The organism is Amycolatopsis sp. NPDC051903, from assembly GCF_044452505.1.
GTDB lineage: Bacteria > Actinomycetota > Actinomycetes > Mycobacteriales > Pseudonocardiaceae > Amycolatopsis.
The window spans coordinates 283519-394501 of sequence record NZ_JBITBT010000005.1 but is presented as its reverse complement, the minus strand read 5'-3'; the positions used below and the strand labels follow the sequence as shown (position 1 = coordinate 394501).

Annotated in this window: 122 protein-coding genes, 2 tRNA genes and 2 pseudogenes (2 of these 126 running past the window's edge); 62 read left to right on the top strand and 64 right to left on the bottom strand. The window is 71.1% G+C overall.

The features are described 5' to 3' along the window. A protein-coding gene (gene metG, locus ACIA77_RS15845; protein ID WP_395886582.1) for a methionine--tRNA ligase crosses the window boundary here: on the bottom strand, positions 1–160 show its start. The gene continues 1634 nt to the left of window position 1, outside the view; only the first 160 of its 1794 coding nucleotides appear in the window; the start codon lies at positions 158–160; its stop codon lies off the left edge, out of view. 75 nt (positions 161–235) lie between these two features. On the opposite strand from metG, the gene ACIA77_RS15840 reads away from it, so the two are divergent. The 5 genes from ACIA77_RS15840 (at position 236) to ACIA77_RS15820 (ending at position 4680) form a co-directional block, all read left to right on the top strand. Then, the gene (locus ACIA77_RS15840) at positions 236–832 is read left to right on the top strand and encodes a PadR family transcriptional regulator (protein ID WP_395886581.1); all 597 of its coding nucleotides are present in this window, start codon (positions 236–238) and stop codon (positions 830–832) included. Between the two features lie 91 nt (positions 833–923). Beyond that, entirely contained in the window at positions 924–1919 is a 996-nt protein-coding gene (locus tag ACIA77_RS15835; RefSeq protein WP_395886580.1) for an ATP-binding cassette domain-containing protein, read from the top strand. Then, positions 1909–2673: an ABC transporter permease gene (locus ACIA77_RS15830; protein ID WP_204093296.1), complete on the top strand. Its 765-nt coding sequence runs from the start codon at positions 1909–1911 to the stop codon at positions 2671–2673. The genes ACIA77_RS15835 and ACIA77_RS15830 overlap by 11 nt, the downstream gene beginning before the upstream one ends. A 96-nt stretch (positions 2674–2769) precedes the next feature. Continuing rightward, positions 2770–3381, top strand: coding sequence for a GH25 family lysozyme (locus tag ACIA77_RS15825; protein WP_395886579.1), 612 nt, complete (start codon positions 2770–2772; stop codon positions 3379–3381). A gap of 45 nt (positions 3382–3426) precedes the next feature. Beyond that, positions 3427–4680: an aminodeoxychorismate synthase component I gene (locus tag ACIA77_RS15820; protein ID WP_395886578.1), complete on the top strand. Its 1254-nt coding sequence runs from the start codon at positions 3427–3429 to the stop codon at positions 4678–4680. Here the strand turns inward: ACIA77_RS15820 and ACIA77_RS15815 are convergent. Further along, positions 4664–5620 carry a zinc-binding alcohol dehydrogenase family protein gene (locus tag ACIA77_RS15815; RefSeq protein WP_395886577.1) on the bottom strand — a complete coding sequence of 319 codons (957 nt, stop codon included), beginning with the start codon at positions 5618–5620 and terminating at the stop codon, positions 4664–4666. The genes ACIA77_RS15820 and ACIA77_RS15815 overlap by 17 nt on opposite strands. A 68-nt stretch (positions 5621–5688) precedes the next feature. Here ACIA77_RS15815 and ACIA77_RS15810 point away from each other — a divergent pair, with 68 nt between their 5' ends. Continuing rightward, on the top strand, positions 5689–6261 hold the full coding sequence (locus ACIA77_RS15810; RefSeq protein WP_395886576.1) for a QsdR family transcriptional regulator: 573 nt from the start codon (positions 5689–5691) through the stop codon (positions 6259–6261). A gap of 14 nt (positions 6262–6275) precedes the next feature. Here ACIA77_RS15810 and rsmI read toward each other — a convergent pair whose 3' ends face one another. Then, positions 6276–7115 (bottom strand): 16S rRNA (cytidine(1402)-2'-O)-methyltransferase, encoded by an 840-nt coding sequence (rsmI, locus tag ACIA77_RS15805; protein WP_395886575.1) that lies wholly within the window; start codon positions 7113–7115, stop codon positions 6276–6278. 40 nt (positions 7116–7155) lie between these two features. Between rsmI and ACIA77_RS15800 the strand changes: the two genes are divergently transcribed. After that, on the top strand, positions 7156–8724 hold the full coding sequence (locus ACIA77_RS15800) for a dolichyl-phosphate-mannose--protein mannosyltransferase (RefSeq protein WP_395886574.1): 1569 nt from the start codon (positions 7156–7158) through the stop codon (positions 8722–8724). Here ACIA77_RS15800 and ACIA77_RS15795 read toward each other — a convergent pair. Further along, a complete protein-coding gene (locus ACIA77_RS15795) occupies positions 8675–9424 on the bottom strand; it encodes an AraC family transcriptional regulator (protein WP_395886674.1) in 750 nt (249 codons plus the stop codon). The genes ACIA77_RS15800 and ACIA77_RS15795 overlap by 50 nt on opposite strands. Before the next feature lie 82 nt (positions 9425–9506). Between ACIA77_RS15795 and ACIA77_RS15790 the strand changes: the two genes are divergently transcribed. Continuing rightward, positions 9507–10091: a class I SAM-dependent methyltransferase gene (locus tag ACIA77_RS15790; protein ID WP_395886573.1), complete on the top strand. Its 585-nt coding sequence runs from the start codon at positions 9507–9509 to the stop codon at positions 10089–10091. Here ACIA77_RS15790 and ACIA77_RS15785 read toward each other — a convergent pair. Continuing rightward, the gene (locus tag ACIA77_RS15785; protein ID WP_395886572.1) at positions 10075–10404 is read right to left on the bottom strand and encodes a hypothetical protein; all 330 of its coding nucleotides are present in this window, start codon (positions 10402–10404) and stop codon (positions 10075–10077) included. The genes ACIA77_RS15790 and ACIA77_RS15785 overlap by 17 nt on opposite strands. Before the next feature lie 138 nt (positions 10405–10542). Next, positions 10543–12258, bottom strand: a complete 1716-nt coding sequence (locus ACIA77_RS15780) for a serine/threonine-protein kinase (protein ID WP_395886571.1) — start codon at positions 12256–12258, stop codon at positions 10543–10545. 193 nt (positions 12259–12451) lie between these two features. Here ACIA77_RS15780 and ACIA77_RS15775 point away from each other — a divergent pair, with 193 nt between their 5' ends. The 4 genes from ACIA77_RS15775 to ACIA77_RS15760 all read left to right on the top strand — a co-directional run bounded on the left by ACIA77_RS15775 (position 12452) and on the right by ACIA77_RS15760 (position 17646). Further along, on the top strand, positions 12452–14326 hold the full coding sequence (locus ACIA77_RS15775; protein ID WP_395886569.1) for a propionyl-CoA synthetase: 1875 nt from the start codon (positions 12452–12454) through the stop codon (positions 14324–14326). A 57-nt stretch (positions 14327–14383) separates the two neighbouring features. After that, complete coding sequence (locus tag ACIA77_RS15770) at positions 14384–15166, top strand: alpha/beta fold hydrolase (RefSeq protein WP_395886568.1); 783 nt, start codon at positions 14384–14386, stop codon at positions 15164–15166. A gap of 23 nt (positions 15167–15189) precedes the next feature. Beyond that, complete coding sequence (locus ACIA77_RS15765; RefSeq protein ID WP_395886567.1) at positions 15190–15981, top strand: helix-turn-helix domain-containing protein; 792 nt, start codon at positions 15190–15192, stop codon at positions 15979–15981. A gap of 90 nt (positions 15982–16071) precedes the next feature. Next, the gene (locus tag ACIA77_RS15760) at positions 16072–17646 is read left to right on the top strand and encodes a beta-N-acetylhexosaminidase (RefSeq protein WP_395886566.1); all 1575 of its coding nucleotides are present in this window, start codon (positions 16072–16074) and stop codon (positions 17644–17646) included. Positions 17647–17653: 7 nt separating this feature from the next. Here ACIA77_RS15760 and ACIA77_RS15755 read toward each other — a convergent pair whose 3' ends face one another. Then, the gene (locus ACIA77_RS15755; protein ID WP_395886565.1) at positions 17654–18349 is read right to left on the bottom strand and encodes an MOSC domain-containing protein; all 696 of its coding nucleotides are present in this window, start codon (positions 18347–18349) and stop codon (positions 17654–17656) included. Between the two features lie 257 nt (positions 18350–18606). Here ACIA77_RS15755 and ACIA77_RS15750 point away from each other — a divergent pair, with 257 nt between their 5' ends. Next, positions 18607–19752: a hypothetical protein gene (locus ACIA77_RS15750; RefSeq protein ID WP_395886564.1), complete on the top strand. Its 1146-nt coding sequence runs from the start codon at positions 18607–18609 to the stop codon at positions 19750–19752. A gap of 139 nt (positions 19753–19891) precedes the next feature. Here ACIA77_RS15750 and ACIA77_RS15745 read toward each other — a convergent pair whose 3' ends face one another. Further along, complete coding sequence (locus tag ACIA77_RS15745) at positions 19892–20266, bottom strand: DUF779 domain-containing protein (protein ID WP_395886563.1); 375 nt, start codon at positions 20264–20266, stop codon at positions 19892–19894. After that, complete coding sequence (locus tag ACIA77_RS15740) at positions 20266–21789, bottom strand: aldehyde dehydrogenase family protein (protein WP_395886562.1); 1524 nt, start codon at positions 21787–21789, stop codon at positions 20266–20268. The genes ACIA77_RS15745 and ACIA77_RS15740 overlap by 1 nt, the downstream gene beginning before the upstream one ends. A gap of 104 nt (positions 21790–21893) precedes the next feature. On the opposite strand from ACIA77_RS15740, the gene ACIA77_RS15735 reads away from it, so the two are divergent. Continuing rightward, the gene (locus ACIA77_RS15735; protein ID WP_395886561.1) at positions 21894–23366 is read left to right on the top strand and encodes a GAF domain-containing protein; all 1473 of its coding nucleotides are present in this window, start codon (positions 21894–21896) and stop codon (positions 23364–23366) included. 18 nt (positions 23367–23384) lie between these two features. Here the strand turns inward: ACIA77_RS15735 and ACIA77_RS15730 are convergent, their stop codons facing one another. From ACIA77_RS15730 to ACIA77_RS15715, 4 genes and pseudogenes are all read right to left on the bottom strand, one after another. After that, positions 23385–24353 carry an NAD-dependent epimerase/dehydratase family protein gene (locus ACIA77_RS15730; protein WP_395886560.1) on the bottom strand — a complete coding sequence of 323 codons (969 nt, stop codon included), beginning with the start codon at positions 24351–24353 and terminating at the stop codon, positions 23385–23387. 32 nt (positions 24354–24385) lie between these two features. Then, positions 24386–24712, bottom strand: coding sequence for a PadR family transcriptional regulator (locus ACIA77_RS15725; protein WP_395886559.1), 327 nt, complete (start codon positions 24710–24712; stop codon positions 24386–24388). 194 nt (positions 24713–24906) lie between these two features. Continuing rightward, positions 24907–25506 (bottom strand): annotated as a pseudogene (locus tag ACIA77_RS15720) (DinB family protein). Between the two features lie 54 nt (positions 25507–25560). After that, complete coding sequence (locus ACIA77_RS15715) at positions 25561–25842, bottom strand: TnsA-like heteromeric transposase endonuclease subunit (RefSeq protein WP_395886673.1); 282 nt, start codon at positions 25840–25842, stop codon at positions 25561–25563. A gap of 509 nt (positions 25843–26351) precedes the next feature. Here ACIA77_RS15715 and ACIA77_RS15710 point away from each other — a divergent pair. Together ACIA77_RS15710 and ACIA77_RS15705 are read left to right on the top strand one after the other, a co-directional pair. Further along, complete coding sequence (locus ACIA77_RS15710) at positions 26352–27137, top strand: SGNH/GDSL hydrolase family protein (protein WP_395886558.1); 786 nt, start codon at positions 26352–26354, stop codon at positions 27135–27137. Beyond that, positions 27134–27703 carry a TetR/AcrR family transcriptional regulator gene (locus ACIA77_RS15705; RefSeq protein WP_395886557.1) on the top strand — a complete coding sequence of 190 codons (570 nt, stop codon included), beginning with the start codon at positions 27134–27136 and terminating at the stop codon, positions 27701–27703. Before ACIA77_RS15710 ends, ACIA77_RS15705 begins: the two co-directional genes overlap by 4 nt. Before the next feature lie 176 nt (positions 27704–27879). Here ACIA77_RS15705 and ACIA77_RS15700 read toward each other — a convergent pair whose 3' ends face one another. Continuing rightward, positions 27880–29328, bottom strand: coding sequence for a phytoene desaturase family protein (locus ACIA77_RS15700; RefSeq protein ID WP_395886556.1), 1449 nt, complete (start codon positions 29326–29328; stop codon positions 27880–27882). A gap of 130 nt (positions 29329–29458) precedes the next feature. Here ACIA77_RS15700 and ACIA77_RS15695 point away from each other — a divergent pair, with 130 nt between their 5' ends. The 3 genes from ACIA77_RS15695 to ACIA77_RS15685 all read left to right on the top strand — a co-directional run bounded on the left by ACIA77_RS15695 (position 29459) and on the right by ACIA77_RS15685 (position 32227). Next, positions 29459–30187, top strand: a complete 729-nt coding sequence (locus tag ACIA77_RS15695; RefSeq protein ID WP_395886555.1) for a DUF2786 domain-containing protein — start codon at positions 29459–29461, stop codon at positions 30185–30187. A gap of 21 nt (positions 30188–30208) precedes the next feature. Continuing rightward, the gene (locus ACIA77_RS15690) at positions 30209–30943 is read left to right on the top strand and encodes a GNAT family N-acetyltransferase (protein WP_395886554.1); all 735 of its coding nucleotides are present in this window, start codon (positions 30209–30211) and stop codon (positions 30941–30943) included. A 147-nt stretch (positions 30944–31090) separates the two neighbouring features. After that, the gene (locus ACIA77_RS15685; protein ID WP_395886553.1) at positions 31091–32227 is read left to right on the top strand and encodes an adenosylhomocysteinase; all 1137 of its coding nucleotides are present in this window, start codon (positions 31091–31093) and stop codon (positions 32225–32227) included. Here the strand turns inward: ACIA77_RS15685 and ACIA77_RS15680 are convergent, their stop codons facing one another. From ACIA77_RS15680 to ACIA77_RS15670, 3 genes are read right to left on the bottom strand one after another with little or no spacing between them, the layout of a single operon-like run. Then, on the bottom strand, positions 32228–32596 hold the full coding sequence (locus ACIA77_RS15680; RefSeq protein ID WP_395886552.1) for a VOC family protein: 369 nt from the start codon (positions 32594–32596) through the stop codon (positions 32228–32230). After that, positions 32593–32964, bottom strand: a complete 372-nt coding sequence (locus tag ACIA77_RS15675) for an SgcJ/EcaC family oxidoreductase (RefSeq protein WP_395886551.1) — start codon at positions 32962–32964, stop codon at positions 32593–32595. The genes ACIA77_RS15680 and ACIA77_RS15675 overlap by 4 nt, the downstream gene beginning before the upstream one ends. Then, on the bottom strand, positions 32961–33557 hold the full coding sequence (locus tag ACIA77_RS15670) for a hypothetical protein (RefSeq protein ID WP_395886550.1): 597 nt from the start codon (positions 33555–33557) through the stop codon (positions 32961–32963). Before ACIA77_RS15670 ends, ACIA77_RS15675 begins: the two co-directional genes overlap by 4 nt. A gap of 86 nt (positions 33558–33643) precedes the next feature. Between ACIA77_RS15670 and ACIA77_RS15665 the strand changes: the two genes are divergently transcribed. Continuing rightward, the gene (locus ACIA77_RS15665; RefSeq protein ID WP_395886549.1) at positions 33644–34606 is read left to right on the top strand and encodes a LysR family transcriptional regulator; all 963 of its coding nucleotides are present in this window, start codon (positions 33644–33646) and stop codon (positions 34604–34606) included. An 18-nt stretch (positions 34607–34624) separates the two neighbouring features. After that, positions 34625–35119, top strand: coding sequence for a VOC family protein (locus ACIA77_RS15660; protein ID WP_395886548.1), 495 nt, complete (start codon positions 34625–34627; stop codon positions 35117–35119). Here the strand turns inward: ACIA77_RS15660 and ACIA77_RS15655 are convergent. The 7 genes from ACIA77_RS15655 to ACIA77_RS15625 all read right to left on the bottom strand — a co-directional run bounded on the left by ACIA77_RS15655 (position 35074) and on the right by ACIA77_RS15625 (position 41670). After that, positions 35074–36039 carry a LysR family transcriptional regulator gene (locus ACIA77_RS15655; RefSeq protein ID WP_395886546.1) on the bottom strand — a complete coding sequence of 322 codons (966 nt, stop codon included), beginning with the start codon at positions 36037–36039 and terminating at the stop codon, positions 35074–35076. The genes ACIA77_RS15660 and ACIA77_RS15655 overlap by 46 nt on opposite strands. Before the next feature lie 454 nt (positions 36040–36493). Continuing rightward, positions 36494–36850, bottom strand: a complete 357-nt coding sequence (locus tag ACIA77_RS15650) for a peptidase inhibitor family I36 protein (RefSeq protein ID WP_395886545.1) — start codon at positions 36848–36850, stop codon at positions 36494–36496. A gap of 806 nt (positions 36851–37656) precedes the next feature. After that, positions 37657–37729 (bottom strand) — tRNA-Ala (locus tag ACIA77_RS15645). Positions 37730–37800: 71 nt separating this feature from the next. Further along, on the bottom strand, positions 37801–38646 hold the full coding sequence (gene glpR / locus ACIA77_RS15640) for a gephyrin-like molybdotransferase receptor GlpR (protein WP_395886544.1): 846 nt from the start codon (positions 38644–38646) through the stop codon (positions 37801–37803). A 161-nt stretch (positions 38647–38807) separates the two neighbouring features. Beyond that, positions 38808–39467: a GNAT family N-acetyltransferase gene (locus tag ACIA77_RS15635; RefSeq protein ID WP_395886543.1), complete on the bottom strand. Its 660-nt coding sequence runs from the start codon at positions 39465–39467 to the stop codon at positions 38808–38810. Then, positions 39467–40768, bottom strand: coding sequence for a gephyrin-like molybdotransferase Glp (glp, locus tag ACIA77_RS15630; RefSeq protein WP_395886542.1), 1302 nt, complete (start codon positions 40766–40768; stop codon positions 39467–39469). Before glp ends, ACIA77_RS15635 begins: the two co-directional genes overlap by 1 nt. Beyond that, positions 40765–41670, bottom strand: a complete 906-nt coding sequence (locus ACIA77_RS15625; RefSeq protein ID WP_395886541.1) for a UTP--glucose-1-phosphate uridylyltransferase — start codon at positions 41668–41670, stop codon at positions 40765–40767. The genes glp and ACIA77_RS15625 overlap by 4 nt, the downstream gene beginning before the upstream one ends. A 24-nt stretch (positions 41671–41694) precedes the next feature. Between ACIA77_RS15625 and ACIA77_RS15620 the strand changes: the two genes are divergently transcribed. The 4 genes from ACIA77_RS15620 (at position 41695) to mscL (ending at position 43978) form a co-directional block, all read left to right on the top strand. After that, positions 41695–42288 (top strand): 5-formyltetrahydrofolate cyclo-ligase, encoded by a 594-nt coding sequence (locus ACIA77_RS15620; protein WP_395886539.1) that lies wholly within the window; start codon positions 41695–41697, stop codon positions 42286–42288. A gap of 88 nt (positions 42289–42376) precedes the next feature. Beyond that, positions 42377–42688 (top strand): FmdB family zinc ribbon protein, encoded by a 312-nt coding sequence (locus tag ACIA77_RS15615; RefSeq protein ID WP_395886538.1) that lies wholly within the window; start codon positions 42377–42379, stop codon positions 42686–42688. A gap of 129 nt (positions 42689–42817) precedes the next feature. Beyond that, complete coding sequence (locus tag ACIA77_RS15610) at positions 42818–43465, top strand: SAF domain-containing protein (protein WP_395886537.1); 648 nt, start codon at positions 42818–42820, stop codon at positions 43463–43465. A 78-nt stretch (positions 43466–43543) separates the two neighbouring features. Next, entirely contained in the window at positions 43544–43978 is a 435-nt protein-coding gene (mscL, locus tag ACIA77_RS15605; RefSeq protein ID WP_395886536.1) for a large-conductance mechanosensitive channel protein MscL, read from the top strand. 4 nt (positions 43979–43982) lie between these two features. Here the strand turns inward: mscL and ACIA77_RS15600 are convergent, their stop codons facing one another. Both ACIA77_RS15600 and ACIA77_RS15595 read right to left on the bottom strand, forming a co-directional pair. Further along, positions 43983–44162 (bottom strand): hypothetical protein, encoded by a 180-nt coding sequence (locus ACIA77_RS15600; protein ID WP_395886535.1) that lies wholly within the window; start codon positions 44160–44162, stop codon positions 43983–43985. Between the two features lie 417 nt (positions 44163–44579). Next, positions 44580–45080: a molybdenum cofactor biosynthesis protein B gene (locus ACIA77_RS15595; RefSeq protein WP_020664649.1), complete on the bottom strand. Its 501-nt coding sequence runs from the start codon at positions 45078–45080 to the stop codon at positions 44580–44582. A 124-nt stretch (positions 45081–45204) separates the two neighbouring features. Here ACIA77_RS15595 and ACIA77_RS15590 point away from each other — a divergent pair, with 124 nt between their 5' ends. The 5 genes from ACIA77_RS15590 (at position 45205) to ACIA77_RS15570 (ending at position 50102) form a co-directional block, all read left to right on the top strand. Further along, positions 45205–46263, top strand: a complete 1059-nt coding sequence (locus tag ACIA77_RS15590) for an NAD-dependent epimerase/dehydratase family protein (protein WP_395886534.1) — start codon at positions 45205–45207, stop codon at positions 46261–46263. Positions 46264–46317: 54 nt separating this feature from the next. After that, a complete protein-coding gene (locus tag ACIA77_RS15585; protein ID WP_395886533.1) occupies positions 46318–47157 on the top strand; it encodes an MBL fold metallo-hydrolase in 840 nt (279 codons plus the stop codon). Between the two features lie 94 nt (positions 47158–47251). After that, complete coding sequence (locus ACIA77_RS15580) at positions 47252–48364, top strand: hypothetical protein (RefSeq protein WP_395886672.1); 1113 nt, start codon at positions 47252–47254, stop codon at positions 48362–48364. Beyond that, complete coding sequence (locus ACIA77_RS15575) at positions 48361–49269, top strand: ABC transporter ATP-binding protein (protein ID WP_395886532.1); 909 nt, start codon at positions 48361–48363, stop codon at positions 49267–49269. The genes ACIA77_RS15580 and ACIA77_RS15575 overlap by 4 nt, the downstream gene beginning before the upstream one ends. Further along, complete coding sequence (locus ACIA77_RS15570) at positions 49266–50102, top strand: ABC transporter permease (protein ID WP_395886531.1); 837 nt, start codon at positions 49266–49268, stop codon at positions 50100–50102. The genes ACIA77_RS15575 and ACIA77_RS15570 overlap by 4 nt, the downstream gene beginning before the upstream one ends. Here ACIA77_RS15570 and ACIA77_RS15565 read toward each other — a convergent pair. From ACIA77_RS15565 to ACIA77_RS15550, 4 genes are all read right to left on the bottom strand, one after another. Further along, a complete protein-coding gene (locus ACIA77_RS15565) occupies positions 50092–50901 on the bottom strand; it encodes an esterase/lipase family protein (protein ID WP_395886530.1) in 810 nt (269 codons plus the stop codon). The genes ACIA77_RS15570 and ACIA77_RS15565 overlap by 11 nt on opposite strands. Before the next feature lie 189 nt (positions 50902–51090). Further along, positions 51091–52146 (bottom strand): sensor histidine kinase, encoded by a 1056-nt coding sequence (locus ACIA77_RS15560; RefSeq protein ID WP_395886671.1) that lies wholly within the window; start codon positions 52144–52146, stop codon positions 51091–51093. Then, positions 52146–52844 (bottom strand): response regulator transcription factor, encoded by a 699-nt coding sequence (locus ACIA77_RS15555; RefSeq protein ID WP_395886529.1) that lies wholly within the window; start codon positions 52842–52844, stop codon positions 52146–52148. The genes ACIA77_RS15560 and ACIA77_RS15555 overlap by 1 nt, the downstream gene beginning before the upstream one ends. 8 nt (positions 52845–52852) lie before the next feature. Then, positions 52853–54250 (bottom strand): hypothetical protein, encoded by a 1398-nt coding sequence (locus tag ACIA77_RS15550; protein WP_395886528.1) that lies wholly within the window; start codon positions 54248–54250, stop codon positions 52853–52855. Between the two features lie 143 nt (positions 54251–54393). Here ACIA77_RS15550 and ACIA77_RS15545 point away from each other — a divergent pair, with 143 nt between their 5' ends. From ACIA77_RS15545 to ACIA77_RS15525, 5 genes are all read left to right on the top strand, one after another. Beyond that, a complete protein-coding gene (locus tag ACIA77_RS15545) occupies positions 54394–55053 on the top strand; it encodes a glycosyltransferase family 2 protein (protein ID WP_395886527.1) in 660 nt (219 codons plus the stop codon). Further along, positions 55050–55733 carry a DUF2064 domain-containing protein gene (locus ACIA77_RS15540; RefSeq protein ID WP_395886526.1) on the top strand — a complete coding sequence of 228 codons (684 nt, stop codon included), beginning with the start codon at positions 55050–55052 and terminating at the stop codon, positions 55731–55733. The genes ACIA77_RS15545 and ACIA77_RS15540 overlap by 4 nt, the downstream gene beginning before the upstream one ends. Further along, on the top strand, positions 55730–56359 hold the full coding sequence (locus ACIA77_RS15535; RefSeq protein WP_395886525.1) for a methyltransferase domain-containing protein: 630 nt from the start codon (positions 55730–55732) through the stop codon (positions 56357–56359). Before ACIA77_RS15540 ends, ACIA77_RS15535 begins: the two co-directional genes overlap by 4 nt. A 257-nt stretch (positions 56360–56616) precedes the next feature. Beyond that, entirely contained in the window at positions 56617–57753 is a 1137-nt protein-coding gene (locus tag ACIA77_RS15530; protein WP_395886670.1) for a molybdopterin-dependent oxidoreductase, read from the top strand. Beyond that, a complete protein-coding gene (locus tag ACIA77_RS15525; RefSeq protein WP_395886524.1) occupies positions 57750–58187 on the top strand; it encodes a hypothetical protein in 438 nt (145 codons plus the stop codon). The genes ACIA77_RS15530 and ACIA77_RS15525 overlap by 4 nt, the downstream gene beginning before the upstream one ends. 490 nt (positions 58188–58677) lie before the next feature. Here the strand turns inward: ACIA77_RS15525 and ACIA77_RS15520 are convergent, their stop codons facing one another. The 15 genes from ACIA77_RS15520 to ACIA77_RS15450 form a co-directional block, all read right to left on the bottom strand. Then, positions 58678–60093: a trypsin-like peptidase domain-containing protein gene (locus ACIA77_RS15520; protein WP_395886523.1), complete on the bottom strand. Its 1416-nt coding sequence runs from the start codon at positions 60091–60093 to the stop codon at positions 58678–58680. Between the two features lie 79 nt (positions 60094–60172). Further along, positions 60173–61255: a galactose-1-phosphate uridylyltransferase gene (gene galT / locus ACIA77_RS15515; RefSeq protein WP_395886522.1), complete on the bottom strand. Its 1083-nt coding sequence runs from the start codon at positions 61253–61255 to the stop codon at positions 60173–60175. After that, entirely contained in the window at positions 61252–62052 is an 801-nt protein-coding gene (locus ACIA77_RS15510; RefSeq protein WP_395886521.1) for a DeoR/GlpR family DNA-binding transcription regulator, read from the bottom strand. Before ACIA77_RS15510 ends, galT begins: the two co-directional genes overlap by 4 nt. Before the next feature lie 103 nt (positions 62053–62155). Next, positions 62156–63583 (bottom strand): ATP-binding protein, encoded by a 1428-nt coding sequence (locus tag ACIA77_RS15505; RefSeq protein ID WP_395886520.1) that lies wholly within the window; start codon positions 63581–63583, stop codon positions 62156–62158. Beyond that, a complete protein-coding gene (locus ACIA77_RS15500; protein WP_395886519.1) occupies positions 63580–64272 on the bottom strand; it encodes a response regulator transcription factor in 693 nt (230 codons plus the stop codon). The genes ACIA77_RS15505 and ACIA77_RS15500 overlap by 4 nt, the downstream gene beginning before the upstream one ends. A gap of 52 nt (positions 64273–64324) precedes the next feature. Next, complete coding sequence (locus ACIA77_RS15495; protein ID WP_204093230.1) at positions 64325–64942, bottom strand: trimeric intracellular cation channel family protein; 618 nt, start codon at positions 64940–64942, stop codon at positions 64325–64327. A gap of 16 nt (positions 64943–64958) precedes the next feature. Then, positions 64959–65612 (bottom strand): response regulator, encoded by a 654-nt coding sequence (locus ACIA77_RS15490; protein ID WP_395886518.1) that lies wholly within the window; start codon positions 65610–65612, stop codon positions 64959–64961. Positions 65613–65960: 348 nt separating this feature from the next. Continuing rightward, on the bottom strand, positions 65961–66425 hold the full coding sequence (locus ACIA77_RS15485) for a DUF4190 domain-containing protein (RefSeq protein WP_395886517.1): 465 nt from the start codon (positions 66423–66425) through the stop codon (positions 65961–65963). Positions 66426–66500: 75 nt separating this feature from the next. Next, a complete protein-coding gene (locus ACIA77_RS15480; protein ID WP_395886516.1) occupies positions 66501–67682 on the bottom strand; it encodes a DUF6895 family protein in 1182 nt (393 codons plus the stop codon). Next, positions 67679–68488 (bottom strand): ABC transporter permease, encoded by an 810-nt coding sequence (locus tag ACIA77_RS15475; protein WP_395886515.1) that lies wholly within the window; start codon positions 68486–68488, stop codon positions 67679–67681. Before ACIA77_RS15475 ends, ACIA77_RS15480 begins: the two co-directional genes overlap by 4 nt. Before the next feature lie 11 nt (positions 68489–68499). Next, positions 68500–69405 carry an ABC transporter ATP-binding protein gene (locus ACIA77_RS15470; RefSeq protein ID WP_395886514.1) on the bottom strand — a complete coding sequence of 302 codons (906 nt, stop codon included), beginning with the start codon at positions 69403–69405 and terminating at the stop codon, positions 68500–68502. Next, positions 69402–69953, bottom strand: a complete 552-nt coding sequence (locus ACIA77_RS15465; RefSeq protein ID WP_395886513.1) for a flavoprotein — start codon at positions 69951–69953, stop codon at positions 69402–69404. The genes ACIA77_RS15470 and ACIA77_RS15465 overlap by 4 nt, the downstream gene beginning before the upstream one ends. Positions 69954–69963: 10 nt before the next feature. Then, positions 69964–71262 carry a lanthionine synthetase C family protein gene (locus ACIA77_RS15460; RefSeq protein ID WP_395886512.1) on the bottom strand — a complete coding sequence of 433 codons (1299 nt, stop codon included), beginning with the start codon at positions 71260–71262 and terminating at the stop codon, positions 69964–69966. After that, positions 71259–74291, bottom strand: coding sequence for a lantibiotic dehydratase (locus ACIA77_RS15455; RefSeq protein ID WP_395886511.1), 3033 nt, complete (start codon positions 74289–74291; stop codon positions 71259–71261). Before ACIA77_RS15455 ends, ACIA77_RS15460 begins: the two co-directional genes overlap by 4 nt. 69 nt (positions 74292–74360) lie before the next feature. Next, entirely contained in the window at positions 74361–74534 is a 174-nt protein-coding gene (locus ACIA77_RS15450) for a gallidermin/nisin family lantibiotic (RefSeq protein ID WP_366584752.1), read from the bottom strand. A 234-nt stretch (positions 74535–74768) separates the two neighbouring features. On the opposite strand from ACIA77_RS15450, the gene ACIA77_RS15445 reads away from it, so the two are divergent. From ACIA77_RS15445 to ACIA77_RS15410, 8 genes are all read left to right on the top strand, one after another. After that, complete coding sequence (locus ACIA77_RS15445; protein ID WP_395886510.1) at positions 74769–75302, top strand: RNA polymerase sigma factor; 534 nt, start codon at positions 74769–74771, stop codon at positions 75300–75302. Further along, positions 75299–76321: a hypothetical protein gene (locus ACIA77_RS15440; protein WP_395886509.1), complete on the top strand. Its 1023-nt coding sequence runs from the start codon at positions 75299–75301 to the stop codon at positions 76319–76321. The genes ACIA77_RS15445 and ACIA77_RS15440 overlap by 4 nt, the downstream gene beginning before the upstream one ends. Before the next feature lie 416 nt (positions 76322–76737). Then, positions 76738–77334, top strand: coding sequence for a hypothetical protein (locus ACIA77_RS15435; RefSeq protein WP_395886508.1), 597 nt, complete (start codon positions 76738–76740; stop codon positions 77332–77334). Next, complete coding sequence (locus ACIA77_RS15430) at positions 77331–78155, top strand: hypothetical protein (protein WP_395886507.1); 825 nt, start codon at positions 77331–77333, stop codon at positions 78153–78155. Before ACIA77_RS15435 ends, ACIA77_RS15430 begins: the two co-directional genes overlap by 4 nt. After that, positions 78152–79021 (top strand): ABC transporter ATP-binding protein, encoded by an 870-nt coding sequence (locus ACIA77_RS15425; RefSeq protein ID WP_395886506.1) that lies wholly within the window; start codon positions 78152–78154, stop codon positions 79019–79021. The genes ACIA77_RS15430 and ACIA77_RS15425 overlap by 4 nt, the downstream gene beginning before the upstream one ends. Positions 79022–79028: 7 nt before the next feature. Further along, the gene (locus tag ACIA77_RS15420) at positions 79029–79403 is read left to right on the top strand and encodes a DUF2511 domain-containing protein (RefSeq protein ID WP_395886505.1); all 375 of its coding nucleotides are present in this window, start codon (positions 79029–79031) and stop codon (positions 79401–79403) included. A 145-nt stretch (positions 79404–79548) separates the two neighbouring features. Then, positions 79549–80181 carry a hypothetical protein gene (locus ACIA77_RS15415; RefSeq protein ID WP_395886504.1) on the top strand — a complete coding sequence of 211 codons (633 nt, stop codon included), beginning with the start codon at positions 79549–79551 and terminating at the stop codon, positions 80179–80181. A gap of 123 nt (positions 80182–80304) precedes the next feature. Beyond that, positions 80305–80739, top strand: coding sequence for a hypothetical protein (locus ACIA77_RS15410; protein ID WP_395886503.1), 435 nt, complete (start codon positions 80305–80307; stop codon positions 80737–80739). Positions 80740–80768: 29 nt separating this feature from the next. On the opposite strand, the gene ACIA77_RS15405 is transcribed toward ACIA77_RS15410, so the two are convergent. Then, a complete protein-coding gene (locus tag ACIA77_RS15405; protein ID WP_395886502.1) occupies positions 80769–81479 on the bottom strand; it encodes a hypothetical protein in 711 nt (236 codons plus the stop codon). A gap of 113 nt (positions 81480–81592) precedes the next feature. Here ACIA77_RS15405 and ACIA77_RS15400 point away from each other — a divergent pair, with 113 nt between their 5' ends. The 3 genes from ACIA77_RS15400 to ACIA77_RS15390 all read left to right on the top strand — a co-directional run bounded on the left by ACIA77_RS15400 (position 81593) and on the right by ACIA77_RS15390 (position 83517). Then, positions 81593–82396: an ABC transporter permease gene (locus tag ACIA77_RS15400; RefSeq protein ID WP_395886501.1), complete on the top strand. Its 804-nt coding sequence runs from the start codon at positions 81593–81595 to the stop codon at positions 82394–82396. Between the two features lie 3 nt (positions 82397–82399). Beyond that, positions 82400–83110 carry an ABC transporter ATP-binding protein gene (locus tag ACIA77_RS15395; RefSeq protein WP_395886500.1) on the top strand — a complete coding sequence of 237 codons (711 nt, stop codon included), beginning with the start codon at positions 82400–82402 and terminating at the stop codon, positions 83108–83110. 116 nt (positions 83111–83226) lie between these two features. Then, entirely contained in the window at positions 83227–83517 is a 291-nt protein-coding gene (locus ACIA77_RS15390) for a hypothetical protein (protein ID WP_395886499.1), read from the top strand. Between the two features lie 94 nt (positions 83518–83611). On the opposite strand, the gene ACIA77_RS15385 is transcribed toward ACIA77_RS15390, so the two are convergent. The 3 genes from ACIA77_RS15385 to ACIA77_RS15375 form a co-directional block, all read right to left on the bottom strand. Then, on the bottom strand, positions 83612–83869 hold the full coding sequence (locus ACIA77_RS15385; protein WP_395886498.1) for a hypothetical protein: 258 nt from the start codon (positions 83867–83869) through the stop codon (positions 83612–83614). After that, positions 83866–84072, bottom strand: a complete 207-nt coding sequence (locus tag ACIA77_RS15380) for a hypothetical protein (RefSeq protein WP_395886497.1) — start codon at positions 84070–84072, stop codon at positions 83866–83868. The genes ACIA77_RS15385 and ACIA77_RS15380 overlap by 4 nt, the downstream gene beginning before the upstream one ends. A 234-nt stretch (positions 84073–84306) precedes the next feature. Next, positions 84307–84379 (bottom strand) — tRNA-Arg (locus ACIA77_RS15375). Between the two features lie 486 nt (positions 84380–84865). On the opposite strand from ACIA77_RS15375, the gene ACIA77_RS15370 reads away from it, so the two are divergent. Genes ACIA77_RS15370 through ACIA77_RS15350 form a run of 5 tightly spaced genes read left to right on the top strand, consistent with a single transcriptional unit; the run spans position 84866 to position 86814 of the window. Further along, positions 84866–85081, top strand: coding sequence for a hypothetical protein (locus ACIA77_RS15370; protein WP_395886496.1), 216 nt, complete (start codon positions 84866–84868; stop codon positions 85079–85081). Continuing rightward, complete coding sequence (locus ACIA77_RS15365; RefSeq protein ID WP_395886495.1) at positions 85078–85512, top strand: dual OB domain-containing protein; 435 nt, start codon at positions 85078–85080, stop codon at positions 85510–85512. The genes ACIA77_RS15370 and ACIA77_RS15365 overlap by 4 nt, the downstream gene beginning before the upstream one ends. Beyond that, complete coding sequence (locus ACIA77_RS15360) at positions 85509–85769, top strand: dual OB domain-containing protein (protein ID WP_395886494.1); 261 nt, start codon at positions 85509–85511, stop codon at positions 85767–85769. The genes ACIA77_RS15365 and ACIA77_RS15360 overlap by 4 nt, the downstream gene beginning before the upstream one ends. Next, positions 85736–86380, top strand: coding sequence for a DUF488 family protein (locus ACIA77_RS15355; RefSeq protein WP_395886493.1), 645 nt, complete (start codon positions 85736–85738; stop codon positions 86378–86380). The genes ACIA77_RS15360 and ACIA77_RS15355 overlap by 34 nt, the downstream gene beginning before the upstream one ends. Then, positions 86377–86814 (top strand): DUF488 family protein, encoded by a 438-nt coding sequence (locus ACIA77_RS15350; RefSeq protein WP_395886492.1) that lies wholly within the window; start codon positions 86377–86379, stop codon positions 86812–86814. Before ACIA77_RS15355 ends, ACIA77_RS15350 begins: the two co-directional genes overlap by 4 nt. A gap of 377 nt (positions 86815–87191) precedes the next feature. On the opposite strand, the gene ACIA77_RS15345 is transcribed toward ACIA77_RS15350, so the two are convergent. From ACIA77_RS15345 to ACIA77_RS15335, 3 genes and pseudogenes are all read right to left on the bottom strand, one after another. Continuing rightward, positions 87192–87923, bottom strand: a complete 732-nt coding sequence (locus tag ACIA77_RS15345) for a hypothetical protein (protein ID WP_395886491.1) — start codon at positions 87921–87923, stop codon at positions 87192–87194. Between the two features lie 159 nt (positions 87924–88082). Continuing rightward, entirely contained in the window at positions 88083–88436 is a 354-nt protein-coding gene (locus ACIA77_RS15340) for a DUF262 domain-containing protein (protein WP_395886490.1), read from the bottom strand. Between the two features lie 91 nt (positions 88437–88527). Then, positions 88528–88674 (bottom strand): annotated as a pseudogene (locus tag ACIA77_RS15335) (DUF262 domain-containing protein); the annotation flags it as partial. Between the two features lie 658 nt (positions 88675–89332). On the opposite strand from ACIA77_RS15335, the gene ACIA77_RS15330 reads away from it, so the two are divergent. Together ACIA77_RS15330 and ACIA77_RS15325 are read left to right on the top strand one after the other, a co-directional pair. Then, positions 89333–89707, top strand: a complete 375-nt coding sequence (locus ACIA77_RS15330; protein WP_395886489.1) for a hypothetical protein — start codon at positions 89333–89335, stop codon at positions 89705–89707. Continuing rightward, the gene (locus ACIA77_RS15325; protein ID WP_395886488.1) at positions 89704–93351 is read left to right on the top strand and encodes an AAA domain-containing protein; all 3648 of its coding nucleotides are present in this window, start codon (positions 89704–89706) and stop codon (positions 93349–93351) included. The genes ACIA77_RS15330 and ACIA77_RS15325 overlap by 4 nt, the downstream gene beginning before the upstream one ends. A 284-nt stretch (positions 93352–93635) precedes the next feature. Here the strand turns inward: ACIA77_RS15325 and ACIA77_RS15320 are convergent, their stop codons facing one another. The 7 genes from ACIA77_RS15320 to ACIA77_RS15290 form a co-directional block, all read right to left on the bottom strand. Further along, positions 93636–93938, bottom strand: coding sequence for a hypothetical protein (locus tag ACIA77_RS15320; RefSeq protein ID WP_395886487.1), 303 nt, complete (start codon positions 93936–93938; stop codon positions 93636–93638). Continuing rightward, positions 93931–94308, bottom strand: a complete 378-nt coding sequence (locus ACIA77_RS15315; RefSeq protein WP_395886486.1) for a hypothetical protein — start codon at positions 94306–94308, stop codon at positions 93931–93933. The genes ACIA77_RS15320 and ACIA77_RS15315 overlap by 8 nt, the downstream gene beginning before the upstream one ends. 2 nt (positions 94309–94310) lie before the next feature. Continuing rightward, on the bottom strand, positions 94311–95393 hold the full coding sequence (locus tag ACIA77_RS15310) for a hypothetical protein (protein WP_395886485.1): 1083 nt from the start codon (positions 95391–95393) through the stop codon (positions 94311–94313). Between the two features lie 123 nt (positions 95394–95516). After that, complete coding sequence (locus ACIA77_RS15305; protein WP_395886484.1) at positions 95517–95945, bottom strand: hypothetical protein; 429 nt, start codon at positions 95943–95945, stop codon at positions 95517–95519. Between the two features lie 55 nt (positions 95946–96000). Further along, positions 96001–96816, bottom strand: a complete 816-nt coding sequence (locus ACIA77_RS15300) for an SAM-dependent methyltransferase (protein ID WP_395886483.1) — start codon at positions 96814–96816, stop codon at positions 96001–96003. A 48-nt stretch (positions 96817–96864) separates the two neighbouring features. Next, positions 96865–98286 carry a neutral zinc metallopeptidase gene (locus tag ACIA77_RS15295; RefSeq protein ID WP_395886482.1) on the bottom strand — a complete coding sequence of 474 codons (1422 nt, stop codon included), beginning with the start codon at positions 98284–98286 and terminating at the stop codon, positions 96865–96867. Positions 98287–98345: 59 nt separating this feature from the next. Continuing rightward, positions 98346–99272 (bottom strand): hypothetical protein, encoded by a 927-nt coding sequence (locus tag ACIA77_RS15290; RefSeq protein WP_395886481.1) that lies wholly within the window; start codon positions 99270–99272, stop codon positions 98346–98348. A 205-nt stretch (positions 99273–99477) separates the two neighbouring features. Between ACIA77_RS15290 and ACIA77_RS15285 the strand changes: the two genes are divergently transcribed. Beyond that, complete coding sequence (locus ACIA77_RS15285) at positions 99478–102201, top strand: BTAD domain-containing putative transcriptional regulator (protein WP_395886480.1); 2724 nt, start codon at positions 99478–99480, stop codon at positions 102199–102201. Next, positions 102108–102545 (top strand): LLM class flavin-dependent oxidoreductase, encoded by a 438-nt coding sequence (locus tag ACIA77_RS15280; RefSeq protein WP_395886479.1) that lies wholly within the window; start codon positions 102108–102110, stop codon positions 102543–102545. The genes ACIA77_RS15285 and ACIA77_RS15280 overlap by 94 nt, the downstream gene beginning before the upstream one ends. On the opposite strand, the gene ACIA77_RS15275 is transcribed toward ACIA77_RS15280, so the two are convergent. Further along, on the bottom strand, positions 102449–102805 hold the full coding sequence (locus tag ACIA77_RS15275) for an LLM class flavin-dependent oxidoreductase (protein ID WP_395886478.1): 357 nt from the start codon (positions 102803–102805) through the stop codon (positions 102449–102451). The two genes, ACIA77_RS15280 and ACIA77_RS15275, sit on opposite strands and share 97 nt — an antisense overlap. A 109-nt stretch (positions 102806–102914) precedes the next feature. Further along, the gene (locus ACIA77_RS15270; RefSeq protein ID WP_395886477.1) at positions 102915–103706 is read right to left on the bottom strand and encodes a CDP-alcohol phosphatidyltransferase family protein; all 792 of its coding nucleotides are present in this window, start codon (positions 103704–103706) and stop codon (positions 102915–102917) included. A gap of 69 nt (positions 103707–103775) precedes the next feature. On the opposite strand from ACIA77_RS15270, the gene ACIA77_RS15265 reads away from it, so the two are divergent. Genes ACIA77_RS15265 through ACIA77_RS15250 form a run of 4 tightly spaced genes read left to right on the top strand, consistent with a single transcriptional unit; the run spans position 103776 to position 106200 of the window. After that, positions 103776–104750, top strand: coding sequence for a zinc-binding alcohol dehydrogenase (locus ACIA77_RS15265; RefSeq protein ID WP_395886476.1), 975 nt, complete (start codon positions 103776–103778; stop codon positions 104748–104750). 25 nt (positions 104751–104775) lie between these two features. Further along, positions 104776–105174, top strand: coding sequence for a 6-pyruvoyl trahydropterin synthase family protein (locus ACIA77_RS15260; protein ID WP_395886669.1), 399 nt, complete (start codon positions 104776–104778; stop codon positions 105172–105174). Positions 105175–105181: 7 nt separating this feature from the next. Further along, positions 105182–105928 carry an SAM-dependent methyltransferase gene (locus tag ACIA77_RS15255; RefSeq protein WP_395886475.1) on the top strand — a complete coding sequence of 249 codons (747 nt, stop codon included), beginning with the start codon at positions 105182–105184 and terminating at the stop codon, positions 105926–105928. After that, complete coding sequence (locus ACIA77_RS15250; protein WP_395886474.1) at positions 105925–106200, top strand: hypothetical protein; 276 nt, start codon at positions 105925–105927, stop codon at positions 106198–106200. The genes ACIA77_RS15255 and ACIA77_RS15250 overlap by 4 nt, the downstream gene beginning before the upstream one ends. Here the strand turns inward: ACIA77_RS15250 and ACIA77_RS15245 are convergent. From ACIA77_RS15245 to ACIA77_RS15235, 3 genes are read right to left on the bottom strand one after another with little or no spacing between them, the layout of a single operon-like run. After that, positions 106179–107240 carry a DUF2332 domain-containing protein gene (locus tag ACIA77_RS15245; protein ID WP_395886473.1) on the bottom strand — a complete coding sequence of 354 codons (1062 nt, stop codon included), beginning with the start codon at positions 107238–107240 and terminating at the stop codon, positions 106179–106181. The genes ACIA77_RS15250 and ACIA77_RS15245 overlap by 22 nt on opposite strands. Then, a complete protein-coding gene (locus ACIA77_RS15240; protein ID WP_395886472.1) occupies positions 107240–108199 on the bottom strand; it encodes a DNA polymerase domain-containing protein in 960 nt (319 codons plus the stop codon). Before ACIA77_RS15240 ends, ACIA77_RS15245 begins: the two co-directional genes overlap by 1 nt. A gap of 40 nt (positions 108200–108239) precedes the next feature. After that, complete coding sequence (locus ACIA77_RS15235) at positions 108240–109037, bottom strand: oxygenase MpaB family protein (protein WP_395886471.1); 798 nt, start codon at positions 109035–109037, stop codon at positions 108240–108242. 113 nt (positions 109038–109150) lie between these two features. On the opposite strand from ACIA77_RS15235, the gene ACIA77_RS15230 reads away from it, so the two are divergent. The 3 genes in view from ACIA77_RS15230 to ACIA77_RS15220 are tightly spaced (at most 59 nt apart) and all read left to right on the top strand, a layout consistent with a single transcriptional unit that may run on beyond the window. Next, positions 109151–109690, top strand: coding sequence for an antibiotic biosynthesis monooxygenase (locus ACIA77_RS15230; RefSeq protein WP_395886470.1), 540 nt, complete (start codon positions 109151–109153; stop codon positions 109688–109690). Between the two features lie 59 nt (positions 109691–109749). Beyond that, positions 109750–110589: a class I SAM-dependent methyltransferase gene (locus tag ACIA77_RS15225; RefSeq protein ID WP_395886469.1), complete on the top strand. Its 840-nt coding sequence runs from the start codon at positions 109750–109752 to the stop codon at positions 110587–110589. A gap of 4 nt (positions 110590–110593) precedes the next feature. Beyond that, on the top strand, positions 110594–110983 hold the 5' portion of the coding sequence (locus tag ACIA77_RS15220) for a GbsR/MarR family transcriptional regulator (RefSeq protein WP_395886468.1). The gene runs 51 nt beyond the window's last position; the window shows 390 of its 441 coding nt (coding positions 1–390); its start codon is at positions 110594–110596; the stop codon falls past the right edge of the window.

Below are 110983 nucleotides of genomic sequence, written 5' to 3'. Positions count from 1 at the left end.
CGTGTTCGTCGGTCCCGGACACCATGAGGACCCGGTTGCCGGCCATTCGCTGGTAGCGGGAGAAGACGTCGGACGGGACGCCGAATCCGGACACGTGGCCGATGTGGCGGGGGCCGTTGGCGTAGGGCCAGGCCACCGCGGTCAACACAGGGGTGCTCATACCTGTTTAGCCTACGGAAACCGTCCAAGGCATTCTTCAGCGGCATTGTCGGGCGGTACGCGAAGGGAGAACGCGGTGTCGGCGACGCGTCTGCTCGTGCTCGGAGTGGTGCGCATGTTCGGCCGGGCGCACGGTTACCAGGTCCGGCGCGAGCTGCTGAGCTGGTCCGCGGAGAAGTGGGCCAACGTGCAGCCCGGGTCGATCTACCACGCGCTGAAGAAGATGAGCGCGGAGAACCTCCTGGAGAAGGTCGACGTCGAGCCGGGCGATGCCGGCCCGGACCGCGTGGCCTACCGGCTCACGGCCGACGGCGAGCAGGAGTTCCAGCTGCTGCTCACGCGCGCGCTGTCCGACCCCGAGGTCGGCCACCCCGAGATGTCGGCGGGCATCGGGCTCATGCCCGCGCTGCCCCGCGCACACGCGATCAGCCTGCTGCGGCAGCGCCTCGTGCACCTGGAGGGCGAGGAACGGCGGGCGCGGCTGATGCTCGACGAGCAGGCCGACTGGGGCCAGCCGCCGCACGTCGTCGAGCTGTTCCGGCTGTGGGCCGGCATCTCCGGGGCGAGCCACACCTGGCTCGAGAACCTGATCGAGCGGCTCGAGAAGGGCGAGTACGTGATGGCCGACGACCCCGACCCGTTGTTCCGCGGCCCCGGGCAATCCTCAAGGTAATCAAATTTGACTAGCAATCTCCGCTCGGGCACAGTGTGCTCCTCGACTCGTCAAACTTGACTAGTTGATCTCTGGGAGGAGAGGGGTTCTCATGATCACGGCACGCGGCCTCGAGCGGCGCTTTCGCCGCAAGGGCCGGGGCGGGGGCGAAGTCCACGCCGTCAAGGGGGTCGACCTCGACGTGGAGGCCGGCGAGCTGGTGGGGTTCCTGGGCCCGAACGGGGCGGGCAAGACCACGACCCTGCGCATGCTCACCACGCTGCTGAAGCCGACCGCGGGGACGGCGACGGTCGGCGGGCACGACCTGCTCACCGACCCGCTCGGGGTCCGGCGCAACATCGGCTACGTCGCGCAAGGCGGGGGTTCGTCACCGGAGGTGCGCGTCGTCGAGGAGATCGAGCTGCAAGGCCGGCTCTACGGCCTGTCGAAGGCCGACGCGATCGCCCGCGGCGAGGTGCTGAGCGAGCAGCTCGACCTCGCGGGGCTGGGCGAGCGCCTCACGAAGACGCTGTCCGGGGGCCAGCGCCGGCGGCTCGACATCGTGCTCGGGCTGGTCCACAGCCCGGGGCTCGTGTTCCTCGACGAGCCGTCCACCGGACTCGACCCGCAGAGCCGCGCGAACCTGTGGGACCACATCCGCCGGCTGCGCGCCGAGCACGGCGTGACGATCTTCCTGACCACGCACTACCTCGACGAGGCCGACGCGCTGGCCGACCGGCTGATCGTGATCGACGACGGCCGGATCGTCGCCGAGGGCACACCCGACTCGCTCAAGTCGAAGGTGTCGGGCGACGGCGTGGTCATCGGCGTCGACCCTTCGGCGGCGATCGAGGCCGCCGACGTGGCCCGCCGGCTGGCGGGCGCGCACGACTTCGACGTGGCCGACGGGACGATCCGCTTCCGCGTGCCGCGCGGCGACACGGCCATGCCGGAGCTGCTGCGCGCGCTCGACGCGAAGGACATCGCGATGACGTCCATGCAGGTCACCCGCCCGACGCTCGACGACGTGTTCCTCACGCTGACCGGCCGCACCCTGCGCGACGCCGAGCAGCAGCCCGCCGCCCCGGAGGTGTCCGGTGCTGCTTGACACGTGGCTGATCTTCCGCCGCGACATGACCGCCGCGCTGCGGAACCCGGCGTGGCTGCTGATCGGGATCATGCAGCCGCTGCTGTACCTGTTCTTCTTCGGGCCGCTGCTCGTGAAGACGCTCAACGCGCAGGGCCTGTCGGACGTCGACGGCTGGATGGTGCTCACGCCCGCGCTCATCGCGCAGCTCGCGCTGTTCGGCAGCTCGTTCGTCGGCTTCTCGCTGCTGGCCGACTACCGCTCCGGCGTGGTCGAGCGGCTGCGCGTGACGCCGGTGAGCCGCGCGGCGCTGCTGCTCGGCAAGGTGCTGGCCAACGCGCTGCAGGCCGTGGTGCAGTCGGTGCTGATCATCGTGCTGGCGTACCTGGTGTTCGACCTCGACGCACCGGTCGGTGGCGTGCTGCTGAGCCTGCTCATCGTGTTCCTCCTCGCGCTGACGCTGGCCTCGTGCTCGTACGCGCTGGCGCTCACGCTCAAGAGCGAGGAGTCGTTCCCGGCCCTGCTCAACGCCGTGCTCATGCCACTGCTCCTGCTCTCCGGCATCCTCATCCCGATCACGGCCGGGCTGGCGCCGAAGTGGCTGTACACCATTTCGCAGATCAACCCGTTCCGGCACGTGGTCGACGTGGAGCGCAACAGCTTCCGCGGCGACTTCTCGATGGACGCGCTGTTCACCGGCAGCGTGGTGGTGTTCGTGATGGCCGTGCTCGCGATCTGGTGGGGAACCCGCACGTTCCAGCGGGAAAACGCCTGATCAAAGCCCGGGACACGCCGGGTTCGGGCCGCGCTGCGCCCGTGTTCCCGACGTAGGGTGGCCTCTCACCCGACGTAGGGCTGGCAGGGGCGCAGCGTGACCGAACCGGAGACCGAGCGAGGGCTCACCCTCACCCACCGCGAGCAGGTGCTCGACTGGGCGGCGGTGCGCGCCGCCGACGTCCGGTTCGCGTCCGTGACGATCAGCGAGAACGTGAACTGGAGCGACCCGGGTGCCGAGCGGCTGCTCGCGTCGGCCCAGCACGCGGGCATCCACACGGGCGCGCGGCACTACGCGCGGCCGGGCGCCGTGCACGACCAGGCCGACCACTTCGTGCGCACGGCCAGCAAGCTCGGTGCGTTCGCGCCCGGGTCGTTGGCGCCTGCTCTCGAGGTGGACGCTGTCAGCGTCGACGACCGGTTCGTGAAGTCGTGGATCAAGCACGTGCGGCACGCGGCCCGGATCCGGCGCGTGCTCGTGTACGCGGGCCACGACTGCTGGGCGCACCGGCTGCACCCGGACCGCTGGGCCGATCCGGACGTGGTGCTGTGGCTGGTGCGCCACAACGGCATCGCCGGCCGGCCCGGGTGGTTCCACGCCCGGCTGGGGCTGCACCAGCACGCGTACTCGGGGCTGGCGGGCATCGCGGGACCGGTGGCGCAGGACGCGGTGGTCTACCCGTTCACGTTGTCGGACGTGCTGCTCTGATCACGGTTTTCCCGTTCCGCCGGTGTTCGTTGGCAAGATGTGCGCGTGCGCTTCTCCCGGCAGCGGCTGACGACGGACGTGACCCCTTCACGTGCCGTTGAGCTGTTGTCGGCTTTTGCCGCAGCACGGGGATTGCCGCAGCCGGCGGCGTTGTGCGGGTCGTGGTTCGGGTCGCGCGCGGTGGTGGCGCCGTTCGTGGGGGTTTCACCCGCGCCGTTTCCCGCGGGTGCGGTGGTCGCCGGTGAGCCGGGCTGCGTCGGGGGCGGGTGGTTCGGGTACCTGTCCTACGACCTGACGGATCCGTCGGGGAGGTCGTCGGGGGTACCGGCGTCGGCCTGGGGGTGGGCCGATCACGTGCTGCGGTGGGACGCGGCGGGGGTGTGCTGGTTCGAGTCGCTGGCCGACGATCCGGGGCCGTTGCTGTCCGCTGTGGAGCGAGCGCTCGGGTCTGCTGCTTCGTTGACGTGGCAGGCTTCTTCCCTGCGACGGCCCCCTGCCGTCGAGCACGAGCAGGCTGTGAAGGCGTGTGTGGCGTCGATCGAGGCGGGGGAACTGTTCCAGGCGAACGTGTGCACTCGGTTCACAGGCTCGTTCTCGGGTTCGCCCGCGGCGCTGTTCGCCGAGGGGGTGCGGCGGCTGGCGCCGTCCCGTTCGGCGTTCGTCTCGGGTCAGTGGGGGTCGGTGGTGTCGCTGTCGCCGGAGCTCTTCCTGGCGCGGCACGGGCGACGGGTGCGGTCGACGCCGATCAAGGGCACGTTGCCGCGGCGGGGCCCGCGTGAGGACGGTAACGCTCTTTTGTTGCGTCAGTCGGTCAAGGACGTCGCCGAGAACGTGATGATCACGGATCTCGTGCGCAACGACCTGGGGCGCGTGTGCTCGGTCGGGAGCGTGGTGGTGCCGTCGCTGCTCGACGTGCACCCGGCGCCCGGTGTGTGGCATCTGGCGTCCACTGTGGAGGGATCGCTGGCGCCGGGCGCGTCGGATGCCGCTTTGCTGGACGCGACTTTCCCGCCGGGTTCGGTGACGGGCGCACCCAAGATCCGGGCGCTGGCGGAGATCGCTTCCCTGGAGCCGGTGGCGCGCGGCGTCTACACGGGCGCGGTGGGGCTGCTGTCGCCGGTGGCCGGGCTTGAGCTGAACGTGGCGATCCGGACGTTCGAGGTTCGCGGCTCGGAGATTTCCCTGGGGGTCGGCGGCGGGATCACGGCCGATTCGGACAGTGCGGCGGAGTGGCAGGAGTGCCTTCACAAGGCGGCGCCACTGGAGGCACTCCTGGCCACGCCTACGCGCGGGGGTTGAGCAGGAGCTTCCCGACGGTGCCGCGCGAACGCAGGGCTTCGTGGGCGGCGCGGGCGTGTTCCAGCGCGTACTCGCCGCCGGGGATCGCCCGCAGCTCGCCGTCCTGGATGAGGGTGAACAGGTCGTTCAGTGCGGTGCCGAAGACGTTGCCGGGCAGGCGGAAGACGTGCGGCAGCCACATGCCGGTGATCGTCGTGCTGTGGCCGAGCAGGTTCCGCAGCTCGACGGGCTTGGGCTGCTTCCGGCTCGCCATGCCGAAGAACGCGAGGCGGCCGAACGGCGCCAGCGCCGCGATGCTCTGGTCGGTGGTCGCGCCGCCCACCATGTCGAGGATGACGTCGATGCGTTTGCCGCCGTTGGCCTCGACGAGCGCGTCAGTCGTGTTCCCGGCGTTCGAGTCGACCGCGACGTCGGCGCCGAGTTCCAGCGCGAGCTTGCGCTTTTCTTCGCTGCTGGCGGTCGCGATGACGCGGCCGGCGCCCCACGCCTTCGCCAGCTGCACGGCGATCGAGCCGACGCCGCCGGCCGCCGCGTGGACGACGACGGTCTCGCCGGCTTCGAGGTGGGCGTTCTTCTTCAGCAGCACCCAGGCCGTGGTGCCCTGGACCAGCATCGAGAGGGCGTGGAGGTCGTCGACGTTCGCCGGCACTTCGAACGCCATGCGCTTGTCCGCGACGGCCTTCTCCGCGTACCCACCACTGGTGATGAGAGCGACCACGCGCTTGCCGTCCTGCGTCTTCCCGACCACTTCACCCCCGGGCACCAGCGGCAGCTTGCTCGGCGCGAGGTAGGAGTTCTCCGCCTGGTGCGTGTCCGCGTAGTTGACCCCGATCCGCTCGACGTCGATCAGCACCTCGCCGTCTCCGGGCTGGGGCTCGGGCAGCTCGACGAGGTTGAGCACCTCGGGTCCACCGAACTCGGTCACCTGCACAGCGCGCATCGGCTCTCTTCTTTCGTCGTCGGTTGCGTTGAGACATTCTGTCAGACGTCTCATCAATGCGACACTCTGTGGTAACGTCTCACGCCATCGACACGTTCGCCTCGCGCCCCGACCCCGCCGCCGCCTTCGCACTGGCCCGCACCTGGTTCCTCGCCGGCCGCCGCGTCGACATGCGCGATCTGGCCGCGGCGCTGGACATCAGCCGCGCCACCCTCCACCGCTGGGTCGGCAGCCGCGACCACCTCCTGGCCGAAATCCTGTGGTCCGAAACGTCCCTGGTGTTCGACAACGTGTCCTTCACCGGCCGGGGCGCCGCCGGGGTGGCGGATGCGATCGGCGCGTTTGTCTCGACGGTGAACGGCTCCGCGGCTTTCCGCGCGTTCCTGCAACGCGAACCCGAACGCGCCCTGCGCTTGCTGACGACGAAGGCGAGTGTGGTCCAGTCCCGCACCATCGCTCAGCTGACGGACCTCCTGACGGCCGAAATCGCGGCGGGCCGCCTGGCGTCCCCCCTGCCGGCCCCGGACCTCGCCTACGTCCTCGTCCGCCTCGGCGAATCCTTCATCTACACCGACGTGATCACGGGCGACGAGCCTGATGCGGCGAAGGCGCACGCGGCCGTTTCGGCCCTGTTGAGCTGATCACTGCGGTGGCCTCACTTCCGGGCGGCCACCACGGCGTCGTACAGGTCCTTTTTGGACACCCCCGCCCCCTCGGCCACTTCGGACGCCACGGCCTTCAGCCGTTCCCCGGCGGCCACCCGGGCCGCGACCTGATCGACCAGGTCCGACACCGACACCGTGGGCGGCACCGCCCCCTCCAGCACCACGGTGATCTCGCCCCGGACCCCGTCGGCGGCCCACTCGGCCAGTGAGCCCAACGTGCCCCGTTTGACCTCTTCGTACGTCTTGGTCAGCTCGCGGCACACGGCGGCCCGGCGGGAAGCCCCCAGCGCGGCAACGGCGTCCGCCAGCAAGGAACCCAGCCGGTGCGGCGATTCGAAGAACACCACCGTCCGCGGCTCCGCGGCCAACGCCGAGAACCACCGCGCGCGCTCCCCCGGCTTGCGCGGTGCGAAGCCCTCGAAGCAGAACCGGTCCGAAGGCAAACCGGACAAAGCCAGCGCCGTCGTCACGGCCGAGGGGCCGGGCAGGCAGGTGATCGGCAGATCCTCGGCCACACAAGCCGAAACCAGGCGGAAGCCCGGGTCCGACACCGAAGGCATCCCCGCGTCGGTCACCAGGAGCACCGTCGAGCCGGAGCGCAGGGCGTCCAGGAGCCCCGGCAGCCGCGAGGTTTCCACGTCCTCGTAGAACGACACCACCCGGCCCGACGGGGAAACGCCCAGCGCTGCGGCCAGGGAACGCAGCCGGCGGGTGTCTTCGGCGGCGATGACGTCGGCGGTGCCCAGGGCGGTGACCAGGCGGGGCGACGCGTCGCCCGGGTCGCCGAGGGGGGTGGCGGCCAGGACGAGCCGGCCGGGCGGAGTGGACATGCACGTCAGCCTAACGACCGACGTCGTAGTATCAGGCCCCGTGACCGCGCTGCTGACCCGTCCCGACGACGAGAGCGTGCGGCCGGACCCGGTCGACGCGCTCCGTCCGCCGACCGACCGCGAGGCCACCCTGCTGGGCCGCGGCATGCCGACCGACCGCTTGCGCAGCTGGATCGTCACGCTGGTCCTCACGGTGATCGGCGGGATCATCCGCATCCAGAACCTCGGCTTCCCCACCGACAAGGGCACACCCGTCTTCGACGAGAAGCACTACGTGCCCCAGGCCGCGCAGATGCTGCGCAACGGCGGGTACGAGGACAACGCCGGCTACGAGCTGATCGTCCACCCACCGCTCGCGAAGGACTTCATCGCCGTCGGCGAGTGGCTGTTCGGGTACAACGGCTGGGGCTGGCGCATCATGCCGGCGCTCGCGGGCACGCTGATCATCCTGCTGACGGTCCGCGTCGCGCGGCGCCTCACCCGCTCGACGCTGCTCGGCGGCATCGCCGGTGTCCTGGTGATCTGCGACGGCGTGCTGCACCTGCAGTCGCGGATGGGCATGCTCGACATCTTCATCGCGCTGTTCGTGCTGGCCGCGTTCGCGTGCGTGCTGTGCGACCGCGACCAGGTGCGCCAACGGCTCGCGGTGGCCGTGCGCGAAGGCTGGGTGAACGAATCCGTCTGGGGGCCGAAGCTCGGGTTCCGCTGGTGGCGCTTCGCCGCGGGCCTGATGATCGGGCTGACGTTCGGTGTCAAGTGGTCGGCCCTGTACTACATCGCGGCGTTCGGTCTGCTCACGGTGTTCTTCGACGTCGCGGCGAGGCGCGCGGCGGGGGTCGAGCGGCCCTGGGTCGGCACGATTCGGCGCGACGTCGCACCCGCGCTGTGGGCGATCGTCGTGATCCCGCTGCTGATGTACCTGGCGGCGTTCTGGGCGTGGTTCGCCAGTGACACCGCGACCGACCGGCACTACACCGAGATCAAGAACATCGACCCGGGCTTCTTCGCCTGGGTGCCGCCCGCGTTGCGCTCGCTCGGTGACTACTCGCTGAACGTCCTGCACTTCCACGAAACTCTGCTGACGCCCAAGGACAACCCGCACCCGTGGGAGTCGAAGCCGTGGACGTGGCCGATGGGCCTGCGTCCGATGCTCTACTACTACGACGGCGACGTCACCGGCTGCGGCGAGGCGCGCTGCGTCGGCGCGACGATGCTGATCGGCACGCCCGCGATGTGGTGGCTGGCGCTGCCGATGCTCGGCTGGGGCCTGTGGCGCTGGCTCTTCCGCGCCGACTGGCGTTACGCCGCCGTGCTCACCGGCTACTTCGCGGGCCTGCTGCCGTGGTTCACGAACATCGACCGGCAGATGTACTTCTTCTACGCCACACCGATGGCGCCGTTCCTGGTGCTCGGCCTGGTGCTGGTGCTCGGCCAGATCCTCGGCGGCGCGAAGCTCGGGTTCGAACGCCGGGGCACCGGTCTGCTCGTCGTCGCGCTCTACACCGGACTCGTGGTGGCCAACTTCGCTTGGCTGTGGCCGATCCTGAACGGCCTCCCCGTCACGACGGGGCAGTGGAACGCCGAGATGTGGCTGCCGTCTTGGCGGTGAAGTAGGCACCGGGCGGCACGCCGACGGCCCGCCGGAACGCCGCGACGAACGCGCTCGCCGTCGCGTACCCCACGCGGTGCGCGACGGTCGTCATCGGCAGGCCCTCGGCCAGCAGTGGCAGCGACGCGCGCAGCCGCGCCTGCGTGCGCCAGGTCCCGAACGTCATGCGGCACTCGCGGACGAACGCGCGCGCCAGCGTCCGCTCGCTCGCCCCGACGGCGCGGCCCAGCTCGGCCAGCCCGCGCCGGTCGGCGGGGTCGGCGAGCACGATCGCCTCGACGTCACGCGCCCGCGGATCCGCCGGCGACGGCACCACGATCGGCGCGACGTCCAGCGGCTCCAGCACGTCGAACACGACGGCCTCGGCGCGTTGCCGGGCGTCGTCGGCCGGACTGCCGGTGAGGTACTCCAGCAGCTCGCGCAGCAGCGGCCCGACCTTCACGATCCGCGGCTCCGCCCAGGTCACGGGGCACTGCCGCGGGTCCGCGTACACGCCGCGCAGCTCGGCGTTGCCGACAGCGCCCGTGCGGTGCGGCACGCCCGCGGGCACCCACAACGCCCGCGTCGGCGGCAGCACGCAGTGCGCCTCCCCGATGCCGACCGCCACGACACCCTGCGCGGCCCAGACGAGCTGGTGGACCGGGTGCTCGTGCCACGGGTACCAGGCGCCGGCGGGCAGCCGCAGCTCACCGAGCAGCATCGCCCCGGCGTGACCGTCCCACGACATGGGTTGGCAGTCTATCGCCTATCGGCCACGCGCTGGGGTTCCTACCGTTTCGGGTATGCCCATGAACCTGATCCACCGCCGCCTGTGTTCGTCGGAGAAGTGGGCGTCGATGATCGCCGAGGTGCTGCCCCCGTGGCTCGCCCGCTTCGACCTCGGCGACGACGTCCTCGAAATCGGCCCCGGCTTCGGCGCGACCACCCGCGTCCTGCTCGACGTGGTGCCACGTTTGACGCTGCTGGAAATCGACCCCGCGTCGGCCTCGCTGCTGCGCGACGCGTTCGGCTCGCGCGCCTCCGTCGTCGAAGGCAGCGGCGCGGACATCCCCTTCGACGCCGGCCGCTTCTCCGCCGTCGTGTGCTTCACGATGCTCCACCACGTCCCCACCGCCACGCTCCAGAACGCGATCTTCAGCGAGGCCTGCCGCGTGCTGCGCCCCGGCGGCGTGTACTGCGTCACGGACAGCCAGCTGAGCCTCCGCTTCCGCCTCCTGCACCTCGGCGACACGATGAACGTCGTCGACGCCGCCACCCTGCCTTCACGGCTCTCGGCGGCCGGCTTCGACGACGTGGACGTGCGGCATCGGCCGAAGGAACGGCTGGAGTTCTCGGCCGTGAAGCCGGTAGTCACTGCGAGGAGGTGACCCGCCGCTGCCACCACGGCCACGCTGGTGGCGCCGAGGGGTCGAGCACCGTCCTGCGGCGGAACTCGTCGTCAAGCGGCTTGATGAGCGCACGCAGGGCGGCGCGGCTTCGCCCCGGCAGGGCTTCGAGCGCCGTTTCCAAAGTCCAGCGGATCAGGTTCTCGCCGCAGGGGCAGCCGTCCACCCGGTGGGCCTCGAGCCGCCGAGGGTTGCGCGCGTGCCGTCGCAGGTCGCGCAGGGCCTGGCCGACGTCTCCCGGCCGCAGCACAGTCGCCTCGAAGCGGTGGACGTCGGCCAGCGCCCACCGGGGCACGCCGGGAATGCTCGAGAACTCACGATTCTGTCGCGGCCGGATCGGAAGACCGGCGCGAACCGCTGACGGCGATCTACGCGCCATGGACCTTTCGAAGAGTCGTCACCCCACGATCATGCCGCACCACGCCAGTGAATTTCAGCGGTGCGGTTGCCGCGGGACGATCTGGGTGACGGGGCCGTCCGGGGACTTCCCGGCGCGCGACAGCCAGCCCTCCACCTCGCGGCGGACGGCGTTCAGCGTGGGACGGCGGCGGGGTTCCTGGTCGAGGGAGGCGCTGAGGATCCGGGCGTGCGCCGAGCGCGTCGGCAGGCGCGACACCGGTTCCGCGCGGGCGGCGGCCATCAGTGCGGCCATCGGGGTCTCGCGGGTGCCGCGCGGGGGCTGGCCGCTCAGGGCGTAGCTGATGGTGGCGGCCAGTTGCCACGCGTCGGAGGCCGGGCTGGCCGGGGCGCCCATCGCCTGTTCCGGCGCGACGAAGTCGGGGGTGCCGATCATCATGCCCGTGGCCGTCATCTTGGAGTCGCCCTGGCTGCGGGCGATGCCGAAGTCGATGAGGTGCGCCAGGCCCGCCGGGTCGAGGATGATGTTGGACGGCTTGAGGTCGCGGTGCAGCACGCCCTTCTCGTGCGCCGCGACGAGGGCGCCCGCCATCGTGGACCACAGGCGGCCGGCGGCGACGTCGTCGAGCGGGCCCTGTCCGTCGACCACCTCGGCGAGGGGGCGGCCCTCCAGGTACTCCATCACGAGCGCGAGGCCGTCCGGCTCCTCGACCAGGTCGTACACCTTCACGCAGTTCGGGTGGTTCACCGCGGCGAGCGCGCGCGCCTCGCGCTGCATGCGCTCCTCGGTGTCCCGGTCGGGCGCGTGGGCGATCTTCAGCGCGACCGTCCGGTTGAGCTGCGTGTCGACGGCCTCCCACACGGTGCCGAACCCGCCGTGCCCCAGCCGGCGCACGCGGCGGTAGCGGCTGCCCCCGGCGTTCCGCGAACCCGGCGGCGGCGGAATCGCTCCCGGGGCGGCGGCGAGCAGCCCCGGCGGCTCCGGCGCGGACGCCAGCGCCGTCGCCGGGTACGGCTTGTTCATCGGCGGCGGAGGCGGCGGCAGCTGCGGCCGCGGCGCCGCCTGCGAAACCGGCGGCCGCTCCGGCTCACGCCGCGGCTCCGGCCGGTTGATCACCGCCCACGGCGGCGGCCCGACCAGGCCCACGGGAATCAGCCCCAGCACGCTGAACGGCAGGAACCCGAGCCAGAAGTGCACGGCCGTGTTGGCCGACATCCCGACGCTCGCCACCACCATGACCACGAACGGGATCCAGAAGAACCGCGACGGCCACTTCGGCCCGCGCCGGAACGCCGTGCGCGCCTGCAACATGATGAACAGCAAGGACCCGGCCGGCAGCACGGTCAGCGCGAGCACGTACAGCCCGTACGAAAGCTTCAGGCCCTTGTTGTAGAAGACGGCCTCGAACACGTTGCTGCCGCCACCCAGGTACGACTTCTGCACGCCCACGAAGCAGTAATCCGTGTCGAGCGACGCGCGGTCGGCCGCCGACAGCCCGCCCTTGCCACCGGCGAAAATCTCCCGGAACGTCTCCGAGATCCCGTTCGCCAGCAGCCACGGCAGCACCAGCACGCTGACGACGCCGATGAGCCCGAACACGGTGAGCGTCGTGGCGTCGTACCGGTTGCCCGTCCCCTTGCGGACGAGCGCCACCACCAGCGCCCCCAGCGCGGGGAACAGCGCGACGAGCGCACCGGCTGTGGTCGTCGCCCAGACCCAGTCGCCGGGGCAGAACCCCGGGCCGAACAGGGTGTGGGCGAACGAGAGCAGCGCGCTCGCGAATCCGCTCACCGCCTGGTTCCCCTCACTCTCGGTGGCCGGTTGGTACCGCCACGCGGCTGATCCCCGTGGTCCAGCTTAGGACGCACGCCGCCTTCGCGGGGTTGCCGGGTGGGTGGGTCGTGACCGGTGTGAAACCTGCACGACACCCTTTCCGGGGCCATCATGAGGACGGATCGCTGATGTCACTGTCGAGGGAGACACCGTGGGCGCTTATGCGGAGACCTACCGGCGCAGCCTGGACGATCCCGAGGGGTTCTGGCTCGAGGCGGCGCGGGCGATCGACTGGACGAAGTCACCCACCAAGGCCCTGGACGCCTCACGCGAGCCGTTCTACCGGTGGTTCCCCGACGGTGAGCTGAACACGGCGTACAACGCGCTCGACCGGCACGCCGACGGCGGCCGGGGCGGGCAGCCGGCGCTGATCTGGGATTCACCGGTCACGGGGCAGAAGCGGCGCTACACCTACGGCGAGCTGCGGGACGAGGGGGCGACGTTCGCGGGAGCGCTGAAGTCGCTCGGGGTCACGAAGGGTGACCGCGTGATCCTGTACCTGCCGATGATCCCCGAGGCTGTGATCGCGATGCTCGCGTGCGCGCGGATCGGCGCGGTGCACTCGGTGGTGTTCGGCGGGTTCGCGCCCAAGGAGCTCGCCGCGCGCATCGAGGACGCGAAACCGAAGCTCGTGATCGCCGCGTCGTGCGGGATCGAGCCGACGCGGGTCGTGGAGTACAAGCCGATCATCGACGCGGCGCTGGAGATGACGGAGCACCAGCCCGACCACGTCGTGGTGCTGCAGCGCGAGCGGGCGACGGCGGAGCTGTCGGGCACGGACCTCGACTGGGTCGACCTCGTCGAGACCGCCGAACCGGCCGACCCGGTCCCGGTGAAGGCGACGGACCCGCTCTACATCCTGTACACGTCCGGCACCACCGGGAAGCCGAAGGGCGTGGTGCGCGACGCGGGCGGCCACGCCGTCGCACTGGCCTGGTCGATGGGCGCGGTCTACGACGTCCACGCAGGCGACACCTGGTGGACGGCGTCCGACGTCGGCTGGGTCGTCGGGCACTCCTACATCGTCTACGCGCCGCTGCTGATCGGCGCGACAACCGTGCTGTACGAAGGCAAACCGGTCGGCACTCCCGACGCGGGCGCGTTCTGGCGCGTGATCGCCGAGCACGGCGTCGAGGCGCTGTTCACGGCACCGACCGCGCTGCGGGCCGTCAAGAAGTTCGACCCGGGCGCGGCCGAACTCAAGAAGTACGACCTGGCGAAGTTCCGCACGCTGTTCCTGGCCGGCGAGCGCCTCGACCCCGAGACCTACCAGTGGGCGAGCGAAATCCTCGGCACACCCGTGATCGACCACTGGTGGCAGACGGAAACGGGCTGGCCCATCGCCGCCAACCCGCGCGGCCTCGAGCCCATGCCGGTGAAACCGGGTTCGGCGACGAAACCCGTGCCGGGCTGGGACGTGCGCGTGCTCGACCAGAACGGCGACGAGCTGCCCGCGGGCCGCGAAGGCGCGATCGTCGTGAAGCTGCCGCTGCCGCCCGGCTCGCTACCGACGCTGTGGGGCGACGACGAGCGCTACCGCGAGGCGTACCTGTCGCGCTACCCCGGCTACTACCTCACCGGCGACTCCGGCTTCTTCGACGAAGACGGCTACCTGTTCGTCATGGGCCGCACCGACGACGTGATCAACGTGGCCGGCCACCGCCTGTCCACGGGGTCGATGGAGGCGGCGCTGGCTTCGCACCCGGCCGTCGCGGAATGCGCGGTCATCGGCGTCGCCGACGAGCTCAAGGGCCAGGTGCCGCGCGGGTTCGTGGTGCTGAAGGCGGGCGCGGACGTCGACGAGGGCCGGCTGCGCGAGGAACTCGTGGCGCTGGTGCGCCGCGACGTCGGGCCGGTGGCGGCGTTCCGCGACGTGTCCGTGGTCGAGGCGCTGCCGAAGACGCGCTCGGGCAAGATCCTGCGCAAAACCATGCGCGGCATCGCCGACGGCCGCGACGAGCCGGTGCCCTCGACGATCGAGGATCCGGGGGTGCTCGACGCACTGCGGGCGGTGCTGCGGCGCTGAGCCGGCGCGGACATTTTTCCAAGACCGGCGGTGGTCGGCGCGGGCATCGTCGTGCGCATGAACGAGTACCTGCACGTGGTCCACGACGGCCCGGCCGAGGCGCCGCCGCTGCTGCTCATCCACGGCTCCGGCGCCACGGGCGGCTCCTGGAGCGAACTGGTGCCCGCGCTGGCCGGGCACCACCACGTCATCCGCGTCGACCTGCCCGGCTGCGGACGGTCGACGCCACCGCCGTCGTTCGCCGTACCGGCGCAGGCGCGCCGGGTCGCCCGGCTGCTCGACGAGCTGGGCACCGGCCCGGCCGTCGTCGCCGGGCATTCGAGCGGCGGGTACGTCGCCACCGCCCTGGCCGAACAGCGGCCCGACCTGGTGAGCTCGCTCGCGCTGATCAGCACCGGGCCGCGGATGAGCGCGCTCCTGCCGCAGCCGCTGATCCTGCGTCTGCTGCTGGCGCCGCCGTTCGGGCCGCTGCTGTGGCGGAGCCGGTCCGACGCGATGATCCGCCGCGGGATCGGCGCGACGATGGCTCGTGCGGTCGACGTGCCGGACGACCTGGTCACCGAACTGCGCGGCACGACCTACCGCGCGTTCCGGCAGGTGTTGCGCCACAACGGCGCATACGTCACCGAGCGGAGCGTGCCCGAGCGGCTCGCCACGCTCGACGTGCCGGTGCTGGTGGTCTTCGGCGCGGCCGATCCGCGCTGGGACCCGGCGTCGGCGCACGACTACGAGGCGGTCGCGCGAATCGAGTTCCTGCCGGGCGTCGGGCACGTCCCGCTCGTCGAGGAGCCCGCGAAGACCGGCGAGCTGCTGCTGGCCTTCGCGGCGACCCGCCTGTGACCCGCGCCGCTTAGCGTGGTGGCGTGCAGGCCTTCGACTGGACGGACGTGGACGTCGCGGTTCCGTCGCGACGGCTGCCGGGCATCCGCATGGCGGGGTTCCGGCAGCGGGTGCCCGCGGCCGTGGACATCACGATGGTCGCGCACCCGGCCGTGACGGTGCTCGTGGACCTGAGCGACGGGCTCGGCTACCGCGCGTTCGGGCGGCGCAGGCGGGGCAGCGTTGTCGTGGGGCTGTGCCCCGGCGAACTGCGCGCGGACGGCCGGATCGGCGAATGCCTGCAGATCCGGCTCGAACCGGCGGTGGCGGCCGCCGCCCTGGGGCCTGACCTCGGCGAGGCAGTGGCGCTCGCGGACGTCTGGGGCCGCGACGGCGCGCGTTTCGAAGACCGGCTGCGCTCCACGGCGTCGTGGGAGGCCCGGTTCGCGCTGGCGGCCGAGTTCGTCCAGCGGCGGCTGGGTTCGCGCTTCGTCGATCCGGAGGTCGCGCGCACCTGGCGCCGCACGCTCACCAGCCACGGCCGCGCCCGCGTCGAGGGGTTGGCGAGCGAGGTGGGCTGGAGCCGCAAACGCCTGTGGTCGCGGTTCCGGGCGCAGCTGGGCATCACGCCGAAGCGCGCCGCCCGGCTGGTGCGGTTCGACCACGCCGCCCACCTGCTGGCCTCGGGCGGCGCGCCCGCCGACGTCGCGGCCGCGAGCGGGTACGCCGATCAATCCCACCTGCACCACGAGGTCCGCGCGTTCACCGGGCTCACGCCCGCGGCCGTGGCCGCCGCGCCGTGGCTGTCCATCGACGACGTCGCGTGGCCGGGGTGAGCGCGCCGCCAGCCTTTCGGCTGTTGTCCGCGGCCGCCGTAGTGGTCTATACCTCTTGGGGACCACCCGCTCCCGACCGGAGGTACCCCTGTGAGGAAGAGCCTGTCCCGAGCCGTACTGGGTGTCACGGTCGTGGGGCTCGCGGCGCTGGGGTTGCCGGCGTCTGCGTCGGCCGGGCCCGCGGCCCCCGAGCGCAGCGTCACCGACATCGTCCCGTTGCCCGTGCAGGCGAAGGCGGACCCGAAGGGCGACTTCACGCTGTCGCCGCTCACGGTGATCCGCGCGGGCAAGGGTGCGAACCAGGTGGCCGACTACCTGCGCGGCCTGCTGCGGCCCGCCACCGGCTACCCGTTGCCCGTGGTGCCGGTGAACGCCGGGCTGCCCGCGATCTCGCTGGAACTCGGGCACGCGGACCAGCGCGTGGGCGCCCAGGGGTACCAGCTGGCCGTCGCGAAGTCCGGCGTGACGCTGAAGGCGAACACCGCCGACGGGCTGTTCGAGGGCGTGCAGTCGTTGCGGCAGCTGCTGCCTTCGGCGATCGACGCGAAGAGCGTGCAGTTCCGCAAGTGGACGATCGCCGGCGGGACCGTGCTCGACTACCCGCGCTTCGCCACGCGCAGCGCGATGCTCGACGTCGCGCGCCACTTCTTCGCGCCGGCGCAGGTGAAGACGTACATCGACCAGCTCGCGCAGTACAAGATCAACACCCTGCACCTGCACCTGGCCGACGACCAGGGCTGGCGCATCGAGATCAAGAGCTGGCCGCGCCTGGCGACCGAGGGCGGCAAGACCGCCGCGTACGGCGACCCGGGCGGCTACTACACGCAGGCCGAGTACCAGGACCTCGTCGCGTACGCGGCGTCGCGGCACATCACAGTCGTGCCGGAGATCGACATGCCGGGGCACACGAACGCGGCCCAGTCGGTGTACTCGGAGCTGAACTGCGACGGCGTCGCGGTCCCGCCGCGCACCGACACCGAGGTCGGCTACAGCTCGCTGTGCATCGATTCCCCGACGACGTACCGGTTCGTCGACGACGTGATCCGCGAACTCGCCGCCATCACGCCCGGCAAGTACCTCGGCATCGGCGGCGACGAGGCGCACTCGACGTCCGAAGCGGACTACGAAGCGTTCTACGCCAAGGTGAACCCGATCGTCGCGAAGTACGGCAAGCTCATCACGGGCTGGCACGAGATCGCGAAGTCGGATCTGCCCGCCACGGCCGTGCCGGAGTACTGGGACCAGGGCGGCGCGAACGCGGACCTCGCGTCGTTCGCCGCGCGCGGCGGCAAACTGCTGATGGCGCCGTCGAACCACGCGTACCTCGACATGAAGTACACCGAGGACACGCCGCTGGGCCAGGACTGGGCCGGGCTCGTCGAGGTCAAGGACGCCTACGACTGGGACCCGGCGACGCTGGTGCCGGGGGTCGGCGAGGCGAACGTCGCGGGCGTTGAAGCTCCACTGTGGACGGAGACGATCCGCACGAACGACGACATCGAGTACATGGCGTTCCCACGTCTGCCCGGGATCGCGGAGATCGGCTGGTCGCCGCAGTCCGCGCGCGACTGGGACACCTACCGCGTGCGGCTCGCCAAGCAGGCACCGCTGTGGGAGGCACAGGGGATCAACTTCTACCGATCCCCGCAGGTCGACTGGAAGTGACGCCCGGTCAGCCGGCGTTGCGCAGCCGCCAGCGCCGGACCGAGCTGCGGATCCCGCCGGAGTAGGACGGCGACAGCGCCGGGTTCTCGAGGATCTGCTCCGCCCGCCGCACCCCCGCCTCGGCGACCCGCGGTTCGAGCTGCGCGAAGTTGGCGAACGCGATCAGGTGCACCTCTTCGACGGTCGGCGCCGCCGGGTCGGACTCGACCACGCGGACGGCGCCGGCCGTCGGCACGCGGCCCGGCTCCAGCACGCGCAGGTACCAGCCGCAGCGGCCGGAGTCGATGAGCGCCGGCACGACGTCCTTGCGGCCCGTCCGCATGGCCAGCTTGAAACACGGCTGCCTCGGCTGCGAGACCTGCAGTCGTGCGTCGCCCCATTCCCACACGTCGCCGATGCGCACCTCGGCTTCGTCCGCGCCCGCGACGGTGAGGTTTTCGCCGAACGCACCCGGCTCGACGGCGAACCCGTCCGCGGTCCACGCGGGGTAGTGCTGCGCGGGGTAGACGTAAACGGCTTTGTCGACCCCGCCGTGCACGCTCAGGTCGGCCTGCTCGTCGCCGTCGAGGTTGAGCCGGGTGAGCTCCAGCTCCGGCTCGGCCACGCGGCTCTTCACGATGGCGCTGAGCACGGGCTGCTCGCGCCGGTGCCCGAGCACGGCGGGCCGGCCGACGAAAACCCCGGCGAGTTCGAGTGTGGTCACGTTCGCGAAGCTAGCACGCGGCCCGCCGCAGGTCAGGTGGTTATGACCACGCCTGACGCCGGTCCACGACGGGCGCCAAGCCCGTGCGCGCAAACGCTTGCGGCGGGCGGCGCAGACAAGGCCGTCAACGCCGCCCGGCTGCGCTGATCCGGAGAATTCGGTCGTTTTGGTGGCGACACGATTCGCTTGATCTTGATTCCGCGCGACCGCCGGTGTGGTCTGGAGCACGACTGCACTCCGGAAGGAGGGTTCCGACGATGAGACTGTGGCCCCGGCGCCGCGGCTCCCGGTCCTCGCGCCGCGACGGCGAAGAAGCCGCTGCGCTGATGCCCTACGGCCCGTATTCCTCCGTGCGCGTCCGCAACGAGGAGATCGAACGCGGAGAGCCGGGGCGGGACGTCGCGTATTGCTGTTTCACCGACGCCGACGAGGCGACGCGGTGCCACGCCGCGTGGCAGCGGCACGCCCCCGACCTGAAGAGCACGCTGATCCACGGCCGCCGCAGCGCCATCGAGCCGGACGTGGAGGGCTACTACCTCCAGGCGGACGGAACGCGGCACAGCGGGCAGCCGCCCGAGATCCTCGCGCTGATGGCGGAGCTGGCCCCGCCGAGCGCCGAAGAAGTGGCCGCCCGGCAGGCCCGCGAGGCCGAGCAGGCCCTCGAAGCCGTGCGCGCGGAGAAGGCGGCGTGGGAAGCGCGCCAGCCGAAGGAGATCGTGCTGGCCGAAGCGGGTGACGACGCCCCGATCGCGCACCACGACAAGTTCCTCAAGGCCACCCGGATGACGGTCGGCGGGCAGCCCGTCGACCGGGTCAAGTTCCACTTCGCCGAGTTCACCGGCGACGAGCCGGAGCCGGCCATGCCCGCCCGCGGCGACTCCGACAGCGAGCAGCACCGCCTGGTCTGCGACGAGTTCGACGTGGCCCGCGCGCTGTGGGCGAAGGCGGTCTACCGGCGCAAGGCCACCCCGGTGCTGCGCGCCGCCGCTGCCGCCTGGCCCGGGGTCGCCGAGGCCTTCACCCGGATCACCGAGGCCTGGGCGGATCTCGACCACCCGCCGCACGGCTGGGAGGTCGCGGTCAAACGCCTGCTCGACGCCCACGACCACGCGAGGCCCATCGTGGACGACTGGGAACACGTCCACGCCCGCAAACTGGCCACCGTCGGTGCGGAGCTGACCTTCACCGGCGCCGAGCTGGGCGAGCTCCGGAAGCAGCTGAGCGTCGAGCTGGGCATCACCGCCATCGAGGAGTGGCACATCGGCCACGTCGAGGACCCCGGCACCGACCCGCTGCGCGCCGAGCTCACGGACGGGGCGAGCGTGAAGCTCCAGAACCTCATCCAGCCCCAGCGCGACCGGCTCGCCCTGATCACCGACGTCGCGGGCCGGCTGACGGCGTGAGCGGAAATCGGCGACGGCGGTCTCGGCTGAACTGACTGCCGCCGCGCCGAAGCGCACCGCGCGACGTTCCCCGAAACGACGCCGGTGCCGGGCGGGTGCGGTCTGGTTGCCGGACCTGGCCGCACCCGGCCCCTCGGGCTCAGCCGTTCAGCGCCGCCGATTCCTCGTCGCTGAACAGGCGCGAACGGATGAGGAAGCGCACCCCGTCGGGCGCCTCCAGGGAAAACCCGCTGCCGCGGCCCGGGACGACGTCGATGGTCAGGTGCGTGTGCTTCCAGTACTCGAACTGCGGGCCCGACATCCACACCGGCACGGCGTCGATGCCGTCGACGGGCAGGTCGCCCAGGCGCACGTCCCGCTCGCCGACCTTGAACTCGCCGAGGGGGTAGCACATCGGGGCACTGCCGTCGCAGCAGCCGCCGGACTGGTGGAACATCACCGGGCCGTGGACGGCCACCAGCTTGCGCAGGAGGTCGCCCGCGGCCTCGGTGAAGTCCACCCGCCGCACGTCCATCAGAAGAATCCGAGCGCCTGGTCGGAGTAGGAGACCAGGAGGTTCTTCGTCTGCTGGTAGTGGTCCAGCATCATCTTGTGGTTCTCGCGCCCGATGCCCGAGGCCTTGTAACCGCCGAAGGCCGCGTGCGCGGGGTAGGCGTGGTAGTTGTTCACCCACACGCGCCCGGCCTGGATGTCGCGGCCCGCGCGGTACGCGGTGTTGCCGTCGCGGGACCAGACGCCGGCGCCGAGGCCGTAGAGGGTGTCGTTGGCGATCTTGAGCGCGTCGGCGTAGTCGCCGAACTTCGTCACGGACAGGACCGGGCCGAAGATCTCTTCCTGGAAGATGCGCATCTTGTTGTCGCCCTCGAACACCGTCGGCTGCACGTAGTAGCCGCCGGCGAACTCGCCGCCGAGGTCGGCCTTGCCGCCACCGGTGAGGACCTTCGCGCCCTCCTGCTTGCCGATGTCGATATACGACATGATCTTCTCGAACTGGTCGTTCGAGGCCTGCGCGCCGACCTGCGTGTCGGTGTCGAGCGGGTTGCCCTGGCGGATCTTCTTCACGCGCTCCACGGCGTCGCCGAGGAAGCTGTCGTAGATGCCGCTCTGGATCAGGGCGCGCGACGGGCAGGTGCAGACCTCGCCCTGGTTCAGCGCGAAGAGCGTGAAGCCCTCCTGCGCCTTGTCGTAGAAGGCGTCGTTGCGCGAACCGACGTCGTCGAAGAAGATGTTCGGGCTCTTGCCGCCGAGTTCCACGGTGACCGGGATGATGTTTTCGCTGGCGTACTGCAGGATCAGCCGGCCCGTGGTGGTCTCGCCGGTGAAGGCGACCTTGCGCACGCGGTTGCTCGACGCGAGCGGTTTGCCGGCCTCGACGCCGAAGCCGTTGACGATGTTGACCACACCGGGCGGGATCAGGTCGCCGATGATCGACATCAGCAGGTGGATCGACGCCGGCGTCTGCTCGGCGGGCTTGAGCACCACGGCGTTGCCGGCGGCGAGCGCGGGCGCGAGCTTCCAGACCGCCATCAGGATCGGGAAGTTCCACGGGATGATCTGCCCGACGACGCCGAGCGGCTCGTGGAAGTGGTAGGCGACGGTGTTCTCGTCGATCTGCGAGATCCCGCCCTCCTGCGCGCGCAGGGCGCCGGCGAAGTAGCGGAAGTGGTCGATGGCGAGCGGGATGTCGGCGGCGAGCGTTTCGCGCACGGCCTTGCCGTTCTCCCACGCCTCCGCGACCGCGATCTTCTCGAGGTTGGCCTCCATGCGGTCGGCGATCTTCAGCAGGACGCCCGCGCGTTCCTCGATCGAGGTGCGGCCCCAGGCCGGTGCGGCGCCTTCGGCCGCGTCCAGTGCCTTGTCGATGTCGGCCGCGGTCCCGCGCGCGATCTCCGTGAAGGTCTTCCCGGTGATCGGCGTCGGGTTCTCGAAGTACTGCCCGCCGGCCGGGGCGACGTACTCGCCGCCGATGTAGTGGTCGTACCAGCTCTCGTAGTCGACGACGGCGCCGTCGGTGTTCGGTGCGGCGTAAACGGCCATCTTTCCTGCCTCGTTGCTCGGAGTGACGGACGGGCGGCAACGGTAGGCGCGGCGACGTTGCACGGACGTTGCAGCACTGCGAACCGGCTCTCTACGCTGGGGTGGTGGCGGAGCCGCCCGAGGCCGACTTGCTGCGCGATCCGGAGGCGTACGCGCGGCTGCTCGAAGATGTCCACGAGGCGATCCTGTCGGGAGTGCCCGCGCCGCGTTCGCCACGCTCCGTGGTCTCGGCCTCCTGGCAACGGTCGCTGGCGGCTCACGTCGACCCCGATTCGGGTGAGGCGCCCCTGGTCTTCGAACCGTCGCAAGTCACCGATCTGCGCGCCGAGCACCCGCTCGCTCCCGTGCTGCCGCTGCTGCGCCAGACGCTCGTGAGCATCGCCGACGACGCCGAGCACATGATGATCGTGACCGACGCCGATGGACTGATCCTCTGGCGCGAAGGCGCTTCGGGCGTGCTGCTGCGCGCCGACCGCGTCGCGCTGACGGAGGGCACGCGCTGGACGGAAGAGGCGATCGGCACCAACGCGATGGGCACGACGCTCGCCACCGGCGAGCCCGTGCAGATCTACTCCGCCGAGCACCTCGTGCGCCGCTACCACGAGTGGACCTGCGCGGCCGCGCCCGTGCGCGACCCGGAAACCGGTGCGCTGCTCGGGTCCATCGACGTCAGCGGCCCGCTGCGCACGGTGCACCCGGCGATGCTCGCACTCGTCACCGCCAGCGCGAAACTCGCCGAGGGCCAGCTGCGCGCGCACTTGGCGGTGCGCGACGAAAAGGTGCGGCGCGCGAACATGCACCACCTCGACGCGTTGCGCGGCCGGCCGGGCGCACTGCTGTCGGCGGGCGGGCGCGTGCTGGCCGCCGAATCGTGCACCCTGCCGTCCACAGTGGAGGTTCGGCGCGGCGGCGGCACCGTGACGCTGCCCGACGGCCGCATCGCCGTGGTCGACCCCCTCGACGACGGTTACCTCCTGCGCTTGGCGACGTCCGGGCCGACGCACCGCCGCCACCTCACGCTGGAATTCCTCACCGACGGCGCCGGCTCCACCACCCTCGACGGCCGCGAGATCCCGTTCACGCTGCGCCACGCCGAACTGCTGACCCTGCTGGCGTTGCACCCCCGCGGCCTCTCCGCGGAACGGCTCGCCCTGCAGCTGTACGGCGAAACCGGCAACCCCGTCACGGTGCGCGCGGAGATCCACCGGCTGCGCACGCAACTCGGCACGGGCGTCGTCCAGACCCGCCCCTACCGCCTCGCCGCCGACCTCGACGCCGACTTCCTCCGCACCCGCGCCGCCCTCCGCCGCGGCGACGCCCGCTCCGCCACCCAGGCCTTCCGCGGGCCGCTCCTGCCCGAATCCGAGGCCCCCGCGATCCTGGCGGAACGCGAATCCCTGACGGCGCAGGTCCGCCAGGTCGCGCTGGCGAGCGCCGACGCGGACACGCTCTGGTCCTTCTGGGAGACCTCGTGCGGCGCGGACGACGTCGAAGTCCTCGACGCCCTCTGCGCCGCCCTCGACCCCGCCGACCCGCGGCTCGCGGTGGCCCGGACGCACCGGGGCCGCCTCACCTGAGCGGGATCCCTTGCGTAGTCAGGCTTTCGCCGTCTCGCGCAGGGCTTCGTCGACGGAGCGGGGGGCCGGCGGGTCGACGAAGAGCTCCCGCAGGAACAGGGCGTCGAGGTGTTCGACGGTGAGGCCGGGCTCCTTGCCGGTGAGGCCGTTCACGCGGCCACCGAGGCGGAAGACGGCGCGGACCACCCCGGCGGGCAACGTGCGCACCGCGCGCGGTTTGCCGGCCGCGCCGGCCAGGCGGCTGAGCATGTCGGCCCAGCGCAGGTTCTCCTCGACCACCGGGATGTCCGCGCCCGACGCGTCTTCGAGCGCGTCGACCGTCGCGATGCCGACGCCCCGCGCGCTCGTCGCCGCGCTGCCGCCCCGCGGCGCGAACAGCGGAGCCCACGACCGCACCCACTTCACCACCGGCCGAGACCATTCCGGCACCCGCCCGGGCGCGACACCGAACACGTAGGGCACCTCGATGATCGCCACCGGCAGGTCCGGCCCCGCCGTCTCGCGGGCGATGCGCGCCTGCTCGAGCCGGCTCCGCACGTACGGGTGCTTCGCCGCCAGGCCCCATTCGGGATGCACGCGGTCGAAGTACGTGTAGTACGACGCGAGCACCGCCGCCCGTGTGCACCCGACCGTGCGCGCCGCGGCCAGCAGCGCCACCACCGGCGCGACGTTGCCGTCGTGCAACCGCGGGCCGACCGGTCCCTTGTCGATGCGCCGGTCGTCCACCCCGCCCGCGAAGACCACGCCGTCGTGGCCGGCGAGGAGTTCCCGCAGGTCGTCTTCCGAAGCCGCCGTGACGTCGGCGACGCGGTCGACACCGTCGCGCGGGGTGCGGGCGACCGTGGTCGTCTCGTGCCCGCGCAGCCGCAGTTCCTCCAGCACGTGGTGCCCCAGCAAACCGCTTCCACCCACCACCAGGATCTTCATGTCGAAGATCATCGCGGACGGGCGGTGCGCGGTCCAGCCGTCCTCACGCCACTCACACATCCCGGAGTTTTTCCTTGCCCGCAACGGAAAACTCAGACGCGTCGCGGGTGCCAGCCGCGCAGGCGGGCGGTCGCCGCACGGGCGTTGGCGTCCTGGCGCGTGGCTTCGGCGGCGACGGCGTCGGCGCCCGCCTGCGTGAGGCGGTAGTACCGGCGCAGCCGGCCCTGCTGGACCTCTTCGCGGTCGTGCTCCACGAGGCCGTCGGCGGTGAGGCGGTCGAGCGCGCCGTAGAGCGTGCCGACCTTCAGCTTCACGCGTCCCTCGGACAGTTCTGCGACTTCGCCGACGATCCCGTAACCGTGCCGGGGTTCGCCGACCAGCGCGGTGAGGATGAAGAAGACCTGTTCCGAGATCGCCATGGCCGCAATATATCGAGCTGCGAGATATCTCGGCAACTGCCCGATGTCCTTTCCGCTCGATGGTGGCGGAAGACCAGGCCGACGACCAGCGGTCCGCCAAGTAGGTCCGGACAACGGGCGGCTGAGTTGCTCGGACCTAGTTGGCGGAATCGACGTGCTGGCCAGCCGGCAGCGTTCTCGTGACCGTGTTCGCCCTATGGTTGGAGGTCGTGATCGGGTTTGGCGATGGCTGCTGTAGCGGCCTGCTCGATCTGGTTGCGCCGGACTTCCCAGAATGCCGCGTCGCGCTGGGTGGCATAGTCGGTGGCAGTCCCGGTCGAGCCGTCCAATTGTTCGCGCAGGATATCGGCGTGTCCGGCGTGCCGGCTGGTCTCGGTCAGCATGTGGACCAGAACGTTGAACAGCATCACATGAGGTCGCGGCCACCAGGGCACGTGACCAGGCGAATCAATGGCCAGCGCCGCGATTGTCGCGTCGGAGTGCTCCCAAACGCGTCGGTAGCGGCCGATGATCTCCTCACGCGTCTCGTGCTCGGTGGCCCACATGTCAGCGCCGCGTTGCCCGAGGTCGTCCCATCGGAGTAGGGCTTCGGGGAACGGCCGGTCGAACACCTCGCCGAAGTACCGGGACTCCGAAAGCGACAGGTGCTTGACCAACCCGAGAAGGTTGGTTCCGGTCCTGGTCAGGGGACGGCGGATCTCCTACTCACCCAGCCCTTCGAGCTTCCAGAGCATCACCTCGCGGACCTCGCGCAGATCGCTGTGCAAGTACTCTTTCGCGACATCGTCGATCACGACGCGAGCCTGCCATGCACTGAGTCAAATGCCTCGGCGGCACCAAACGCCTGGTCATTGACCCGTCGGTTTCCGCGCCAGCTCGTGGCGCGGGTGCCGGTAGCCGGCCAGCCACCGGACGTTGGCCAGTCGTGTGCCCAGCGTTGGGCCGACCACGTCGTAGGCCCAGCCCATCAGCGTGCAGGCCGCGCGGGTTGCGTCGAAGGCGGCCTGGTCACGCGGCGTGATCCGGTCGGCCGGACGAACGTCCAGGACAAGGGCTGACCCGTCGACGAGGCGGGCGAAGTAGTCCGGGGCGTGCGAGCGAGGTTTGCCCTCGTCGGCGGTCCAGAACAGCCAGAACGGCTGGGACGCGATCCCCCGTGACGTCGGCGTCGAAGTCGAGCAGGACCAGCGTGTCGCGCTCGACCCACGACTCGCACCCGACCAGTGTGCCCGTCGTCGCGGTCCACCAGCGGCCGGAGTAGTGCCGTTGTCCCTTGTAAGAAGGGAAGTCGCGAACCTGAAGGCAGGACTCGAACGGGATGGACCACGCCTTGCTCAGCGGCAGGCGCTGTTCGCCCTCGGCGACGGCGAAGGCGACCTCGAACCGCTCATCTGCGGCCGGGGCGCCGCCAGCGACAAGATCCAGTTTCGGCACCGCGGCATCTTCTCGACAAAGCACCGGCCGGGAGAACCGACCCCCGCCAACTACCCCGAACTCCGCCAGCAGTCCCGCCAACTACCCCGGAAACCGCCACCTTTGAGCGGAAAGGACATCGATGAAGTGAACCCCACGTAGACACCGTCTACCCCGGTTTGATAGACAGTGTCTACAAGGTGAACCAGGGGTTACGGAGATCGACATGGGCTTCCAGAAATTCGTCGCCGTCGGCGACAGCTGCGCCGAGGGGCTGGACGACCCGTACCCCGACCACAGCCAGTACCGCGGGTGGGCGGACTTCGTCGCCGGCCGGCTCGCGCAGGACGAGCCGGCCTTCCGCTACGCGAACCTCGCCGTGCGCGGCCGGCGTCTCGACCAGATCATCGCCGAGCAGCTGCCCGCCGCCGAGCGCCACGAGCCCGACCTCATCGCCCTGTTCGGCGGCGGCAACGACGTGATGAGCCGCGGCTGGGACGCGCGCACGGTCGCGCGCCGGGTCGACGCCGCGATCCGCCGGTGCACCCACATCGCGCCGACCGTCGTCACGTTCACCCTCAGCGACGTCGCCCACCGCATGCCCTTCAGCGCCCGCATGCGCCCGCGCGTGACCGCCCTCAACGACGCGATCCGCGAAGCCTCCGTGAGCTACGGCGCCGAGCTCGTGGACCTCTGGCCCGACCACGCAGCCCACGACTCGCGCTACTTCGGCCCGGACCGGCTGCACCTGTCCGAAGCGGGCCACCTGCGCGTGGCCGGCCACGTGCTCGACCGCCTCCACGTCGGCCACGACGACGGCTGGCTCCAGCCGCTCCCGGGCTTCCCCGCGCGCCCGAGCCTGCTCGCCGACCTGCAGTGGTTCTGGCAGGAGGTCGTGCCGGTCGCCGTCACGCGCCTGCACAACCGCCTCATCGGCCGCTCACCCGGCGACGGTTTCTTCCCGAAGCGCCCCGAACTGCTGCCCGTCGCCTTCTCCGAAGCGCAGCTGTGAGCGCACGCCAGCGGCTGATCACGACCGCGGCGACGCTGCTCACCGACGAGGGCGTGGACGCGGTGACGCTGCGGGGCATCGCGAAGGCCGCCGGCGTCTCCCACGGCGCGCCCCTGCGCCACTTCTCCGGCCGCGCGGAACTCCTGTCGGCCGTCGCGACGCTCGGCTTCGCGCAGCTGCTCGAACGCGGCGCGAAGCTGCCCGACGGGACCGCTCGCGAACGCGTCACCGCGGCTTGTCACGCGTACGTCGACTTCGCGCTCGCCAACCCCGCGATGTTCGAGCTGATGTTCCGCCGCGACCTCATCGACGCGACCGAACCGGGGCTCGTCGCCGCGAGCAGCGCCGTGTTCGACTACTTCGCCGAACTCGTCCGCCTCGACCGCGAGGCCGCGCCCGACGACCGCGTCAAACCCGGCACGGACCCGCGGCTCGTCGCGGCTTCGCTGTGGGCCGCGTTGCACGGCCTGGCCCAGCTGTGGCTGTGGGGCGGGCTGGCGGGCGCGAGCTTCGCGCCGTCGCCGGAATCGGCCCTCGCGGTGACGCTCGACGCGTACCTGGGCTGAAACTCGGCGGGAAGGCTGACCGCCGAATTCCGCTTCGGGGGATTCGAGCGGATGGCGTCTGGCCCGAATGGTCACCCATGCCCCGTGGCTCAGCGGGGCGTACCCGAGGCCGGGACGACGGCGAGCAGGCCGTGGTGGTCGCGTTCGAGACGGGGCTCGTCCGGCCGCGCGCGTGATCACCAGCCGGCGGGCAGCGCGCGGATCCCGAACTCCCGGCGCAGCGCGGCTTTCGCGGCGTGCAGCCCGGCCATGCCGTGCACGCCCGGACCCGGCGGGGTAGCGCTGGAGCAGAGGTAGACGCCACCCAGCGGCGTCGTGTGCGGGTTCCAGCGGGCGACCGGGCGCGCGAGCAGCTGCCGCAGCGTCACGGCGGCGCCGGAGATGTCGCCGCCGACGTAGTTCGCGTTGTCCGCCTCGAGTTCCGGCGCGGGGACGCATCGGGACGCGAGGATCGTGTCGCCGAAGCCGGGCGCGAAGCGTTCGATGCGAGCGCGCACGAGCTCGGTGGCGTCGAGGGGATCGCCGTTCGGGACGTGCGCGTAGGCCCAGATCGGCTGTTTGTGCGGCAAGCCGCGCGACGGATCGGCGGCCATCGGCTGGGCCAGCAGGACGTACGGCTCGGCCGCGCGGCGCCCGGCGGCCACGGTGTTCTCGGCCGCCCGCACCTGAGCGGCCGTCCCTCCGATGTGGACGGTCGCGGCCTTCGCGAGCTCGGGCTCGCACCACGGGATCGGTTCGGAGACGAGGAAATCCACCTTCGCCGCAGCAGGTCCGTAACGCACGTTCGCGAGCGCGCGGCGGTAGCCCGGCGGCAGCAGCGGTCCCGCGACGTCGAGGAAGCCGCGCGGGCTGAGGTCGAGCAGCACCGCGCGGGTCTTCGCGAACTGCCGCAGGTCGGTGACCCGGCTGTGCACGTGGACGCGGCCGCCGTGCGCCCGGAAATCGGCGACGAGGGCGTCGGTGAGCACCTGCGTGCCGCCGCGCGGAACGGGCCAGCTGCCGGCGTGCGCGAGGTGGCCGAGCAGCACGGCCGTGCCGCCGGCGACGAGCGAAGGCAGCCCCCCCATCGGGTGCGCGGCGACACCGGCCAGCAGCGCGGGCGCTTCCGGGCCGCGGAACAGGAGTTCGTCGGCGCCGGTGCCGAGCGCGAGGACGCGCGGGGCCAGCACGGCGGCGAGGCCCGGTCCCGGCGGCCGGCGGAGGGTGCCCAGGAGGAGGTCCGTCAGCTCTCGCGTGTGCTCGACGAGCGGTCCCATCAGACGGCGCCAACGGTCGGCGTCGGGGCCGAGCCGGGCGCACGTGCGCTCGAGGTCCGCGTACGCGAGACCCGTGCGGCGGCGGTCGACGGGATGCCCGTACGCGACTTCGGGCCGGCAGAGCTCGACACCGTGCGCGGCCAGGTCGAAACCGCGGAAGAACGGCGACGCGACGGCCATGGGGTGCACGGCCGAGCAGACGTCGTGGACCACGTCGGCGTCGAACAGCCGCGCGGAGCGCGCGCCGCCGCCGGGCTCGGGCGCCGCTTCGTGCAGCTCCACGGCCAATCCGGCGCGCGCGAGCAGCACGGCGGCGGCCAGGCCGTTGGGGCCGGAGCCGACCACCACGGCGTCAGCGGTCGAATCCACTCACGGATCGTATCGACACGCGGGCACCCTGCTACCCGTCCGAACACCTGATCGAATATTGTCGTACCCCGCGCCTACCTTGGGACCCCACACCGGCTCACCCGGGCCGGCCCGGCAGGAAAGGGGGATCATGCCCGCCCACGACTCGCAGCTGGAGCGCATCCGCAAGCTGCTCGCCAAGGCCGAAGACCCGGCGGTGACCGCGGAAGAAGCCGAGCTGTACAACACGAAGGCGGCCGAGCTGATCGCCCGCTACGGCGTCGACAACGCGATGCTGGCCGCCACCGGGTACGGCACCGACGACCTCACGGTGCTGAAGATCCCCATCGACAACCCGTACAGCCGCGACAAGGCGAGCCTGCTCACGAACATCGCGTACCCGTTGCGCTGCCGCACGCTGCTGCACCGCGTCGGCCAGGGCGTCGAGTCGGTCACGGTGTTCGGGTTCAAGTCCGACCTCGGGCGCGTCGAGCTGCTGTTCACGAGCCTCCTGCTGCAGGCGAGCACGCAGCTCACGCGCGTGCGGCCCGACGGGCGGGTGTTCCGCGAATCGCTCGCCGCGTACCGGCGCACGTGGCTGCACGGCTTCGCGCGCGCCGTGCACGAGCGGCTGGTGCACGCGGAGACGACCGCCGTGCGCGAGCACCCCGGTTCCGGACGGCACTCGGCGGAACTCGTGGTGCGCGACCGCACAGCCCTCGTGCAGACCGCGTTCGACCGCGAATACGGCGACCTGCGCGCGGCAACCCCCCGGCGGCTGTCGGGGTCGGGGTACCGCGAAGGACACCAGGCGGGCACGCGCGCGACGCTGGACCCGGCGGCGCTGACGCGGCGGAGGCAGGCGCTGCCGGTGCGGTGACGGCGAGTTCAGGAGACAACGGTGCGCATCGAGGACCTCACCACGCGGCCGGACCTGCGCCGGCCCGCGCTGGAGCTCGGCGTGGTCGGCGGCGAGTTCCTGCGGCACGACGTGGTGGGCGACCTGGCCGCGTCCGCGCGGCTCGCGGCGCGGTGGCCGGAGTTCTTCCTGGTACTGCTGGAAAACGACGTCCCGGTGGCGCGCGCGGCGGCGGTCCCCGTGACGTTCCCGACGGACGAGCGGCCCGAGCTACCGGACCACGGCTGGGACGGCGCGCTGCTGTGGGCGGCGCAGGACGTGCTGGACGGCCGCGAACCGACCACGCTGGTCGCGCTGGAGGTGACCGTCGCGGAGCGGGCGCGCGGACGGGGCGTGGCGGCGCTGGCGTTGACCGAGCTGAAGAACCGCGCCCGAAACGCCGGCCTGGCGCGGCTCGTGGTGCCCGTGCGGCCGACGGGCAAGGTGAACCACGCGTTCGAGTCCATTGAGGACTACGTGGCCCGCCGCGACGAGCACGGCCGTCCGGCGGATCCGTGGCTGCGCAACCACGAGCGGCTCGGCGCGCGGACGGTGAAGATCGCACCGTTCGCAATGACGGTCACGAGCACGCTCGATCAGTGGGAGCGGTGGACGGGCGTGCGGCTCGGCGACGGCCGCACGGCGGTGCCCGGCGGGATCGCGCCCGTGCTGGCGTCGGTGGCGCAGGACTTGGGCGTGTACGTCGAACCGAACGTGTGGGTGGAACACCCGCTCTGACACGGGTTATCGTGGGCGCGTGTGTTCTTCCCGGCCGGAGCTCGTGACGCCGATCTTCGGCGACCACTCCTACCGGTGTGACTTCTACGGCTGACGACGGCCCGCGCCCGTCAGCCCCAGAACCCACAACCGAAGAGGAACACCACATTGCCCGAGAACGTCGCCACGACCTGGGCCCTCAAGCACATGCCCCTCACCGCGCAGGCGGTCGCCGAACTGACCCCGGTGCTCGCCGGGAAGCGGCTGGCGATGTGCCTGCACGTCGAACCGAAGACGGCCGCACTCGTCACGCTGCTCGTGCGCGCCGGCGTCGACGTCCGCCTGACCGGGTCGCCCGGTACGACGCAGGACGACGTCGCCGACGCGCTCGCCGAGCTGGGCGTCGCCGTCTTCACCCGCCGCAGCGACGGCGAAGCCGAGCACGCCGAGAACGTCCGCCGAGTGCTCGACGTCGAGCCCGACCTCACGCTCGACAACGGCGGCGACCTCACGATCGAGCTCCTGAACCGGGGCGTGCCGGTGAATTACCTCGGCGGCACCGAAGAGACCACCACCGGCGGCCTCCGCCTGCGCGAGACTCCGCGTGAGCTCGGCCGTCCCGTCGTCGTGATCAACGACTCGCGGCTGAAACTCCTGGTGGAGAACGAATTCGGCGTCGGTCAGAGCGTGGTGCAGGGATTCCTCAACGCCACCAACCTCATGGTCCCCGGCCTGCGCGCCGCCGTGCTCGGCTACGGGCCGTGCGGCAAGGGCGTCGCCGACACGCTGAGCCGGCTGGGCGCGCGAGTGTCCGTGTGCGACGTCGATCCGATGCGCGCGCTGGAGGCGATCCTCAACGGCCACCGCGTCGGTGCCGCCGCCGAGGTCGTGGCCAACGCGCGGCTCGTGTTCACCGCCACCGGCCACCCCGGCGTGCTGGGCGCGGCCGAACTCGCGGCGCTGCGCGATGGCGCCGTGCTCGCCGGCGTCGGCCACTTCGCGTGGGAGATCGACCGGGCGGCACTCGCCGCGCAGACCAAGAACACCGTCGAATACGGCGAACCCTCGCGCCGCACGGGCTACGTGCTCAACGACGGCCGCGAGATCGTGCTCCTCGACCAGGGCCGGATGCTCAACCTCACCGCCGCCAACGGGAACTCGATCCAGGCCATGGACCTTGGCCTCACGTTGCAGGCGCGCAGTCTCGGCGCCGTCGGCGCGGGCGGGCTGGCCGCGCGGGTGCAACCCGTGCCCGCGGACGTCGAGCACCGCATGGCAACGGACCTCGTCGCCGCGTTGCGGTAGTTACTCCGGCGGCAGGAAACCGTGCTCCGACAGGTCGAACCAGTTGCCTTCCGGGTCGATCGCGCGGTACTCGGCGAACGGACGGTCCCCACCCCGCAGCACGGGGCGCGCCACGCCCGCTTCGGCGAGCCGGTCGGCGATCGGCGGGATCTCGTCCACCTGGAAGCCGAAGTGGTTGAACCCGGTGGCGACGTCACCGTCGAGCTGCTGCTGGACCAGCGCCAGGTTGAGGTAGCCGTCGGTCACGAAGTGGCTGCCGTCGGGGTCGGTGTGGAACAGCTCCAGGCCGAACTGCTCGCAGTAGAACGCGGCCATGCGTTTCGCGTCCTGCACGACGAAAGCGAGGTGGCGCAGGCGAGGGCGGGTCATGCGGTGGGTCCCTTCGGGATCATGTTGTGGAACGCGGCGATCGTGGGCTCGCCGGTGTGGCGGACGACGGCCTGCGCGTGCGTCTTCACGCCCGCGGGCGCGATTTCCGACGTCGCGTGGACCAAGGACAGGTCTGGTGCCAGGCGGCGGATCAACGTGACTTCGGCGGACAGCGTCGTGCCGAGGTAGGCGGTCGCGAACAGCTGCGCGTGGCCCGTTTCGACGGCGCGGCGGCCGACGAGTGCTTCGCCGCGGACGTTCACGAAGTCGACGTCCTCGGCGAAGACGGACGCGAACCGCGCCGCGTCACCGTCGGCCCAGCCGTCGGTCATGGTGCGCCACAACGCGCGGATCGAGTCGTCGGTCACGTCCGCACCAGCACCCGCAGTGGCAGGGACTCGCAGTCGCCGTCCCACGCGGCCAGTGAGTAGTAGAAGCCGCCGTGCCGCTGCTCGAGGTAGCAGACGACGTTGAGCGGCCACCCGCTGCTGCGGAACGCGTACGCGTCCATCGGCGTCGGGCGGTCGCTCAGCGGACGCCCGCGTTCGCACTCCGGCCCGAGCCGGTGCCAGTCGGGGTGCAGGTGCACCGACCCGAGCACGTCGAGGCCGCGGGCGTCGGCGTCCCGCGTGATGCGCAGCAGATCCGCCGGGTCGAGCCACCAGGCGCGCACCGAATTCTCATACGCGGAGCCGAATCGCGGGACGATCGTCGTGGCGAACTCCTCGCGCGCGCTCGGATCCGTGGTCCGCGCGTTGCGACCGAACGCCAGATCGGCAACGAGCACCGCGTCTTCGGCGAACGTGCCGAGCAGCACCGCGAAACAGGGTCTCGGTTCGTCGGGCTTGATGAAAGCGTATTCAACGGCGGCCGCCGCGAGGAACCGCTGCAGCACTTCGTCGGAGAACAGCACGGGAAGATTCGTCTTCCCGATGAGCGGAACGGGGACCAAGGAAGTCACGCGAGGCACCGTAACCAGCGCGGATGCGGCCGGGCCATGATCATCACGGGATCGGCGCTATTGCATCCGGCGATAATGTTTCCGGCATGCGCCTGGAAATCCGGCACCTCGAGCTCGTGGTCGCGATCGCCGAGTCCGGCAGCCTGCGCAGAGCCGCGGCGCGGCTGCACCTCACGCAGCCGGCGGTGACCACGCAGCTCAAGCGGATCGAGCAGTTCCTCGGCGGACCGCTGTTCGTCCGTTCGGTCGAAGGCGTGCTGCCGACGCACACCGGCACGGAATTGGTGCGCGACGCCCAGAAATTGCTCCACGGCTTCGACGCGCTGCAACGCACCGCGCGGCTCAACGCGCAACACGAAGCGGGCGCGCCGGTGCGCGTCGGCGGGATTCCGGCGCAGCAGTTCAGCCTGCTCGTCAACACCCTCACCGCGATGCTGCCGCGGCGCGACGTCACGAGCCGCACGATCCGGGAAACCGCTGCGCTGACGGCGTTGCTGCGCACGGGTGAGCTCGACGTCGCCGTGATGCGCTGCTTCCCGGGGTTCCCGCTACTGCCGCCGGACGGCGTCGAACACCGGCTGCTGCTGCGGGAACCGTTGTTCATCGGCGTTTCCGAGCACCACGCGCTGGCCGAACGCGGCGAGGTCGAGCTGGCCGAGCTCGCGGACGAGAAGTGGGTGATGCCCGACCCGGACGACAGCGGGATGAACGAGTTCTTCGCCCGCACGTGTGCGGCCGCGGGCTTCGACCAGCGCATCACGCACCTGACGAACGAAGCGCACGTCGCGTTCGCGCTCACCGCCGAAGGCCGCGCGATCTGCCTGCTCTACCCCATCGGCACCGACCGCACCGGCATCGCGACGCTGTCACTCACCGGCACGCCGTTGCACCGCGAGCTGGTTCTCGCGTGGCGCACCGATTCCCCGATCGCTTCGCTCGTGGACGAGGTGTGTGCCAAGATCGAGAGCGGGTACCTCGCACTGGTCGAGGGTTCGCGGTTCTACCACAAGTGGTGGCACGACGGCGGTTCCGCGTTCGCACTGCCCTGAACTCCGGAAGGAGCGCCGATGCCGATCCGCGGCCTGAACCACGCCGTCCTGTGGGTGCGCGACGCCGCGCGAAGCAGCGCCTTTTACGTCGACGTGCTGGGGTTCCGCGCCGTGCACACGACGGAGCGCGCGGTTTTCCTGCAGGCACCCGAATCCCGCAACGACCACGACCTGGGCCTGTTCGCGATCGGCGACGCGGCCGACAGTCCCGCGGGCACCAGTGCGGTCGGGCTGTACCACCTGGCGTGGGAGGTCCCGACGCTCGCGGACCTGCGCACGTGCCGCGAGGCGCTGGCCGCGGCCGGCGCGCTCGTCGGCTCCACCGACCACGGCACGACCAAAGCGCTGTACGCGAAGGACCCGGACGGCATCGAGTCGGAGATCTGCTGGCTCGTCCCGCGGGCGCTGATCACCGACGCGGACCGCGCCCACAACGGTCCCCTCGACCTCGACGCCGAACTCGCCCGCTACGGCGCCGACACGCCCGGCGAGTCCGCGCGGATCCCGGTCTGACCCCAGTCGGGCAGCCACACGCCCCGCGTCCGGCGCGAACCGCGGTCCGGCACCAGGTGCTCGCGCAGCTGCCCGAGCGCGGGGTGCGGGTGTTTCCGGCGCCACACCAGGAAATGCGGGTACAGGGGCGCCGGATCGACGACCGGGATGCGGCGCAGATCGTAGTGCTCGGGCCAGAAGTAGCGCGAACCCTCGCCGACGAACGTCGCGAGCTCGGCCGACGCGGCGATCTCGTCGAGCATGGCCTCGTTGCCGAAGTTCGGCCCGTCGACGTCGATCGTGAGCCCGAACCGGGCGGCCAGCTCGCGGTAGTACCCGCCCCACTCGGTGTCGGGTGACATGTCCGGCATCCAGACGCGGTGGTCGGCCAGTTCGCGCAGCGACACGGCGCCGTGCTCCGCGAGCGCGTGCCGCGGCCCGACGAGCAGCTCGTGCGGCTCGTCGTACACCCACGTGCTCACGACACCCTCGGGCAGCTCACCCGCGGGCACCGCCCGGAACGTCGCGTCGACACCGCCCTCCGCGATCGCCGCGACGGAGGCCGCCGTGTCGTCGCCCAGCGTCACGATGTCGAGCTGCACGTCGGGGTGGTCGAGGTGGAACTGCCGCACCAGCTCGGCGACCTTGATGCGCCGGTTCAGCACGTCCACGCGCAACGGCCGCCGGCCCGGCCGCACCGCCGCCACCGCGCGCTCCCCGGCGGCCAACAGCTCCCGCGCGTGCGGCAGGAACGCCACCCCGTCGCCGGTCAGGGCCGCCCCGCGCGCCGTCCGCGTGAACAGCCGCACGCCGAGCTCCCGCTCCAACGCCACGACCCGCTTCGACACCGCCTGCTGCGACACACCCAACCCGGCCGCCGCCTCCTGGAACCGCCCCCCGTCCACCACCGCGACGAACGTCCGCACGAACTCCAGCTCCACGAATCGCGATTCTAAGCCGCTTCACCACCCCTCGGCGGCGGCCACACACGCTTTCAGCCACAACGCTGCCGGGTGCCCGAGGATCACTTCCCCGACGACCGGCACGTCACCGATGAACTCCCGAGAGTGAGCCGACCGCCCCACGCGGTCGCCGCCTCGTCCAGGCGGGCCCTGCTGCACCACCACGGGCCGCGACCACGAGGCAAGGCTGATGCGCGTTCTGTTGGAGGTCGGCATTCGGCGGTGTCGAGCTGCTCACCGAGTCTTTGAAAGATCAGCCGAATGCGACCGGCCAGGAAACCGCTCAGTGACATCCAGGCGCGGTTCGCCCGACCAGCCCATGCCGTGTGGAGATGCAGGCTGGGCGAGGGCAGACGCGGACCGAAAGACCCGCGTCCGCCCAAGGCACGGTGAATCGATCAGTTCATGACGTCAGTCGTTGACCGGGCTTGCGTTAGAAGAACTTGTGCGATGCATTGTTGTAATCGAGCTGGCTCAGGCCTCCATCCAGCGCGCTGCCGGGAGGGAAGGTCAGGTAGGTGCCGCCGAAGTTGCTGTTGTAGTAAAGCCTGACGGTGTGATCGCTGTTGTTCCACGCCGACAGTGCGTTGTTCTTCACGCATTGGCCCTTCCCGATGCCGTCCCCCTTGAACTCGTAGCAGGTTGGCTGCGTGGTCCCGTAGTTCGCAATCGTGGTGTTGAAGTCCGAGAGCGAACCCCCGAGGTCGTACAGGTGGTAGAGGCAGAATTCGCCTACTTCGCATTTCCCGTTTCGAGCGACCGAAGCGGGCGCTGCGTTGGCTGTGGTCACCAAGCTCAAGGTCAAGGCGGCGGCTGCTCCAACAACCGCCGCGACCTTCGTTCGTCTCGACATTCCTGTCCCTCCCCACAACTGGGCCCGCCAGGTCACGGGCGTACACGGATCGTGGCAGGTCGATCGCGGACAAGCCGACATTCACGCAAGGTTCACCTGAGCGGCTCACGTCGGCCGGTAGCAGCCGTTTCTTGCTCTCAGGCCTGCTTCGTTCGTTTCGCGCGCTGGTTGTAGGGCAGGACGCACCGCTCGTGGTACTCGACCTCTTCCCGCTCGTCTGGCGTCGATTCCACTCGCTCGATCCACGTCTCCAGGGTGGAAGGCTCGACCCTTCGATCACTCCGACATCCCCGACGACGCCGAGCACCTCGCCGGTCTACAAGCCAGCCATCTAACCCGGCCCGGGCATCCGTGCCCACCACCAGCGAAGGAGATCACCCACGTCCAACGTCGACGAGGTCCGCGGCGCGCTGCAGACCACCAACGAACAGGCCGCGCAGACGCTCGGTGCGCTCGCCCAGGCCGAGCAGACCGTCAGCGAGATCCACGCGCAGCTGCAGCAGGCCGTCGCCGGCAGCACCCAGCCCGCGTCGCCAACGCCATGAGCACCCACGCCCACGTGGCCGCCAACCTCGGCGAACTGCTCGGCCTGCTCAGCAACGCCCACTCCGAGATCGAAACCTACGCCGCCAGCCTCTGACCCCACACCAGCGCTCGATGAGTAGCGCCACTGCTGTACTTTGCCGCTACCAGGGCAACGAAAAGGGCCATCCACTCTACTGTGGACGGCCCTTGACCTGCTGTGGAGCTGAGGGGAATCGAACCCCTGACCTTCTCGATGCGAACGAGACGCGCTACCAACTGCGCTACAGCCCCTAAGAGGCGTGAACCCCTTGTTCAGTGCTCGTAGAGCGTATCAGCCCCTGCAGAGCACCGAACACCGGGGGTCACTCCCCCACAGCTCGCCGATACGGGCTGGTCCCGGGTTCGTCGAGCTCCTCGAACGCGGGGTCCTCGTCGTCGAGGTCGACGACGACCGCCTGGCGGCGGATGCGCGACATGGGCGACGGCTTGCGTTCCACGATCTCGCGGCGCGCCGGCGGTTCGACGACCTCGACGTCGTCGTCCTCCCGGGCCGGAGCGGGGGCGGGGGCCGGCCGTTCGGCCGGACGGCGCGGCGCGCGCGTGGCCGCCGAAGGGGACGCCGTCGAGTACCGCGCCATGCGGCGCTGGCGGATCTCGCTCTCGATGCGGACCTGGCGGCGCAAGTACACCAGGTAGCCGACGAACACGACGTCCACCGCCGCGTGGCCCCACCACACCACGGACATCGCGAAGCCCGCGAAGGCGGCCGACGCGACGGCCAGGATGAGCAGGATGACGACGACGCGCTGGCGGAGGGCGTACTTGGCCCGCGCGGCGATCTCCGCTGCCTCCGGATCGAAACCACCGCGGCCCGGGCGGTAGCCGGAGCGACGGCGCGCCGGTTCGTCGCGCTCGGCGCTGCTCGGCTGGGGCAGCGGTTCGGGTTCGTCCTCGGGCTCTTCTTCGTCGAGGTCGGCGTCGAGCTCCGCCTCGAGTTCGGCGAGGTCGTCCTCCACCGAAGGTTTCGCGCTGTCGGACACGGCGAACTCCTCCTGTCCTTCGTTGCGAGCTCCCCCGCTGCGCACCACCCGCGCGGCGAGTGCGGACGACGGCGTCCGCGAGACCTGCTGGCGCTTGCGCGCCACCATGGGCACGAGAACGACGAGCCATGCCGCGGCGAGCGCGACGATGATCAGCGAGCTGGGCATGTCCCGTCACCTCCCCCGATCCTCTGCTGTAGTCACGCTAGCCACAACAGTCACACAGGAGGCGCAGACTCGCCGGTTTCGATCACGAAAAACCGCCACCGGATTAGGTGAATCTCTCAGGATGTGGTAACGCGTGATCGGACCTCGACCGGCAGTCACCATCAGGCCAGGTCGGCGCGGCCCATCGACAGGAGCCGGGACACGAGGCCGTCGCCGATCTCCTCTTTCGTCACGGCGAAGCAGAGGTGGTCGCGCCAGGCGCCGGCGACGTCGAGGTACCGCTCGAACAAGCCCTCCTGCCGGTAGCCGGCCTTGGTGAGCACGCGGATGCTGGCGTTGTTCTCGGGCCGCACCGTCGCTTCGAGCCGGTGCAGGCCCGCGGATTCGAAGGCGTGATCCGTCACGAGCGCGACGGCCGCCGTCGCGACGCCGCCGCGCACGATGTCCGACGACACCCAGTACCCGACCCACGCCGACCTGAGTGAGGCGCGGATCACATTACCGACAGTTATCTGCCCCGCGAAGTTTCCATCGACCGTGATCGTGAATGGCAGGCACTGCCCGCGCCGAGCCAGCCCGCGAAGCGCGGCCCACTGCGACGGCCACGACCAGAAAGCGTTGCGGTCGGGCCACGGCCCGATCCCCGTCGGCTCCCACTGCTCGAGGTGCTCGCGGTCGCGCAGGCGGATGCGGCTCCACTCGCCCGCGTCGCGCAGCCGCACGGGCCGCACGGCGACCACGCCGGCCGCCACCCGCAGCGGGCCGAGCTTCGCGGGCCAGCCGGGGTGGCGGCTTTCGACCGGGTACGTGAGCGCTGCCACTACGCCCGCTGCGCGAGGAACGTGACCTTCACCTGCTCGCCCGCCGCGACCTCGGTGAGGTCCTCGTCCACGGTGATCAGGCAGTTCGCCTCGGCGAGCGACGCCAGCAGGTGCGCGCCCGACGTGCCGAGCGGCTGCACGAGGTACTCGCCGTTGGCCTCGTCGCGCAGCAGCTGGCCGCGCAGGTAGCCGCGCCGGCCCTTCGTCGACGTGATCGGCGACAGCAGCCGCGCGCCGACGATCCGCCGGTGCGGGTTGCGCGTGCCGCGCGCGGCGCGGATCAGCGGCCGGACCAGCACCTCGAACACGACCAGCGCGCTCATCGGGTTGCCGGGGATGAGGAACGTCGGCACGGAGTCCGGGCCGAGCCGGCCGAAGCCCTGCACCGAACCGGGGTGCATGGCCACGCGCGTCATGTCGATGCGCCCGAGGTCGGACAGCGCGGCGTGCACCTCGTCACCCGTGGCGCCGCCCGCACCGCCCGCGACCACCACGATCTCCGACATCAGCAGCCGGCCTTCGACGATCTCGCGCAGCCGCTTCGGGTCGCTCGGCACGATGCCGACGCGGCTCACTTCGGCGCCCGCGTCGCGCGCGGCCGCGGCCAGCGCGTACGAGTTGACGTCGTAGACCTGCCCGGTCGAGGGCGTGCGGTCGATGTCCACGAGCTCGTCGCCCACGGACACGATCGACACGCGCGGCCGCGGGTAGACCAGCACCTTCGCCCGCCCGACGGCGGCCAGCAGCCCCACCTGCGCGGAGCCGATGGTGTCGCCCTTGCGCACGGCGACGTCGCCGATCTGCACGTCTTCGCCGGCGCGGCGCACGTACGCGGCCGAAGGCACGGACTTGTGCACCGTGACCTTGGCCTGGTGCCCGTCGGTGTACGCGGTGGGGACCACGGCGTCGGCGAGCGTGGGCAGCGGCGCGCCGGTGTCCACGCGCACCGCCTGTCCCGGCTGCAGCCGCCGCGGCTGCCGCGAACCGGCCTGGATCTCACCCACGACCGGCAGCTGCACCGGCTCCTGCCCCGCGGCACGGACGTCGACGCTGCGGACCGCGTACCCGTCGACGGCGGCCTGGTCGAACCCGGGCAGGGCGTGCTCGGCGACCACCTCCTCCGCGCACAGCAGGCCCTGGGCCTCGGAGATCGCCACGCGGACGGGGCGCGGCCGGACGGCGGCGTCCAGCGTCAGCGCGATCTGCGCGTCGACGGAGCGCAGCTCCGCCTCCGCGGGTCCGGGGGCCTCGGGGGCTTCGGCGGTCACGGGGTCCTGGTCAGCGTCGAGGGAGTCCGTCATGGGCGTTCGGTCCCGATCCGTTCGGTCAGCCACGTCCGTAACGATGGCCCGTATTCGGGGGTTTCGAGCGCGAAGTCGACGGCGGCACGCAGGAAACCACCCGGATTCCCCAGGTCGTGCCGTCCGCCCCGGTGCACGACGACGTGCACGGGGTGGCCCTGCTCGATCAGCAGCGCGACCGCGTCGGTGAGCTGGAGCTCGCCGCCGGAGCCCGGCTCGATCTTGCGCAGCGCGTCGAAGATGGCCCGGTCCAGCAGGTAACGGCCCGCCGCCGCGTACGTCGACGGCGCGTCCTCCGGCTTCGGCTTCTCGACCATGCCGTGAACCTGCTTGACGTCCGGGTCGTCGGTGTCGGAGACGTCGAAGACGCCGTACGGGGAGATCTGTTCCTTGGGGATGTCGAACGCGCAGAGCACGCTGCCACCGTGGCGCGCGCGGACGGCCGACATGCGGTCGAGCACCCCGGTGGGCAGCACGAGGTCGTCGGGCAGCAGCACGGCGACGGCCTCGTCGTCGGGAGTCAGGTTCGGTTCGGCCTGCGCGACGGCGTGGCCGAGGCCCAGCGCCTGCTCCTGGATGGCCACCTCGACGTCGAGCAGCGCCGGCCCACGGCGGACCTTGTCGAGCAGCTCGGTCTTGCCCTTGTCCTCGAGCGTCTTCTCCAGCTCGGGCTGTGCCTCGAAGTACTTGACCACGGACTGCTTGCCGGGTGAGGTCACGATCACCAGGCGCTTCGCCCCGGCGGCCGCGGCTTCGCTCGCGACGAGCTCGATGCCCGGTGTGTCGACCACGGGCAGCAGCTCCTTCGGAACCGCTTTCGTGGTCGGCAGGAACCTGGTCCCGAGCCCGGCGGCAGGCACGATGGCTGTTCTGAACGTCTGGGAGGTTGAGGCGCCCGTCATGGGCGCAAAGCCTAACCTGGTCGCATGCGGGCGTCGGGCAATGAGCACCTGAGCAAGGCGGAGTGGCGCGACCGGGTTCTTCAGGCGCGCGCCGCGGTGACCCCTGCCGAGCACGCGGAGGAGGCCGCCGCGCTGGCGTCCGCGGCCGCGTCCGTGGCGGCTCCGACGGTGTGCGCGTACGTGCCGTTCGAGACCGAACCGGGTTCGGTCGCCCTGCTGAACGCGCTGGTCAGCGCCGGTTCGCGGGTGTTGCTGCCGGTGATCCCGGACGTCGTCGGACCGCTCGAGTGGGCCGAATACACGGGCGAGGCGACGCTCGTGCCCGGCCGGCTGCGCGGCATCCGCGAGCCGTCGGGGCCGCGGCTGGGGATCGACGCCGTGTCTTCGGCCGGTGTCGTGCTCGTGCCCGCGCTCGCCGTCGACCGCCGCGGGGTGCGGCTCGGCCGGGGAGCCGGTCACTACGACCGTTCGCTGGTCGCGGGCGGAGCGGACCTGCTGGCCGTGGTCAGGACCTCGGAGCTGGTGGAACTCCTGCCGGGCGAGGCCCACGACGTCCCGATGAGCGGGGCACTGACCCCGGACGGCGTCGTGTGGTTCCCCTCTCCGGCAGTGATGTGAGCCGGGGGCAATTGCGCTCGGGGAATGCCGTCCAGCAGAATTGGGTTAGCACTCTTGCATTACGAGTGCCAGCCATGAAGGAGCTCTTGTGCCCACGTACCAGTACGCCTGCAAGGAATGCGACCACCGCTTCGAAGCCGTGCAGTCCTTCTCCGACGCCAGCCTGACCGTCTGCCCCCAGTGCTCCGGTCCGCTGCGCAAGGTCTTCAGCTCGGTCGGCGTGGTCTTCAAGGGCAGCGGGTTCTACCGCAACGACTCGCGCGACTCGGCCAAGTCGAGCACGGCCGCGACGCCGGCCAAGTCGGAAACCAAGAGCGAGACGAAGAGCGAGACGAAGTCGGACTCCTCGTCGACATCTTCCTCCTCGACCACGACATCGACGGCCTCCACCGCCTCCTGAGCCCCGAGCTGTCCACAAGGGGGTAGTTGTCCACAGGTCGCGGAATTCGTGCTTTCCGCTGGTCACCACCGTCCCTAACGTCGGTTTCGTGCGGCACCTCGCCGCACGGGAACCGATGAGGGGACGACCGTGGACACCTTGCTCAGCCGCCTGCCCGATCTTCGCCGGCTGAACGGCCGGCGCGCGCGACTCGTGCGCCGGTTCCTGGCCGCGGCCTTGCTGCTGTCGGGCCTTCTGCTCTTCCTGCACCCGGGTTCGGCCCGGGGTGCACCCGCCACCGCGACTGTGGTGTCCGCCCGCGATCTGCCCGCGGGGTCCGTGCTGCGCGCCGCTGATCTCCGGCTGGCGGACGTGCCCGACGACGTCCGGCCCGCGGGCGCGCTGGAAAGCCTCGACGCGGCCGTCGGACGGCTGCTGTCCGGTGCTGCCCGGGCGGGTGAGCCCCTGACGGATGTCCGCCTTCTGGGATCGGCCCTCCCCGCCGAGGGGGAATCCGGCTCGGTCACCGTCGCCGTCCGGCTCGCCGACGCGGCCGTCGCGGAGCTGCTGCGGCCGGGTCAGCACGTCGACGTGGTCGCTGCGCCGGATGCCACCCACACCGCTTCTGCGCTGGTCAGGGACGCGACGGTGGTGACCGTGCACCGGCCCGAGGGTGGTGGTCAGGTGCTGAGCACACCGGACAAGGGCCCGCTGGTGCTGCTCGCGCTGCCCGTGGGCGTCGCCACCGAGGTCGCCGCGACGTCGCTGGAACGACCCGTTACGGTTACTCTCCGCTAACCCGTCCCTGTTCCGATGGGCGATGGCACGTCCGCGAACGGACGGCCGGCCCGTCCCCCGAATGTCGAGGAGTGGCAAATGCTCAAGGGCTTCAAGGACTTCCTGATGCGCGGGAACGTCGTGGACCTCGCGGTCGCGGTCGTCATCGGCGCCGCGTTCACCGCGATCGTCACGGCGTTCACCAACGGCCTGATCAAACCGTTGATCAACGCCATCGGCGGCAGCGATGCCGCGAAGGGCCTTGGCTTCAACGTCCTGAGCGCCAACAACTCGACGTTCCTGGACTTCGGCGGCGTGATCAACGCGGCGATCAACTTCGTGATCGTGGCCGCGATCGTCTACTTCCTGTTCGTGCTGCCGATGAAGCACATCCAGGAGCGCCGCAAGCGCGGCGAGGAAGCCGGCCCGGCCGAGCCCACGGACGTCGAGCTCCTCAAGGAGATCCGCGACCTGCTGCGCGCCCAGTCCAACGGCAGCGGCCCGGCGAACACCGCCGTCCGCTCCGACGACTGAGCCGTCAGCGGTCGTGGTGCGGTGGCCGGTTCTCCAGGTACCAGGAGTCCGGGGTGTCGCCGGTCAGGCCCCGCTCGTCCGAGGTCGTCTCGGGCAGCACGTCGCCGAACACCTCGTCGACCCTGCGACGGCGCCGGGCCTGTTCGGCCGGCTCGTCGCGGGGGCGGGGTCGTTCTCGGGACATGGGTCCATCGTCCCACCCGCTGATTGACAATTGCAGAGAGATGGCCGACTCAGGCTGCCCGGAGCGGGCAGCCCGCACCCCGGTCGGTGAACGGTCTCGCCGCTGCCTGGCTGGGCCCCAGTCGGAATTCCGCGGTGCGCCGGCGTGATCTGCTGTTCGCGGGTGGACCAGTGTGCCGACGTCGGCAGTATCACTGAGTGCGGCTGCTCCGCGGATGAGCCGGGCCGCCGCCACGGGCGGGGCGAGCGTCGTGCGTACGGGCCGTCGGACAACGATCAGCGGCTCTCGGGCGGTGGTCGTTGCCAGTGAGCGGACGTCGGGCGGTCACGCCGGAGTCAGGCCGGGATTCGCGCCCTGGGACCTGCGGTGATCGGCGAGCGGAGCCGTCAGGGCGGACCACCGCTGGAACGAGGGGGTTCAGACCTCTTCGAGACCCGAGAGCTCGTCGATCACGTGGGGCACGAGCGACGAGAGCGTGGCCATGCCGTCGCGGACGGCGGCGCGCGAGCCGGCGAGGTTGACCACCAGCGTGCTGCCGGACACGCCCGCCAGGCCGCGGGAGATGCCGGCGTCGACGGCGCCCGCGGCGAGGCCCGAGGCGCGCAGGGCTTCGCCGATGCCCGGGATGGGCCGGTCGAGCACACCGGCCGTGGCGTCGGGGGTGCGGTCGCGCGGGGAGACGCCCGTGCCGCCGACGGTGATCACGAGGTCGGCGCCACCGATGACCGCGGTGTTGAGCGCGTTGCGGATCCCGGCGGTCTCGGCCTCGACCACGACGACGCCGTCGACGATGAAGCCGGCCTCTTCGAGCAGCTCGGTGACGAGCGGTCCGCTGTTGTCTTCGTGCTCGCCGTGGGCGACCCGGTCGTCCACGATCACCACGAGGGCCCGGCCCAGCCGCTGTGCGCTCCGTTCCATGCCGACACCGTATCCGGTGACGACCTTCCCGCGCCGCCGTGGGCAGGGGTGATTCCTGACGATTCGGTGACGTGGTCCGGATCGGACGGGCGCGGCGGTGCCCGCCCGCCTTAGCGTCGTCGATGTGCGAGTGCTGATCACCGGCGGAGCCGGGTTCATCGGGTCCCACGTGGCCGACCAGCTGGCCGACGCCGGCGACGAAGTCGTGGTGCTGGACACGCTGCTGTCCACCGCCCACGCTTCGCCGACGCCGCCGGACTACACCGGCCGCCACCGGTTCGTGCGCGGCGACCTCACCAACGCCGACGAGGTCGCCGAGCTGCTCGACGGCGTCGACGCGGTGTGCCACCAGGCCGCGGTCGTCGGGCACGGCGTGGACCCCTCCGACGCGCCGTCGTACGCGCTCAACAACGACTACGGCACGGCGGTGCTGCTGGCCGCCATGCACGCCGCCGGGATCCGGAAGCTCGTGCTGGCGTCGTCGATGGTGGTCTACGGCGAAGGGCGCTACTCGTGCCCTCGGCACGGGGTGGTCCCGCCCGAGCCGCGACGGCAGTCCGATGTGGACGCCGGCCGGTTCGAACCTACGTGCGGCTGCGGCGCGGAGCTGGAATGGCAGCTCGTGCCCGAAAGTGCGCCGCTTCTGCCCAGAAGTACCTACGCCGCAACGAAACTGGCGCAGGAGCACTTGGCCGGCGCGTGGGCGCGGCAAACCGGGGGCACCGTGTGGGCGTTGCGCTACCACAACGTGTACGGACCGCGGATGCCGCAGAACACTCCGTACGCAGGCGTGGCGTCGCTGTTCCGGTCGGCGCTCGAGCGCGGGGAAGCACCCACCGTGCTGGAGGACGGGTGCCAGCAGCGGGACTTCGTCCACGTGCACGACGTCGCGCGGGCGAACGTGCTGGCCCTGCGCGCGGACGGACCGCGCGGCGACCTCACGCCGCTCAACGTCTGCTCGGGCGAGCCGCACACCGTGGGCGACTTGGCGCGCGAGCTGGCGCGCGCGTGCGGCGGTCCGGCGCCGCGGATCGTCGGCGGGGCGCGGCCGGCGGACGTGCGGCACGTGGTCGCGGATCCCGCACTGGCGCGGAAAACGCTGGGGTTCAGGGCGGAAACGGCGTTCGCGGACGGGATCGCTTCGTTCGCCACGGCTCCGCTGCGGGCCCCCGTCGACGCTTGAGACGAAGGTCACTTCCCGGAATTAAATGCGGGCGGGGGGATCTTGGTCGTGTGCATGCGGTCGATCGAGGTGGGGAATTTCGAGATCCATGCGCTGGCCGACGGACTGGTCCGGCTGCCGGCGCCGTTCTTCCCGGGGCTCGACGCACGCAGACACCCGGACGCCTTCGCGGAAGACGGCACGGTGCACGTGCCCGCGGGCGCGTTCCTGATCCGCGGCGGCGGCCGCACGATTCTCGTCGACGCGGGACTCGGCCCTCGGGAGATCGAGTTCCCGGAAGGCCTGCAGCCTGACGACGGCGACATGGGCGCGGGCGGCGGCCTGCCCGTCGCGCTCGCCGAGGCCGGGTGCTCGCCGGCCGACGTCGACACGGTGGTGCTCACGCACCTGCACTCCGACCACGTCGGCTGGATCGCGCCGCAGGGCACGCCGTACTTCCCGAACGCGACGGTGCTCTACGGCGCGCAGGACTGGGCCGCGCTCGTCGAGCCGGTCGGCCGCCACGACTGGACGCGGATGGCGCTGGAGACCGTCCGCAGCCACGGCCACCTGCGTGAGCTGCACGGCGACGTCGAGATCGCGCCCGGCGTCACCGCGCGGCACGCGCCCGGGCACACGCCGGGCCACTACGTCCTCGACATCACCGCGGACGGCCGCCGCCTCCTCCTGCTCGGCGACGTGCTCCACACACCGGCGCAGCTGGGCGATTCGAACATCCGCTTCGTCAGCGACACCGATCCGTCGCTGGCGCTGCTGACGCGCCAGCGGTGGCTGCGTGAGGTCGCGGGCACCGACACGATCGTCGCGCCCGCGCACTTCCCCGGTCTGCAGTTCTTCCGCGTCACGGCCGATCGCGTGGCCGAACCGGTGGACGCCGTGGCCGTCGGGTCGTGAGCGAGCGAAGCGAACGCCCGTAAGACTTCGGTTCTCCCCTGCCCGCGGTGAGCGAGCGTAGAAAGGGACGGGGAGGTGGTGCTCCTTGTCGGTCGTGAGCCGCGCGAAGCTGGGCCGGTGGGCGGTCGTCGTGGCCGTGGCCGCGGTGCTGGTGGCGATCCCGTCGGTGGTGGGAGCGCTGGGGCCGCGTGGGGGCACCGTCGACGCGAGCCGCCTGCGGGCGCTCGTGCTGGCGTCGGACAAGGCGCCGTACCAGGGTGTGGCGCGCAGCGTCGGCTCGCTCGCGCTGCCGCAGCTGCCGAACCTCGGTGAGCTGACCGCGTTGTTCGCCGGCACCACCTCGATGCGGGCCTGGTACGCGGCGCCGGACCGCTACCGCGTGGCGACGCTGACCACAGCGGGCGAGCGCGACGTCTACAAGTTCCCGGACGCCGAATACACCTGGGACTACGGCGCGGCGATGTTGACGAAGCTCGTCGGTGACCCCGCGGTGCGGCTGCCGCGGGCCGGCGACCTGCTGCCGCCGGAGCTGGCGCGACGGATCCTGCGGCTGGCGCCGGGCGACGCGGCGAGTGCCCTGCCCGGCCGCCGGATCGCCGGGGTGGCGGCGTCGGGCCTGCGCATCACGCCGGCCGACCCGGCGACCACGATCGGGCGGGTCGACGTGTGGGCGGATCCGGCGACGGGCCTGCCACTCCAGGTGGAGATCACCGCTCGCGGTCAGCAGGCGCCGATCGTGACCAGCGAATTCCAGGAAGTCCAGCAGACGGCCCCGGTGCTCACGCCGCCGAAACCCGCGCCGGCCGCGGGGTTCAGCGTCACGAGCGCGCCGGACCTAGCGCAGGCGCTGGGGGCGTTCGGGCGGGCGCGGCTGCCGGACTCGCTCGACGGCCGGCGGGTGCGGGACGCGCGGCTCGGCGGGATCCGCGGGGCCGCGCTGTACGGCACGGGGCTGGCGTCGTTCGCGGTGGTCGCCCTGCCGCGTGATGCCGGGGGTGAGCTGGCGGAAGCGGCGACGAAGGCCGGTGCGCGGACGACCCGGCCGGGTTCGGGTGAGGTCGTGCAGCTGTCCATCACGCCGTTGTCGCTCGCGGTCGTGCGCCCGCAGTTCGGGCGCCGGGCGTACTTGCTCGCCGGGTCCGTGGCGCCGTCGGTGCTCACCGCCGCCGGCGCGGAACTGGCCCAGCCCGTGCGGAGGGTCCGATGATCACCACGCGGAGCCTCACGAAGCGGTTCGGCCGGGTGCTGGCCGTGGACGCCGTCGACCTGGACGTGCGCGAGGGCGACCGCTACGGCTTCCTCGGCCCGAACGGCTCGGGCAAGACCACCACGGTGCGCATGCTGCTCGGTCTCGTCTACCCCAGCAGCGGCGAGATCGAGGTGCTCGGGAAAGCGGTGCCGAAGCGCGTCGGCGAGGCGCTGCCTGAGCTGGGGGCGCTCGTCGAAGGCCCGGCCGCGTACCCGCACCTGTCGGGGCGGCGCAACCTGTCGCTGTTCGACGCCGCCGGTCGCGGCGCGCGGCGGACGCGGCGGGCCCGGATCGAGGAGGCGCTGGAGCGCGTCGGGCTCGCGAAGGTGGACCAGCGCCCGGTGCGGGCTTACTCGCTGGGCATGCGCCAGCGGCTGGGCCTCGCGGCCGCGCTGCTCAACAAGCCTCGCCTGCTCGTGCTCGACGAGCCGACCAACGGGCTCGACCCGCAGGGCATCAAGGAGATCCGGGAGCTGCTCGTGGACCTCAACCGCGACGGGACCACGGTGTTCCTCTCCAGCCACCTGCTCGCCGAGGTGGAACAGCTGTGCACACGGGTGGGCATCGTCGATCGCGGGAAGCTCGTGCTGCAGGACGAGCTGGCGGCCCTGCGGGCCGTGACCGGCCGGGTGCTGCTCACCACGCCGGACCCGGGCACGGCCGTCGCCCTGCTCGACGGGCGGGTGGAGCAGCGGGAAGGCGACCGGCTGGTGATCCGGCACGACGACGTCACCGCGCTGAACGAGCAGCTCGTGGCCGGGCGCGTGCGGGTGCGGGAGCTCGCGGTGCAGCGGCGGACGCTGGAGGACGTGGTGCTGGACGTCACGGGGCCCGGCTCCGACAGCTTCGGGGAGGTCCGGTGATCCGCGTCGAGCTGCGCAAGCTGGTGCTGCGTCCCCGGACGTGGCTGAGCATGCTGCTGCTGTGCCTGCTGCCCGCGATCGTCGCGGTGTTCCTGGCGACGGCGGACTTCGCGCCGCCGCCGGGGCAGGGCGGGGCGTTCCTCAGCGCGGTCGTCGGTGACGGCACGCTCTACCCCGCGGCGGCGCTCGCGCTGGTGCTGCCGCTGTTCCTGCCGATCGCGGTGGCGGTGACCGCGGGCGACGCGGTGGCGGGCGACGCGTCGACGGGCACGTTGCGGTACCTGCTCATCCGGCCGGTGGGCCGCACGCGGCTGCTGACGGCGAAGCTCGTGTCGGTGGCCGTGTACGTGACGCTCGCGATCGTGGTCGTGGTGCTGACGTCGCTCGTCATCGGGGTACTGCTGTTCGGCACGGGCGCCGCGCCGGGCGCCGCCGGTGGGGCGCCGGCTCCGGCGGTGTCGCTGTCGGGTGTGCAGCTGTCTTCGTCGTCGCTGGTGCTCCGGCTGCTGGGCGCGGTGCTGTACGTGGTGCTGTCGATGGTGGGCTTCGCGGCGATCACGCTGTTCCTGTCGACGGTCACCGATTCGGCGATCGGGGCGGCGCTGGGCGGGCTGGCCGTGCTGATCACCAGCTCGGTGCTGCAAACGCTCGACGCGGCGGCGCCGGTGAAGCCGTTCCTGCCGACGCACTACTGGCTGTCGTGGCTCGACTTCTTCCGCGATCCCGTGCTGTGGCGCAACATCGACCACGGCCTGCTGCTCCAGGCCGGGTACATCGTGGTGTTCTTCGGGGCGGCATGGGCGAACTTCGCGACGAAGGACATCACGAACTGACCGCGGGACACCCCGTCGGCGCGCGCAACGGCTCGGTGCCGAGCGCCTGGAGCACGAGGCCGGTCACGGCGGGGTCGGTGGGCAAGTCGCCGTGCGCGGCGCGGTCCTGCGGGCAGACCTGCTGGAGGGGCACGTTCACCGCGCCCTCGAGCCGGGCCGATTCCGGCGGCACCACGGTCTGGTCGAGCCGTGTCCACAGCGACAGCCACGGCAGCCCCTCCGGGACCGGGCCGAGCCGGCGCACGAGCGCGCTGCCGGGCACGAGCTGCTGACACGCCACCGGGCAGGCGCTGGGCGCCAGCTGCGCGCCCGTCGCCGCGAGAGTGGTGCCGTGCAGCGGGGCGCCGAGCGTGATCACGCGCCGGGCCTGGTGCTCGCCGCCCTCCTGCGCGACCCACAAGCGGGCGACCACGCCGCCGGCCGAGTAACCGATCACGTCCACGGACGGCGCGCCGTCGCGGTAGGCCTGGTCAACGGCAGTGGTCAGCACCCCCACCTGTTGCTGGAGGTCACCGGTCCCGTCTCCGGCGAGGGTGAGGACGTCGGCTTCGCGGCCGGTGCGGGCGCGGATGACGGAGGCGAGCTGTTCGAGCGAGTCCTGGCTGCCGCCGTAGCCGGGGATGAGCAGCACGGGCCCGGGCTGGTCCTGTGCGGGTGCGCCCGAGCGGGGTGCGCCGCTGCCGCCGGCGGTGGCGACCACGACCGCGGCCACCGCGGCGGCGACCACCACCAGCGCGGACGCGGCGAGCAGCAGGCGCCGGCGGGGGCTGAAGCCACGCAGCCAAGCGGAAAAGCTCACGACCTCCATGATGCCGGGATCTTCGCGAGGTGGCTGTGAGCGCCGGGATCGATCAGCCTGCCTGGCGCCGCGACGGGCGGTGTCAGCCGGCGCACCAGCGAACCGGCCCGGCGGCCACCAGCCCGCCGACAGTCGCCGAACTCGGCCCCGAGCACGGCTTCGACCCGGCGGGCCGGTGAGCCCAGTCCGTCAGACGCCGACCGTCGACAGCGGCAGTCGGACTTCGAAGCGGCAGCCCGGGCCGTGGTTCTGGACGCCGATGTGGCCGCGGTGCGCCTCGACGAGCCCCTTGGCGATGGCGAGCCCCAGGCCGCCGCCGGCGGTGGTGCCGGAGCGGTCGGGAGTGCGGGCCTGGGTGCCGCGGAAGGCGACGTCGAAGACGCGGCCGATCTCGTCGTCGGGGATGCCGCCGCAGGAGTCGTCGACGGCGAGGAGGGCCTGGTCGCCGTCGATGCCGAGCTGGACGGCGACGGTGCCGTCGGGCGGGGTGTGGCGGATGGCGTTCGAGACGAGGTTGCGCACGATCCGCGCGAGCTCCGGGTCGCTGCCCGAAACGACGGGCCACGCCTCCGCGTTCTCCAGCACGCGCACGCGTTTGCGCTCGGCCACGGGCGACTGCGCGGCGACGGCGTCGCTCACCACGTCGCGCAGCGGAACGGCCGACATGGTCAGCTCCAGCGCCCCGGCGGTGATGCGGGAGAGCTCGAACAAGTCCCCGACCATGCCGGAGAGCCGGGTGGTCTCGCTGCCGATGCGCTGGGCGTAGTCGGCGACCTCGTGGCGTTCGGAAACGACGCCGTCGGCGAGAGCCTCGGCCATGGCCTGGATGCCGGCGAGCGGGCTGCGCAGGTCGTGGCTGATCCAGGCGACGAGCTCGCGCCGGGAGGCCTCCGCGGCGCGTTCGCGGTCGCGCGCCTCGCGCTCCCACACACTGCGGCGCGCGATCATGCGGCCCAGCACGATCGCGGCCGGCACCGTCACGAGGGCGACGAGCAGGCAGACGAGCAGCTCCGTCATCAGGGCCGGCGTGAACATGAAGCCACTGATGCCGAGGACGCCGACGAGCAGCGCCACGACCGGGGTGAGCACGAGCACCGTCATGGTGGTGGCGAGCGAACGCCGGCGCAGCAGGTAGAGCGCGAGCCCGCCCAGCCCCGCCACCGGCAGCGCGAACAGCAGCGCGAACGGCAGGATGTGCAGGATGTGGGTGAACATCTCCCACGCGGAATCGCCGGCGTCGATCATCATTGCTCCCGGTCGTAGCGGTAGCCGACGCCCCACACGGTCGCGACCCGCGTCGGCTTGGCCGGGTCGCGTTCGATCTTTTCGCGCAACCGTCGCACGTGGACGGTCACCGTGGACTGGTCGCCGAAGTCCCAGCCCCACACCCGCTCGAGCAGGTCGGCGCGGGAGAACGCCACGCCGGGGTGACCGAGGAAGAACGCGAGCAGGTCGAATTCGCGAGTGGTGAGCGGGAGTTCGGCGCCGCCGAGGGTGGCCTGGCGGGCGCTCATCTGCAGGCGCAGGTCGCCGTCGACGAGCTCGGCGGCGGGCGGTTGCGGGCGCGGCATGCGGGCGCGGCGCAGCACGGACGCCACGCGCAGCGCGAGCTCCTTGGGGCTGAAGGGTTTCGTGACGTAGTCGTCGGCGCCGAGCTGCAGGCCGGCGATGCGGTTTTCCTCCTCGCCGAGAGCCGTGAGCATCACGATCGGCACCTGGCTCATCTGCCGCAGCCGGCGGCACACCTCGAGCCCGTTGAGGCCGGGCATCATCACGTCGAGCACCACGAGATCGGGGGTTCGTTCGGCGAACAGCGCGAGCCCCGCGGCGCCGTCACCGGCGACGTCGACGGTGAAGCCGGCGACCTCCAGGTAGCGGCGGACGACGTCGCGCACCGTCTCGTCGTCGTCGACCACGAGCACCCGTCCGGCTTGGTCCTCCATGCCTCTCCTCACCAGCTCGTCAGCAGAAGGTGGTTGACCACCAGCGCCGTCGCCGCTTGCGCGGCGAGCCACCAGCGGCGGCCCGGCGCGGGCAGCAGCGCCGTCATCGGCAGCAGCCACGCGCCGAACGGTAGCCAGATCCGTTCGACCTCCGCCTTCGACAGGCCGGACACGTCGGCGAACACGATCGTCACCACGGCGGCGACACCGAGGAGCAGCACCGGGTCGCGCAGCAGGCCGCGCCGGTCCCGGACCGCCCCGGCCACGCCCCGGCGGGCGGCGGCAACCACGGCCGGGCCGGCCGCGACGGCGACCGCGGCGAGGTCGGCCCACACCCAGTACGAGTATGGCCGAACCGCGGCGACGCCCTGGTAGTAGCGCTCGACGACGAGGTGGTAGCCGTCGAGCCACCAGAACCCGGCCAGCGCGAACGCCGCCACGACGGCGAGGGCACCGACCACGGCGAGGGCGGCGGCCCGCCACTGCCGGCCGAGCACCGCGGCGGCGAGGGCGACGAGACCGAGCAGCACGAGGCCGTACGAGAGGAACGCGCCGTAACCGAGCAGCACGCCCGCGGCGAGGGCGGTGGGCACGGCGTACCGGCGGCCTGCGCCGAAGCCGGCGGCGGCCAGGGCGAGCAGGGCGACGCCGGTGGCCGTGACGCCGGCGAAGAGGCCGTCGGCGGAGACGCCCAGCCAGACGGCACCGGGGCTGAGGACGGCGAACGGGAGGACGACGCGAGCAGCGTCCTCCCGGCCGAGCAGCGCGACCGTGGCCGGCACCGCCACCGCGACCAGCGCGGCGACCAGAACGACGGCGGTCGACGCCCACGCGCCACCGCGGAGGCCGAGGTGGTCGAGCCAGACGAACACGAGCGTCGCGCCCGGTGGGTGGCCGGAGACGTGGGTGGTCCAGGAGTTCGGCTGGAAGTCGAGGATCCGGGAGGAGAACTCGCGCAGGAACCGCGGGATGTCGGTGATCCCGGGGACCTCGTGGAGGTACTCCTGGGGTGTGGTGAGCCGGCCGGTGAAGCCGCGCGACCAGCCGTCGACCATCGCCAGGGAGAAGATCCAGGCGAGTGCGGTCGCATACCCGGCGGCAAGGGCCCGTCGCCAGGGCAGCCGGGTCGCGACGGCGGGGCCCCACAGGACCACGGCCGCCGCGACCAGCACGGCGAACACCGAGCCCGGGCCCACGTGGGGCAGCCAGTGGGCGAAGATCGGCGGGGCGAACGCGTAGATCACCACGCCGGAGCCCGGCCGGTTGTAGTACAGGCCGACGGCGCTCGCCGTGGCGACGAGCACGAGGGTGGCGCCGACCGCGATCAGATCGCCCCGCAGGCGGGGCGGGGCGGGGGCAGGCGCGGGCGGCTCGGCGAGCCGGGCAGCCGTCGTCGACTCGCTCATCGTCCGCACGATAACTCCGGACCAGGCGTTTCGCGGGTGGGAACGGGCAGCCGTGAGAAGTCGGTAAGAACTGGACCGACGTCAGATTTCGGTAAGCCGCGCAAGGGTTCTCGACCGTCCTTTACAGACCTACCGTACGCGGGGTGAGCGATCTTCAGGTAGACGTCGTGCTCCCGTGCCTCGACGAGGCGGGGGCGCTACCGGGCGTGCTGGCCGCCTTGCCGCCGGGATACCGCGCCATCGTGGTGGACAACGGTTCGTCCGACGGTTCCCCCGAAGTGGCGGCCGCCCTCGGCGCGAAGGTGGTGGACGAACCCCGGCGCGGGTACGGCGCCGCCGTGCACACCGGGCTCGAGGCGGCGACGGCGGACGTCGTGTGCTTCGCCGACGCGGACGGGTCCCTCGACCTCGGTGATCTCCCGCGACTCGTGGCCGCGGTGGAAGAGGGCGCCGACCTGGCCGTGGGGCGGCGGGTTCCGACGGGGCCGGGCGTGTGGCCGTGGCACGCGCGGGCCGGCAATGCCGTGTTGTCGGTACTGCTGCGCAGCCGCGGGTTGCCGGTGCGCGACATCGCGCCGTTGCGGGCGGCGCGGCGGGAAGCGTTGCTGCGCTTGGGGATCACCGACCGCGCGTTCGGCTATCCGCTCGAGCTGCTGATCCGGGCGCAGCGCGCCGGCTGGCGGGTGCGGGAGTTCGACGTGCGCTACGGCGAACGCGCGAAGGGCACGAAGTCGAAGGTGTCGGGGTCGGTGCGGGGCACGCTGCGCGCGGTCCGCGACTTCGGGCGGGTGCTGGCCCGATGACGGCGCGGTTCTGCCTGCTGGTGGTGGCGAAGGCGCCCGTGCCCGGCTTCGCCAAAACGCGGCTTTGTCCGCCCGCGACGGCCGCGCAGGCGGCGGACATCGCCGCGGCCGCGTTGCTGGACACGCTCGACGCGGTGTGCGCGACGCCGGAAGCGGTGCCGGTGGTCGCGCTGACCGGGGACCTCGGGTCGGCCGCGAGCGCGGGGGAACTCGGCCGCGCGTTGCGGCGGACGACCGTGATCGCCCAACGCGGCTGGGACTTCGGCGCGCGGCTGGCCAACGCGCACGCCGACGTCGCCGCGGTGCACGCCGGGCTGCCGGTGCTGCAGATCGGCATGGACACGCCGCAGGTCACGCCGGAGCTGCTGGGCGCGTCGATCGAACCGGTGCTTCGCGGAGTGCACGACGCCGTGCTGGGGCCGGCCGAAGACGGCGGCTGGTGGGGCCTCGGGCTCGCTGACCCGCACCACGCGCAGGTGCTGACCGGAGTCCCGATGTCCCAGGACGACACGGGAGTGCGCACGCGGCAGGCGCTCGCGGCGACCGGGCTCGGCGTGGGACCCGCGGCTCGGCTATCCGATGTGGACACCATCGCCGACGCCGTGCGAGTCGCCGCCGAAGCGCCGCACGGGCGGTTCGCGACCGCCGTCCGCGCGGTCGAAGGGCGGGACGTGGCGTGAGAAGACTCGCTACCGGCAGGGAGTTCGACCGCGGGCTGCTCGGTCAGCGCTGCTCGCTCGAACTGGCGAACGGCGACCGGATCGACCTGCCCGTCGAGCGCTGGACCGACGGGTGCGGCCAGGGCGACGCTGTGCTGCTCGACGGGTGCGACGGGCCGACGCTCGACATCGGCTGCGGCCCCGGCCGGCTCACGGCGGCGCTGGCGCGGCGCGGAGTGGTGGCGCTGGGCGTCGACAGCTCGCCGACCGCAGTGCGGCTGACGCAGGAGCGTGGCGCCGCGGCGCTGCGGCGGGACGTCTTCCAGCCGCTGCCGGGTGAAGGGCGCTGGCACCACGCGCTGCTGGCGGACGGGAACATCGGCATCGGCGGCGATCCGGTCGTGCTGCTGGACCGGGTCCAGGAGCTGATCTCGCCGGACGGCGACGTACTGGTGGAGGTGGAGGCGCCGGGGCACGGGCTGCGGCGCGAGGCCGTGCGGGTGCTTTCCGGGGACGCCGGCCCGTGGTTCGGCTGGGCGTGGGTCGGGGCCGACGCCGTGGCGGAAGTCGCCATGCGGTCCGGGTTCCGCGTGGACTGGACCACGAGCCGGGGCCACCGCTGGTTCGCACGACTGGAGCGCCGATGACCGAGGACAGGGAAGCCCGCAAAGACCGGCCGTCCGCGCAGGACCCGGCCGTGGCAGACGTGGAGGGTTCGGTCGGTACCGAGGACTGGCCCGAGGAAAACCCGCGCGGGAAACGTCTCACGGGTGCGTGGCGGCGGTTCGACGCGCGCGTGTCCGCGGCACAGCAGCAGTTCGGTGAGCGAGCCGCGCAGGCGAGGGCGGGCGTCGCGCACGCGAAGTCGCGCGCCGACGAGGCGAAGGCCCGGGTCGACGAGCACATCGAGAAGCTGCCGATCCCGCGCGAGGAGCAGTTCAAGGGCGGCGCGCACGGCGAACGCGTGACGGCGCGGATCGGCGCGTTGCTGGGGCTGGCCTTCGTGATCTGCTTCGTCACGGGCCTGCTCAGCCACCTGATCCAGCACCCGACGGACTGGTTCTTCTGGCCGAGCCGCCCGATCTGGCTGTACCGGGTGACGCAGGGCGCGCACGTGATCTCCGGCATCGCCGCGATCCCGCTGTTGCTGGCGAAGCTGTGGAGCGTGTTCCCCAAGCTGTTCGAGCGGCCGCTGGTGAAGTCGCTGCCGCACGCGCTGGAGCGGCTGTCGATCCTGGTGCTCTCGGGCTCGGCGTTCTTCGAGCTCAGCTCCGGGCTGCTCAACACGGCGCAGAACTACCCGTGGAACTTCTACTTCCCGCAGGTGCACTACGCGGTGGCGTGGGTGGCGATCGGGTCGGTGGTGGTGCACGTCGCGGTCAAGCTGCCGATCGTGCGGCGGGCGCTGACGCGCGAGACGCGGCCCGCACCGGAGCAGCCGCCGGTGGAAGGCTTGTCGCGGCGGGGTTTCCTGCGGACGACGTGGGTCGTGACGGGCGTGGCGGTGCTGTCGACCGCGGGTGCGACCGTGCCGTGGCTGAAGAACGTCTCCGGGCTGTCGTGGAAGACGGACAATGGCTCGCAGAAGCTGCCGGTGAACCGCACGGCCGTCGCGGCCCACGTCACGCGGACCGCCGTGGACCCGAACTGGCGGCTGTCGGTGGTGACGCCCGATGGGACGAAGCAGTTCACGCTGGCGCAGCTGCGCGCGTTGCCGCAGACGAGTGCGGACCTGCCGATCGCGTGTGTCGAAGGCTGGAGCCAGATGGCGTCGTGGCGCGGGATCTCCTTCCCGACGCTGCTTCGCGCGGCCGGCAGCCGGCCGGGCGTCGACGTGCGGGTGTCGTCGCTCGACAAGACCGGGCTCTACGGCGCCAGCACGCTGCCGGGCGAGCACACGGCCGACGACCTGACGCTGCTCGCGCTGGAGCTCAACGGCGAAGTGCTCGACGTCGACCACGGTTACCCGTGCCGGGTGATCGCGCCGAGCCGTCCGGGCGTGCTGCAGACGAAGTGGGTCGAGAAGCTGGAGGTGCTGTGAAACTCATCCGGATCGTGCTCGCGCTGGTGGGCCTGGCGGCGCTGGGCTTCGGCGTTTCCCTGTTCCTCGAATACGCCGCGCCGGCGTGGCCCGACAGCCTCAAAACCGTCTTGTGGTTCGGCGGCGGCCCGATCGTGAACGACGCCGTGTTCGCGCCCGTCGCGGGCGTGCTCGGATTGCTGCTGTCGCGGGTGCTGCCGACGCCGTGGCGGGCGCCGGTGCAGGTGGGCGCGGTCGCGACGGCCGTGCTGGGGTTCCTCGCGTTCCCGCTGCTGTGGCGGACCTACGGCGTCGCGCCGAAACCGGGGCTGCACGACGGCAACACGTGGCTCGGCCTGCTGCTCACCCTCGCCGCGGTGTGGGCCGTCGTGGTGCTCACCGGCGTGGTCCGGACCTTCGCCCGTTCCCGGGTACCACGGAAGAACGCTTCCTGAGACCAGGGCAGGGCGCGCGCCACCGCCCTGCCCGCCCGAGGGCTTCTCTGCACCGATTCGGTGCGGAGAGGCCTTCACCTGTCAGCGGACACAACGCCGCAGGCCGTCGCGCACCGCCTGCGGCGCAGGCGAATGACGATGGCAGCGGGCGCGCACCCGTTCGGGCACACCGGAATCGGCTTCGTCGCGCGCCGGAAACCGTGTGCGGGCAAGCCGGAAGCCTCCCCGTACCGCCTCCGACTCGGTACGGAGAGGCCTCCGTGCGCGGTGAGGTGCCCACCGGCAACCCGCCCCAAACATCAATTCCCCACATTTTTTCCTTACCCGCCAAAGCACCTGGTCACAGCGGCGCCGAGCCGGAAAGACGGGGGAAACACAACCACGCGCGACCGGCGTCGAATGCCCGGTCGCGCGTGGCCTTCAAGGGTTCGGCCCCTGCCCCAGGGGTCGAGCCGTGGTTTGGTCTCGGCCGCGTCGGGCGGCCGAGCGATCAGTTCGCCGGAACCGGCTGGCCGCCGAGGGTCACCTGCACGGTACGGCCGCCGGAGAGGGTGAACGTGACCTTCTCGTCCGGAGCGCGGGTGCGGATGGCCGCGATGAGCGTGTCGGCGCTGTCGATGGTGCGGTCGTCGATCTTCGTGACGACGTCACCCGACTTGAGGCCGGCCTTCTCAGCGGGGCTGCCCGGCGTGATGTCGCCGAGCTGAGCGCCGCCCTGCGGGGCGTCGGCCACCTTGGCGCCGATGAACGTCTGCGTCGCGTGGCCGGTCTTGATGATGTCGTCCGCCGTGCGGCGGGCCTGGTCGATCGGGATGGCGAAGCCGATGCCGACGTTGCCGCCCTGCGACTGGCCGCTCGGCCCGCCCTGGCCCCCGTTGGGGCTGTAGATGGCCGAGTTGATGCCGATGACCTGGCCGTTCATGTTCGCCAGCGGACCACCCGAGTTGCCCGGGTTGATCGCGGCGTCGGTCTGGATCGCGTCCATCACCGTGGCCTGGTCGGTCTCGTCACCGCTCGCCTGCACCGGCCGGTGCAGCGAGCTGACGATGCCGGAGGTGACCGTGCCGCTCAGCTCGAACGGCGAGCCGATGGCGACCACGGGCTGGCCGACGCGCAGGTCGTCGGACCGGCCGAGTTCGACCGGCGAGAGCCCGCTGACCCCGCTGACCTTCACCACGGCGATGTCGGTCGTCGGGTCGCGGCCGACGATCTTCGCGGCGGCCTTCTTGCCGTCCTGGAACACGGCCTGGATCTGGCCGCCGTTGGCGGCGACCTCGACGACGTGGTTGTTCGTGAGGATGTAGCCATCGGTGCTGAGCACGAAACCGGAGCCCTCGCCCGCGGCCGTGCGGCCGGCGACCTGCAGCTCGACGACGCTCGGCGACAGCTTCTGCGCCACCGATTCGACGGAGCCGGCCGGCGCGTTGCCCGTCTGCTGCGCGGGCTTCGGCTGGTCGAGCGCGTTGACCGACGGGCCCGACGAGCCGCCCGTCAGGTACCCGACAGTCCCACCGGCCACGCCACCGATCACGAGCGCGATCGCGGCGACGCTGGCGAGCAGCTTGCCCGAGCCGGACTTCTTCGGCGCGTTCGACGGCACGTTGTACACCGACGTACCCGGCGTGGCGTACGGCTGCTGCTGCGTCGCGCCGCCGGCGGACGGGTACGGGTTGTAGCGGACCGGACCGGTCTGCGCGCCCTGAGCGGACCACGGGTTCGGCGCGGCGTAGGCGTCACCCTGCTGCGGGTAACCCGGCGTCTGCTGCGTGGCCTGCTCACCGGACGCGGGCGGGGTGCCGGGCGTCGGGGACTGACTCCAGGCCGCCTGACCCTCGGTGCCCGGTTGGGCACCCGGGTTCTGGCGACCCTCCGCGGAGTCGTGCGCGTGGGGGTCGTTCTCGGTCATGTCATCACCTAAGCGGCCGGGCCTGAGAGGTTCCTGAGCCGAAGCTGTGTTTCGGAGATGAGTATGCCGCCGCGACCCCTCAGCCCGCCGCGCGAAGCCGTTCCGCGATCTGCTCGGGCGTCGCGTCGTTGATCCACACGGCCATGCCCGACTCGGAGCCGGCGAGGTACTTCAGCTTGTCCTTCGCGCGCAGCACGGAGAACAGTTCGAGGTGCAGCCACGCCAGGTCGCGGTCGCGGCGCACGGGCGCCTGGTGCCACGCGGCGATGTAGGGCAACGGGCGGTCGTACAGCGAATCGCAGCGGCGCAGCACGTCGAGGTACACGCGGGCGAAGTCGTCGCGCTCGGCGTCGGAGAGCGCCGGGATGTCGGGCACCTGCCGGTGCGGCACGACCTGGATGTGCACGGGCCAGCGCGCGGCGGGCGGCACGAACGCCGTCCAGTGCTCGCCCTCCACGATCACGCGGGCGCCGGACTTCTGCTCGGCCTCCAGCACGTCGCCCATCACCGGCCGGCCGTGCTCCGCGCGGTAGGCGCGCGCGACGTCGAGCATCCGCTCGGTTTTCGGCGTGACGAACGGGTAGCCGTAGATCTGGCCGTGCGGGTGCGAGAGCGTCACACCGATCTCTTCACCGCGGTTCTCGAACGGGTAGACCTGCTCGACGCCCGGTGTCTCGCCCAGGCCCACCGTGCGATCGGCCCACGCGTCCACGACCAGGCGCACCCGCTCGGGGCTCAGCCGCGCGAACGAGCCGGCGTGGTCACTGGTGAAGCAGACGACCTCGGTCCGGCCGAGGCCGGGAGCCGTCGGCACCAGTCCCAACTCGTCCACAGTGGATGCATCGCCGTGCGCGTTCTGCGAGAACGACGGGAACCGGTTCTCGAACACGACCACGTCGTAGTCCGGCTCCGGGATCTCGGTCGGCCGGCCGGGCGCCGACGGGTCCAGCGGGCACAGGTCGGCCGGCGGCTTGTACGTGCGCGTCTGCCGGTGCGCCGCCATCGCGACCCACTCGCGGGTCAGCGGATCGAGGCGGATCTCCGACGCGGCGGCCACCGGCGGGAGGTCCCGGGTGTCCTCGGCGGCCCGCTCGTGCTCACCGTCGTGGTCGAAGTAGATGATCTCCCGGCCGTCCGCCAGGTGTCGCAAGGTGCGTTTCACGCGTCTTCTGCCTCGAGGTTCTCCGCCGTTTCGGCGATCATGAGTTCTCCCACCCGCTCGGCGAGGGTCTCCTTCGCCGAGTCGGCCAGCCCGTCGTCGGACACCACCACGTGGGCCTCTTCGAGATCGGCGATCGTCGAGATGCCGACGGTGCCCCACTTCGTGTGGTCGGCGAGCACCACCAGCCGCCGGCCCGCCTCGACCAATGCGCGGTCGGTCTCGCTCTCGGTGAGGTTCGGGGTGGTGAAACCGGCGCCCTCGGCCATGCCGTGCACACCGAGGAAGACGAGGTCCAGGTGCAGCGAGCGCAGGCTGTGCACGGCGACCGGCCCGACGAGCGCGTCGGACGGTGTCCGCACGCCACCGGTGAGCACCACGGTGCGGTCGGGCTGCGTGGACGCGCGCAGCACGTCGGCGACCTGGATCGAGTTGGTGACGATGGTCAGGCCCGGGATCGCGTCGAGCGCGCGGGCCATCGTCCACGTGGTGGTGCCGGCGGACAGGCCGATCGCGGTGCCCGGCTTCACCAGGCCGGCGGCCACTTCAGCGATCGCTTCCTTCTGGGCGCGCTGGCGCACGGACTTGGCTTCGAAGCCGGGCTCGTCGGTGCTCTTGCCGACCACCGACGTGGCGCCGCCGTAGACCTTCTCGACGAGCCCACGGCCGGCGAGCACGTCGAGGTCGCGCCGCACCGTCATGTCGGACACGCCGAGGCGCGCGACGAGGTCACTGACCCGGACCGCACCGGTCCGGCGCGCCTCCTCGAGGATCACTGCCTGTCGCTGCCGGGCGAGCACCACCACTCCTCAAGCACGAACCGTCAACCACACAAAATCCTACACGATTCAACATGTGGTGTCGTGGACGTGCCACTCGAGCGTCCAGTTGGCCAGGCGAGGATCAGCCCGGAGCGCCCGGCAGCCGGATCGTCAGCAGCGCACCACCTTCCGGCGCGTGCATCGCGTACACGGCGCCGCCGTGGCGTTCGGCGGCCTGCTTCACGATCGAGAGCCCGAGGCCGGACCCGGGCAGCGTCCGCGCCTCCGACGAGCGGTAGAAGCGGTCGAACACCTTCGGCAGGTCCTCGTCGGCGATGCCCGGGCCGGAGTCGGCGACCTCGACCACGGCCGTGCCGTCGCCGAGCGGCCGCAGCGTCACCCGCACGCGGCTGCCGGCGGGCGAGAACTTCACCGCGTTGTCGAGCAGGTTGAGCACGGCGCGTTCGAGCGCACTGTTGTCGCCGGTCAACACCCACGGCTGCAGGTGCACGTCGAACTCGATGTCGCCGGCGCGGCGGCGGGCCCGGTCGAGCGCGCGCTCCACGACGTCGACCAGCTCCACGCGTTCGGTCTGCTCGCGCGGCTCGTCCTGGCGGGCGAGCTCCACGAGGTCGCCGATGAGCTGGGTGAGCTCGTCGAGCTGGCCGCGGATGTCGGCCTCGATGTCGGCGCGGTCCTCGTCCGGCAGCGTGCGCGCGCCCGGTCGGCTGGCCGAGAGCAGCAGCTCCAGGTTGGTGCGCAAGGAGGTCAGCGGGGTCCGCAGCTCGTGGCCGGCGTCGGCGACGAGCTGGCGTTGCCGCTCCTGCGAATCGGCGACCGTGCCGAGCATCGTGTTGAAGCTCTGCGTGAGGCGGGCGAGCTCGTCGTCGCCGGACACGGGGATGGGCCGCAGGTCACCGGTGGCGGCGACGCGTTCGGCCGCCGACGTCAGCCGGTCGACCGGGCGCAACCCGGCGCGCGCGACGGCGGTCCCCGCCCCCGCGGCGACCACGATCCCGGCGCCGCCGACGAGGAACAGCACCACGGCGAGCTCGTTGAGCGTGCGCTTCGTCGGCTCCATCGACTGCGCGAGCACCATGGCCACACCGTGCCCGGCCGGCAGCGCGACCACGCGCGTGTCGGTGGCGACGTCCGTGCGCAGCGACTGCGGCTTCACGCCCGTCGCCACGTCCAGCTCGCCCTGCCCGACCGGCGGCGGCGAGCCGGCCTGCGGGTACGTCAGCTCGCCGGTCCAGCCGTTGAGCTGGCCGATCTGCAGGTCGGCGCTCGCGAGGAACGCGCCGGGCACCTGCTTGAGCTGCGTCTGCACCTGCGGTGAGTTCACGGCCGCCTGGGCGCGGGCCAGGAGGTTGTCGTCGAGCTGCTGGTAGAGGTTGCCCGACACGATCATGTACGCGCCCAGCGACACGAGCGCGACGGCGCCGGCCACACAAGCGGCGGCCAGCAGCGTCACGCGCCCGCGCAGCGAGAAGCGGCGCGTGCCCCAGCGGTCGCCGCGGGGATCCGTGACGTCGACCGTCGAGACGGCACCGCTTTCGGGTTCGGTCACGGTGGCGTTTCGCGCAGGACGTACCCGACGCCCCGCACCGTGTGGATCAGCCTCGCCTCGCCGCCCGCTTCCGTCTTGCGGCGCAAATAGCCGACGTAGACCTCCAGCGCGTTGCCCGACGTCGGGAAGTCGTAACCCCATACTTCCTCCAGAATCCTTCCTCGGGTCAGCACGTGCTTGGGGTACGAGAGGAACAGCTCTAGCAGCGCGAACTCGGTGCGGGTGAGACTGATCTCGCGACCGCCGCGGCGGACTTCGCGAGTGCCGGGGTCCAGCGTGAGGTCGGCGAACGACAGGACCTCGCTCGTCTCGCCCTGCTGGCTCTCCGGTGCGGCGCGGCGAAGCAGCGCGCGCAGGCGGGCGAGCAGTTCCTCCAGGGCGAACGGCTTGGGGAGGTAGTCGTCGGCGCCGGCGTCGAGGCCGGAGACCCGGTCGGAGACGGTGTCGCGGGCGGTCAGCACGAGGATGGGCAGGTCGTCACCGGTGCTGCGCAGGCGGCGGGCCACTTCGAGCCCGTCGAGGCGCGGCATCATCACGTCGAGCACCATCGCGTCCGGCCGGTTGGCGATGATCGACTCCAGGGCCTGCGCACCGTCGCTGGCGAGCTCGACGGTGTACCCGTTGAACTCCAGGGACCGCCTGAGCGATTCACGGACGGCTCGATCGTCGTCCACCACAAGGATGCGCATGGCGTAAGTCTTACTCAGCGTGCTGAGACCCGCCTAAGAACACACGCAGAACTCACAAAGACTCGTCCGTTCCGGGTCTCGCGACGGGTGCGTTCCAATGCCGCCACAGAGCCACCAGCCGGATCGTGACGACGACGGCGGCCGCGATCGTGGTGACGATCCCCTGCGGCAGTGGCAGAGCGTGACCGACCGCGACGAGCACCGCCCCGGCCAGCGCGGCGACGGCGTAGATCTCCTTGCGCAGCACGAGCGGGATCTCGCGCAGCAGCAGATCACGCGCCGCGCCACCGCCGATGCCGCTGGTCATGCCGATGAGGCAGGCCGCGTACGCGGTGGCGCCGGCGTTGAGCGCGATCGTCGTGCCGGCTGTGGCGAACACGCCGAGCCCGATCGCGTCGGCGAGCAGCACCGCGCGCCGCAGCCGCGCGACCTGCGGGTGGAACGCGAAGACGATCAGCGCCGTCGCCGCGCAGACCGCGAGGTACGGCCAGTTCGCGAGCGTCGTCGGCGGGTGGATGCCGAGGAGCACGTCGCGGATGATGCCGCCGCCCAGCGCCGTGGTCAGGCCGACGACGATCACGCCGAACACGTCGAGCCGCGCACGGACTGCGGCCAGCGCACCGGACGCCGCGAAGGCCACCAGCCCGAGGAACTCGAGCGCGGTGAGCATCGCTACTCGTCCATCGCTACTGGTCGAGCAGGCCACCGCGGTAGGCCAGCAACGCGGCCTGCACGCGGTTCGCGGCGCCGATCTTGGACAGGACCGCCGAGACGTAGCCCTTCACGGTCGCCTCGCTCAGGTGCAGCCGCCCGCCGATCTCCGCGTTCGACAGCCCCTGGCCGATCAACGCGACCACCTCGCGCTCCCGCTCGCTGAGGCTGGCGAGCAGCTTCCGCGCCGGCTGCGCGGCCCGCTGCTCGTCCCGGTGCGACTGCACCATCCGCGCCGCCACCCCCGGATCGAGGACGGCGCCACCTTTGGCCAGGTCACGGATGGCGCGCAGCAGCGCGGCCGGGTCGATGTCCTTCAAGAGGAACCCGTTGGCCCCGAGCCGAAGCGCCAGGCTCACGTACTCGTCGATGTCGAACGTGGTCAACATCGCGATCCGCGGCGGGTCCGGCAGCGCCAGGATGGCTCGCAGCGCGCGGATCCCGTCGTCGGGCGCCCGCATCTTGATGTCGAGCAGCGCCACGTCCGGGTGGTAGCGCCGCGCCACCTCCACCGCGGATCTGCCGTCGCTCGCCTCGCCGACGATCTCGATGTCCGACGCCCCGGACATCATGGCGCGCAGCCCCGAACGAACCAGTTCCTCGTCGTCGGCGAACATGAGCTTGATCAACGAAGCCCTCCGGCAGCCGGTGGTCGAAGCGGCTCCCCGCTTCCCGTTAAGGAAGATTACCTACTGTTGTTCAGTGTTTCGAAACCAGACACGACCAGGTGACGGGACCGCTCCGGCCGAGTCGGTGATCGTGCTGGTCCTCCGGTCGGCGGGTCCCCCACACGGGCGACGCTGTCGGTCGGTCGAAGTGCGGGTCCAGACCACACGGAAACGGCTGGGAGAGCTCTCCCAGCCGTTCTGGATCCCGGCGGACCGTTGAGTCCGACACCGCCACACCGTTCGTCAACCCGGGCGAGGTGGCGATCCTGCCCCCCAGACCTCGCGCGGGATGACAACTTCGCGGGTTGCTCAGCGCTTCTGCACGCCGTCGCTGAACTGCTGCTCGCACTGCTGAACCTGAGCCTGGTCGCTGCCGGCCTGCTTCAAGCAGTCCTGCAGGTCGCCGAGCTGGCTCCCGAACATCGCGAAGAACGACCCGACCAGCACGACGAGCACCACCCCGATGACCAGGCCGATGCTGCCGGTGACGATGCCGGAAACGGCGACGCCCTTGTTGGTGGCCTCGCGGCGGTTGGCGCGCTTCACGCCGAGAATGCCGAAGATCAGCGCGAGGACGCCGAGGACGATGCCGCCCCACACGGTCCAGCACAGCACGAGCGCCAGAATCCCCAGCACCAGCGCCGTGACACCGAACCCGTTGCGCGGCGCGACCACGGGCTGCCCGTAACCGCCACCGGCCGGCGGAGCGCCGAACGGCTCACTCTGGCCAGCCGGGTACTGCTGGTACTGCTCACGGTTGTCGGGCGTGCTCACAGGTGACACCTTTCTACGTCGAGAACCGAGACCATACGACTCGGCGCACGCCTTATCGGGTAAATTGCCCGATCGTTACCACTCCCGTGCATCAGGTCGGCTACGAGCTGCCCGCCTTCGCCCGCTGACCCAGGTCACCCGCCCGTCCACGACGGCCGAAGGCTCGGCGGGCCCGGCACCACCGGCCACGCCGAACCGCTCCAACGCGGCCTCGCACAACGCCGCGCGCTCGGCATCGGGCGGGCTGCCGAAGCTGCCGTCGGGTTGCCGCTGGGCGCGCAAGTGCCCCACGGCGGCGGCGACAGCGGGGTCGCGCCGGCTCTCGTGGGCAGCGCGGGACAGCAGAGTCGCTGTCCGGCTCAGGTCGCCGCGCCGGAAGGCGAACACGAGGTCCTCGATCAGTCCCGGCTCGTTCATCGGTTCGCCGGACACCGGCGCCGCGAGGGCGAGTTCGGTGACCAGCGTGGTGTGGTAACACGTCCCGAACTCGTACGCGTCGGCTTTCCGCCCGGTCAGCCGGGCCGCGACGGCCGGATCGTGGCGCGGGCCGGCGACCGCGCCGCCGGCCCGCGCGGCGGTGGCCAGCCGCTGCCGCACCGACTCGCTCGACGCACCGGTCAGCAGGGCGGTGTGGAAGAGTTCCGCGCCCAGGTCGAGGTCGCCGTGGGCGAGGTGGGTGGCGAGCATGAGCCGGGTCGCCCGGGTCAGCGCCGGGTCCGGACGCATCGTGGTGCGGCCGAACGCCGTGCCGTAGAAGACCGCGTGGGTCAGGGCGTAGCAGTCGGCATCGGTCATGCGGAAGGGGTCGAGGTGCTGTCCTTCGCGCCAGCGGTCGTACAGGCGGCGTGCGGACGGCAGGTACGGGTTCGTGAGCCCGCCGAGGTCCGTGACGTACCTCAGTTCCAGCGCGCCGATCCCGTCCTGGTTCGGCCGGACGCCGGCGTCGAGCAGCCCCTGCGCCGCGGCCAGCAGCTCCGGGCGACGGCCGCCGAGCCGGTCCACCAGCACGAGCAGCCAGACGTGGTAGGTGAAGTACGCGTCGCCGCGGTAGAGCCCGGCACGGAACTCGGGCGCCGCGGTCAGGCGGCCGGCCAGCTCGAGCGCGGGACCGGTGACGGCGAGCCCGGGTACCTCGTCGCACAGGATCAGCAGCTCGAGGAGCGGGCCACCGCCGAACGGCCGCGCCGGCAGGAACTCGTTCCACAGCTCGGGAGCGAACCATTCGAGGTGCGCTTCGAGCCAGTCGCGCGAGGTCACCGGCCCACCCGCAGCCGCAACAGCACCGCGAAGACCACGGCCAGTCCGCCAGTCACCGCCAGGTCGAGCCACCACGGCAGCGCGCCGCCGCCCGGCACCAGCAGGTGACGCACGCCGTCGACCGCGTAGGTCATCGGATTGATCTTCAGCGCGGCCGAAAGCCACGCCGGCCCGCCGTCCGGGCGGAACACCGAGCCGGACAGGAACAGCAGCGGGTACATCGCCAGCTGCACGGCGCTCTGCAATGTCTGCACCCGGGTGATCACCGTGGCGAGGTACGCGCCGAACAGGCCGAAGATCGCGCCGACCAGGGTGAACACCACCACCCCGGCGGGATAGGACACCGGCGTGAGCCGCAGGCCCAGCAGCGGCGCGAACACCAGCATGACCGCGCTCTGCCCACCGGCGGTCACGGCCGTCGCGAAGACCTTGCCCAGCGGCAGGCACAACCGCGGGACCGGCGCCACCAGCATCTCCCGCAGCGCGCCGTACTCGCGGTCGAACGCGTAGCTCAGCCCGGACGTCACCCCGAGCGTCACGACCTGGATCGCGATGATGCCGGGAAACACGTACGCGCTGAACGGCACGCCGCCGACCGAGCCGATCATGCCGTCGAACCCGACCGCGTAGACGAGCAGGAAGAACACCACCTGCACGGCTTGCGCGACGAGCGTGCCGGGGTGGCGGGCCTGCCGGTACAGATCACGCCCGGCGACCACGGCCAGCGCACGGCAGAACTCGGCCCACGGGACCCGAGCGGGACGCGCCGTCGCCGGGACGGGCACGCGGATTTCCTGCACAGTCATGGGGTCCGCCCTCAGGATTCGGTGGTGGCGAAGTAGACGTCGTCCAGCGAGGGCTCCCGCAGGGCCACTTCGGTGACCGGCACGGTGACCGCCCGCACGACCTCGGCGATCCGCCGTTCGGGCTGCGCGCACCGCACCAGCAGACCGTCCGTTGTGGACGAGGCGTCGAAGCCCGCGCGGATGAGCTCGCCTTCGGCCACGACGTCGTCCGCGGTGGACAGGCGCAGCGCGGTCGCCGCCAGCTCGGCCTTGAGCACGGCTGGGGAACCGCCGCGCACCAGGAGTCCGTTGTGGATGATCGCGACCTGGTCGGCGAGCTCGGCCTCGGCCAGGTAATGCGTGGCGTACAGGACGGTCACGCGCTCCTCGTCACGCAGCCGGCGCAGGTCCGCCCACAACGCCCGGCGGACGTCGGGGTCCAGCCCGGTCGTCGGCTCGTCGAGGATGACCAGGCCGGGCCGGTGCAGCAACGCCCGCGCGATCTCCAGCCGGCGCGCGAGCCCACCGGAGAGCTGTTCGACGGGGTCGGCGCGCCGGTCGGCCAGGTCGAACTGGTGCAACACGTCGTCGATGCGCGCTCGCGCCTGTGCCCGCGGCAGCCCGAAGAGCCGGGCGTGGAACCAGAGGTTGCGCTCCACCGGCAGATCGGGGTCGAGTGTCTGCTCCTGGAAGACCATGCCGATCCGCCGCCGCGCGGCGACGGGGTCCACCGCCGTGTCGTGCCCGAACACCTCGATCCGGCCGGAGTCCGGCGGCACCGCGGTGGACAGCGCTTTGAGCAGAGTGGACTTCCCGGCGCCGTTCGGGCCGAGCAGCGCCACGATCTCGCCGGGCCGCGCCGCGAGCGAAACCCCGTCGACGGCGGTCCGCCCGCCGTAGGTGACCACGAGGTCACTCACGTCGAACGCGGGCGTCATGCCGGCACCTCCGCGTCCGCGGCGAGCCGCTCCAGCAGCACTTCGGCCGGTGGCACGACGATGCTCGGCACGATCGCGCGGCTCGCCACCTCGTAGGCGGCGCCCGGGATCGGGTCGACGACGTCGTGGCCGTCCTCGCGCAGCAAGGCGACGTTGCGCTGCACCGCGGGCCGCTGCCACATCACGGGGTTCATCGCCGGCGCGAAGGTGACCGGGCAATCGGCGGCCAGCACGGTCGTGGTGAGCAGAGTGGGCGCCAGGCCGTGGGCGACGGTGCCGAGCAGGTTCGCCGTGGCGGGCAGGATCAGCGCGCGGTCGGCCCACCGGCCGAGCGCGACGTGCCCGCCCGCCGGATCGTCGTCGGTGCAGACGCGGTCGCACAGCACGGCGAGGCTGCTCGGCGGCAGGAAGCGCGCCGCGGTCGTGGTGAGCACGGCGACGATCTGGCGCACCCCGGCGGTGCGGAACGCGTGCAGGTAGCCGGGCAGGCTCAGCACCGCGACCGAACCGCTCACGCCGAGCAGGAGTTTCTCCGGTAAGGCGGACATGGTGACCTCCTCAGGTCAGCATCAGGGCGGTGTCCCACGCACCCGCCGCGGGCATCAGGGCACAGGCCACGCCGGCCGCGCCTTCGAGCATTCCGGCGACGTTCAGCCGCCGGTACCCCGTCGCGTCGAGCCAGCCCCGCGGCGAATCCGGCACCAGGTGGGGGAAGACGAACGGGGTCGCCGGGTCGGCGAACGACAGCACCCGGGCGGCCAGCCGGGCGCAGCCGTCGAGTAGCACCGGATCGGCGGCCGCGGTGCCGACGCGGCGCAGGATCTGCAGCAGGCCGGCGTAGCCGTGGCAGACCGTCGGGCCGTCGAGCCGCCACGACTGCTCGTCGCGGGCCAGGACGGCGCGCAACGCGCCGACGGCGGCGGCGCACCAGCCGGCTTCGCCCAGCACCGCGCCGGCCCGGTGGAGCGCCGCCGCGACGCCGGGAGCGCCGTAACACCACGCCTCGCGGGTGAAAACTTCAGCGGCGGGCGAGATTTCCTCGTCCCAGCCGAGCCGGCACGGCCAGTACGCGCCCGCCTCGCCGGTGCGGCGCCGCGCGAGCAGCCAAGAGCCGATGCGCCGCATGGCCGCGCGCTGTCCGGGCACCTCCACGTCGCGTTCGAGCGCCGCGGCGAAGAACGCGAGCGGGCCGGGGATCCCGTGCGCCAGGCCGAGGTTGAAGTCGCCGCGCGGATACCGGCGGGCGTCTTCGGCGACCGGCTGCAGCTCCGACGGGATCCACCAGCCGGGCACGGTGTGTCCGTCCACAGTGATCGGTTCGGTCAGCTTCACCAGGTACCGCAACGTGTTCTCGACCACGCCGGTTTCACCGGCGGCCAGCAGCAACCGGGCGGTCCCGGACAGGCCGTTGATCACATCGTAGTGCGCCCACGAGACGCCGCGGTCGGTGCGCGCGGCGCACGCGTCGAGCCGCGTCTGCTGATCCGCGGCGACCCAGGCGGCGAGCTTCCGGCGCAGCGTCGCGTAGTTGGGGCTCAGCCGGTGCACGGCGGTGAGCAGCGCCGCGGGCCCGGCGTAGAGGCCGTTGGCCGGTTGCCCGGGCATCAGCTGCGCAGCGCGTGCGATGTGCCGGTGCGCCACGGCGAACCAGCGTTCGTCGGCCGCCGCGAGTTCGGCGTACAGCAGGGCGATGCCGGGCAGGCCCGCGGCGAGCGCGACCGGGGCCCACATCGACGCGCCGTAGATCGGCTCGACGTTGTCCGGCCGGCTCGCGATCTCGGCCACGGAATCCGGGTCGGCGAGCCGGTCCGCGACGAGCAGGACGGCTTCTCCGGCGTCGGTCAGGCACTCGGTCATCGGTGGTGCCTCCGCCGGTTCGCGTTGTCCTGCACGGCACCGCGCGCGAGCCCGAGCACGGTGGCCTCCCGGCCTGAGGAGCCACCGAAGAGCCGGTTGCACGTCATGTGCATGAGGCTGCCGACGATCCGAGCTTCCGGTGCCGCACAACGGTCGCCGAGCTCGCGGATGAGCCGCCCGTAGTCGCGGGCCGCGGCGTCGCGGGCGCTCAGCGCGGCCAGGACGGGAGCGCCGGCTTCGCCGAGCCCGGCCCAAGCACCTGCGGGGTCGATCCGGCGTTGCCAGTGCGCCGGGTCTTTTCGGTACTCCGCAGGCAGTTCACGGCGGCTGCCGGTGATCGCGAGCCACGATTCGGCCGCGTCGCCGGTGTCGGTCACCCAGCGCGCTCCCGGCGACGGTGCCCCGAACGCCTTCGCCAGCGCGGCGACGGAAATCGCGCCGAGCGTGTCCAAGGAGAACAGTCCCTGCTTGGCCAGCCGCAGGAGCGTGATCGCCGCTTCGCTGTCCGCGCCGAACAGCCGCTCGGCAGCAGCCTGCGCCCCGGCCCCGCCGTAACGCTCCAGCTCGGGGTCGTACTGCTCGACGCCGCAGGTGCCGGCGAAACCCGTCCGCTGCCAGTCGGCGAGCACCTCGGACGCGGCAGGCAGGAGCTCGGACCACAGGCGCGCGGGCTCGCCGTGGAACCGCAGCCGCAGGTGGTGGCCGCCGGAATCGGTGTAGCGGATGAAGAACCAGCGGTCGACGCCCGCTTCCGCGGCCGGTTTCAGCAACCGGGGAAGCTCGTCGCGCAGCAGGTCGTCCTGGACCCGGCAGGACCCGCGGACCACCAGGTACAACCAGTCGCCCGCCAGCCGCGCCGGTTCGGGCCGGGCGACGACGTGGGCGACGTGGGGCGGCCGGACCCGTTCGGGCCGGGGCACGAGCGAAACGACGACCTCGCGCGTGTGCCCGTCGCCGACCGAATCTTCGCCGCCCGCGATTTCCTGGGCCACCAGCTCGGGATTGCGAGCCAGTTCGTCGCGCAGGAGCTCGCGGTGCCACGGGTCGCCGAGGTTCAGCAGCAGCCGCTGGTCGGTGCTGACGACCAGGAGCCGGGCCGGCACTCGCCACCGGGCCCGCCACTCGGCGACGGCCCGGTCGGTGTCGTGCTGCCCCCGCAACGCGTCGAGCCGCCAGGTCGCGGGCGCGAGCACCGTGCGGCGGTAGCGGATCCGCGGCAGGAACGGCGCGTTCGCCATCGGCCCCCAGTTCCACGGTTCCCACAACCGCTGCCCTTCCAGGCCCAGCTCGAACAGCAGGCGGACCACGTTCGGCGCCTGGACGGCCGGGCTGACCATGTTGGGCAGCACGGGAACCAGCTCGCGGCCGGTCGGGACGTGCACGGCGTAGAGGCGTTCGAGCGTCGCGCCGACGGCGATCTCGGCGATCGGGATCTCCTCGGTCCCGGGCGCGTCCGGCAGCCCGGCGGTGATCCGCCGCCCGGTGGCTCCGGCGGTGTGCGCGAGGTTCGCCGCACGGCCCGAGCGGGGCATGAACGCCAGGTCGGCGCGGACGGCGCCGGACACGTGCACGCGCTGCTCGCCGTCGCGCCAGTCCGGCAGGAGGTCGTGGAAGCGGCCGGACGTCGCGCCCGCGTGGTGCGAGCCGGGGCTGGGTGAGACGACGACCCGGAACCCGCCGTCGGCCTGGTCGACCACGTGCACGTACAGCTCGCAAGAGTTCGGCAGGTCCGCCGGGTCGGGTTCGTCGTAGGCGAGTTCGCGCACCAGCTCGTCGGTGAGCACGGCCTCGCGCGAGTTGTCCCGGAGGGCGGACATCGCCAGCTCGCTGATCAGGCGGTCGCGTTTCGTGCTCGCCGGTTCGGGCGCTTCCTCCGGCGCGGCCTCGCTTTCCGGCCATTCGTAGCCGGCGGGCGCGCCCAGTGACCGCGTCGGATCGAGCAGTTCCAGCACCGGAACCAGCCGGTCGGCGCCGTAGCGTTCGAGGAAGCGGCCGTGGAACCCGCGCAGCGGACGCATGCCCAGGCGCGGCGGGGACAGCCGCCACAGGACCTCGGCGGCGCGTTCGACCTCGGCGCGGACCTCTTCGGACAGTCGCAAGCGGACGTCCACCCGGGTGTCGACGTGCAGGGGTGTCGCGAAGTCCTCGATCTCCCGGGCCGCCGCGAGCAGCCCGGTGAGCTCGACCGTGCCTTCACCGGGCGCGAGCGTGTCGTACTTCCCGCGCAGCCGGTCGAGTTCCTGAAGCCGGGCGCGGAGATCGCCGTCGGGGAGTCCGCTGAGGACGTGGTGCAGTGGATCGGTGCCGTCCAGCGGCGGGCGCAGGTCCGTGATCAGCAGCTCCTGCTCGACGAGCGTCCGCACGAGTCGCCACACGGGCGCCTCTGCTCCATCGGAGAACTGCCCGGCGAGCCTGCGCACGAGCTCGGCGACCGGGACGGGCGACGCCGCGGCCCGCAACGCGGCGGCGACCACGGGCGAGCGGCGCGCCGACACGATCGTGCGCGTGGTCTGGCCGGGTGCGGCGCCGTGCCCCGACGGCGTCTCCAGCAGCACGCGGTCACCCCGGCCGGTCAGCGCCTGGTGGCTGCGGACGCGCAGGCCCCGCAGCACCGCCGGATCCGTTTCCGCGCGGTGCACGATCCGCAGGAGCCAGCTCATGTCGGCGTGCGTGCGGTGCCGGTCCGCCGTTCCCCGCTCGAAAGCCGCGTCGCCGAACTCGCCTGAGGCGACTCCGGCGAACAGGCCGAACGGCGTCGGCCGCGTCCGCATGCGGATGTCGTAGCGCAGCACGGAAAGCGCGGCCCGGCGCAGCTGTTTCGGTTTCAGGGCCGCGACTTCGCCGGCGGCGACGCGCTCGAGCACGGCGCCGAGGCTCGGGCTGGCCAGCGTGATCGCCTCGACCAGCCGGGGCTCGGCGACCGCGGCGGTCAGCAGGCCGGCGTAGGTGTCCGGCCCGCCCCGCGGCGCTTCGGCCAGCAACGGCGACCGGACGAGGAAGGCGGGCCAAGCGCGGAACAGCAGATCCATCGGTTCCCCCGGAGACGGACGGACGGTTCGGGAAGGCGCCGGGCCGAGTCCCGGCCCGGCGCCACGGGATCAGCAGCAGAAGCTGCAGTTGCTGCCGCCACCCGGGCTGGTGCAGCCGGGGGTGCACAGCGAGATGCTGGTGATCGCCGGCGTCACGCTCATCTGCTCGACACCCACCTCGAGGTCGAGGTCGAACAGATCGACGTCGTCGATCACCGCGGCGGTGGTTTCGAAGGTCGGCATGGTTACTCCTTGCTCGGAATCGGATGAGTTCTTCCCCTCGAGGTGGCGGACGCCCCTTGCCGTCCGCCTCTTCAACACAAGCCAGACCGCGAAACGCGCCTCAAGCCCTCGGGCGACAACTGGCAGTCACGAGGCGGCCGGGCAGTCCCCCGGTCGGGGGCACTCGGAAGAAGGCCGTGAACCGCCGGCCGCGTCGCTGCTACACCTATGTATGTGTGGTCGGACGAGCAGCTCATGTCCTCCGTCGCAGGCGGCGACCAGCATGCTCTTCGCCACCTGTACGAACGGCACAGCAGCGGGATGTTCCGCCTGCTGCGCCGCCTCACGTCCGACGCCGGGGCGGCCGAGGAGATCCTCCAGGAAGCCTGGCTGGCAGTGTGGCAGTCGGCAGGCAGCTTCCGCGCGGAGTCGTCCGTCCGCGGCTGGCTCTACGGCGTGGCCCGCCGCCAAGCCCACAACCGCCTCCGGCGCGCCGCGTTGGTGGAAGTCGACCTCGACGAAGCCGCCGCCGTCCCCGACGAAGCCCCCGGCGTCGAGGACCGCGTACTCGCCGGCGTCGAACGGGCGGCCCTGGTGGAAGCGGTCACCGAGCTGCCGGAGCATCTGCGCGAAGTCCTCGTGCTGGTGCTCGCCGAAGACCTCTCGTACCCGGAGGTGGCGACCGCGCTGGGCATCCCGGTCGGCACCGTCAAAAGCAGGATGTCGCACGCCCGGCGCCACCTGAGCGCGCGGCTCAGCCCGTCTCCGGCCCGCAGGAGCACACCATGACCCACCCCACCGACGACGAACTGCGGCTCATCGCCCGGCCCGAGGGCCACCTCGCCGAGTGCCCCGCTTGCCACCGGCGCTGGGCGTCCTGGCGCGCACTCACCGCAGCCACGCGTCAAGCCGCGCTGGTCCTGACGCCCGAGCTGGCGCCGCCGTCGTTCGCCACGCTGCTGCCGGATCTGGCGCACGGGGCCGATGCACCGAGCCAGGACCTCGCGCCCGCATCCCATGCACCGGGCCAGGACCTCGCGCCTGAATCCGCCTCGCGTCCGCCGCACCCGGCAGCGGCGTCCGACGCGCTGCCGCCGGAAGCGGCGACCCCGCACCGACCGTTGCGAACGAGCGCGCTCCCCAACGCGGCACCCAGGCCGGCCCCGCGCCGATCGTTGCGGACGAGCGCCCTGCTGGTCTGGTGGCAACTCCGCCTGATGCCCCGCCGGCTGCTCCCGCTGAGCTTCGCCGGCCTCGGAGCCGCCGTCGGGATCGCGCTGATCACCCCCGACCCGCTGCTGGCGTCGCGCTACTACGCGGCCGGCGTGGTCCTCGTCGCGCTGCTGGGCTCGCTGGCCACCGTCTCGCGCCGCGGCGACCCCCGGGGCGAGCTCCTGTTCGCCCTGCCGACGTCACCCGTCACGGTGTTCGTCGCGCGCCTGGTGGTGGTGCTGGCCGTCGACCTCCTGCTGGCGCTGGCCGGCTCGGTCGCCGTCCACGCGGCAGGTATCGGCAGCGGCGTGTTCGACCTGGTCACGGGCTGGCTGGGCCAGTCGCTGCTCGCCTCTGCCATCGCCGTCGCCGGCACCGTTCGCTGGTCCTCCGGCGTCGGCGCCGCGGCCGCCGTCGCGGCCTGGTGCCTCGGCTCCCTGACCACCCTGGCCCGCGGCGGCCTCGCGGAACGCATCGGCGCCGCCGCCGCGCAAGTCTGGGGCACCACTCCCTGGACACTCGCCCTCGTCCTGGTGCTGTTCGTCCTGGCCGCCCGCCAGCTACGCCTGCCCGAACGCCGCCGGGAATTCGCGTGAACCACCCCGCCGGCACCCTCGGAGCACCACCGCCCGCGGAAACACGGAGTGGCGCGGGCCAGGCCGCATCACCTGACCTCGTGGCCGCGGCAGCGTCGGCCGGAAGCTGCGTGGATCCGCGGCTCCCTCGCATCGGCGTCGCCGAAATCCGGGACACCGAGCCCTCGGCACTCTCCCCCGCCCCGCTCGCGCCGGCTGGCCGCCCCGTACGGTCGCCCGAACGCCGTCGCACTTTCACGAGAGCCTCGCCGACCCCGACCACCACAGCACCAGTACCGCGGTCACACCAAACCCGGACACCGCAAGGTCGGCCCTCCCCCCGCGCTGTTCGTCCTGGCCACCCGCCAACCACCCCGGCCCGAACGCCGCCGGGAATTCGCGTGAACCAGCCGGCCCTCCGCCGCTACGTACCAGGTATGGACCACCTCCAGCTGTGGCGTTACGAGGCAAAACGGGCGGGGCGGCACGTCCTCGCCGCGCCGCCGCTGGTTGCTGCGCTCGTGCTGGCCAGCGGGCTCGGCCTGCGGGGTGCCGGGTTCGCCGGCGCGTGGGTCGCGCAGGCGGTGCCGCCGTTGGTGGCTGGAGTGGCGGCGGCCGCGGTCGCCGGTGGGGAGCGGGCGGTGGAGCTGCACCTGAGTCTGCCGACGCCGCTGGGCACGACGTTCGCGCGGCGGCTCGGACTGCTGGGGGCGGCCGTCCTGCTGGCGGCGGTGATCGTGGCGGCCGGGCTGGTGCCGAGTGCCGAGGCGGTCGCGCGGTTCGCCACGGTGTGCGCGTTCGGCCTCATGCTCGGTGCGGCGGGCACGTGGGCCGCCGCGGTGCTGCGGTCGGTGGCCGCCGCGTCCACGGTGGTGCTGTGCGCGTGGTTCGCGCAGCTGTTCGTGCTCGACCGGTTCTTCTCCGCCCCGGCCGGCCGGATCGGTGCGCTGCTCGTGATCGCGGCGCTGTTCGCGGTGCCGGCCGCGCGCCGGATCATCGAGGGCCGGGGCCTGCTCGACGGGGGACACGAATGAGCACGACCTGGAGCGCAGTACAGGGTTCGGTGCGCTACGAGGCCCGCATGGCCGCGCGCGGACGCGTGCTGTGGCTTTCGCTGCTGCCGCTGACGGCGCTCGCGGTTCTGCTGGCGCTCTCTTCGCCCGTGGTGACCGGCATGGCCGATCCCGTGGGCCGCGTCGGGATGACGCTCGTGGTCGTCAACACCTTCGCGGTGGCGGGCCTCGGCGTCGCGCTGGCCGGGCGGCTGAGCCAGCACACCCGGCCCGGCCTCACCGAAGTCCTCGACACCACCCCGGCCGGCCGCACCGCGCGCATGGCCGGGAATCTCGCCGGCGCGCTGGCCGTGGCGCTCGCACCGGTCGGCGCCGTCGTCCTGCTGATCGGCGCCGTCGTCAGCGCGCAGGCCGGCTCAGTGGTCCCGGTGGTCGACTCGCTCCTCGGCATCGTGACCGTGCTGGTGCCCGCAGCACTCGCGATCACCACACTCGCCGGCCTGCTCGGGCTGCTCATGCCCGTCGTACTCGCCCGGGTCGTGGTGGTGGCGCTGTGGCTCTGGGCCACCCAGCTGAGCCCGGGATTCGTGCCCGTACCGACCCCGACCGGCACGGTGTTCTCCCCGCTCGGCGGCTACCCGGCCGTCGCGTGGCTCGGCGCGCGGCACGTCTGGGCCGCGCGCGGGCGCACCGGCTTCCTCAGCCCGCCTGCCGGCGCCGGGCCGGCCCTGCTGAACATCGCGCTCGTCCTGCTGTGCGCGGTGGTGTTCTTCTGCGCGGCTCGGCTGGTGCTGGCCTGGCGAGCGGACCGCCACGACGGACAGGACGGAGCGATCCGGTGAAGATCGTCATCGAAGGACTCACCAAGGTCTACCGCCGCGGCGAGGCGGCGCTGGACGGCGTCGACCTGCGCCTCGGTGACGGCATGACCGGCCTGCTCGGACCCAACGGCGCCGGCAAGACCACGCTGATGCGCGTCCTCACCGGCATCCTGCGCCCGACCGCCGGCCGGGTGCGCGTCGGCGACCACGACCTCGCGACGTCCTCCGGCCGCACCGCCGTGAAACGCATGCTCGGCTACCTGCCGCAGGAGCTGGCGCTCTACCCAGATCTCACCGCCCGCGAATTCCTCGACTACGTCGCGCTCCTCAAAGGCGTTGACGATAAACACCTCCGCCACGCGCAGGTCGACGACCTGCTCGGCCAAGTCGGGCTCGACGAACACCGCGGCCGGCGCATCAGCGGCTTCTCCGGCGGCATGAAACGCCGCCTCGGCATCGCCCAGGCGCTGCTGGGTGATCCGCGGCTGGTGATCGTCGACGAGCCGACCGCCGGGCTCGACCCGCAGGAACGCATGAGGTTCCGTGCGTTGCTCGCGGGGCTCGGCGGAGACCGGATCATGATCCTGTCCACGCACATCCTCGACGACGTCGCCCAAACCTGCCCCGAAGTCTGCGTGCTCAGCCAGGGCCGAGTGCTCCACCACGGCACCACCGCAGGCCTCACCGACGCGGCGGCGGACCGGACTTTCCAGTTGCAGAGCGAGAAACCGCCGCTCGACGGCACCGTCGTCAACGCCGTGTCCGGGCCCGGCGGCACCGTGTACCGGTTGGTCGGCACGCCTCCGCCCGGCGCGCAACTGGTTGCGCCCACGCTCGAAGACGGTTACGTCGCTCTTCTGCAATCGCACGAGCAGTCGAAAATCTGAGGTGGACATGTCCAGGATCGCCACCGTGGCCGGCTTCCTCGCCGCCGCGTTCGTGCTCACCGCGTGCGGCTCGGGCACCCGTGACCCGGCCTCGACCAGTGCCGTCCCCTTGCCGCCGCCGACATCGAACCGGCAAGCGGTCACCCAGGCCAATTTCGGATATCTGTGGCCATTGACCGTCGACAGCGGAACACTCGAATGCCAGAGCGCCGACCAGGTGGTGTTCGTCGCACCCAACGGAAAGTCCTATGCGCTCAACGACAAGGCCGAAGCGGCCGGAGTACCGGCTATCGAGCCGTTGCGCAAAGAGGGCACCACCGGCGGGAAGATCAGCCTAGGCTCCCTGCTCAGCACGGCGATCGGGCTGTGCGGGAAGCGGTGACCGCGCCCCACCAGCCTCGCTCGCCACTCGTCTCTTTATCGGAAAAAGCAACTCTGCCTTTCACTCGAATGAGACTTGGAGAAGGGTTGTGAAGTGCTATCTTCACTAGTGGTTGATTGACACCCAACAGGATGGGGGACCTGTGGTGGATGCGTCATACTACCTAGTGATAAAAGCACACGCCGGCTTACGTTTCAGTCCCGTCGGTAGCCGAGAAGACTGGGCGTTAGCCGGTGTCACGCTCGATTTTCTCGAGCCACCGTCGTTGGTGGTACTGCCGCCCGACGGAACACCGGTTCTGGTCCCGGCGGCGAGCGAACCCGACGTCGCGCTGATCCGGTCGTTGCGGCTCAAGGATTGCCTGCGGCAGATCATCGCCGTCGTCGACGACCTCGACGGGCACCAGACGTTTCGCGCGATCGACAGCGGAGCCAGCGCGGTGCTGAACGTCCGGCTGCCACACGAAAAGCAGCTCGGCGCAGTTCTCGCCGCGTGTTCGGGCCGGCCTCGGCGCGGACCGCGGCTCACGGAGGTGCGCGCGCTCGAACCCGCCGCGGACACCGAAGCCGTCGACCCGGAAGAAACCGGCCGGCTCATGCGGATGCTGTGCGGCAGCAGCAGCATCTCGGCAATCGCGCGCGAGTTCTACTGTTCGGAGCGTTCGATGTACCGCCGGCTTCGCCGGTTGTACGAGCAATGGGGGGTATCCGGGCGTTCCGAGCTCAAATCCCGGATGGCCGACCGCAGCGCGATGCTGGTCGCGGTGGCCCGCCACTGAGCCCGGAACCGGCCGGACTGCCATGATCGCTTCCGAAGCTGCCACAAGCCGCCGAAGGTGCTGTGCACGCGATGATCACGTCTTCTACTGGACGGGCAACTTCCGCCCGGAAAGGAGAATCCCGTGCAGAAAACCCTTGCCCTGCCCGTCGCCGCGGCGACCGCGATCGCCACCGCAGTGCTGCCCGTCGCGACGGCGAGCGCAGCACCGCTCGCGCCGCCATCGTGCTCGATCAGCGTGGACTACCCCCACGGTTCGCACACGGTGCCCGGCGCGACGAACGTCCACGGCGTGTTCAGCTGCAACACCAAGGTCACCGGCATGACGATCCAGGTGAAGCTGTGGCTGCGCACCGGGTACCAGCAGTACCAGCTGGTCGGCGACAGCCTCGTCCAGCGCAATTCCGGCAAGAACCAGATCAAGTCCAACGCCGCCTGGAACCAGTGCCACGACGGCTGGGTCATGCACGGCGAAGCGTTCGGCGTGGCGACGCAGGTGCCCTACCAGCCCGTCACCGCGCACACCAGCGGCAAAGACGTCGTCGTCGTCGGCTGCTGACTCCCGCGGTGAGGTGCCGGCCAGGCACCTCACCGCAGCCGCGGTGCGGTGAGCCAGGCCGTCGATTCGCAGTTCCAGCCACGCAACGCCGACGTGCCGCGGTCCGTGGCGATCGGTACGTCCTGTGTGTACACCAGCCCGCGCGCGCTCAAGTGCACGGCGTCGAAATCTTCGGCGACGGCGAGCCAGTCCACCCGCGGGAACCCACTGCCGGCCAGCGGATAGTCCGCCAGCAGCACGGCGAAGTCCGCCGCGCGTTCGATGCGGTGGATCCGCGCCGCCGCGAGGTCGACCGTGACCCACTGCTCGCGACGCTGCGGAAACTCGCCCGCCGCGCGCGTCTCCGGGGTGCCGACCAGGCTTTCGCTCCGCGACCAGCAACTCGTGCCGTCCGGCAGACGGGACGACGTCCACCACGCGCCGAGCGGCTTGTCGTCGAAAACCTTCGTGCTGCCGGGCTCCGGGCGGACCAGCGCCACGCGCGGCGGCTCCGGCGCCACCGAGAAATGGGCCTGTTCCTCGCCGGGTGTCGGCTCCGCGAACCAGCCGCCGGACAAGCGGTTCTCGAACTCCTCGGCGACGGGCCGCGGATCGACCTCCGGCCCCGCTTCGGGGCCGACCCATTCCGCCGTCGCGGCGATCACCTCGAACAGGTCCACATCGGACAACTCGACGAGTGGGAGCCCGGCGCGGACGAGCGCGCGGCAGACCGCAGAGAACAGCGGGGGCGTCTCGACCATGTCCACAGGGTACCGGACCACCACGATCGAGTGCCGCCGAAAAAGGCGTGAACCACCTCGGCCCCTCACCGCTACATACCGGACGACACCGAATTCGGCGGAACGGAGGAGCCATGACTTCCGGCGCGGAAGTGCTCGGCGAACCGGCGGTGCGGGACCACCCCGCACTGTGGACGGTCGTCGGCACCGAGCTGGCCCGCATGCGGCGAGGATTCCTGCTCTGGTACACGATTCTGGCGCCGATCGCGATCGCCGTGCCGCTCTACCTCGGCTCGTTGTTCTCCCCCGAAGGCGCCTCGGGCGACACCTGGGGCGTGTTCAGCCGGGTGACGCTCGAGTTCTGGGGCGCGCTCGTGCCGATGAGTGCGGGCCTCACGGCCGCGCTGGCCGTGCGCGCGGACAACGAGGCCTGGCGGCTGCTGCTGTCGTACGCGGTGCCGCGGTGGCGCTACTTCGCGGGCAAATTCGGGGCACTGGCCGCGCTGAACCTGGTTTCGAGCACCATCCTCCTGGCCGTTCTCGCGGGCGGCGCGGTGCTGAACGGGCAAGTCGGCGAAGTTCTGGGCACGATCACCGCCGCGGCCTACCTGCCGTGGCTCGCCGGGCTGGCGACGTCGGCGCTCGCGCTGCTCGTCTCGGTGCTGTGGGGGCTCGGCCCCGGCATCACCGTCGGCGTGGTCGGGCTGCTCGCCGGCACACTGACCGCGGACAAAGCCTTCTGGTTCGCCATTCCCGTCGCCTGGCCGATGCGGGTGCTCCTGCCCGTGGCCGGCATCAGCCCCAACGGCATCGCGCTGCCGCCGTACAGCCCGCTCGCCGATCCGGGCGTGATCCCCGTGGCGGTGGCCCTTTCCGTCGGGCTGCTGGCCGTCCTGCTGGCCGCCGGGTGCCGGCACCTGAGCCGCATGGAGGTGTGATCGATGTTCACTCTCGAGATTTCGGGACTGCACAAGCATTACGGCGCGCACCGCGCACTGGACGGCGTCGACCTGCAGGTGCGGTCGGGCGAGGTCTACGGGCTGCTCGGGCCGAACGGCGCGGGCAAGACGACGTTGATGAAAACCGTGCTCGGCCTGCAGCGCCCGACCAGCGGCGATATCCGGCTGTTCGGCCGGCCGTACGACCGCGGGCTCCTCAGCGACGTGGGCGCGCTCGTCGAGGCCCCCGGCCTGTGGCCGCACCTGAACGCCCTGGCGCACCTGCGAATCCACGCGAAGCTGCGCGGCGTGTCCGCGGACTGGATCGAGCCCGTGCTGGCCCAGGTCCAGCTGACCGACGTGCGTGAGCGGCGCGTCTCGCAGTACTCGCTGGGCATGCGCTGGCGCCTCGGCCTCGCGATCGCCCTCCTGGTTCGGCCGCGGTTCATCGTGCTCGACGAGCCGACGAACGGCCTCGACCCCGTCGGCATCCGGGAAATGCGCACACTGATCCGGTCGCTGGCCGGCTCGGGGGTCACCATCATGATCTCCAGCCACCAGCTGTCGGAGATCGCGCAGATCTGCGACCGCGTGGGTGTTCTCGTCGCAGGCCGGACCCGGTACGAGGGCGAGGTCCAGGGCCTCGCCGTGAACGGCGACCTGGAGGAGGGATTCTTCCGCATCATCGAAAACGTCGGCGGCGGCGTCCGCTGACCACTCCGGAGCCGGACCCGCCGCGCTGTCCCCCAGGGCGCGGCGGGTCCACCCCGGAGCTCGCCGCCCAGTGCGAGTGTCCACTGTGTAGTGACACATTCGGCGCGTCCTCGAAATTGGCCAGCCGGTCATCATCCCGGCTGTACGGCGGTAACGACGCGCTGGACCAGTTCACGCACCTCCAGATCACGCCGGGCAAGCGGAACCGGGCCTGCTCCTTCCACTCGCTCGGCGCGGGCGCCCGTGACCAGCCCGAAGAGCTGCAGTCCTTCGAGAGCGCGGAGAAGGTACTGACCGGCGTGCTCGACCACCTCGGCCGAGCGCCAACGGTGGTGCTGGGCGCGCGGGGCCTGGAGGCCGCGCGGTTCTGGCCCGGGCCACCCGGACAAGTCAAGGGCGTGGTCTGATGGACGCCATCCCGCCGGCGCAGACCGTCGAGTTCGAGTTGCCGCCCTCCGGCCGGCCCTGGTGCGGTCTACCCGAGCTCAAGCAGCAGTTCGCTCAGCTCGGCGGCACGGGGCGCCGCGTGATGCCCGCCGGAGTGGCGCCGACGCAGTGGAGGTGCGTGCGCTGGACGGCGCGCGCGGCGGGGTTGTCGAGGTGCGCGGGCTGTTGCGGCAGCGCACCGGCTGGTCGGAGAGCACCGTGCGCAGCCAGGTGACGTCGGCGGGATCGGTGACGCCGGCCGTACGGCGCCGGCCGCTCGGACAGCGGCGGGATCCGCCAGCTCACGGCGCGGTCGATCAGCTGCTGCGTCATGGGTTGGACGTCGATCGCGGTCTCACCGTCTTCGGGGGCCATCGCGTCGAGTCGTCCACCAGCTCGGCGACATCGTCGACGTAGGTGCCGGGGCTGAGCACGTGAGCCTTGCCACCGCAGCCGGTCAGCGAAGGCTCGTGCACTGCACCGCGGTAGTGCGCCACGGCGATCCGGCGCACCAACGACCATCTCGCCTCGGTCACCCCGTCGACGTACTGCTCCCGGGACCGCAACAGCAGACCGGCCGGCTTCGGTGTCGCCCGGCGCACGCGTGGACAGCGCTATGAGCCGACCGGGCCTCCCGGACCGAGGTCGTCCGACACTCGCACCGCCGCGTCGACGCGATCTTTTCCAGCCTCGAGCCGTCAGCGCCCAACCCGCCACCCCGCGTTCCGAGCTGACGAAACCCCTGGCCACACCCGTGACCAGGGGTTTTGTGCCCCCGGCAGGATTCGAACCTGCGACACCCGCTTTAGGAGAGCGGTGCTCTATCCCCTGAGCTACGAGGGCTTCAGGCAGAACCTTAGCATCCCACGAGGCACCAGCCCCGAGCTCAGCCCGCCACAGGTCAGGCCGGTCCGGAGGCCGCGGCAGCGAAGGAAGCGGCAATCCACACCGGGTCCGAAAATGCATGCCGACGACGACGGTGGTGGCCTGCCGGGTGGGTGCGGTAGTCAACCACGTGGGTGTGCGGGAGCGACTCGCCAGCGACGATCGGGATAGCAGGCCCACCATCCGCAGCGGCCCGACTGGGCCCAGATCGAGTCCATCCTTCCGCAGGGATTCCTCGACGTAGCCGGACAATGTCGTGGCAATCAGATCCGCCCCGCCCTGGCGGCGACGCCTTCGTCCAACGTAGACACGTCGCGGATTTCAGGGATCCATTGGCGTGGACCACGCGAAACCCCGCGGGCCTGGCGTTGACACCCTCCCGCGACCGTAGGGTTCGACCAGGCTCTGGAGTGATCGCGATCACTGCCCTGGGGAGGAGCAGACGTGAGCGAAGACGAAGCACAGCCAGCGAACAAGGTCTTCTGTAGCGACGGGCACAAGCGGGTCGCCGCCGTCGCCGCACCGATCACCGCAGTGGCCGGCATTTTCATCGGCCGTTCGAGCGCCCCCGACACAAAGAACGCGACACCCGTGACCGCCACGCTGCCGCCAGTGACAACCACGGCGCCCCTGCGCGGCGTCCGGGGAGGACGAGCGTGACCAGGACGAAGTTACTGGTCTACCTCGCGAATTCGGACAAGCCGGGCGGGCGGTGCGTCGCCGGCATCGATATCGCGCAGGGGGCGGGAAGCTGGATTCGGCCGGTGGGCCACCGGGCGGGTCGCGCGGTCTCCGACGCCGAGCGGTGTTACGTCGACGGTTCGGAGCCGCAGGTGCTCGACATTGTCGAAGTCCACCTCCGGGCACCGCAGCCGGTCGGGTTCCAGCGGGAAAACTGGCTGCTCGACACGCGAGCGCGTTGGCGAAAAGTTGGACATCTCGGTCAGGACGACCTGGATCTGCTCGCGGACCAGCCGGGTAGCCTGTGGCTCACCGGCCCAAGCACCAACAGTGGGATCAACGATCGCGTGCCCGAGCAAGCCAACCGTCGATCACGCATTCGCTCAACCTCATCCATGTCGACAACGTGACGATTCAAGTGACGCCCGCCAGATACGAGGAAGACGACATGCGCGCCCGGTTTCTCCACCAGGGAACGGTTTACGCACTCAAGGTCACTGATCCTCAGTACAAGTCCCGGTTCCGGGCCAAGGGAGTGGGCAACTATCGACTGGGCGAGGCCTACGTGACCGTGAGCCTGACCGAAAGCCCGCACAAGGGATATTTCTACAAGCTGGCCGCGGCGATCGTCGAGTGCTCCGACCAGAGATCGGCGATCCGCCGATGACGCCCGATGCCCTGTTCACCGTCGGCCACTCGACGCACGAGCTACCAGCCTTCCTTGCGCTGCTCGGACAACATCGGGTCACGGCGATCGCCGATGTGCGGTCGGTTCCCCACAGCCGGTTCGCGCCGCAGTTCAACCGCGATGCGCTGGAACGCGGTCTTCGAAAGGTCGGGATCAAGTACGTCCACCTCGGCAAGGAACTGGGCGCCCGAACCGACGACGCCGGCTGCTACGTCGACGGCAAGGTCCAGTACAGGCGCCTCGCTCGGACAGCGCTGTTCTCCCGTGGCATCGAACGCCTGGTGAAGGGCGTACAGTCCGAGCGGATCGCAGTCCTGTGCACGGAGAGCGAACCCCTGGACTGTCATCGCACCATCCTCGTCTCGCGGATCCTCGCCGAACGGAGCGTCTCCGTCAGCCACGTTCACCGCGACGGGCGGCTCGAGACCCACGATGCCGCAATGGAACGGCTCATGGCCCGGTTCGGACTGGACGACGCCGATCTGTTCCGCTCCAGGACCGAACGACTCGAAGACGCACTGAGCCGCCAAGAAGAGCGGATCGGCTACGTCGACGAAGACCTCCGCACCGAACGGACCACCCGAACATGAAGATTCACACCATCGGCTTCACCAAGAAGTCCGCCGAAAAGTTCTTCGGCCTGCTCCGTGAATCGGGCACTACCGCATTGGTCGACGTCCGGCTCAACAACGTGTCCCAGCTCGCCGGCTTCGCCAAGCGCGACGACTTGAAGTACTTCCTCCGCGAACTCTGCGGCATGTCCTACAGCCACCGGCCCGAACTCGCGCCCACCCAAGCCATGCTCGACGACTACAAGAAGCACGGCATCGGCTGGCCCGCGTACGAATCCCAGTTCCTCGACCTGCTGCGGCAGCGGAACATCGAGGCCAGGCTCCCGGAAGGGCTGCTGGACAACGCAGTACTACTCTGCAGCGAAGACAAACCGCACCGATGTCATCGCCGGCTGGTCGCGGAATACCTCGCCCAACGCTGGGAAGACGTCGCCGTCGAGCACCTGACCTGACGCTGTCGGAACACGGTGGAGTCAGCACGCCGTCCATTTCACGGCGGCGATGGCTTCCGGATCGATCAATGGCATTGCAACGCCACCGAACGAAGGCAGAAAACACGGCCGCTCCGTCCGGCACCAGCTTGATGCCGCCGCCCATAGATGAACACGGCACACGAATGCGGTCGCCAACGGTCTTGTACGAGATCACCGACGTGCTAGGCGGCATCCCAGTATGCGGCTCACGCAGCCCGCCGTCGTCGACGAGGTTGAAGGCGACGTCTTCCTCCAGCCCGTACGTGCACTGCGTTGCTCGTCCTTCCACCCGTTGCCGTCCTGCCGCAACGCGTTTATTATTCGGGATCTCGAACCTGCAGCGGCGTTGACGCCGGTCAGAGGGTCGGGAACCAGACGAAGACCTCGGCGAGAGTGTTGAGCATTTCGTTGTCCATGTGCCCCGTCGCTGTTTCCGCTTCTGCGACCACCAGCTTCGTACCGTCCAAGCGGGAGTCGAAGTGCAAACCCGTGAAGTGGATGCCGGCGAGCCCAAGTAATCCGCCACCGAGGGGAGTAATGTCTCCGCTGCCCTGCACCTTTTCCACTCGTTCGCAGCCGGCGGCGTGGTTCTTGGTGGTGAACCCCATCCTTGCTACGGAGATTATCGCCGCATTGCCGTGGCCGTCGCCCACGGCGTAAAGCCCACGGCCCAGCGACGTGCAGCGGTGTTCAGCGACGTAGTTGCGGACCTTGTCGGTGGTGGCCAGCAGACAGTTGACTTCCTGGCGAGCCGTCTTCCTCAAGTTCTTCAGCTTCAATTTCGACAGCGCCTGGTCTCGGTTGCCCTGACGCGCCGACTTTTGGCTCTCACTCTTTCGAACTCGCAGGCTGCGCCCGGGCAGGCTGTCCGCGACGTCGCCGGCGAGGTTGCCCGGCAGGGTCTCACCAGCCGTGGTGGCACCATCCAGGAATGCACCACCGCCGAGAGATACCGCGCCCCCGCCACCGACTGCCGCCACCAGCGCAACTCCGGCAACGAACACCTTGGCGCCTCCGCCGCCTTTCGGGTTGTGCCGCGGGTGGATCTTGCCATCCTTGCCTTTGAAGTACCCATCAGGTTCTGCCATTGAGTCCCCCTCATCAGGCGGGGCGAGAGCCGCCCCGCGAACCCAAAGCACACGTCAGAAGTTGCCAAACGGTGTGCGTGGGCACCGAAGCACGCGAGCCAGATCAGGTGACCGCGTTCGCGTGTGTCGTGCCGTAACACCTGCACCGCCCTTCGCTTGTCAACCTCCTTGTCGACGCGAGTCCTCGCTCTCCACAGGGCCGTCCTCGATTCGCTCGATGTCTTCAGGATCGTCCGGGTCGTCAGCGGCGGCGAGTTGCGCCGAAAAGAAGCGGTAGGCAGCACCGATACGGTCGCTGCCGCCGGCTTGCGGACTGGAGTTCAGGCAGGCCAGGTAAGCAGCGCGATCGGCCTGCGTCGGCACGAGCTTCAGGCGCTGATTCTTCCACTTGTTGATCAGATACTGCTGGTCGATCCGGTCCCGGTGCTCCGCATCCTCGCGCTTGGCACGGTAGTCTCGTATCGCACACAGCAGGATCGACAACGTGGTCAGACGCTGCTGGCCGTCGATCACCAGAAACTCCCTGCACCCCCGTGGCGCCGTTAGCCGGGCTGGGCGCGAGCACCACCGATCCCATGAAGTGGGTCAGTTCCGGATCGTCAGCGCGATCCTTCGCCAGCTGTGTTATGTCCTCCCACAGCCGCTCGAGCTGACCGCTCTTCCACGAGTACGTCCTCTGGTACAGAGGAACCTGGTACTGCTTCGATCCCTCCAGAAGCTCCTGCAGGGTCGTCTCGCGCGCCGCGACCACTTCACTTCCTCTCTCTCGGTTTCACAACGGGGTTCGTCTCCGCGCAACGGGCCAGCCACAGGCCAGCCGAAACTCGGTGACCGAACGTGCGTGCCGTTCACAAACTTCCCTTCAGGGCTGGCGTAACGGTGATCTAGTCGTCGACGAGGCACGAATCGTTTCTCCTCGTTCGGCTCAACGGTTCCGTCGAAGAGGCCGCCGCCCAGCCGCAGAGCCACGGCGGCACCACGATCGACGGCGTGCCACAGACCGGACGCGAAGGGTTTCGGACCGTCGGAACGCCTCGCCAAGCCGGTGTTGTCGCTTTGCGATGCAGCCTTTCCGCAGCAGTGGCGGTGTTGACGAACACGGGTTCGCCACGCTCTTGGCCGAGGATGATCGTCAGCCGGAGCGGGAAAAGACCTCAAAGCGGATGAATCGGTCGAAGTTCAGACTGGACCAGATCGGTGAATTCTTCGAGCATTACGTTCGTACGGTTTTTTCTTCGCCGCCCAGACCAGCCGATTATCGCAGCTCAACGGCAATTCTCCAATTATTGAACGGGCGACAATAATCGGTATCACTCGTTCGGACCCAATACCCACGAAGGGGTGAAGCGGGTGTAGTCTTCCGCCGCTACCGTGATCTTGGGACGGTGGAACCAGCCCGAGGGGGGCCAATGGACAACTCCGCGCCGACGTGCGAGCTGTGGATGCCCGATGGCGGCAATTCAATTTCGGGAGAAATACTCGCCCGATCGTTGGCCTCCGAAATCGCAGAAGTGGACGGTTGCGAAGCGCGGTTTTCCGCGCTTCGACCGGAAGTCAACGGCGCGAAGGGAACTGGCGTCGGCGAAGTGACGCTGTGGGTCTTCCTCAGCGGTGCGGCTACCACGACCGGCACCGTGCTCCTCGCCCTCATCAAGGAGTGGGCTGTCACAAAACGTCGCACGGTTCGGATGAAGGTCCGAGATGTCGAGGTGGAGATTCCCGCGGGGCTCGACGACGCGCAGGAGCGGATCATCGCCAAGCTGCTCGAAGACGGGCGGTCATGAGCGGAGCGGGCCGCAAGTGCGCTCTGCTGATCGGTAACGCCAACTACCAGGACTCCAGCTCGTTCCCACCTCTGCCATGCACCCACGCCGATGCGCGGGCACTGGAGCAAGTACTGCGGGATCCGGCGGTCGGACAGTTCGACCAAGTCACGGTGGTGTTGGATCCAACGGCCGCGGAGATGCGGAACCAAGTCGGCGGCTTCCTGAGCCGGCTCGCCGAAGACGACCTGGGCGTGCTGTACATCAGCGGCCACGGACATCGCCTCAGGGAAACCACTTCCGAGTTCTACTTCGTCGCGGCCGACACCACACTCGACGACTGCGAACGCAGCGGCGTGAGCGCGACGTACGTGAACGAGCAGCTCGAGCAAAGTCTGGCCGGGCGGAAGGTCGCCATCTTCGACTGCTGCTACAGCGGTGGCTACACCCTCGGCTTCGTCACCCGGCTCGCCAAAGCGTCGCCGGAACCTGGCAGCCTTCCCGCGCCTCGGGGTGTGTATGTGATGGCCTCCAGCGGACCGAACGAACAGTCGTGGGTCGACACCAGACCGAGCGCAGGACCTCAGCTGTCGGTGTTCACCGCGGAACTCGTCGCCGCCCTGGACACCGGTAAGGGAGATACCGGAGGAGACGGACTCATCTCCGTCGACGAACTCTTCCACTACGTCAACCAGCAAGTTCGCCAGGCCGGCACCCACTCGCCCCAGGCGCCCGTCATCTCGGCGGACAAGGTCAACAAGAGGATCGACCTCGCGCGTTGCCGAGTCGGCGGACCTGTACCGGCAGCCAGCCGTCGTGGCTCTTCCGATCGGCCGCCCGTTCCGGTTCCCACCGTCCGAGCCGAAGAACAGCCAGACGAGAGCTGGCAAGCTCTGCTCGGGTACTACCGGGATTGCCTGCTCATCGGCTCCGAACAATGGCCCCTCATGGAGGTCCACGAGACGAGCCGCCGCTACGCGTGCATTCCCGGGCACGAGCGCATGCTGTCACACGACCTCGACGAGTCGGGGGGAATCCCGCTCCCCGACGAGCTGATGGAACTCGCCAGTCAGGCCGACGAGAACACCGAGCTGTGGTACGGGTATCCCGCGATCGTTCTCCTGAAGGACCGCTCGGGCCGAGCCTACCCCCGCCCGCTGTTCGCGCCGCTCTTGCTCACCAGAGTCACCGTGGTACAGGTCGAAGGTGGGTCGGGTCTCAAACCCGTGGGGACGATTACGCCTCACCCTGGCCTGGCGACGCACCTGTTGGGCGAAACCGGCGCCAAGCAGTTACTCGAGACCTATCGGTCGCATTGGCAGGCCGGGATGCACGGGCAGATGCTTCAGGAGATCCGGTACTACCTCGAAGAGCTCGGGCTGTCCGCGGTCCAGGAACTCCGTCCGACGTCCCTGGAACCCGAGATCGAAGTGCGGACTCCGGTGGTGGGAGCGCGCAACTCCGGCACGCTCTTCCTCGTACGATCGGACAGCTCCGAAAAGGTGAACAACTCGCTTCTCAAAGACCTGGACCACATCGGTACAAACGAAGCCACCGTGCACCAAACGGCCTTGGCAGCGCTCCTCGACACGCCCCCGCAAGAGCCCCCACGGCGGTGGCGACCAGTGTTTCCGCAGCCGATCAACGACGGTCAGCGAGCAGTCCTCGACGCAGCGATGACCCATCGGCTCACGGTCGCGACCGGCCCGCCGGGGACTGGCAAGAGCCAGCTGGTCGCCAACGTGGTTGCCACGGCTATCGCCAGCGGGCAATCGGTCCTGGTTGCCTCCACGAACAACCAGGCGGTCGACGAGGTGTGGAACCGCTGTCAAAAGATCCTTCCCGGCGCCGTTGTGCGCACGGGAAACCGAGTCAATCGGGAGCTGGAACAACGATCTCTCAGCGAACTCCTGACGATCCGGCCTCCGGACAAGAACATCCCCACCGCGGTGGCCGAACTGTCTTGTGCTCAGGAGGAGTTCCGGGAGGCAAACCGGCTGGCCGAGAACAAGGCCCTTGCGGAGCGTTCCCTGCTGGATATCGCCGCACAACGCGAAAACCTCGCCGCGGCACTGGGCGCGCCTGCGAACGACGTCAGTGCGCGCTTCCAGAGCATCGACCTCACCAAGCTGACGAAAGCTGCCGAGCGCGCCGCCGGTGCGCGGTTCTTCGGAGGCTGGCGCCGTGCCCGATTCGGCCGGCGCGTGAACTGGTGCGGAGTCGCCACAGTCGCCGTCTGCCAGGCAATCGCCGACTGGGCACGCAACGAAAACACCTGGTACCGCGAAAGAACGCGCGCTCGGCAACTCCCGGATGATCACGCAATCGAAACCGCGCTGGCCCGCGCCGTCGAACGGGTAGCCTCCACTTCACGTGAGCTGCTCAAGTCGACCGTTCACTCGAACGCCGTCATGGGCAGAGACACCATCGAAGCATTGGTTCGAGCGGCATCGGACTACAACAGGAGCGATTGGGGCGAGCTGCGCCGGTGCTTGCCCCACGTCCGCGGTTGGGCGACGACAACGCTGAGCATTCGCCGCATGCCGACGACGCCGGCCCTGTTCGACCTCGTGATCGTCGACGAGGCCAGCCAGTGCTCGATACCGCAGATCATCCCGGTGCTCTACCGCGGAGCCAGAGCCCTCGTGATCGGCGACGTGATGCAACTCGGTCCGGTGATCACCCTCCAAGCCGCGCAAGAAGCCGAGATACGCCGCGAACGCGCAATCCCGGCAGGAACGCTCGAAACCCGACAGTTGAGCTACCACCGGTACTCCGCGTTCCAAGCGCTGCAGAACGTGGCGGGACGAGCCATGTTGCTCGACGAGCACTACCGTTGTCATCCGGACATCGCCGCTATCGCCAACACCCACTTCTACGGCGGCCGCCTGACCGTACTGACCGATGTCCGCGCACGATCCCGTTCTGGACTGCCTGCCGTCGCCTGGGTTGACGTCGTCGGCGAAGCGACCCGCGACCGCGGATACTCCTGGTTCAACGTGCGTGAAGCAGAGAAGGTCAGTGAAGTGCTTACGCGGTTGCTCCGCGACCTTCCACAGGGCGGCGAGATCGGAGTGGTGACCCCATACACCGGGCAACAACGGCTGTTGGAACGCCAGTGGGCCGATGAAGCGAGGGTCAAGGTCGGGACCGTGCACACGTTTCAAGGAGGAGAAAAGGACGTTATCGTCTTCTCATTGGTTGCAGGCCGGGGCTTTCCGGTTCCGTCACTCAACTGGCTGCTACGGCAACGAACGCTGTGGAACGTCGCGATCACTCGAGCGCGTAGTCACCTCATCGTCGTCGGCGACCGGGAAACGTGGCGCATCCGAGGCGGCGTCGGCGAAGCGCTGAGCACGGCAGCCGAAGGTGCTTCGGTTCAGCCCCTCCCCACGGACTCCAATCCGCTGGACGCACTGCTGCACCAATGGTTGACCCGGCGGGCGTCAGGCACCGTGAGCCTCGCGGAGCGGCGAAACGGCTACGTCGCTGACGCGATCGTTGGCACCGGGTCACTCGAGCGTGCCGTGGTCCTCGATCACGGCTATAACGGGCACCGTGCGCCGCATCACCACCTCCGGCTGCAACTGGAACGAACCAAGTTGTTGCGCACCACCACGACGGATGCGTCCCGACTCCCGGCTTGGCGTCTTTTCGAGGGCTGAAGGCGGTCACCGGCAACCTGTCCCTCACTCGAGCGCGCGTTCGCCGCCACTTGTGCTGCTGCCGTGCACCACGGTGACCTGCTGCCACGAGTTGATGTCGCCGCGGGGTAGCCGTACCGGCGCCGCGATTGCGGTGGTCGTGGACGAACACGACCGAGCCACGGTCGGCAACGCCGCGGGTGCTGGGGTCGAGGAACCGTTCCTTGATGCCGAACCGTGGGCCATGGTGACAGCGGGGTGGGGTCCGACGCTCTCGGGCGGTGAGCTTCGAGAACGGACGAAAGTCAGGCTTTGGCCAGCCGGAGTGACACGCCCAGCAGGACTCCAGACCCGATGATCAGCACGAGGGTAGCCAGCCCGAACCACACCGCGGCGGCGCGCCGGGAAACGCTGCGCACACGTTGGTTTGTCCAGGCCGCCACGACAGCGGTGACGATCGGCGCCGCCCAGAGCCAATGCGGGTAGCGGACCACACCCCAGACCGCCAGCGCGGCGAAGAGGGCACAGAGGAGCATCGCACCGAAGTACGCTTTTCGGAGGATGGCGTCCGTGTCGTACAGGGGCGACCCACCCGGGCTGTCAGCCATCCAGCCAATCCCTTTCCGAGAAGTCGTCGTCCTCATCCTGAGCGAGCGCCGACGCGCGCTTCGGTGGTGCCTGTTGGTCCTCGTCGGCCAATCGCAACAAGGCTTCTCGTCCCGATTCGGCGCTGGCATCTTTTTCGGTTTCGGACAGAGCTCCGTACCACCGCGTGAACCCCGACGTCGTGTCGTTGAGCACGGCGGAGTAGACGTTCGAGTTCACGGCCTCTCGCGGCGAGATGTTGCCGGCCAGGAGCTCGCGCGCCAATTCAGCCATGCCTGGCTTGGCCGTGTTCGCCGCCAGTTTGGCGAGCAGTGCACGACGACCACGATCCACGAGAGGATCTACAGAGAATCGCGGTCCTTGCTCGGGCATCGTCAAGCTCCCGGGTGGTCGTAACCTGCCGGCAACGGGTGCGCCTCGAAAGCACCGCCCGAACCGATCACTTCGAGGATGCTCCCGTGGATTGTCCGGATTGTGTTCTGCACGTTCATCAGCAAGTTGGTCATCTGTTTCCAGCCATCGACCACATTCTTGCACTCGAGAGCAGCAAGACTCCAGAGAACAGCTGGGCCGACGACAGTTTCGGCGAGAACACCTCCCGCGGCGATCTCGATGACACCCCAGAATATGCTGTCGAAGATGTCCTGGATGATGTCACTGATGGTCTCGGCGAACTCCCAAACACCTTGGCCCGCTTCACGATACCTGCTCGACAACGTAGAGAAACCCTGGGCGTAGCCGTTGATGGTGTCACCGAGGCCGTTGAAGTAGTGGAACGCCTCATTGGCCGCATTGCCGGTCCAGGTCGTCAGCAGCGCGGTGATGTTCACCTTCAAGTCCTGCGCGAGATCGCCGGAGAACGCAGACAACGAGTTCAAGGCATCCGACGCTTTTGCGAACTGTTCCCAGTCACCCGCCACCCAGTTTGAGAACTCTTCGACGGGGTTTACGTGAATCGTCGCGTCCAAGAACTGTTGCACCCAGTATCCAGGACTGATCAGGTTGCCGAGATCGTTCACGAGCTGAATGGGATTGGTGAACTCCGCAGCCTGAGGTGGCGTGAGCCGCTCCGCCGGGAACGTGGCCTGCTGGACAACTTGCGTGCTGGTGTCCCCGGGCATACCGGGCAAGGTGGGGACTTGCGGAGGGCCACCCGGGTCGGGATAGGCCTGATCGACGCGGGCGGCAGCTTCGTCATCGATCCCGTCGTACATCTGCCGAGCCCGGTCGAGCTCCGCACTGCTCGCCTCGCAAACCGAAGTGAGCGCGGTCAGCGCCGTGAGGATGTCAGCCTTCGCCTGTTCGTGGCTTCCCACGAGCTCGGCGATCAGCCCCGGCTGCGCGCCGATCTGCAGATTCCCGGACGCGAAGCTTTCTGCTGCGTGCGCATCATCCCGATGGTTCTTCACGAGGCCGCCGTAGAGCCCGACCTGGAAGGAATCCACCGTGAACCCCACAAGCCACTCCTCTACGTGTTCATTCGACTTCACATGGTAGGTGTCGCAGTGATCTCCCGCACCCGGGAGACGGCCGACGAGAGGGCCGCGGACGTCGTCAACGCCGGCAAAGGCGCCGGCGGCTCAACGCGGCCGAACGTCGTGCTGATTGCGGATCGTGTCCATCTGCTCGCCGTCGCGGGTGTAGAGGACGCGGGCGTGCCAGAGGCCGTCGGGGCGGGGCTTGGGTTCCCAGGAGAGGCGGCCGGGAAGCCAAGACGTGCCGTCGAGGACGTAGCAGGGGCGGAAGGTCGTGGGGGTGCAGCAGTGTTCGCACGGGGCGAGGGTGCCGGGGACGACGTCGGACCAGTGGATGGGTGTGGGGGCGTGGGTGTCGTTGCCCCGGGAGGCGGCGTAGCGCTGGCCGCGGAGGAGTAAGGGGCAGTCTGGGGAGTTGTGGTAGGCCGTGCCCGTCGAGGTGCGCCAGCCGGAAGGTGAGACGCCTGGTGGTGGGGGTTTGCAGTAGGCGCAGGAAGTCACCACGAGGTCGTGTTTGCAGTAGTCGTCAGACAAAAGAGTGCCCTCCCTCGTGGCAAAGATACGAGAGAGGGCACCCGGTGATCAACGGTCAGGGTTTGCGGGCGACGGCCGCCCACACGCACTGTTCGCCGGGGGTCCACGGTTTCAGGTTGGGGCCGTCGGGCCACCATTCGCCGGGGATGACCCAGCCGGGGGTGATCACGTCCATCGACGGGTGCAGGATGCGTTCGATTTCGGCGCGGGTGCGGAACAGGACTGAGCCGGATGAGGCCCGGTAGATCGCTTCGAACTTGCGGGCGACGTGGCTGTGCTCGTTTTCCGGGTTCAGGCCGTGCGACACGACGACGTAGGAGCCGGACGGCAGCGCGTCGAGGTACTGGGCCATGAGCGCCGCCGGGTCGCCGGGGTAGAAGTGCAGGTCGGCCAGGTGCAGGAGGGCGACCGGCTGCGTGAAGTCGATGGTGGCGCGGACCTGGGGGTGTTCCAGTACCTCGGCGGGATGGAAGACGTTCGCGTCAATGATGTGCGTGTGGTCGTTGTCGACGAGCAGGGCGCGGCCGTGGGCGAGCACCGTGGGGTCGTTGTCGGTGTAGACCACGGTGGCGTCGTTGTCGATGCGTTGCACGACCTGGTGCACGTTTTCCGCGGTGGGCAGCCCGGAACCGCAGTCGATGAACTGCCGGACGCCGGCGTTGTCGGCGAGGAAGCGGCACGCGCGGATGAGGAAGGCGCGGTTCATCCGCGCCATCTCGACCACCTCGGGCACGTCCCGGATCATCCGGTCGAGCAGTTCCCGGTCAGCCGCGTAGTTGTCCTTACCACCGAGAGCGGCGTCGTAGACCCGCGCGGTCGAGGGCATGGTCGGGTCGATGCCAACGGGCACGGTGCCTGGAGTGTCGGTCACGTCAACCCCGTTCGTCTCGCTCCTCGCCCCAGCTTGCCACACCGGAGATCACCCGGTGTACTTGCTCGTGCACGTCGCGACGTTCGGGGACGTGAAGCCGGCGCGGAAGGCTTCCACGCGGGCGAAGCCCGACGGCACGGCGGTGCCCGAGGCGTCGGAGGCGATGACGCTCTTCGGCGACAGCAGCTCGGCGATGGCCTCGTCGAGGTCGCCGGGCGACAGCTCCAGCGCGCCCTTCTTGTCGGGCGTCAGGGTGCCGGCCCACATGCCCGTGAGGCAGGCCGTGAGCTGGCCCGTCGAAGGGACGTCCAGGCGCAGACCCGAGGACTTCTCGACGGACAACGCATACCGCGACGCGACTTCGGCGAACGCGGCGAAGTCGCCGAATCCGCCGGTGTTGCCGCGGGAGGGCGGGGTGCCGATGCGGCGCAACGCGGACAAGTCCACCGACACCGTGTTGCTCGACGGGCAGTACGCGGCGGGTGAGGTCACGCGAGCGTCCGAACAGGACACCGCGGCGGAGGTCAGCTGGGGCGACGAGCCCGGGAAGGCCGCGCGGAGAGTGGTTTCCAGGTCCTGCAGGTTCGCCGGGTCGTCGACGTCCAGGTTGCCCTTGCCGTCTCCTGTGGACAGGTCCTTCTGGGAGAACGGGAGCTGGCTGGTGCGGCTCACGACTTCGGCGTTGTCGATGGCGGCGCACCGCTTCGGGCCGTCGGTGAACCCGAACTGGAACGCCGACACGCGGTCGAACGCGCTGCCGTGGGCGCCGGCGGTGTCGAAGCTCGAACCGGCGGAGTCGCGGATGAAGAACAGGGTGGCCATGATCTGGTTGAGGCCCGTGCCGGTGGACACCTGGAAGTGCGGCGAATTCCCTTCGGCGACCCAGCGGAAGAACGTGCCGGCGTAGCAGTCGGCCTGCTGCTCCTTCACGATCGACGGGGTGTTCGGGCTGAGGCCGAGCCGCGTCTGCACCGCGTGGCCCAGTTCGTGCGCCAGCACGGCGACCACGGACATCGGGCCGAACGAGTCGTTCAGCATGGGCAGGAGCTCGCCGCGGTCCCAGGCGACGAGGTCACCCGAGGGGCAGTAGAACGCGTTCACGAGGCCGGCGGTCGTGGAGCCGCAGACGTTCAGGCCCGGGCCGCGCGAATCGTAGGAGATGAGCTGCCCCACCGGTTTGTAGTCCTTGCCGAAGCTGTCGGGCAGCTGCTCGGTCCAGTACTGCTGCACGTCGGCGACAGCGTTGGCGGCGAGCTTGTCGATCGCGCCGCCGTCGGTGTTCGCGACGGGCAGGCCGGCGTCCGCGACGCCTTGCTTCGGACCGCTGGGACCGTCGGTGATGGCGAGGCCGGCGACCTTCTCCGGGTCGAGCTTCTCGACACCCGCACTGCCCTGGACGGCGGTGGTGCACCCGGCCAGCAGCACGGCACCGGCGATCAGCGTCGCCACCCACGTGAACCGCGAAGTCATCGCTCCTCCAAAGGAAAACGAGCCGGTGCGGCTTGGGGGCCGCACCGGCTCGAGGGGAATCAGGCGCCGAAGTGGACGGACTCGATCGCGTCGTCGAAGCCGAGCGCGGACAGGTCGCGCACGTCCCCGGTGACGACCTTGGACTTGCCGGTGCAGTTCTTGCCGCTCCAGATCTTGAGCGCGCCGTCGGTGGTCAGCGACGAGGTGACGTCCGGGCGGGCCAGGTTCTGGCAGGCGTTGTCACCGGCACCGAAGGACAGACCCTGCGAAGCACCGTTGTCGCTGAAGAACGCGTCGTCGAAGAGGATCGTGCTGCTGGCGGCCTTGCTGTTGTCGTCGGAAGAAGGCGCGGACGGGTCCGTCGACGGGCTCGAGGACGACGGCGGCAGGACCTTGCCACCGGTCGGGCTCATGCCGAACCACGTGCCGCCGACGCCTTCACCGTTGGTGTCGCCCGGGTTCTTGTCGCCCGAGAACGTGTACGCCGGCCAGCCGCCGACCGTCAGCTGCAGCGAACCGTCGTCGCGCTTGACGACGCCGATCGCCGACTTCTTGATGCCCGCGAGGAACACCTTCGTGCCCTTCGTGACCTTGACGGGCGGCCACTTCTTCTCGCAGTCACCGTTGCAAGTGGACTTCGACGGGTGCGCGGAGTCGTTGTCGAAGCGGTAGATCGTCATGCCCTTGCCGTTGAGGACAACCGGGTTGAGGTCGCCCGCCTTGCCGGCGCGCAGCGAAACCCACTTGGTGCGGACCTGCTCCGGCGCGCTCGCCGGGGCCAGGTCACCGGTGTCGGTCGGGGCGTTGTTGCTGCGGGCAGTGCCCGACAGGAGGTCGAGGCCACCGCCGGCGCCGGCGTCGACAGCGGAACCGGCGGACGCGGGCGCCGCGTTCGGGGTGCCGTCCGTCTGGCCGCCGCAGGCGGAGAGGAGGGCCGCGCCGGCCGTGACGAAGGCAGCGAGGAACAGAGCTTGCTTGCGGAACATGGTGGGAACTCCAGGGTTTCGAGGGGCTCAACCGGGGCTCCGAGGTGATCCGGAGCCGATGTTGCCTGTGACACGGGGCCGGGTACGCGATCGGTTCACGCGAGTTCGAACTTTTTCTCGGCCGCACCGAAATCGCTGGTCACCGAACTTCCCGACAGCACGGCCCTTCTCGACCGCGACGGCACGGGTGCGGTAAGCATGGGCCATGACCACCGTCCGGTTCGGGTTGCTCGGTTCCGTCGAGGCGCACCTCGACGGCGAGCCCCTCGACCTCGGGCACGCGCGGCAGCGCTGGGTGTTCGCGGCGTTGCTCGCCGACGTGAACCGGCCCGTGCCGACGGAGCGGCTCGTCGAGCGCGTGTGGGCGGGCGAACCGCCGTACCGCGCGCACCGGCTGCTCGCCAGCTACCTCTCCCGCCTGCGCCGCACGCTCGCGGCCGCCGGCGGCGTCGAGATCAAGCACGGCCCTGGCGGTTACGTGGTCAGCGTCGAACCGGAGGCCGTCGACGTGGTGCTGTTCCGGTCACTCCTCACGCGGGCGCGCGAAGGGCGGCGGCCGGACCTGTTCGACGAAGCCCTCGCGCTGTGGCGCGGCGACGCGTTCGCCGGTCTGGACACGCCGTGGGCGGAAGCGATGCGCGAGACGCTCGGCGCCGAACGGTTGTCGGCGCAGCTCGACCGGACGGACCTCGCGCTGCAGCTGGGTGAGCACAACGCCGTCCTCGCCGACACCGCGCAGCGCGCCGCCGCGTACCCGCTCGACGAACGCATCGCCGGCCAGCTGATGCTCGCCCGCTACCGCGCGGGGCGGCAGGCGGGTGCGCTCGAGGAGTTCGAGCGGATCCGCCGCCGGCTCGCGGACGAGTTCGGCGCCGACCCCGGCCCGGCGCTGCGGGAGCTGCACCAGCGCATCCTCCTCACCGACCCGGAGCTCAGCCCGCCGCGCGAAACGCCCGTGCCACGGCAGTTGCCCGCGCCGTCGCGGTGGTTCGTCGGGCGCGACGCGGAGCTGGCCGAGCTCGACGCCGTGATGGCCGGCGGGTCGGGAACGGTCGCGATCTCGGCGATCGGCGGCGCCGGCGGGATCGGCAAGACTTCGCTCGCGCTGCGGTGGGCGCACCAGCACCTCACGCGCTTCCCCGACGGCCAGCTGTACGTGAACCTCCGCGGCTACGACCCGACCGGCGCGCCGCTGCGCCCGGAATCGGTGGTGCGGCACTTCCTCGACGCGTTCGGCGTCGCGCCCGCGGCCGTGCCGGCCGATCCCGAACGCGGTTTCGCGCTGTACCGCAGCCTCGCGGCCGGGCGACGGCTGCTCGTGGTGCTCGACAACGCGCGCGACGCGGCGCAGGTCGAACCACTGCTGCCGGGCAGCGACACGTGCACGGTGGTGATCACGAGCCGCAACCGTCTCGGCGGGCTCGGCGTGCGCGGCGCGCAGCTGCTGGACCTCGGCGAACTCGCGGACCGCGAGGCGCGGGAGTTGCTGATCGAGCACCTCGGGGCCACGCGCGTGGACGCGGAACCGGCGGCCGTGGCCGAACTCGTGCGCTGGTGCGGCGGACTGCCGCTGGCGATCAGCGTCGTGGCGAGCCGGGCGGGCGCGAACCCGCGGTTCCGGCTGGAGGTGCTGGCGCAGGAGCTGCGGGACGCGACGGCGCGGCTCGACGCGCTCGACGCCGGTGACCTGGCGACGAACCTGCGCGCGGTGTTCTCGTGGTCCTACGACGCGCTGGATCCCGAGTCGGCTCGGGTGTTCCGGCTGCTGGGCGCGGCGCCGGGGCCGGACGTCAGCCTCGCCGGCGCCGCCGCGCTCATCGGGCTCTCGCGGCCGCGCGCGGTGTTGCGCGGGCTCGTCGCCGCGCACCTGGTGCACGAGCACGTGCCGGGCCGGTACCGGATGCACGACCTGCTGCGGCTGTACGCGGACGAGCTCGTCGACGAGGCCGAACGCGCCGACGCGCTGCGGCGGTTCACGGACTTCCTGCTGCACACCGCCGGCACCGCGAACCGGTTGCTGCGCCCGGAACGGCAGTCGATCGGGCTGGCCGCGCCCGCTTGGCCGCCGTTGCCGCTGGCCGACCGCCGGGCCGCGACGCGGTGGTTCGACGAGGAGCAGCACAGCCTCCGCGCGGCCCTGGAGTCCGCGGGCCGCCGCGACGCGCACGACGACGTGTGGCAGCTCGCGTGGAGCCTCAGCGGGTTCCACGTGCTGCGCGGGCAGCTCGTCGAGGACCTCACCGCGTGGCAAGCCGGGTTCGCGGCCGCGCGGGCGCTCGGTTCGCAGGAGGCGCAGGCGATCACGCTGATGTACCTCGGGACGGCGCGCACGCGTGTCGGGTCACACGCCGACGCACTTGAGCACCTGAGAGACGCGCTTTCCCTTGCGCAGGAAGAAGATCTGACCGCGGACGCCTCGCGCGCGCTCGGCTGGGCACTCGGGCAGAGCGGCGATTTCGAGGGCGCCCTCCGCCACACCGCGGCCGCGTTGGAGCACTACCGGGCTCGGGACAACGGCCTGCGCCAAGCCGACGCGTTGAACACGATCGGCTGGTACACCGCGCAACTCGGCCGGCTCGGGCAGGCGCGGGAGTACTGCGAACAGGCGCTGGCCTTGTGCCGCAAGCACAACCACCACCGCGCGGAAACGGTGACTTTGGACAGTCTCGGGTACATCGCGCAGGCACTGGGCGAGTACGAGGTGGCGCTGGCGCACTACGGCGCGGCCCTGGCGCTCGCCCGGGAAACCGACGACGCGTACGACGAGCCGGTGATCCTCGCCAACCTCGGCGACACGCACGCGGCCCTGGGCGACGCACCGGCGGCGCGGGAGGCGTGGGACCGGGCGCGGGAGCTGTTCCGGGCCCACGGCCGGGCGGGGGACGCGGAGCGGATGGACGGGAAGCTGGCCTCAGCAGCCGAGGAGTGACGCGAGGTTGGCCGGCGCCGCGGTCAAGGTGGCTGCCACCCGTGCAGCGCCCGCACCCGCCCCTGTACCTCGGCGGCTGGAGCAAGGCCGCGTTGCGCCGCACGGCCGATCGCGGTGACGGCTGGCTCGCACCGTCCCTGCCCGTCGCCGATCTGCGCGCCTTCATCGGCGACCTGCGCGACCGTGCGGGCCGCGCGGTACCCGTGACCGTCACCTGCACGCCGACTGACGCGGCGCTCATCCACGCCTACGAAGACCTCGGCGTGGACCGCGTCGCCCTCCTCGGGCCAGCTGTACACGGGGTCGAAGTCGACGTAGGTGCCGTGGAACTCGGCCTTTCCTGAGTCCACAGGCGTTTCACGGCGTCGATGCGCTCGTCGAAGACCTTGCCGCGCTCGGCCGGCGCGACGCTGTGGTTGCGCAGTTCGTCGAGCACGTTGCCGACGCCGACGATCAGCCGCCCGGCCGGGAGGTCGTCGAGCGTCGCGGCTTCCTCGGTGAAGACGATCGGGTCCCGCGGCACCAGCAGCGTCACCGCGAGGATCGGCTTGAGCCGTTCGGGCACCGCGGCCACGGGGCCCAGTGAGCCGAACGGGTCCGGCATCCGGAACCACGTCGGGTCCACCTCGGGCCGTTGCCTACCCGGTAGGCCCCGCGGCGCGGGGAAAAGCGGGCAACGTTCGCGCGTGATCCCCGTCTCGTCGGGGAGGCGGTTACGGGTTGCGGGTCGCGAGGTGGTGGGAGCGGTGCAGGGCCGAGCGGGGGCGGACGACGCACGTCGGGCGGGGCGCAGGAGGCGGCGGTGGGGCAGCGGCCGCGACGGCGGCCCGGCGGAGCCACCCGACGTCCCGGCCGAAGGACCAGACGAGCAGCACCAGGGCGAGCACCACGACGCCCAGGCCGGCCACGGCGGGCAGCAAGTGCGAGACCGCGGCGACGAGCAGCACGCCCTGCAGCGCGGCGACCGTCTTGCGGGCCCGGCTGGGCGGCAGCTCGCCGTTGAGCCACGGCAACACCCAGGCGGCCGCGACGAACGCGTAGCGCATCAGGCCGATCGCGAGCACCCAGTAGCCGAACGTGGCGCCGGCCAGGATGCTGAGCACGAGGATGAGGAACGCGTCGGACTCCATGTCGAAGCGGGCGCCCAGTGCGGACGACGTGCCGGTGCGGCGCGCGACCTGGCCGTCGACGGCGTCCAGGGCCAGTGCGACCGACGCGAGCGGCACGAGCACGCCCAGCGGCGCTCCGCCGATCGGGTGGTCTGCGACCAGCGCCGTGACGCCACCGATGAGGATGGCGCGAGCGAGGGTCACGTGGTCGGCGGGGCCGAGCGACCGGGCGCCGGCCTTGCGGGCGGCGCCGGCGAGCAGCGCCCACAGGCCGACGGCGTAGGCCAGGCCCGCTGTCCAGCCGCCGGCGCCGAGGCCGACGGTCAGGGCGAGCGCGCCCAGCAGGGCCACCAGGGCTGTGGCACCCGCGGCCTGCTGCCGAACGAGTGAACCCACGGTGGAACGTGATCGTGTAGTGGTGGTGACAGCCATATCGCCTCGATCTCGCGGCAGAGGAGGACGACCATGACACGTACGGGACAGGCCTTCTGGTTCAAATCCGCCGGAACCGGTGAGATCCGGGCGGTGGAGGTGCCGGAGCCGGGACCGGACGAAGTGCTGGTCCGCACGCTCTTTTCGGGCATGAGCCGCGGCACGGAGAGCCTGGTGCTGCGCGGCGGCGTGCCCGAGAGCCAGCACGAGGTGATGCGCGCGCCGTTCCAGGAGGGCGACTTTCCCTTCCCGGTGAAGTACGGCTACCTGAACGTCGGCCGCGTCGAGGCCGGGCCCGCCGGGCTCGCCGGACGCACCGTGTTCTCCCTCTTCCCGCACCAGACCGAGTTCGTCGTCCCCGCGTCCGCGGTCACGGTCGTGCCGGACGACGTCCCGGCCGCCCGCGCCGTGCTCGCGGGCACCATCGAGACGGCCGTCAACGCGTTGTGGGACGCCGCGCCCCTGGTCGGCGACCGGATCGCCGTGGTCGGGGCCGGCATGGTCGGCAGCAGCGTCGCCGGGCTGCTGTCCCGCTTCCCGGGCGTCGACGTCCAGCTCGTGGACACCGACCCGGCGCGGGAGAAGATCGCGGCCGCGTTCGGCATCCGCTACGTCCGGCCCGAGGACGCCGAGGGCGACCTCGACCTCGTGGTGCACGCCAGCGCCACGGACGCCGGGCTCGCCCGGTCGCTGGAGCTGCTCGGCCGCGAGGCCACCGTCGTCGACCTGAGCTGGTACGGCGACCGCCGCGTGAGCGTGCCCCTCGGGGAGAACTTCCACTCGCGGCGGCTGACCATCCGCAGCAGCCAGGTGGGCACCGTCTCCCCCGCCCGTTCCGCGCGCCGCGGCTACGGCGACCGCATGGCGCTCGCGCTGCGGCTGCTCGCCGACCCGGCGTTCGACGTGCTCGTGACCGGCGAAACCGCGTTCGCGGACCTGCCGGACCTGATCGCCCGCCTCGCCGGCGGGGACCTGCCGGGGCTCGCGCACCGGATCGTCTACCTGTGATCGTCGATTCATGAAGGAGAACCACTTGTTCAGCGTCACCGTCCGCGACCACATCATGGTCGCCCACAGCTTCCGCGGCGAGGTCTTCGGTCCGGCGCAGAAGCTGCACGGCGCCACGTTCGTCGTCGACGCCACCTTCCGCCGCACCGAACTCGACTCCGACAACATCGTCGTCGACATCGGCCTGGCGACGCAACAGCTGGGCGCTGTGCTGGCCGACCTCAACTACCGCAACCTCGACGACGACCCGGCGTTCGAAGGCGTCAACACCTCCACGGAGTTCCTCGCCAAGGTCATCGCCGACCGGCTCGCGGACCGCGTGCACGCGGGCGAGCTCGGCGAGGGCGCGCACGGGCTGTCCGGGATTTCGGTGACGCTGCACGAGTCGCACGTCGCCTCGGCCGGGTACGAACGCTCGCTGTGAGCAGCCGATGAGCACTGTGGACGCTTCCGGCTACGCACCGGAATGGCTGCGGCTGCGCGAGGGCGCCGACGCCGCGGCGCGGGCAGCGTCCCTTGTGGACGCCCTCTCGCTGCGCGCGCCCGTCGTCGTCCGCGACCTGGGCTGCGGCACCGGTTCCATGAGCCGCTGGCTCACGGGCCGGCTGCCGCGCCCGCAGCGCTGGTTCCTGCACGACCGGGACCCGACGCTGGTGAAGCTGGCCGCGGCGGGGGTACCCGACGCGACGGGTGAGGTCCGCGACGTCACGCGGCTCACCGCGGCGGACCTGGCCGGCACGTCGCTGGTCACCGCGTCGGCGCTGCTGGACCTGTTCACGGTCGACGAGATCCGCCGCCTCGTCGAGGCGTGCGCCGCGGCGCGGGTGCCGGCGCTGCTGACGTTGTCGGTGGTCGGCCGGGTGACGCTGACTCCGCCGGACCCGCTCGACGCCGCCGTCGAGGCGGCGTTCAACGCGCACCAGCAACGCGACGGCCGGCTCGGCCCGGACGCGGTCACGTTCGCCGCCGCCGAGTTCGCCGCGCGGGGGTTCACGGTGCACCGCGCGCCGTCGCCGTGGCACCTCGGCCCAGGAGACTCGGCGCTGATCGACACGTGGTTCCGCGGCTGGGTTTCCGCGGCGGCGGAGGAAAACCCGGAGCTGGACTTGCCGGCGTACCGGGCGCGCGCGCTCGAAACGGTGACGGTCGAGCACGAAGACCTGCTGGCGCTGCCTTGACCCAGCCACGCCAGCAGGCGGCCCTCTGTCACCGAGCGCGGGTTGGGGGCCGGCGGACAGTTCGCGATCCTGGTGACATCGCCATCACCATTCGCTACGGCGACGACGTGGTACTGGACCCGCGCAGCGAGGAAGGCCAGTACCACGTCGACGCCGGCGGCGCCCACCTCGACGACTGGCCCGATCCTTTGGCCGCCACAACCACCGGCGAAGACAACTGGTTCGCCGTCATCTGGGGCACCGGACGAGGTCATGCTGTTGCGACCTCTTGACCCAGCCACGCCAGCAGGCGGCCGCGTGACCAGCAGCGGCCGACGGCTTCGGTCCGCAGCACCGGGCCGTCGGACACCGCTACGCCGAGGATGCTGTGGCCGGAGGCGGGGCGGTCGCCGTAGGTCGGCACGGTGGGGGCGACCGCGACGCCCTCCGCGGACACCCACGCGACCGGCCGGGCGGCCGCCGCGGCTTCGAGGCGTTCGACGAAGCGCACGCGGCGCTGCGCAGGGAAGCGCGACAGCGCCCACGTCGTCGTGACCACCGGCAGCGCGTCGGCGGGCACCCGGGCGAGGGCGGCGGGCAGCAGCTCGACGGCGTCTCCGCGCAGGAGCAGCGGAGGGGCCTTCGCTGCCAGCGCCAGCTCCGCCGCCAGTCGAGCGGCCCGTTCCGGCTGGTCGGGCTGCACGCAGGCGCGCAACCAGCGGGCGTCGTCCGGGTCGGTGACGTCGAGGGGCTCGCGATCGATTCCGACGCGGGCGACGACCTCCGGAAACGCGCGCTCCGGCGCGGGCCGGTCGCCCACGATCGAACACGACAGCTGCACCGGCGACGACGGGTCACCCAGGGCCGGGCCGGTGTCATAGGTGATCCCGACGCGGTCGACGGTGAGGTTGAAGCCGGCCCCGCACTCCACGTCGATCAGCCCGACCGCCGTCGCGCCCGCCCGGTGCGCCGCCTCGGCGACGAGCGGGTGCAGCACGGCGCCGCGGCCGGTCTCGCCGGTCCGCGGCCGCCGGCGGGCGACGAGGTCCACCACCTCGTCGGTCAGCCGCACCAGTGAGTCGATCGCCGCCGCAGCCGCCGCGTCGGCGTCCGCGGCGGCGTAGGCCGCGGCCAGCGCCGGTGCGTGGCCGGCCAGCGCGAGGTCGTGCAGCGCGGCGAGGATCAGCTCCGGACGCCGCTTGCGCGCGGGCGCTTTCTCGATGGCGCGTAACGCCTCCGCGGACTCGCTCAGGGCGACGGCGACGCGTTCGTAGAGCTGTCCGGCCGCGTCGACCTCACCGAATCGCCGGTACGCCTGCGCGAGCGCGCCCACTACTCGTCGGCCTGGCGGCGCGCGCGGGCCCGGCGCTTGCCTTCGTGCATCGCGGCGACGCGGGCGATCGGGATCGTGTATCCTTCCGCGACGAGGTCGTCCGGAAGCACTTGCGGCGCAGGCATTTCCGCCGTCCACGGGTCGGTGTCGCCGAGCAGGCCGAGTGCCGTGTGGACGGTGAAGTCGCGCGGGGTGACGTCGTCGGCCGCCGACCACGGGATGGGGAACGACACGGTGAGACCGGGCCGCACGCGCGGGCTGTAGGCGGCCACGACGGTCGCGCCGCCGGCCCGCGTCGAGTCCAGGAACACCTTGCCGTGGCGGTCTTCGCGGATGAACGCCGTGGTGGCGAGCGCGGGGTCGAGGCGTTCGGCTCGGGCGGCGACCGCGCGCGTCGCGGCGGCGACGTCCTCGTGCGCCTGACCCGGCGCGAGCGGCACGAACACGTGGACCCCTTTGGACCCGCTGGTCTTCAGCGCGCCGGACAGCCCCGCGTCGGCCAGGGCCTGGCGGCACAGCCGCGCGCCCGCGACCGCGACGGAGAACGGCGCGCCCTCCGGTGGATCGAGGTCGAGGATGAGGTGCGTCGGGCCGGCGGCGACGTCGGAGTGCGTGAGCGTGGGGTGGTACTCGATCGCGCGCTGGTTGCCGAACCACAGGAGCGTGGGGCGGTCGTTGCACAGCGCGTACGACACCTCCCGCTTCGAACTCTCCGCCCACAGCTTCACGCGCGGCACCCACTCCGGCGTGTACTTCGGCAGGTTCTTCTGCATGAACGCGTCCTGCCCGCGAAGCACGCGCACGACCGACAACGGACGGTCGCGCAGCACGGGCAGCAAGCGGTCGGACACCGCGTCGAGGTAGTCGACCAGGTCGCGTTTGGTCGCGCCGGCATCGGCGAACAGCGGCTGGTCGAGGTGGGTGAGGGAGACGCCCTCGCGGACTTCGTCGCTGCTCATCGACCCAGCCTCGCCCAGCCGACGACGCCGGTCAACCGGTTCAGACGAGCGGGCGGCCGGCCCGCCGGCGCTTGCGGAGGTCGCGCAGGTAGGCGTTGTAGGGGAAGTACTGCACGCGGGCGGGCAACCGCAGCACGAGGTAACCGAGCGCGCGCGTCAGGCGGTCGAACCGCCGCTGGTCGGCCGGGGACCAGCGCAGCTGCATCTGCTCGCGGAAGCTGCGCGGCAGGAACCCGGTGGTGACGAAGCGGTGGAACGCGCCGAAGACCAGCGGGAACGGCTGGGGCAGGAACTTCAGGTCGACGATGTCGCGCAGGTACGCGCGGGTGCGGCCGTCGATGCGGACGGCGCCGAGCCCGCGCTGCCAGTAGTCCGCGAACGCCTCGCGGTCGCGCGGCCACATCTCGGGTTTCACCTGCAGCGTGGTGCCGAGCACGACGGCTTCGGCGTAGAGCGCTTCGGACGGGGTGCCGCCGAAGAACGCCGTGTGCACGTCTTCGAGTCCCTTGTAGAGGCACGCGGCGACCCACAGCTGCAGCTCGGGGTCGAACGCGTTGTAGGCCACCGAACTGTCCGCTGTGGACTTGACCTGGACGTGGGACCGGTTGACCGCGCGCCGGTACGCCGCGCGCTCGTCGTCGGTGCCGAAGGCCGCGACGGCGAGGTAGGTGCCGGTGGTGCGCGCGCGTTTCAGCGGGTGCTTGAACAGGTTCCCCGATTCGACGCGGCTCTCCAGCACGCCGTAGCCGACCGGGGGCCAGCCGAGTTGCATGATCACGTTGGCGCTGCCGGCCATGAGCCCGATGCCGACCATCGCCTTCCCGAGCACATCACCCATCGCGCCTCCTCGGGCACCAAGGAAACGCCTTTGTTTACAGATCGTCAAGACACGCTTGACTTCAAGACGGCTTGAAGTTCGACGCTGGGCGCCCGATCCCGGAAGGAGCACCCATGAGCTACCCCGACCCGGCCCGCCCGGACGTCACGACCGTGCGGATCCGCCAGGGCGGCGGCGCGCCGCCGCTGGTCACCGCGGCACCAGAGGCGCTGACCCACACGACGTTCGCGGGCGCCGAAGGCTGGTTCACCTACGAGCAGTGGGGCACCTACCCGCCCGCGGACGGCAGCGAGTACCGGCTCTACCGCAGCGCCCGCCGGCCGGAAGCCCCGCCGCCCGGCTGCGTGGTCCTGGTGTCCGTCCGGTTCGACGGGCCGGACGAAGCCCGGCTGCGGGCGTGGGTCGACCTCGTCTTCGAGGCCCTCGCCGATTCGGACCCCCACCCCGGCGGGCTCGGCGCCCACTTCCACCTCAGCGCCGACGGCACCCGCGTCGCGAACTACGCGGAGTGGACCAGCGAAGCCGCCCACCTCGACGCGCTGGGGTCGACGGGCGTCGTCGGGTCGTCGCCGAAGTTCGCGCTGGTGCAAGCGTTTCCGGGGGTGGCGGGCAGCACAGTGCGGCGGTTCCGGCCGGTGTCAGGGATCCGCTGAGGTCGTTGACTTTGCCAGCCGTTTCAGTAAAGACTGAAATTACTACAAAGGGGGTCAACGTGAACACTGCCGCACTGAGCGGGGTCGAGGAGACCGCGTTCATCACGCTCCACGCCCGCGCCCTGGACGCCGCCGCCCAGCTGCCGATCCTGGCCGATCCGCACGCGAAACGCCTGGTCGAGGCTGTGGACTACGACTTCGCGCGACTCGGGCCGACGCCGAAGCTCGACCTGAAGGAGCGCCTGAGCGTCGGGATCCGCGGGGTCATCTTCGACCGCTGGGTCCAGGAGTTCGTCGACCGGAACCCGGACGCTGTGGTGCTCGACCTCGGCTGCGGGCTCGACAGCCGCGCGTACCGCGTGCGGCGGCCGGCGGGCGTGGACTGGTACGACGTCGACCTGCCGACCGTGATCGACCTGCGCCGGCGGCTGTACCCGGAGGCCGAAGGCGTGCACCCGGTGGCCGGTGAGCTCGCCGCGGGCGACTGGCTGGACCACCTGCCGGCCGACCGGCCGATGGTCGCGGTGCTGGACGGGCTGTACCCGTTCATGTCACCCCGGTCGTTCCCGGCGCTGCTCAACCGGGTGACCGCGCACTTCGACCGGGGCGCGCTGCTGATCCTGGGGTACTCGCGGCTGTCGTCGCGGATGCTGCCGCGGGTGCTGCCGGCGGTGAAGAGGCTCGGCATCGCGCTCAACGACGGTTTCGACGACCCGCACGACGTCGAACGCTGGGCGCCGGCGTTGCGCTTCGTCGAGCAGCGGCGGCTGATCGACTCGCCGGACGTCGCGAAGATGCCACCCGGCTACCGCTTCCGGTCGCGGCTGATGGCGCGGATCCCGTGGCTCGCGCGGATGGACCAGGGTGTGCTGCGCTACGAATTCGGCGTGGCACAGTGATCGCATGACCGACGACGCGGCGCTGGCGTGGGTGGAGCGCGTGGCCACCTTCTGCGTGGACGAGTGGGGGCTGCCGCCGATCACGGGGCGCGTGCTGGGCTGGCTGATGGTCTGCGAGCCGGCGGAGCAGTCCGCCGGCTCGATCGCCGAGGCGATCGGCGCCAGCCGCGCGTCGCTGACCTCCACCATGCGTTACCTCACCGCCATCGAGCTCGTGCGCCGCGTCCGCCGAGCCGGCGATCGCACCACCTACTTCCGCATCGAGGACGACGCGTGGCGCAAAGTGGTGCTGCGCAAGCTCGCGGGACTGTCCACTTTCACCGCCATCGCGCACGAGGGCCTCGAGCTCACCGGCGACGGGCCGCGCTCGGCACGCATCCGCGCCGCCGAAACC

Coding starts and splice junctions, on each gene's coding strand:
- ACIA77_RS15835 (WP_395886580.1), top strand. CDS start 924: ATGATCACGGCACGCGGCCTCGAGCGGCGCTTTCGCCGCAAGGGCCGG.
- ACIA77_RS15815 (WP_395886577.1), bottom strand. CDS start 5,620: ATGCGCGCTGTGCAGGTGACCGAGTTCGGTGGACCCGAGGTGCTCAAC.
- rsmI (WP_395886575.1), bottom strand. CDS start 7,115: ATGTCCACTCCGCCCGGCCGGCTCGTCCTGGCCGCCACCCCCCTCGGC.
- ACIA77_RS15795 (WP_395886674.1), bottom strand. CDS start 9,424: ATGCTGCTCGGTGAGCTGCGGCTGCCCGCCGGCGCCTGGTACCCGTGG.
- ACIA77_RS15790 (WP_395886573.1), top strand. CDS start 9,507: ATGCCCATGAACCTGATCCACCGCCGCCTGTGTTCGTCGGAGAAGTGG.
- ACIA77_RS15770 (WP_395886568.1), top strand. CDS start 14,384: ATGAACGAGTACCTGCACGTGGTCCACGACGGCCCGGCCGAGGCGCCG.
- ACIA77_RS15750 (WP_395886564.1), top strand. CDS start 18,607: ATGAGACTGTGGCCCCGGCGCCGCGGCTCCCGGTCCTCGCGCCGCGAC.
- ACIA77_RS15745 (WP_395886563.1), bottom strand. CDS start 20,266: ATGGACGTGCGGCGGGTGGACTTCACCGAGGCCGCGGGCGACCTCCTG.
- ACIA77_RS15740 (WP_395886562.1), bottom strand. CDS start 21,789: ATGGCCGTTTACGCCGCACCGAACACCGACGGCGCCGTCGTCGACTAC.
- ACIA77_RS15730 (WP_395886560.1), bottom strand. CDS start 24,353: ATGTGTGAGTGGCGTGAGGACGGCTGGACCGCGCACCGCCCGTCCGCG.
- ACIA77_RS15725 (WP_395886559.1), bottom strand. CDS start 24,712: ATGGCGATCTCGGAACAGGTCTTCTTCATCCTCACCGCGCTGGTCGGC.
- ACIA77_RS15710 (WP_395886558.1), top strand. CDS start 26,352: ATGGGCTTCCAGAAATTCGTCGCCGTCGGCGACAGCTGCGCCGAGGGG.
- ACIA77_RS15695 (WP_395886555.1), top strand. CDS start 29,459: ATGCCCGCCCACGACTCGCAGCTGGAGCGCATCCGCAAGCTGCTCGCC.
- ACIA77_RS15680 (WP_395886552.1), bottom strand. CDS start 32,596: ATGACCCGCCCTCGCCTGCGCCACCTCGCTTTCGTCGTGCAGGACGCG.
- ACIA77_RS15665 (WP_395886549.1), top strand. CDS start 33,644: ATGCGCCTGGAAATCCGGCACCTCGAGCTCGTGGTCGCGATCGCCGAG.
- ACIA77_RS15660 (WP_395886548.1), top strand. CDS start 34,625: ATGCCGATCCGCGGCCTGAACCACGCCGTCCTGTGGGTGCGCGACGCC.
- glpR (WP_395886544.1), bottom strand. CDS start 38,646: ATGCCCAGCTCGCTGATCATCGTCGCGCTCGCCGCGGCATGGCTCGTC.
- glp (WP_395886542.1), bottom strand. CDS start 40,768: ATGACGGACTCCCTCGACGCTGACCAGGACCCCGTGACCGCCGAAGCC.
- ACIA77_RS15625 (WP_395886541.1), bottom strand. CDS start 41,670: ATGACGGGCGCCTCAACCTCCCAGACGTTCAGAACAGCCATCGTGCCT.
- ACIA77_RS15620 (WP_395886539.1), top strand. CDS start 41,695: ATGCGGGCGTCGGGCAATGAGCACCTGAGCAAGGCGGAGTGGCGCGAC.
- mscL (WP_395886536.1), top strand. CDS start 43,544: ATGCTCAAGGGCTTCAAGGACTTCCTGATGCGCGGGAACGTCGTGGAC.
- ACIA77_RS15600 (WP_395886535.1), bottom strand. CDS start 44,162: ATGTCCCGAGAACGACCCCGCCCCCGCGACGAGCCGGCCGAACAGGCC.
- ACIA77_RS15595 (WP_020664649.1), bottom strand. CDS start 45,080: ATGGAACGGAGCGCACAGCGGCTGGGCCGGGCCCTCGTGGTGATCGTG.
- ACIA77_RS15585 (WP_395886533.1), top strand. CDS start 46,318: ATGCGGTCGATCGAGGTGGGGAATTTCGAGATCCATGCGCTGGCCGAC.
- ACIA77_RS15575 (WP_395886532.1), top strand. CDS start 48,361: ATGATCACCACGCGGAGCCTCACGAAGCGGTTCGGCCGGGTGCTGGCC.
- ACIA77_RS15560 (WP_395886671.1), bottom strand. CDS start 52,146: ATGATCGACGCCGGCGATTCCGCGTGGGAGATGTTCACCCACATCCTG.
- ACIA77_RS15555 (WP_395886529.1), bottom strand. CDS start 52,844: ATGGAGGACCAAGCCGGACGGGTGCTCGTGGTCGACGACGACGAGACG.
- ACIA77_RS15550 (WP_395886528.1), bottom strand. CDS start 54,250: ATGAGCGAGTCGACGACGGCTGCCCGGCTCGCCGAGCCGCCCGCGCCT.
- ACIA77_RS15540 (WP_395886526.1), top strand. CDS start 55,050: ATGACGGCGCGGTTCTGCCTGCTGGTGGTGGCGAAGGCGCCCGTGCCC.
- ACIA77_RS15520 (WP_395886523.1), bottom strand. CDS start 60,093: ATGACCGAGAACGACCCCCACGCGCACGACTCCGCGGAGGGTCGCCAG.
- ACIA77_RS15500 (WP_395886519.1), bottom strand. CDS start 64,272: ATGCGCATCCTTGTGGTGGACGACGATCGAGCCGTCCGTGAATCGCTC.
- ACIA77_RS15495 (WP_204093230.1), bottom strand. CDS start 64,942: ATGCTCACCGCGCTCGAGTTCCTCGGGCTGGTGGCCTTCGCGGCGTCC.
- ACIA77_RS15475 (WP_395886515.1), bottom strand. CDS start 68,488: ATGACTGTGCAGGAAATCCGCGTGCCCGTCCCGGCGACGGCGCGTCCC.
- ACIA77_RS15470 (WP_395886514.1), bottom strand. CDS start 69,405: ATGACGCCCGCGTTCGACGTGAGTGACCTCGTGGTCACCTACGGCGGG.
- ACIA77_RS15465 (WP_395886513.1), bottom strand. CDS start 69,953: ATGTCCGCCTTACCGGAGAAACTCCTGCTCGGCGTGAGCGGTTCGGTC.
- ACIA77_RS15460 (WP_395886512.1), bottom strand. CDS start 71,262: ATGACCGAGTGCCTGACCGACGCCGGAGAAGCCGTCCTGCTCGTCGCG.
- ACIA77_RS15455 (WP_395886511.1), bottom strand. CDS start 74,291: ATGGATCTGCTGTTCCGCGCTTGGCCCGCCTTCCTCGTCCGGTCGCCG.
- ACIA77_RS15450 (WP_366584752.1), bottom strand. CDS start 74,534: ATGCCGACCTTCGAAACCACCGCCGCGGTGATCGACGACGTCGATCTG.
- ACIA77_RS15445 (WP_395886510.1), top strand. CDS start 74,769: ATGTCCTCCGTCGCAGGCGGCGACCAGCATGCTCTTCGCCACCTGTAC.
- ACIA77_RS15440 (WP_395886509.1), top strand. CDS start 75,299: ATGACCCACCCCACCGACGACGAACTGCGGCTCATCGCCCGGCCCGAG.
- ACIA77_RS15435 (WP_395886508.1), top strand. CDS start 76,738: ATGGACCACCTCCAGCTGTGGCGTTACGAGGCAAAACGGGCGGGGCGG.
- ACIA77_RS15430 (WP_395886507.1), top strand. CDS start 77,331: ATGAGCACGACCTGGAGCGCAGTACAGGGTTCGGTGCGCTACGAGGCC.
- ACIA77_RS15420 (WP_395886505.1), top strand. CDS start 79,029: ATGTCCAGGATCGCCACCGTGGCCGGCTTCCTCGCCGCCGCGTTCGTG.
- ACIA77_RS15405 (WP_395886502.1), bottom strand. CDS start 81,479: ATGGTCGAGACGCCCCCGCTGTTCTCTGCGGTCTGCCGCGCGCTCGTC.
- ACIA77_RS15400 (WP_395886501.1), top strand. CDS start 81,593: ATGACTTCCGGCGCGGAAGTGCTCGGCGAACCGGCGGTGCGGGACCAC.
- ACIA77_RS15395 (WP_395886500.1), top strand. CDS start 82,400: ATGTTCACTCTCGAGATTTCGGGACTGCACAAGCATTACGGCGCGCAC.
- ACIA77_RS15385 (WP_395886498.1), bottom strand. CDS start 83,869: ATGACGCAGCAGCTGATCGACCGCGCCGTGAGCTGGCGGATCCCGCCG.
- ACIA77_RS15350 (WP_395886492.1), top strand. CDS start 86,377: ATGAAGATTCACACCATCGGCTTCACCAAGAAGTCCGCCGAAAAGTTC.
- ACIA77_RS15345 (WP_395886491.1), bottom strand. CDS start 87,923: ATGGCAGAACCTGATGGGTACTTCAAAGGCAAGGATGGCAAGATCCAC.
- ACIA77_RS15330 (WP_395886489.1), top strand. CDS start 89,333: ATGGACAACTCCGCGCCGACGTGCGAGCTGTGGATGCCCGATGGCGGC.
- ACIA77_RS15325 (WP_395886488.1), top strand. CDS start 89,704: ATGAGCGGAGCGGGCCGCAAGTGCGCTCTGCTGATCGGTAACGCCAAC.
- ACIA77_RS15320 (WP_395886487.1), bottom strand. CDS start 93,938: ATGGCTGACAGCCCGGGTGGGTCGCCCCTGTACGACACGGACGCCATC.
- ACIA77_RS15315 (WP_395886486.1), bottom strand. CDS start 94,308: ATGCCCGAGCAAGGACCGCGATTCTCTGTAGATCCTCTCGTGGATCGT.
- ACIA77_RS15295 (WP_395886482.1), bottom strand. CDS start 98,286: ATGACTTCGCGGTTCACGTGGGTGGCGACGCTGATCGCCGGTGCCGTG.
- ACIA77_RS15290 (WP_395886481.1), bottom strand. CDS start 99,272: ATGTTCCGCAAGCAAGCTCTGTTCCTCGCTGCCTTCGTCACGGCCGGC.
- ACIA77_RS15285 (WP_395886480.1), top strand. CDS start 99,478: ATGACCACCGTCCGGTTCGGGTTGCTCGGTTCCGTCGAGGCGCACCTC.
- ACIA77_RS15275 (WP_395886478.1), bottom strand. CDS start 102,805: ATGCCGGACCCGTTCGGCTCACTGGGCCCCGTGGCCGCGGTGCCCGAA.
- ACIA77_RS15265 (WP_395886476.1), top strand. CDS start 103,776: ATGACACGTACGGGACAGGCCTTCTGGTTCAAATCCGCCGGAACCGGT.
- ACIA77_RS15255 (WP_395886475.1), top strand. CDS start 105,182: ATGAGCACTGTGGACGCTTCCGGCTACGCACCGGAATGGCTGCGGCTG.
- ACIA77_RS15240 (WP_395886472.1), bottom strand. CDS start 108,199: ATGAGCAGCGACGAAGTCCGCGAGGGCGTCTCCCTCACCCACCTCGAC.
- ACIA77_RS15235 (WP_395886471.1), bottom strand. CDS start 109,037: ATGGGTGATGTGCTCGGGAAGGCGATGGTCGGCATCGGGCTCATGGCC.
- ACIA77_RS15230 (WP_395886470.1), top strand. CDS start 109,151: ATGAGCTACCCCGACCCGGCCCGCCCGGACGTCACGACCGTGCGGATC.